Below are 115,343 nucleotides of genomic sequence, written 5' to 3'. Positions count from 1 at the left end.
TTCCGTACCCCGATAATGCCTTCCCAGCTTTTAGCTGGTTTCAGGAACTGTTGTTCTTTCCGCAAAAGTTTCTTTTTTTCCAAGTAAGCGATCTAGGCAAAGGGCAGGGACGCTTACGGGGTAGCAAATTTCGTCTGGACTTCATTTTTAACAAGACGCAGGTCAAGCTGCCCCAACTGACAGCGCGTGATCTCATCCTGAATGTGACCCCAGTAGTTAATTTGTTCAGACAAGAGGCCGAGCCTATTAACCTGAATCACGAGCTTCCCGAACACCTTATTGTGCCGAATAGTGCCCACAAACGGCACTACCAAATCTATACCATCGATAAGGTCACCGGTTACGTACAAGGCGATGGACGGGCCAAGACCTATGTTCCGTTTTCACTGCTGACACAGTCTGGCCACAGCGAGAAAAACAGTTATCGCACCACGCTGAGGCCAGCGCTGGTGGGCGAGGGCATTGATACTTACCTGACAGTCGTTTACGGCCCCAAGCAGGTTCCCGAAAACGAAACCTTATCGGTGCACCTCACCTGCACCAACGGTGCCTTACCTGCCAGCCTGAAACTAGGCGATTTATCAAAAGCTACCAGTAGCTCACCCGAACAGTTTACATTCCAGAACATCACCCCCGTTACGGTAGCCATTGACCCGCCTAGCGGCGAAAAGCTTCTTTGGGACGTCATCAGCCACACCACACTAAACCTGTTGTCATTATCCAGTGCCGACAACTTGCGCGGCATATTAAGGCTGTATAACTCAACCTGTACCCACGACAAAGCCGTGCGCAATGCGAACGAGCGGCAAATCAATGGTATTCTCGATTTGGTGGTTACCCGTGAAATGCGCCTATTTCGGGGCACCATGATTCAAGGCCAGCACTTAGTGATGACCTGCGACGAAAACAACTGGGCCAGTACAGGTGCCCTCTACCTGTGGGGCTGTGTACTAGAGCAGTTTTTGTCGTGCTACGCCAGCGTTAACTCGTACATTCGCTTCGAGATGCGAGATAAAAACACCGGCACTGAAATGACATGGCCTATTCGAATGGGACAGCAGGTTCTTTTATGAAAAAACGTTTACTTGGCCAAGGCGAGCGATTTTCATTTTTCCAGGCAATGCGCCTGTTGCGACGCCTTGCTCAAAACGAAGGCGTGGAGCAGCCCGCCTTAAAAACGCGGCCAAATGTCAGTTTGCATTTCCCAGGCACCGACCTCAGTGCCATTGAAGAAGTAGCACCCGGAAAATTTAAATTAACTGCCAACTTCTTAGGGCTGTATGGGGTGACTTCGCCGTTACCCAATTTTTATTCCGAGCGCATACTCGACGAACATCACGATGGCTATCACAGCAACCGCGATTTTCTCGATATCGTCAGTCAGACGATCTACCCCCTGTTTTTCCGGGCATGGCTAAAACCACGTGCTCATCTACGTATCCAAGAGTTCGGCGATGACCGCCTGCTGGAAATACTGCATACCTTTGTTGGTATCAATGAGCCGCTCAAACTGCTTCAGAAGCCAGGCTTTAATCACCTGTTGCGATTTGCGGGGCTGTTTAGCCAATTTCCTCGATCAGCCATGGGGCTGCGCACGATCATTGCGGCGCTATACCCCGACGCGGAGGTAGAAGTGGTGCAACAAGATGAGCTGTGGCAGACAATTCCGGTTCAACAGCGCATGTTATTAGGTGAACAAGCTTGTACCCTAGGGGAAGACAGTCACACGGGATCGTTGGTGCGTAGCCGTCGCAGCAACTTAACCCTCAAAATACATCAGCTTGAACAATCGCTTTTCTTGTCCTTATTGCCTGGTGCAGAAGAATTCAACAAACTTTCATTGATTGTCCGGTATTATTTATTCGACCCTTTACACGTACGGCTTGAATTACAACTGCGACCAGGTGCGGCGCAACCTGTACAGTTGGGAGCCCCCAATAAAAACTGGCTTGCTTTAGGGCGTGACACATGGCTAACCGATGAAAACGCACGTTTTCCGGCCCAAGTTCGGGTTACGCTATAACTAATCGTATCGATATATTTCAAAAAGGCTCCTCATGGCTGGCTTTGCAAAAAAAGAAATGCTCTTTACATTCGATCTTGAGCAGCCTGATCTACCAACATTTCAGGTAGTGCACTTCGAAGGTGAAGAAGCCGTATCGACGCTTTTTCGTTTTGAAATCACCTTGGTAAGCGATACTGCCAACGTCGATCTGGACAGCGTACTGAATAGCCCGGCCACGCTGCGTATCTGGACGCGTGACCAAACTCGCTCTGCGCCGTATAAAGGTATGCTGGCTGAGTTCGAGCAATTGGGCCATGTGGATAACTACTACTTTTATCGTGCCGTTTTGGTACCACGCCTATGGCGGCTAAACCTGACTCACCTTACTGATGTTTACACACAAGAGCAACGTAGCACGGAAGCTATTCTCGCTATTCTCAGCCGTAATAATCTGAAAGGCTCTGACGTTCAGCTCACGCTTAAAAACAGCGATCACTACCGCTTACGCAGCTTCATTTGCCAGTACCAAGAAACAGACCTCGCCTTTATTTCACGCTGGATGGAGTTTGAAGGCTTATATTATTTCTTCGATCACGATCAGCCGCAGGCTAATGGTGAAGTCCTAAATATTATTGATTTCAAAGAAGCCCAACCCGAGGCAAGCTTAACGCTGCGCTATACCCCACCCGAGAATGTGCAAACGGGCCTGCAAGACAGCAGCGTCACCGCCTTTACCTGCCGTAAAACGCATGTGCCCGGCAACGTGGTGGTGCAAGACTTTAACTTTCGCAAAGCCAGCTTAGGCGACGATTTAAAATCCTCCCAATCTGTTACACAAGGCCGTAGCGGAACCTATCTGTACTACGGGGGCAATCTGCGCAGCGAGCTCGAAGCCGCACGGCTAGCGCAAGTGCGTGCCGAGGAACTGGCAACACAAGGTTCGGTGTTTAAAGGCGACGCGTATGCAGTTGGCGTTCGCTCAGGTCAATTTATTGATATCACCCATCACTTTCGGGCTGACTACAACGCCAAGTATTGGGTGACACGGGTACGCCATAAAGGTACGCAAACCGGCGTTATCCTAGCAGGGCAAACCACACAGCATAACGACGGCGAATCGGGATCACTCTATCAATGCTCATTTGAAGCCCTACCTGCGCAGCAGCAATTCAGAGCTCAATGCCTAACACCTAAGCCGGTGATCAGTGGTGTGCTGAACGCCATCGTCGACGCCAAAGGTGAAAGCCCCCATGCAGAGATGAACGCCTTTGGGCAATACAAAGTTCAGTTTATGTTTGACTACTCCGAGCGCTCGGCCGCTGAGGGTTCAACGTGGTTGCGCATGCTTACCCCTTACGCAGGCAAAAGCATTGGCATGCAGTTTCCATTATTGAAAGGCACCGAAGTGCTGGTGGGCTTTGTGGGGGGCGACCCTGATCAACCCATTATTGTTGGGGCTGCCTCGAACTCCGAAACACCCAATATTATCGGTAGCGTCAATCCTAGTTGTAACGGCATTCGAACACAGAGCGGTAATGTGATGAATTTGGTGGATAAGCCCGGTAAGGAATGTATTGCGATGTATTCGCCGAAGCAGGAGTCTGGTATTTACATAGGTGCTTTTCCTGTGTTTGATAGCGATGTCACCGTTCCTCGTATTGACTCTGTAAAAATTCTAGATCAAGCGGGTTAATAAGTTATCTTTTAACGCATGGTTAACGTATTTGTAGATAAGGAAAAGGTCTATGGCTACCGGTATTGCGACAGTCAGTAAAGGGGATGCCTTTAGCTGGTTCGGTGGAAGAAAATCAGAGTTCTCGAGCAAGTCAGAGCTAAGTGTCTCTCTGGGTGTTAAGACGGAAATTAGTATTGGAGCGAAAAGTGATTTGTCGTTTGCTTTGGCGACCTCCATTTCTATGTCTAGCAAGCTTGAGGCGGCTTACGGAAAAAAACTTAGCTATGGCAAAACAGATTCGTTCGAGACTAAGTTGACTGGTAGTTTTACCGTTATGGATTCTTACAACGGAGCCGTGGGTCATAATGCCCTTCAATTGGTTACGATCAAAGCCTTGAGGGAAGCTTTAGGGGTTTTATTATCCTTACAAGCAGCGAGTATGCTAGCTGCTGCAACAGCGGTCGTTGTCATGAAATTTAAAGAGCCCGATGATAAGTCGCTAGATATACCTAATCTTGGTATTAACTTAAGTGATTTGATGTCTATGGTTACTGCTGTCAGTACTTTATCTGCGGCGATTCAATTGTTCTTTCATAAAATTATATTTGCTGAGCAAAAAACCAAACCAACGAGTCTGCTTAGTATGGACAAAGTCGGCTCCTGTTTTTTAGGGATTAAGACGAATGCTTTGGCTAGCGTAGCCAGTGGTCTTACTATCAATGATTCCAAGATTGCTTTAACGGGTCCTACGGAAGGAGCAGAGTACGTGAGGCCGCCCGGCGGCAATACAACACTAGGTATTAGTGGTGGGACGTCGCCTATGAATGAACTGGCAATCGATAAAACAGGCACTAAGGTACAGGGAAAAAACTTCAGTGTTAACGTTAGTGAAAAGGCGAGCATCAGGTCAGACACAAGCGTTGTCATTCAGGTAGCAAGTAGCCCTTCTAAGGAAGCAACCACCGCCATTGCTCCTGTAGTTGGCTTGCCTGAGGCATTAGTGCAGTGCACTACTGAGGGTATTATGTTGCAAAGCGGTAAAGGAGCAACTAAATCAAGTATTGCCCTTGACGAGGCATCTCTGTTTGCTTCAGCCGGTGGTCCAAGTGCTGCATCGTTAGTGTTGTGTAGCAGCATGGCGTCGTTGGGTATGGCAGGTAATAATCTGTCATTAACTACCAGCGGAGCTGTGTTTACGTTTGGAAGTACAGCCCTTAAGCTTGATGCAATGGGTCTTTCCATGGGATCCGCTTTTACCATTCTGAATCCTGGCCCTCCAGGGCTTATGTACTCAGGTTTACAAAAAACCTTGCAAAAAGTCACCAAGCTCAACGCAGAGATGGCACTTCAGAGAAAAGCGTTTGAACTTCTTCAAATGAAGCAGGAAGCTTTGGAGGCGGCTAATAAAAAGTTGAACGAAGCGCTGGTGGCCGCTAGGAATCAAGTAAATGCCGCTACCCAGACAAGCGTTAGTCAGTGAGAGCCCCTATGCACGATAAACTTCCAGGTTTAAAAGTTTTTAAACCTACCCAGACTGAAGTGCTGCATCGGGTCTTTAGCCCATCGCCGTCACAGTTCGTGATGTCTTTTGGCATCATTGTGCCTTTCGCATTGAGTCCCGAAGGTCAGACGCAACACGTTGACACCCCTTCACTTTGGGATGTCATTACGCCTGCTCTTGGGGCCGAAAATATCTTTGACGAATGTTGGCCTAAGCCAAATGGTGAGTGTTTAGCGGTGGGGCATGCTTATCCGCCAGCAGATCATCACGATCAACCTATTGCAGTGACGCTCAACGTCGGCCCAGTCAGTAAACGTTTAGCGGTGTTCGGTGATCGCCATTTTACGGTCGGTGGTGGTATTTCTGCTCCCCAGCCTTTTGCGCGTATGCCTATCAGTTCATCTTATGCCTTTGGTGGGCCAGAGTTTGCGGCCAATCCAAATGGTAAAGGTATAGAACGACAGGATGGCTTACAAGAACTCCCAAACATCGAACACCCCAATCAACTGATTTTCTCGCCTAGCGACAAGCCAGAGCCAGCAGGGTTTGGCCCTTTATCGGCCGATTTGCCGCAGCGTAGTACTTACTTAGGACCGTTGTCAGAGCAATGGCTGAAAGAGCGGTGGCCGCACTTGCCTGTACAAGTAGATACGCGTTATTTTCTAGCCGCGCCGAAAGATCAGCAACGCAAAGGATACTGGCAGGGGGGCGAAGCCGTCAGTGTTAGCAATATGCATCCGCAGCACCCTTATTTAGAAGGGCAAGTGCCAAAGCTTAGGCCGCGCTTTTTTGTCCACCAGTCCGAGGGGACGACTGATGCCAAATTTCGGGAACTTGTTGTCGAAGCAGATACGGTTTGGTTATTACCGGAAGCGCAATTAGGACTGCTGATCTTTAGAGGGTGCGTGCCGGTGGCTGATGGCACAGGGTTTGATATTAATGCTTTTTATGCAGAGTTTGAGTCGCCGGATAGTCCTGAGTATGAAGTGGGCGTATATTTGAACAACTGCTTGCGGCTGATGCAGCCCGAGTTGTTTCAAGACCTGCCTGATCCATTTGCAGAAGAGACTCAGATTGCGTTGGGTAATTTAGACGGTGAGCAATTACTACAAAAAATACAAGAGCAACGCAGCTATTTTGAGGACTCGCTGCAAAAATCGGGTATGCGCGAAGATGAGTTTATACGCCAATTGGAAGCGAATCCGCATACACGTCAACTCGCACAAAGTCTGGTTGAGCGTAATGGATCATTAAGCGGATTTTTTAACGAAATTCAAAGCTTGCTAGAAATTTTGCAGAATCCGGAACAGGTGGAGCAAGCATCGCATGAGCGCCACCTTAACGACGTGATTACCCCTTACCCTCAGCCTGCTGCGCATGCTGTTGCGCAGCCTACGGTAGCGGCACCCGAAGCGTTACATGATGCCGGGGCGGCCATACGACATAGGCAAATTGTGATCAATGCGCTGCAAAATGGGCAGTCATGTGCCCAGCTTGATCTTAGCTACGCCAACCTAGCCGGTTTGGATTTAGCTGGCCTAGATTTTTCTGGGGCAATACTAGCAGGGGCTAACTTTTCGGGCGCTAAGCTTCAAGGCGCTTGTTTGGATAATGTTTTTGCCAGCAATACCCGTTTTGACGCCGCCGACATGGCCGGTTGTAGTTTGCGTCAAGCCACCTTACATCAAGCAAGCTTTACTGGTGCCATTTTGCGAGGCGCTGACCTTCAACACAGCAATTGCACAGAAGCCAACTTTACCAGCGCCGACTTAAGCGGCTGTAATCTGCAGTCAGCGATCCTGACTCAGGCGTGGATGCAAAACATACGGGCCGAGCGCCTCATGGCGGACCACGCTCAATTTACGCATGCCAACCTAGACGGAGCATGGTTTAACGGGGCGCGCTTGGCTCATGCTGATTTCAGCGGGGCAAGTGCCCAACGGCTTAATCTGCAAGATTGTCTGGCACCGGGCGCCAACTTTTCCCAAGCAGATTTAACCGGTGTGAATATGCAAAATGCCTTACTAGATGGTAGCCAAGCGGGGCCGGGTACGTCTATGGTAAGCGCGCGCCTAAGTGCCGCACAATTGGAAAATGCCAGTTGGGGCGGGGCGGACTTGACGGGGGCAGATATGGTTGGCATCAATGGTAGTAAAAGTGATTTTTCTGCGACACAACTGCTGAATGCCAAAGTCACTGGTGCCGACTTACGTGGTAGCAATTTTGATCGGGCTAGCCTGCGTAACGCCGACTTCAGCGCGTCAAATTTAATGCAAGCTTCATTCATGAACGCCAACCTCACTGCAAGTAACTTCAGCCAAACCAACCTGTACAGTGCAACGTTTGTCGACACCGAGATCGCCGGGGCACGCTTTATCGACGCCAACCTAGATCGCACTGCTTTGGCTTATTAAATTCTTGGAATCCACCGCTTATGTCCACGCCCCATGTTTTGACGCTGATCGTAGATAACGTACTAGAAAATGCTGACTTAACCGGCGCAGCGTTAGCGCACACCTCTTTTTCGGGTATTCATTTTAAAAATGTAAACTTCGACAAAGCCGATCTGAGCCACGTTGATTTCACATTGTGTCAAATTAGCCATTGCACATTTAATGGCGCGCAACTCAGTCATGCCGACTTGCAAGGCGCCACCTTAGAGCACTGTCAGTTAATAGGCGCACAGCTTGAGCAGGCTAAGCTATCGACGGCCTCCATCACACACACCGACTTTTCCGATGCGATGTTGGCGGGCGCCGATTGCTCGGCGATGCTGTTTGACCAGTGCCGTATTGATCAGGCCCAGTTTCATAATGCCGATTTGAACTGTGCCCGCTTCAATGCGTGCAGCTTGCTTGGTACACAGTTGCAAGGCGCCAACTTACAGCGCATGATGGCGCTTAATTGCGAACTCAATAGCGCCTATTTTGGCAACAATGACATGACTCAGGCCATGTTCATGGAGGCCAACTTACAGGGCCAGCAGTTTCCGGATTGCAGTCTGGCCTTAACCTTGTTTATCGAGGCCAATTTGCAAGGCGCCAATTTTCAGGGGGCAAGCCTTACGCAAACCCAGTTTGTGAAAGCCAACTTGCAAGGCGCTAATCTTAGCCATATGACCGCAGAAGACAGCAACTTCGCCATGGCTAATCTTAGCCAAGCCAATTTAGATGGTAGCTCGTTTCATATTTGTGATTTTTCATTAACGAAACTGGCTGGAGCGAGAGCGATAGCCAGCCGTTGGCGTGTGACCCCCTTAATAAGTATGGACGCCAGCCGTGCTGTTTTTGATGAAGCTAGCTTTAATTTATGCGATCTTTCGCATGCAGTGTTCGATGAGGCCAGCCTTCGCAATGCGAGCTTCGATGTGTGTAACTTGCATGGTCTATCCGAGCAAAACACCATTTTGGAGGGCGCTTTGTTTAACGATACGACCCGCCTTGACCCTATTCGCCAGAAAGGTGAAAACTGGCAATCGCCAACGTGATCTTTCACCCTTTGACTCTGGAGCATCCCATGTCTGCCAATATTCACCACCTTTTGCCCCGTACAGCAGTACATTCACATACCTTAATAACGGCTTACGTGGAAAGTGACTCTGCCCAAGGTTTTCTGCTTAACGATCTAGGGGGGCGCAGCGGCATCGACGCACAATTGGCGGTTAGTTGTTTACTACGGCCGCAAGTGGGCGATACGGTTCTGGTTTCGCACCCAGCAGGCAATGAGCGTTATTATATTTTGGCGGTACTAGAGCGGCCAGATACCACGCAAGGTACCTTAAGCTTGCCCGGTGATAACCACATTGCCTTAGGTGCAGGGGAAATGTGTTTGCAAAGCGCAGCGCTAAGCTTACAAGCCAGTGACAAAATAGAGCTCACCAGCGCGGCGATAGACCTAAACGCCGTCACCTCCACGGTCAAAGTGACTACCTTCCAAGGCTGGTTCGGCACGGTTGAAGCCGGCGCGGTCAGTATTACGTTAGCGGCTAAAACCTTATCGTCCAAACTAGGACGCTTGATTCAGCGTGCTGCCGAAAGCGTACGTCGTGTCGACGGCCTAGATGAGCTGCGTGCCGGACGATCTCATATCCGTATCGAAGGGCATCAGCAAACTCAAGCAGGCCATATCACCAGCACCGCTAAAGGGTTTGTGAAAATCGATGGTCAAAAAATTGACCTGGGTTAACCGGGGCTGCTGCCCACTAACAAAAGAGCTTCTATGTTTGTAGCCACGATTCAAGCCGGACAAGCTAACTGTATGCCCGACGTGTGTAAAACACCGGCTCCGCCTGCACCGCCCATACCTGTCCCTTATCCTAATATGGCTATGACAACTTTGGCTAACCCTACCACCCTGAAAGTGCTAGTAGGCGGTTGTCCTGCCTTGACCAAGTCATCCAAAATAACCATGAGCATGGGGGACAACCTGGGTGTAGCGGGTGGGGTAGTGTCGGGCTCCATCATGGGGGAATGTGAATTTGTCAGCGCCAGTTTTAAAGTGAAATTTGAAGGCAAACCCGTGGTAAGGCAGATGGACTCGGTTAAATCAAATAAAGGCAATACCTTTGGCGCTTTGTTGGCCCCCAGCCAAACTAAAGTCAATGTTGGCTGATTCGTATGGCGCCGGGCCTTTCTGCTTCGGGTATCCATACCTGAAGCGGCACCCCATTGCCATCTAGTTCAATTCTGTCGCCCGGGTAATACTTCATCAATACGCTGCGTTTTTCACCTAGGTACTGATACGTCACCCGATAAGGTTGGCTGCTATACAAGACCCGTTCACGCGGCATGCAGGTGGTTTCAATAAAAAACTGTTGATCAGGCAAATACTGCCCTGGTTGTGGCTCGGCCAATAAATCTTGTGGAGGGCTATCTGGAAACAGCCATTGCATCAGTTCGTCGCCAAGCAGTCCACCCACAATAGATAAGACGATGGTAACAGGCAGTTTTCCAGGCCACAGGTGTTGTGCGAGGGTACCGAAACCATAGGCACCGCCAACCATTCCGGGCCCTGCCACTGCGCCCACAGCCATACCTGATGCCACCGTCGGGTACACCCAACGTTGGCTTTTTACCCCGTAGTTACCGGTGAACTGGTAGCCCACACCAGCCCCTAAAATGCCACCTAAAATAGGTTGCCAATGCTTGACCAGCCAAGATTGGTTTTGATACTGCTGGCGGGCACGCTCTCGGTCACTAATAATGCGTTGCCAACAAAACGACTCCTTAACCGTAGTCTCAATCAGTTCCTGAGTGACGGTGAGTACCGCCACGGTATTGTCAGCAGTTTGTGGGGTGCGAAATAGCCGCGCATTCTGCGCGACCGATGCCTCACACCAGACAAATCCACCTAATAAAAAAGCAAATAGAGGCCGTATGTGCCAGCGGGCTGATTTTTTTGAGTAACTAAGAGCATGACGACAGCGGTAAGCAAGATCCATACGTTATAATCCGGCAAGTGTAAACTTAGTAACTTATTGTCAGGTTCGTTTTCAATAGCCCCTCATCACACGCCAGCTAGCCTATGTCACCACACTTTTGCTTGACCATAGCGATTGCCTGTATGCTTGGTTTACTTCAAGGTTGTAGCAGTGTGAACTCGGCATTGGGGGGTAATACTCAGAACGAAGCGAAGGCCTCAGTCAGTTGGGACTTCAAAGCGAACGGTATTCAAATCGAGCTGATGTCCAGTGCTGACATGAACGCCTACTTCAACCAGCCTCATACCTTGGTTTTAGGGGTTTTTCAACTTGAAGACGCTAAAGCCTTTAGCCAACTGCTAAGCGACCAAAAACAACTTATTACTGTATTAGCCAGTGGGAACACGGGCACTGATATATTGCACCTTGATCGCTACGTTATCAGCCCTGACAAGAGTACTATACTGGATATTGATCGCATTCAGGGGGCCAAATTTGTTGGGGTAGTGGCGGGGTACTACGATTTCGATGCGCCGTCGGCGGCGCGCTTATTTCGTATTCCACTCAACATCCAAACCAGCGGCATGATCACCACAAGCTATGCCGCTGAACCCTCTAATTTAGCGTTACGGCTTTTTCTAGGGCGCCAGCGCATCCTTAATGCCCAAAGCCTCACCTTCGACCCCGACCAAAAACCCACCGTCGAAAGCATCCCCTTAGACAACGTAGAGACTGAAATAAAAATCAACCAAACTACGTTGCAAGAGGATCAAGACGCAAACCGTGCAGCGCGAAAATTACGCTAATAAGGAATATCTAAACATGGACTTTAGAACAGGGACGTATTGGCATCAGGGTCTGTTTCTGCAGCCTCAACATTTTCAACGCCAAGAGCTGCATCAGCTGTTTTTGAAACGTCCCTTGTTCGAAATGGGAACGCCGCATTTCTGGGGAGTAGGTGAACTTGATTTTGCGCCCGAATCCCTAGCGGCCCGCACCATCGACATACGTCAGGCACGTTTATTATTTCGCGATAATACCTATGTTGAGTTTCCAGGTAATGCGGTCATCAGCCCCCGTTCATTTGACAAAGTATGGACTGATACCAACGAGCCCTTAGACGTCTACCTAGGGTTGCGTAAGTTATCGCAGTCCGTTCCTAATGTGAGCGTAGTAGATACTCTTAACAGTGCTGCTACCGCCACCACACGTTACGTATCGCAGTCCGACGGTCAGTCTATGCCCGACCTATATGGCGAAGGCCCCATGGCCTCAGTGCCAACGGTTTTGCATGTGGTGCGCTTATTTTTTGGCCCCGAACTGGCCTCGCTGGATCACTACGACCTCATCCCTATTGGGCAGCTCTCGCGGGACAACGACGTCGTCAAATTTCGCACTGACTCGGTGCCACCGTGCTACACCCTGTCAGGTTCAAGCACCTTGCAAGACCTGTTACGCGATATTCGAGATGACATGGCTGGGCGGTTGCGACAATTAACCGAATATAAAGCGCCCCGCGAGATTCAACGCCAAGAGCTTGATCCCGACTACCTCATCCTGATGCAATCGCTCCAAGCCCTTAATCGGGCCGTTCCGCAACTGATGCACATCTGCGAAACACCCCAAATTCATCCATGGCAAGCCTATGGCATATTGCGCACCTGCATTGGCGAGCTCAGTACGTTCTGCGAGGCGTTTGACGTTATCGGGCGCAGCCGTGACACGCAGGCAGACGGCCTGCCTGCCTACGATCACCAAAATCTCTACGCTGGTTTTTATGCCGCCCGTAGAATTATTAACCAAATGCTCAGCGAGATTTCGGTAGGCCCCGAGTTCCGGGTTACCTTAGAGCCCGTTGACGATTACCTGGCCGCTGTCATCCCGCGCGATTACTTCGCTAATCGCAATCGGTTTTACTTGGTTACCCAAACTGCTAACCGGCATGACGCTACCAGCGAAGATTTCTTACGCACAGCACGCCTTGCGGCACCGGCAGCCTTGCCCACCATGATCGACCACGCCTTACCCGGTATTGACCTGATTGAGGTCACCACACCCCCACAAGGTTTGCCCCAGCGTGCCAATGCTCACTATTACCGCATTGAACAAATGAGCGCAGAGTGGGAGCAGGTTGAACACACGGCCGAGGTTGCCTTGTTCTGGCCCGATGCACCCGATGACTTACGTGTACAGCTTGTCGTTTTACGAGGTTAACCCGTGCAGCTCTCCGACTACTTTATCCCTCTGTGCGCGGTAGTCAAAGGCTTCAACCGCGCCCCAGAGCAGTCTGCAGAAGCATTGGCAGCGCAAATTGATACGCTCATCCAACAGGCACAAACCTTAGCCCTGACTCAAGGGGTAGCTCTGGATCAATTCCAGCAAGGTCTTTTCCCTGTATTAGCGTGGGCCGACGAGTTTATTTCCCGCCATAGCCATTGGGCGACCGATCACGCCTGGCAAAAGCACTTATTGCAGCGCCGATACTTTAAAACAGCCATGGCTGGACGCGAATTTTTTGAACGGTTCGATGCCCTGCCTGACGACGAAAGCAGCGTGCGCGAAGTCTTTGTGCTATGTCTGTGCTTAGGGTTTATGGGTAAGTACAGCATTACGCCTAACTCGGGTGAACTGGCCAGTATCAGAATCAACCAATACAAACAACTACAGCGCCTACGGCCCGGATTTGCCAGTACCGACAACGACACGCTATTTCCTAAAGCTTACGACACTCAAAAAGCATCGGCGGTAAAAGGACGTTTTCGCCGCACCCGACATATCACCTGGCAACGAGTCTTATGTTTTGCCTTACCTCCCATCATCGTGCTGTTGGTCGCGTGGCTACTTCACACCCAATTGACCCATGCTGTTCAAACTTTCCGTGATGCGGTAAACCTATGAAGGTATTCCTAGTATTCCTGTTGTGGGTCGTGGCCCTGTTGCTGCTTGGCATCTTAAGCTGGGCGCTGACCCTTTATCTATCTTGGCCGCTATGGGGCAGCCTGTTCATTTTCTTTGGCACCATAGGCGCTTGGTTTGGCGTCAAATTGTTGCGTCGGTTTTGGTATTTGTCGCGCTCCCGGGTCAAGCTGGCAGCCTCCGAGGCCGCGCACCCTAGCGCGGTGGCCAAGCCCAATGCGCTCAATGACCTGGGCAGCAAATGGAAAGAAGGAATACAGACCCTTAAACACTCCTCGCTTCGACGCTTTGGCAACCCCATTTATGCCTTGCCCTGGTTTATGGTGGTGGGCGAATCGGGTGTCGGTAAAACATCGGCTATTACCCATTCACGCCTGATGTCCCTGAATAAAAGTGTTAGCAAGTTTGAGCCTATCGTTCAGACCCTAAACTGCGACTGGTGGTTTTTTAACCGTGCCGTCATCATCGACACAGCGGGCCGCTATGTATCGCCCGACGCCACCGAGGACGATCAGGCCGAATGGGAGCGGATGCTTGAATTGCTAACCAAACATAGGCTGAAAGAAGGCCTTAATGGTTTGGTGTTGGCATTGGATGCCGAACATCTGCTGCAAAACTCGGAGTCTCTGGAACGCGACGGACATGCCTTCCGACAGCGCATTGATCAGCTTATTCGCCTGTTTGATAAACGCATACCCATATTTATCATGGTCACTAAGTGCGATAAAGTTTACGGCTTTTCGCGCTGGGCGCAAGTACTGCCCCCCGAAGCCCTGAATCAAGCAATGGGGTATACCGGCTTACTTGAACAGGGCGACAAGGCAGAAACTCGCTTTCTGGATGCAGCGTTCGCGCATACCCTTGAACGGCTGAAGTTGCTGCGCCTTGATATGGCGGTAAAAGGCGTAGAACTTAGTCCCGAGCTCCTCGTTTTTCCCCATGAGTTCGAACAATTACGTCCTGGCCTTGAGCGCTTCTTAGCGGCCTGTGCGGGCAATAATCCCTATCTTGAGCAGCCGCTGCTACGCGGTTTGTTTTTCAGCAGTGCCCAGCAAAATGGCAGCGCTTATCCCAGCGCCCTGGCGCAGTTGCTCAATAGCTCAGAGCCTGCTTCGCCTACCGCACAAAAAGGAATATTCCTACACGACTTTTTCGAACGCGTCTTGCCCGCCGATAGGTGGACATTTTTGCCTACGGTGATTGTTAATCGGTGGCATCAAATCACGCGTAACTTGGCACTGGTTTTTTGGATTAGCGCGTTCGCCGCGGCCTTAGCCTTTATTTTGCTGTCGTACTCACAGACCCGGGCTAGCTTGCTTGAAATCAAGCATATCTACCCCTCGCAAAAACTAACCCAAGCCACCACCGAAGCCGAGCAACTGATTGCCATGGAGCGAGCCGTTGCTGTCATTGAGCTTATTGAAGCGCATGAAAATCAGTGGCAAACGCGTTGGCTGGCCTTTAGTCCCGACATTACGCGTCTTGAAGACGACATCAAAGCGGCCTATGTCGAGAACTACCGGCACTTTCTCGAAACGACCGCACCCGTATTACCGTGGAGTACATCGGGGCCTGCACCTAGCCTTGATAACCCCAATTATGCCAATGCCGCCTTAGCGTTGATACGTAGCATTAACCTGACCCAAGCCAAACTAGATGGGGCGAACTATCAGCAACTGTCGGCGATGCCGCAAATACCCGCTAGCGCCACCACACAGTTGTTTCCCCAGTTGCCAGCCGCTATCGCGGCGCAAGCCAGTCAATTGCAAGTGGCCTATAAAGCGTGGGCTCCCGACAATGATCCATTCCTTAAGAAGCAGCTAGATCAAGAGCGTGCTGTGCTACGCAGCTTAATTGCTGAGTTTCCCCGCATGGAATGGTTATTGCCTTGGGCTAATACTCTCTTGACCCTGCAGCCCGTATCCATTCGTCAATTCTGGCTACCCGGCTCACAGGGTGAAAGTCGCGGAATGATTGAACCAGCTTTGACTCGGGAAGGTGGCTTGAAGCTGCAAGAATTTTTGAATGAAATAGCCCAAGCCTATCACGACCCTGCCGAGTTCAAATTCCATCGAGCTGCCTTTGAGCAATGGTATTTAGGCGAGCGCATCAACACCTGGCAAAGCTTTGCTTGGTCGCTTTCGACTGGCGAGCAGCTATTGGTTAACGAGCCAGCTTGGCGCGATATGCTGGGTAAAGTCGATACCGAAACCAGCCCGTACTACTTGTTTATTAATCGGCTCAACGCTGAGTTTGCGCATATCCCATCTAAGCAATTGCCAGGGTGGCTTCTGTTTGCGCGCGAATTCGAGGCCATTCAAAAAGCTGCGTCAGCCACCAGCCCCTTAGGCAGAGCAACGGGTTTTTTTAGCGCGTTCAACGTTGTGGGCGAGCGAGCACTACAGGAATCAGCCGAGGCGCTTTCTTTTAGCCCAATGACTCAGTTTCCTAGATCGCTCACGGATATACAAAATCTTGCCGCGTACGATCTGGCCTTCGACGTTGCAGCCGCCGAGGCACTCAGTGGTGATGGTAAGGCCTATCAGCTAGCGGCCGATTATTTCAGCTATAGCAGTAACGCCGCCACCAAAACCTCTGCCTTGCAGACCATGTACGACAACTTCGAGGCGTTTCGTAAAAGTGCAGGCTATACCGACCCCGACGACCAGGTCATCTGGAACCTTCTGGGCGGCCCTATGCACTTGTTGACGCGTTACGTGTTGGAGCAGGCCTCATGCTACGCTCAAAAAGAGTGGGAAAGCACCGTGCTGTGGAAAACCCAAATGGCCGTTAGCCCGCGCGAAACCACTGAACAGTTATTTGGTGAAAAAGGCTCCGTTTGGTCATTTGCCGATGGCCCAGTGAAGCCCTTTATCACCCAATACGCGAGCGGTTTCCGGCCTCATACCTACCATGACTATAGCTTTCCATTCAGCCCAGGTTTCATCCCTTTTCTGAATCAGTCGGTCTCCACACACATTGAATCCTCCGTGAAGTCTCAGCTGGCCGTAGCGTCGATTGGAAAATCGGCCAACCTACTTATTACCTCATTGCCAACAGGTGTGAATCCTGGGGCTCAAGCTAAACCCTATGCGGTAAATTTATCCATACAGTGTGCGCAAGAACAGATCACGCTAGACAACTTTAATATGGGTGTGACCAACAGCTTTGATTGGTCACCTGACGTGTGTGGCGATGTAAACCTGCAAATTCGAATCGACAACCTAACCCTGAACCGACGCTATCCCGGTGCGATGGGCATGGCCCGCTTTGTTGAAGAATTTGCCGATGGCGAGCGCATTTTTACCCCTCAAGACTTTCCTCAAGCACAGGAGCAATTAGATGCGCTGGGCGTACAAACAATTCATGTGCGTTATAACCTGATGGGCCAAGAGGCCCTGCTGCAACTTGCTAGCCATTTGGAATACCTAGCCGAAACCGAAGCTCCTTCTTTATCGGCAACGCCAGCCAAACAGCGCATTCAAGTACCCGAACGCATCGGTCAGTGCTGGATGGGGCTAACACCCAAGCCACCTGCTACACCGTTACCACGTTATATACGTGAACGCGCCATTGAAATCATCAAGCAGCCGCCACCACCCCCCGAGCCTGAGCATATCCAAGCGTTGGCATTGGCCCAGCCTGATCCTGCTCCGGTAGCCCCGGAGCCCGTCAGAGTGCACCGTATTCAACCGGGTGAAACCTTGTTTTCATTGGCTAAGCGCTTTAACACAACTGTCGAAAAACTAACGTTACTGAATAGTATTAATGACACAAATTTTATCTACACTGGGCAGCTGTTAAAGTTGCCTCCGGCCATTAACGACCCAGCCCAGCAACAGGTAAACCCCTAGTAGTCAGCGCATATTTAGTGCGTTTTTGTGTTGACACACACCCTTACATAGCAACACAATTGTTTGTATGCGGAATGTAGTTATTTTTTGTTTTTGCCCCCGTCCTTTTGTACAGGAGACAACATCATGGCAAGCGAAGGTTCAGTCGCTCCCAAAGAGCGTGTAAATATTACCTACAAACCAGCGACTGGAGACGCTCAAGCCGAAGTTGAGCTCCCCCTTAAGTTACTCATCTTGGGTGATTTCACTCAGCGCGAAGACGATCGCAGTGTAGAAGATCGTGCCCCTATCAACGTCGACAAAGATAACTACGACGACGTGCTACGCGCACAAAACCTGTCACTTGACTTGGCCGTAGCCAATCGTCTCGAACCAGGTTCTGAAGACAATATGGCGGTTAGCTTGAAGTTTGAATCATTGGCTGATTTCCAACCCGATAACATTGTGGAAAAAATCCCTGAATTGCGTCAGATTGTTGAGTTGCGTGGCGCGCTTAAAGCCCTGAAAGGGCCTTTAGGCAATATTCCCGATTTCCGCAAAAAGCTTCAAGAGCTTGTACAAGACGCTGGCACCCGTGAGCGTCTGCTGCAAGAGCTTGGCATTGACGATAAATAATATTCACAGAAGGGACTCGTAACATGAGTGAAGAACAAAGCCGTCAAGAAGGAGCAGCTCCCTCTGCCGAGGGCGCCTCGCTAATCGATCAGCTATTAGAAACAACTAAGGTTCGTCCCGGCGACGAATCCTACGCTATTACCCGTCAAGGACTACAAACCTTCATTTCATCGTTGCTCGACCCTTCTCGTAGCACCGATAGAATTACGGCTTCCCTGGCCGACGACATGATCGCCGAGCTTGATAAAAAATTGTGCGCGCAAGTCGATGAAGTGCTTCATCACCCTGAATTCCAGCGTCTGGAATCATCGTGGCGCTCACTTAAGTTCTTGGTCGATCGCACCAACTTCCGTGAAAACATCAAAATCCAGATCATGAACGTCAGCAAAGACGATCTGCTCAGCGACTTTGAAGATTCGCCCGAAGTCACCAAATCTGGCCTGTACAAAAACTGCTACACCGCCGAGTTCGGTCAGTTTGGTGGGCAACCATTCGGTGCCATCATTGCCAACTACGAGTTCGGTCCAGGTTCGTCGGATATCAAACTGCTGCAATATTGCGCCAGTGTCGCCGCCATGAGCCACGCGCCTTTCATTGCTGCCGCGGGTTCGCAGTTTTTTGGTTTGGAAGACTTCACTAAGTTGCCCGACCTTAAAGACTTGTCCTCCATTTTTGAAATGCCGCAGTACACAAAATGGAATAGCTTCCGCGAAAGCGAAGACGCACGCAACGTAGGGTTAGTTCTGCCCCACTTTTTGCTGCGTACACCTTACGGTAACGACACCACGCCTTCTAAGAAATTCAATTACGAAGAAGATGTCTCGTCGGGCAATAGCGCTTTCTTGTGGGGTAATGCCGCCTTCGCTTTTGCATCGCGTTTAACCGCTAGCTTTGCTGACTATCGCTGGTGCGCCAACATCATCGGCCCACAAGGTGGTGGTACGGTGGGCGACCTACCCATTTTCAACTACCAGGCGATGGGTGAAATTCAAACGAAAATCCCCACCGAAATCCTTATTTCCGAGCGTCGGGAGTTCGAACTGGCAGAACAGGGCTTCATTGGTTTGGCCATGCGCAAAAACAGCGATAACGCCGCCTTTTTTTCAGCCAACTCCTGCCAAAAACCTAAGTTTTTTGGTAATACCAAAGAAGGTAAAGCCGCCGAAACCAATTACAAACTGGGCACGCAGCTTCCCTATATTTTTGTTGTGGGCCGCTTAGCTCACTACATCAAAGTATTACAGCGCGAGAACATCGGTACTTGGAAAGAACGTGCCGACCTTGAAGCCGAGCTGAACAATTGGATTCGCCAATACGTGGCCGACATGGATGCTCCGGGCCTAGAAGTACGCAGCCGTCGTCCGCTACGCACAGCACAAATCAATGTCGAAGATGTCGAAGGCGATCCAGGCTGGTATCGAGTCTCTATGCTGGTACGCCCTCATTTCAAATACATGGGTGCTTCGTTCACATTGTCGCTCGTCGGTAAACTCGACAAGAATTAATTGTTGACCTTATTTTTAATTTCATCGCACCTTACACCCACCGCATAATCTCATCAGGAGAAACAATATGCCAATGCCCGGATACTTGACCCTTAATGGTCAAACCCAAGGAAAAATTGATGGTAGCTGCACAATTCAGGGTCACGAAGACACTATTCTTGTTCAGGCTGTCGATCACACCATTGAAATTCCAAAATCAATCCAAACAGGTTTGCCAACCGGGAAGCGCATTCACGGTCCACTGACCATCACCAAAGAAATCGACAAATCGTCGCCTAAGCTATTTCAAGCTTTAACCTCTGGTGAGCAACTGACTGACGCCAAACTTGAGTACTACCGTATCTCGCCTCAGGGCAAAGAAGAGTTGTACTACACAGTTGAAATCAAAAACGCCATCATCACTTCCATGCACAAATTTGTTCCAATCTGCCTTGATCCGGCGAACAAATCGATGGGTCACATGGAAGCTGTTTCATTTACCTATGAAACCATTATCGAAACCTTCACTCCTGACGGTATCGAAGCCCAAGACTCCTGGAATGCGCCTAAGTCGTAATTACAGGCTGTAGTCGTTACCCCATGCGCCCGACTCTTTGTCGGGCGTATTTCTCGGGCCGGTTCGTGCCCAAACCAACCTGCCCCGGGGCTTCCTATGCAAATAGTAGAATTTAAATCACTGGTCGAGCGCCTCAATCCAAGCTGCCGCGCTGCGCTTGAAACAGCGGCTGGAACCTGCCTTAACCGTACACACTACGAAATTTGCATCGAGCATCTGCTGGTTAGGCTGCTTGATGATGCCCGCTCTGATATTCAACTTATATTGCGACAAGCCGAGATTGACCCCGGTCGATTACAGCGTGCGCTAGAACAATCACTTGAAAGCTTCAAAAGCGGCAATGGTGGCCGTCCACAATTCTCGCCGCTGTTACCCGAACTATTTGCCGATGCGTGGCTGATTGCCTCGGTAGAGCTTTACGAGGGCTCGATACGCTCTGGAGCTCTACTAGCAGCTTTTGTCGCGCGCACTTCATTTTATGCCAGTGGCACATACGCTACGCTGCTGCAGAACCTCGATAAAAATAAGGTCATCGCCCTGCTGGGGCAAGTGGCTGCAGCCTCTACCGAGAACGCTGATGCTTCGCGTGCGGCCTCGCCGAATGGCGTCGGTCAACCAGTAGGCTCCGCCAGTGCCTCATTTACCGAACGGTTTTGCGAAGACTTCACAGCCAAAGCACGCCTTGGAAAAATCGACCCTGTTTTTGGCCGCGATGCAGAAATCCGCCAAATGGTCGACATCCTTGCCCGCCGCCGCAAAAATAATCCTATCTGCGTGGGCGACCCCGGCGTAGGAAAAACAGCCGTCATTGAAGGGCTAGCATTGCGAATTGTCGAGGGTGATGTGCCTCAAATTCTCGAAAATGTGACCTTGCTAGGCCTAGACTTAGGTGCACTTGAAGCCGGAGCCGGCGTGAAAGGCGAGTTTGAAAACCGCTTGCGTGGCGTAATCAACGAAATCAAAGCTTCCTCCACGCCCATTATCTTATTCATCGACGAAGCTCATACTCTTATTGGGGCTGGTGGTAATAGCGGCACGAACGACGCCGCTAACTTGCTCAAGCCAGCGCTAGCGCGTGGCGAGCTGCGCACCATTGCTGCCACCACCTGGGGCGAGTACAAAAAATACTTCGAAAAAGATGCCGCCTTGGCGCGTCGCTTTGAGCTGGTGAAACTTGACGAACCCTCCGTTGACATGGCCGCACAAATTTTGCGTGGCCTAAAGCCTAAATATGAAGAAGTCCATCAGGTCATTATCCGCGACGACGCTTTGGCCATGGCCGCTGAGCTGTCCAGTCGCTATATCTCGGGGCGCCAGCTTCCCGACAAAGCAATCGATCTGCTAGACACGGCATGCGCCCGTATTAAGGTTAACCTGTCCTCCAAGCCCGACTTCATCGAAGACCGCGAACGCACCATTCAAATGCTGGAACGCGAAAAATCAGGCCTACTGCGCGATCTTGAAAACCGTGTTGCCATCAATCCCAACCGTGTCATTGAAATCGACGCACTCATTCAACAAACGCAAACAGAATTAGCAGACCTTAATGCTAAGTTTACGGCCCAGCTCCAGGCGGCTCAGCATATTCTTGCCCTACGCAGCGAACGTCACGCCCACACGGGGGACGCCAGCTCACTGGAAGCCTTAAATGCCAAGCTGATACAGGCCGAGCAAACCTTTAACCAGCTTCAAGCCCACGAAAAACTGATTTTTATCGATGTTTCACCCGATACCATTGCTAAAGTCGTTTCCGATCGCACCGGTATTCCCTTAGGGAAAATGATGCGTGACCAAGCCTCGCAGGCCTTAAACCTGGAAGCCTTACTGGGCGAGCGCATAAAAGGTCAGAATCACGCCTTGGGCGCCATTGCTGAAAGCATGAAAGCCGCCTCGTCAGGCTTGCACGACCCCAATCAGCCCATGGGTATCTTTCTTTTGGTCGGGCCTTCCGGTACGGGCAAAACGGAAACGGCCCTTTCGCTGGCAGAACTGATGTTTGGTGGCGAGCAAGCCATCGTTAGCATCAATATGTCCGAGTTCCAGGAAAAGCATACTATTAGTCGCTTGGTAGGCTCGCCCCCCGGGTATGTGGGCTATGGCGAGGGCGGCTTGCTAACCGAAGCCGTGCGGCAAAAACCGTATTCCGTCGTGTTGCTCGACGAAGTCGAAAAAGCCCACCTAGATGTAGTCAACTTGTTTTACCAAGTTTTTGATAAAGGCGTGCTCTCTGATGGTGAAGGGCGGGAAATTAACTTTAGGAATACCGTTGTCTTCCTAACGTCCAACTTGGCCTTAGATGTCATTACCGAACTGTGCGCAGGCGACGAACCCTTGCCACTGGAAGTGATTCAGTCGGCTATTCGCCCCATATTATCCAATCACTTCAAACCAGCTCTGCTCGCACGCATGACCGTGGTGCCATTCATGACCCTTAAAGGTGAAGCCTTAAAAGGGATTGTGCAGCTTAAAGTACAAAAGCTCGTCAAACGCATGCAACAGAACAGTAAAATCGCGCTGACCGTCAGCGATGCCGTCATTGATGCAATTACCGACCGCTGTACCGAAGTAGACACCGGCGCCCGCAATATTGACTTCATACTGCGCGGTAATGTGATGCCACTGCTTTCAAATACCCTGTTGTCCAAAATGGCCGAAGGCGCATCATTAAGCCAAGCGACCCTCGACATCGATGCCGCGGGCCAGTTCACCGCCACGTTTTCTTGAGCCCACACATGAAAAATAAAAGTGCATGGATCATTACATTGGGGGCTGACGAACAGCCGGCACGCGCTATCGCCTCTCAACTAACACCTTACGGTTTACACCCAAAAGGGCAACGTTGGTCGGTAGAAGATAAAGCCTGGATAGGCAGCGCTCAAGAGGCAGCTAAAGCCAATGCTGCAGTCATCATCCTTACCGGCGAAGTAGACACGCTGGCCAACCCTGTCATTCGCCGCCAACTGGCTTTGTTTCGTTTGGCTTTGCAAACCCTTCGCCAGTCAGTGGTCAACGGCTTCATTTTTGGTGCGGTGCCCAGCAGTGACAATGAGGTCACATCGGTGCTGGGCGACTGGCTAGCTATTACCGATACGCAGTGGCCGGCCAAAATTGTCGCTCGTGCTTATGCCCCCATTGCACCGGCTTGGCCCGTACGGCTTGGGCTGCATGCCCACGAACGCCTGGGCATCTGGCTAGAAACTCACCCTGCACCGGGCCAAACCGTTTCCGGTGCCATGCTTGGGGTCTGTGGTAACAATGCGGTTCCTGATTTTCATGCCGTGGGTAGCGCAGGGGCTTTACCTGAAAAATCCGTCAACGAGTTTGAGCTAAAAGGCCTGAAGTTTCAGGTGCGTGAGCACTCCTTCGACGCATGGGCACTTCAAAATACGCTGGCCCCTGATCAAAGCTATTATGTGCGACTTGAGGGTGAGCCCGACGTTCTGGCCATAGGCGCGTTGCCTAATGGTAACGTCAGCGACGTTAATCTGATTCACCTGGGCTAATGACTCATGCCCCCGCTTTACCCCTGCTGCCATGATGACCACTGTTACAACACTGTTTACACCCATCTCTGACGCCTCCCCCGCTGGTAGCGAAGCGCGCTCTAGCGACGCGTACGAAGTCGTGGCGAGCGAGATGGAAAAGCTCACCAGCCTGTCTGCCACCGCGCCTATCGACTGGGCTCTGGTAGAAAAGCAAGGTAGCGAGCTGCTTGCCACCCAAAGTAAAGACTTTATGCTAGCAGCATGGGTCAGTGCAGCGTGGGTGGAGCGCCATGGTATTGACGGCTTGCTGGCCGGAATCGAACTGCACGCACACTATATCGAGCACTATTGGGAAACCGGTTTCCCCCCGCTGAAACGCATACGCGGACGGCGCAATGCCTTAACTTGGTGGGTAGAGCGCAGTACGGCATGGCTAAGTAATCAAACCCTGCCGCCCCTTGAGCCACAGACTTGGACAGCCTTGGTCGAGGCGGCTGAAAAAATCGACCGGACGCTTTCCGACAAAGACCCTGAAGGGCCCGTGTTGAGCAGCTTTGTGCGCCAACTCAAATCGCTCGATGTGATCGAGCAGGCGGCCGTGCCGGAAGCCGCTGACGAGCCGGCTCAAGCACCCGCGCCCCAGCCGGAACAAGCGGCTCAGCCCAATGCTACCCCGGTTGCTCGTGAGCCATCCACAACATCAGTAGCTCCACCAGCGCCATCACAAACAGCCAGTATCAGCATACCGACATTGCCGATGACGCCGCAGAACTTGGCATCGATAGATGACATCATTCACGCCCTGGGCCCTGTGAACCAAGCGCTAGGGCAACTGGGCGCCGCCCTAATGGCGGTGGATCGTTTTAATCCTTTAGCCATCGAAATGAATCGTTTCGCGGCCCGCAGCACCCTGATACAAAGCCCGCCTGCCCAGCAAGGCGCCACCGCCCTGATGCCTCCACCCGTGGCGATTATGGACGCCTACCAAGTCGTGTGTGGTACCGGCAATGCAGACGGCATTATCGAGTTTTGTGAATCCCGCCTGCCCACCTTTCCATTCTGGCTAGACCTCGACTACCAATCAGCACGTGGGTTTGCCATGCAAGAGGCGCGTGGAGCCCCCATGCGCCAAGCGATTATTAAAAACGTCCTAGCTTTTCTTGAGCGACTGCCCGGCATTGAACACCTAACCTTTTCTGATGGCACGCCGTTTGCCAGCAACGAAACGCAGCAGTGGTTAGACGAATGCCGTGCGCAACAGGCTGGCAGCGCAGGCGGTGATGGCGCAGATAACGCGTTTGACCGCGCAAAAGAAATAGCGCAAACAGGCAAAGCCAGCGAGGCTATGGGCATCTATCACGACTTGTCGCGTCAAACCTCTGCCCGCCGCGACCAGTTCCGTGCCCGCATTGCCATGGCTGAACTATTTATCAGCACACGCGGTGATGCCGACCCCATCCCCTACGTGCAGGCCTTGGCAGACGACTGCCAGCATTACCATCTTGCCGACTGGGAGCCCGAACTAGCGGCCCAAGCTTGGAAAACCATTTTAGACGCCTGTCGCCAAGTCATCGCATCACCCACCTTGCGTGACGACCCCACCAAGCACGCGCGCTATCACCAGTTGCACGAACAGGCCTTACAACAACTGGCCACCATCGACTTTCCTGCGGCCATGCGATACGGCGTTTGAGCACCGTCAATACTTACAAAAACCGCTATTTAAGGCATTGTTTCACAGTGTCTATTAGCCAGGAGTGTGTTTTAGATCATTCATCCATGAAGCAGATATGGGCCTATTATGCCGTAGTCCTGCAAGGGCCCTTAAGGGCTGCCTCGAAAGAAGAAACCCAACTTATAATGCTGGGTTCTCTTGTAATACCTAAGCCTTAATGGGCGTGGTGGTTATGTGTGTTCGAAGTGGAGACGTTTAGTCCAGAGCAACGTCTGCGATCTCCACCACTTCACCCCACCGTTTATACTCACTAGCAATGTAGTCCTTGTATTCGGTCGCGCTACCTCCCAGTACGATAGTGCCTTGTTGAGCGAGCTTCGTTTGAACTTGGGTAGTTTGTAGGGCTTTATTGATGGCGTTATTAAGTATGGTGACAAGCTCTGTTGGCGTACCAAGAGGTGCCACAATGCCCTGCCAAGCAAGGCTTTCAAAACCAGGAATTAAGCTTTCAGATAAAGTCGGTACATCTGGCATAGCGGGGGTGCGCTCCTTGCTGGTCACTGCTAGCGCCTTTAGCTGACCTGCCTTTACGGGTGAGATAGCTGTATTTAATGTTGTGGTGGTAAATTGCGTAGCTCCAGCGATTAAATCTACTTGGGCAGGTGCTGTGCCTTTATATGGAACATGCACAGCTTTGGCATTGACTGCGCTCAGCATATGCGCCGCTGTAAGGTGCTCAATCGCCCCTGTTCCCGAAGAGGCGTAGTTATAGTGGTCAGGCGTAGCCAACAGTAAATTGATCAATTCCTGGGGTGAGCCAGCATTAACATTTGGATTAATCGCCAAGACCAACGGTACCGCGGCGGTTAATGCAATGGGGGTGAAATCGGTCAGGGGATCAAACCCGACTTGTTGATACACCCAAGGAGCGATCACAATAGATGAGGTGTTATACAGCAAGGTATAACCATCTGCCGGTGCCTGCTTTAACATTGCTGCGGCGATGTTACCTGCTGCGCCTGCCTTATTTTCTACAATTATGGGTTGCTTAAGTTCCTTACCCATTTCTTCGGCAATAATTCTTGCCACGACATCTGTGGGACCCCCAGGGGCAAAGCCAACCAACAGGCGTATCGGTTTTGTAGGCCACGTGTTTGCATGAGCTGGGCTGAAGCTGCCTAGGCAAGCAGATAGCGCTGAACAAGAAATGGCGATGGAACGAATTAGTTTTATCATGTCTCCCCTACCTTTATGTAAATGTAATAGGTGGTTGTTAAACCGTTGCGATCGGGTTTAGCGGCGACCCTACTGCACCGGGTAAATACAACGGTGGTGCTGTTAGCATGAATGCGTGACGATTATTTTTTTGCAACCACTGTGCTAAGTCGCTTAGATACCAAAGCTCACCTAAATGTATGCCTAATTTAAACAGGCATAGTTCATGTAAAGGTAAAAGGGCGTGGCATCCATCACCTTGGAAATCGTAAGGGCGATGTTCTACCGCATAGTTGTCGGCAATAAGAGCGGACAGTCCACTCTGAGTGACCCATTGACGTAGTGCGGGGTCAAAACCGTCCAGTACGGAGCAAGAGGCAGCAAGTCTATCGGCATCGGGCTTGCCGCCCATAGACATCACGACATCGGTAAAGCCAGTATGTAAACAAACCATATCTCCTGGCCGTATATCGATACCGTCTATCTCTATAATTTTTTGTATTTCCTTGCCACCCACTAGCTTTCTCACATCACCGAAATGACGTCGTAAGTCAATCATGACAGCCCTACCTTGAACACCATGCTGGGCCATATGCTCAATGCCTAGGCGATGAGCATGTGACGAACCGTCTGGGGTGTGTGCGGGATGAGAGAAATGTTCTTGTGGCTTGTAGCCGTTATAAAATATTTTCTCGGCTGTTCCGTCCCCATCAGCGTCAAAGTGCGAGCCTATATGCGACAGTGCATCCCACTGAGTAGAATACTGTAAGCTCATCGTAACCATGTCATCGCAGGCAACATCGGTGGTGTTGTGATCATCTTTAAATGAGTGCAGGTAAACTTGCTTCCCATCGGTTCGGGTCGTAGCAGTAAGTTTCGGGGGGTGGCGAGCGGGGTTTAATACGCTCCCTCCGGGCATGTCCAAGGGTAAACTTAGGCTAAATACCTTACCTACTTTTACCTCTTTGATCGCTTCTAGAACTTTATTGGGTGTTATTAAGTTCAACCGTCCTAGTTGATCATCGTCACCAAACTCGCCCCAGTTAGAGCCCTCTGGTCTATTTTTCCAGCGTTTCATCATTGTCTCCTGTGTGTAGCCTATTTCAATTAACGCGGATCCACGGTATCTATTACTTCTGTCTGTAAAGCAGATAGCTCATATCTTTTGACTTTTTGTGTTTCTGTTTTAGGAATAGCGTCAATAAACGAAAAATAGCGAGGAAGCATAAATGCGGCAATACGTTCGGCTAAGAAAGAACGTAGTTCTTGAGGTGGCACGGGAGTGTTGACCACTACCACTGCTTTCACCTCTTCGCCCATTATTTCGTCATCAACGCCAATTACGGCACAGTCCAATACGGCTGGATGTTTGAGTAGCTGTTGTTCAATTTCTGTGGGGGCGATCATTTCTCCCCCTCTACGAATCAGCTCTTTGATACGGCCATCAAAGTAGAGATAGCCATCCTCGTCAAGGTAGCCTCGATCGCCGGTATACAACCATCCATCCTTCAGCGTTGTCGCTGTGCTTTCAGGATTGTTCCAGTATTCGCTAAAAAATACGCCTTTCTTTTTTGAATACGCAGTAATTTCCCCTTTTTGACCCATAGCAACAGGCGTGCCGTGTTCATCTCTAATGCAAATGCGGATGTTCGGACGCTCCCTGCCCACTGAGCCTACTCGGGTGTGTTCTTGGGTGTTCATCGTGACCCAACCACCAGTTTCAGTCATACCATATAGCTCATTCACATTGATGCCATAGCGCTCACTGACTTCATTCCAGACCCTCGCCGGAGCTCCGCCTCCCACGCACCAACGCAGACCATGATTGTGCTCTGCTGTAGGGTGGTGTTTTTCTAGTATGGATAGCACTGTACCCACATAGGTAAAGCCGGTGGCTTCATAGTGTCGTGCTTCATTAAAAAACTGGCTGGCTGAAAAACGAGGTAATAGAATCATGGTGGCTCCACTCACTAATGTGGAGCTGACCGCGTACATTTGCGGATTCGCATGGAATAGGGGCAGGAATACCAAGATGCGATCTTGCCGTGTGAGTTGTAATGATTTCACCATGTCGTGGCCAGCAGATACATAGGCTTGATGGGGCAATACCGCCCCTTTGGGCAGACCTGTGGTACCAGATGTGTAAAGTATGCTGTTGGCTGCTAATAGGTCGGTGCTATGGCCTCCTACCCGGCCAGAAGGTGTTGTTGTACCGCAGGAGGTTTCCATAGAGTCGTTGATGAGGACCGTAACTATGTCTGTGCTCAACTGCTGAAGGTCATTAAGCCGCAATTGTTGTAAAGACGGTTCAATGAGTAAAGTTTTAGCCTCACTTTGACCTAAGATATAGCGCAAGCTATCACCTACTAACGACACATTCAGCGGTACACAAACCGCCCCTAGCTCGTTAATAGCAAACCAACTAATTAGAAATGCCGGGCGATTACTGCATAACAAAGCAACCCGACTACCAGCTGTAACACCTTTTGCTTGCAACTGTAGGGCCAAGGTTGATACCAACTGAGCCATCTGAGCATAGCTGAACTCTGTGTCCCCATACACTAGGAATACTTTGTCGCCTTGTTTAGTCGCATGCTCATATAAATAATTAGTGATCACGTTATAGTCCTTTTCGGATCGTTAATGCTCAACGTTTAATAGGTGGCGAGGTTTTTCTTTGAAAATTGAATCAAGTGTTTGCCGAGTGTGTTTTTTAAAATTTCAGATGAACCCCCTGCGATTTCATAGGCTTTCGCATCTCGCAGATAGCGCCCTAATGGCGCATTTTCGGTAACGCCGTAAGCACCACAAATTTGTATGGCTTTTTCTGCGCAGCGCGTAGCAACTTGGCTGGCTAGCAACTTAGCTTGGCTGGACCACCTATCTATGTCTTTATGCTGGTCCAGAGCGTTTGCCGCCTCGTAAACAAGTAGGCGGGCTGCGTCTATGTGGCTCATCATGTCGGCGAAATACCATTGGATACCTTGAAAATCGAGTACATGTTGATCAAATGCTTTTCGTGCTGCCGCAAAGCGTAGCGCGTGGTCAAAAGCTGCGCGAGCGATGCCGATGCTAATAGCACCGGCTACCGTCCTAGAGAAATCAAGGGTGGTCAGAGCTTGCCGTATCCCTTTACCCTCGGTGCCAATCAAATGATCTTCTGGAACAATGACTTCATCTAAAATTAAATCAACATGTGGGCCGTTACGCAGCCCAAAAGTGCTCGCGTTTTTTCCCTCTTCAGTGGAAATTCCAGGTAGCTGAGCAGGTACAAAAAACGTCGAAACGCCAACGGGAGTTTGCGCCAAAATAATATAGGCCTCCGCTGCAGAGCCAGAAGTGATAAATGACTTTCTTCCTTGCAGTCGCCATCCGTTGGCAACCCGATAAGCTTTGGTATCTAGTTGTCGAATGTCGCTACCGTGATTGGCCTCTGTTAAAGCATACGAAGTGATCAAGCCCTGTTTGAATTGGGGTAAAACCAGTTCTTGTAATGATGGAGCGCCAAATAGCTTAATGATCGTTTGAGCCTGCAAGATGGTAATTAGACTGATTCCCACCGCAGCGCTAGCATAAGAGGCCTCCTCAAACAATGCAGTGCACTCTTGGAAACTAGCTTTTTGGCCACCCCATTGCTCATCCAGAAGTAGGGAGGTGTAGCCTTTTCGGGCCAACCGCTTGACCGACTCTAAGGGATACAGGTCGTCGCGATCAATAAGCTCCGCAAAAGGTATGACGTCTTGGCTGACCGCCTCTCTTAAGTCGTTAAGGAATTTTGGGCTAACCCTATCGCCCCACAATTGATGGCTCCAGCTATATGTTTCGTTGCTTGCGTGGTTCATTTTGCGTCCCGGCCTTGCCTAAGTTAAGCTGCTTTAGACTCTACTAGGACAGTAGGATAAACTTATCAATTACACGAAAAAGTTCCGCAAGACGGAAATATAGTCCCGCAAGGCAGAACGGGGGAGAGGAGGCAGTATGGGAAAGCAGCTCGTTAAGCGCAGTGAATTAAGCAGTTCGGATACCGTGCAAAGCGTTAGTAGAGCGCTTGAGATACTGCATATTTTGTCGTTCAACGTATCATCGACAGGGATGCGGTTTTCCGACTTACAGGCTCAGAGCGGTCTGAGTAAAGGCACCTTGCATCGCCTGCTTAAATCTTTAGTGGTAAGTGGATTTGTCGAGCAAGCGGCAGGCAGTCGCATGTATTATTTGGGGTTAGAGTTCTTATCAATGGGCGAGCGAGCAGCTAATCGACTAGATATAAGAGCCATTACACAGACTAGCTTGCAAAGACTCGCCGTTGCTACGGGCGATACGGTGATGTTGACTATACGTAGCGGCTTAGACGCGGTATGTATTGACAGACGCGAAGGTGCTTTTCCGGTCAAAGCCTTAACCCAAAGTATTGGTACCCGGCGTCCTTTAGGCGTTGGCTCAGGGGCGTTGGCCTTATTAGCAGCGTTGTCAGATGAAGAGGTTCAGAATGTATTACGACGAAATAGTTATCGGCTATCCTCTTACCCCGGCGTTACATTGGAGCTCTTGCTTCAGGCCATCACCGAAACGCGCGAGTGCGGCTATGCCTTCAACCCTGGGCACTTATTAAAGGGTATGTGTGGCATAGGGGTGACGATTTATTTGGCTAAACAGCCTGTGGCCGCCCTGAGCATCGCAGCAAGCGTAGGGAGAATGCAGTTGAGTCGACGCCGAGAAGTCGCGGCCATGCTCAAGAATGAGGCTACCCGTATTTCTGAAGAGCTCAGTGAACATTAAAAAGCGTTAATTATTCGCTTCATTAGCAGTCTATCGGTTTTTAACCCGCACTAAACGTATCCCACTTTTCCGGAAATGTTGCTTTGAAGTCCGTGACTAAGTCGATGCAGTCTTGGTCGTTCAAAATGGTAACGTACACCCCTTTCTGGCGTAGCCAGTCGACTTAGTTAAAGAGCAGCAAAGAATGGAACAGAACTTCATGGATCCGACTCGCTTGGCGTACCGCGAGCGGCCATCGCGACTCATTAAGAGAAAGATATATATAGAACTATATATAGTTATAAAGAATTTAAAAGAAGTCGTTTGTTTGTGTTGAGGATAACCAGTAGTCTTTTTACAGTAGAGTTATGAGACGGCATCACATAGCCAAAGAACAGCATAGAACCACATAGAACTTCACAGAACTCCATAGAAATTTACAGAACTGTTTAGCTTTCTAGGAGAGTGGCGACAATTTAGTCCTAGCAAAGAGGACAGTAGATAGCACCTAATAGATAGAGCGGAGTGATAATTTATAACTTACGGCTAAGTAAGAAGGTACGCTGACACTAGGTAGTGTTCTCGCTAGAGCGAAAGCACTAATTTTTTGGTATCAACAAATTTGCGCTATGGAGTAGTTAAATGAATCCCGTATCTAACCCTTTTACGCCAGGTGCCGGAACGAAGCCTCCAGAGCTAGCAGGCCGGGATGAAGTAGTTAACAACGCTACTATCGCTATACAAAGGGCTAACGCAGGAAACCAGCCGCGATCTCAGATGCTTTTAGGGCTAAGGGGCGTTGGAAAGACTGTGCTTTTAAATAAGATAGAAGAAATCGCAAAAACACATGGGCATTACACAAGCTACATAGAAGCAGATGAGAAAATAGATTTAATAGAATCTCTCAACCTCCAGGTGCAGCAACTACTAAAAAAGCTATCTGGTTTAGAAGCTGCGAAACATTACATTTCTAAAGCTTGGGGGGTTTTTAAGTCATTTTTATCTAATTTTAATTTTACTTATGGTGATTTAAGCATAAATGTTGAAGCAGAGATTGGTGCTGCTGATAGCGGTAGGCTTGAGTCCGATTTGGCTGAGCTTTTCCTAACCATTGGGGAGCTATTAAAAAATACTGGAGTTGCTTGGACTATTTTGATAGATGAAGTTCAATATTTATCAGAGAAAGACTTGTCTGCGCTTATTGTTGCATTGCATCGTTGCAACCAGAAAATTTATCCCATAGTATTTTTTGGGGCTGGACTGCCTCAACTTGCCGCTATGTCAGGTGATGCAAAATCATATGCAGAACGACTATTTTCGTATCCTAAGGTCGGAGCATTAACAGAAAAAGAGGCGTATTCTGCGATTTCAACTCCCATTTTTAATTTAAAAGAGTCAATATCTTTAGACGCCCTTTCATTTATATATAAAAAAACAAAAGGATACCCATACTTTATTCAAGAGTGGGGGTCTGAGGTATGGAATCAAGCAGAACACGCTAAGGAAATATCAAAAAGTGATGCTGAAAGTGCCTCTGAGGCTGTATTTAATAGTCTGGATAATGGTTTTTTTAACGTTCGCTTAGACAGGTTAACAGCCAGAGAAAAAGAGTATGTAAGAGCTATGGCTTCATTAGGTGAAGCCCCTTATAAGTCAGTGGATGTGGCCAAGGCTATGCAATCAAATATAAAATCGTTAAGCTTAATTAGGTCGTCAATAATAAAAAAAGGCATGATATATAGCCCTTCGTATGGGGAAGTTGCTTTTACTGTTCCTCTCTTTGATGACTTTCTCTTGCGTAATATCAGTGATTAGTGGGGAAGCGCTGGGATCGGACTCCTAGTCGTCATCTACTACACCCTAACCCGCACTAAACGTCTCCCACTTTTCCGGAAATGTTGCTTTGAAGTCAGAGACTAAGTCGATGCAGTCTTGGTCATTCAAAATGGTGACGTCCACCCCTTCTTGACGTAGCCAGTCGACAGCGCCTGCGTAGTGCTGGTTTTCGCCGACGACAATTTTTCGTATGCCGCTAATAAGGGCTGCACCGGCGCACATGGGGCAGGGGGCTTCAGTGGCATAGAGAACAGCCTGATTGCCTGCTGGCAAGGGGCGTTTCAAATAGGGGGCCAAACAATTGGTTTCTGCATGCGAGAAATACTCGCCATCTTGTAGCTGACGATTACGCCCTTTTGCTACCACCACCCCACCGTCTACCAAAGCAGACCCAAAAGGCATGCCGCCTTCGGCGACGCCTAAGCGGGCTTGCTCTAGGGCTACAAGTAAAAAGTCGCGATCAGTTTTCATGGTGTAGGTCCTTATACCAAGATAGCGGCGGCTGCCTTCCTTGGGCTGAGTAATAAGTGTAGAAGTAATTAGCTTACTAGCAAAGTATGTCATGCGCTCAGGGTAATTACGTATGATGTTTTCCTTTGGTGCTACATTAATAATTATGTATGATGTAATTAAATACATGGTTTGTTTTAGGTGCTAACAAAGAAGCGCTGAGGTAATCGGTGCGATGGAGACATTCAATGAGTAGTTTGAAAAAGTTAGTCAACGCTGCCGCAGCATTGACATTGTTTTTTACTGGAGTGGGTCAGGCTGCGGCTGATCAGGCTTACCCTGAGCGTCCTATACGATGGATCGTTCCCTACTCACCAGGTGGTGGTACTGACTTTACGGCGCGTTATTTGTCTACGCAGATGAAGGACTTTCTTCAGGGGCAGTCTTTCGTCGTTGAAAACAGGGCAGGTGGAGCCACGGTGATTGGTATGCAAACCACTGCTCGGGCTCCTGCTGATGGTTACACCATTGCTATCGCAACAGACACCTTAATTGCCAACCCTTACCTTTTAAAATCAGTGCCTTACGAGGTTAGTGATTTTGAGCCCGTGGGCACGTTGTTGGTTTCCCCCTTAGTGTTACTCGCCAAGCCGGATGCGCCGGTTAATACCTTAGAAGAGGCATTCGCGTGGATTAAAGACAGCAAGCAGCCATTGACATACGGCAGTTGGGGAATTGGGTCTACCGCTCATTTGGCGGGTGAAGATCTTAGCGATCGCTTGGGCGCAGAAATGATTCATGTTCCGTATCAAGGGGCGGCAGCTTCCGTCGTAGCCATGCTGGGCGGTGAATTAGATTTGTTATTAACCAGTGCAAACGTTGCCCTGCCGCACATTATCGATGGCAAACTTAAGGCATTGGGGGTCACTACCAAAGAACCCATTGCTCAATTGCCAGGCGTACCAGCACTAGCCTCGGTTTTGCCTGACTACGAAATGGTGGCTTGGATTGGTGTGGTGGGCCCTAAGGGGATGCCTAAAAGCGCGGTAGATAAGCTGTCAGCTGCTTTTGCTGAGCAGTTGAGTAACCCCGAGGTGATTAAGACCTTTTTGGATCGGGGTGAAGTGATTTCGTTCCGTACGCCCGAAGAGTTTTCGACCTTATTGGAACAAGATTCGGTGCGCTTAAAGGACATTATAGAGAAGCGAAAAATTTTGCTCGACAATTAGACGGCAAATTGACTATTTAAAAGGTTACCAATGGTGGATTTAAGCGGCGCATTTCTGAATACAAATGAGTCGGTAACGGCACGTGCAACGACAGACTTTGTCGAGGGCTTACGTGCCCAGATTATCGCAGGCAGTCGCGCTCCCAACTCTAGGGTGCAACTAGACGAATTGAAAAAAAGCTTCAATTTAAGTCTTAGTCCTATCCGAGAAGGGCTCTCCCATTTGGTAGCCGAAGGATTCTTAGTAGCCAATGGGCAGAGGGGCTACCGAGTAGCACCCTTATGCCTAGAAGAGTTCATGGATCTGCAAAAAATCCGCATTGATTTAGAAATTAAGGCGTTACAAGAGTCGATACGCTTAGGGGATGAAGCCTGGGAGCTGAGTTTAATGGCGGCCTTTAAACGCTTACAAAACTTCGAGAGCAGGCGTTGGGCTTCTGAGGAGGTAGGAAGCTGGGAAGAGCGGCATCACGTATTTCACGAGACGCTTATCAGCGCCTGTCATTCGCCTTTATTGATCCGCTTTTGCCACATCTTGCACCAAATGTCGGACCGCTACCGGCGTGTGTGCCTACGCAATCGCGAGCCCGATCATCGCGTGACGCAAGAGCATGAGCAACTGTACGAGGCCGCCTACGCACGCAATGCGGAGCGGGCCAGCGAGATCCTCAGAACACATATCGAACGTACTGGAAAAAACGTTCTGGCGGTGATGCAAAGCCAGCTAGACAAGGAGAAGACAGGATGATTGATGGGTTAGCCTATGTCGTAGTCAGAACCAACGACCTAGAGGCATGGACAGAAATGGCTGTCTCGCAGGTGGGTATGCAGGCCACGGTGCTTGAGGCCGGTAAAAGTGTGCATTTACGACTGGATGAGAAAGCCCAACGCTTAGTGGTGTTGGCGGAACATACAAAACCTAGTCTTACTATGGGATTCAGCGTGGCGGGCGAGGCCGAGCTGACGCAGTTAGAGCAAGCTCTCAGTGATGCCGGTGTGGCGTGGCAGCCATCGACTCAAACCGAACGCCAGCTAAGACAGGTGCAAGGCTTAATTTACTTTCAGGACCCCGATGGAAACCCACTAGAAGCCGCCTATGGCTTACAAAATGCAGATTCACCTTTTCAGGGAGGTCGACCCACAGGGGGCTTTCGAACAGGTGATCTTGGCATGGGGCATGTGGCGCTAAAAGCAGGCAAGTACGAGGAAATGCTGGCGTTCTACCGGGGTGTTCTGCAGTTTCGCTTAAGTGATAGAGCCACCAAGCCATTTAAAGTTGAATTTTTACATGTTAATCCACGCCATCACACCATTGGTATTGCCGATGCGGGGACAGGCCCTGGCATTTACCACTTGATGGTCGAATACCGCGATTTTGATGACATTGGTCGATCTTACGATTTGGCCTTAGCACAGCCCGAGCAAATAGGGGTCAGCCTGGGACGCCATATCAACGATCACGTCACCTCGTTTTATTTAAAAACCCCTGATGGTTGGATGCTAGAGCTGGGGTGGGCTGGGCGCGTGATTGGTCCCGATTGGCAAGTTGAGGAGCTACCGGGTTTAAGCCTGTGGGGACATGATAGAACATGGTTACCGGACAATTTACGTGAGGACGCACGACAAATACTGAAAGAGCTGTCCGCACGTGGTGTACGCGCACCGTTAGCGCTACCGCCAGAATTGCCCCAAAAGGACAGTAATAAGGAGTCGTTATGAAGGTGGATGTAGTAGGACGTTGGGATATCGTGACTTTTGAGCAGGCTTACGATGACGGACGGCGAGTATTGCCTTTTGGTGAGCACATAGAAGGCTTTGTGCGGTATGTCGAAGATGGCGACATGATTGTGTTTATTGCACGTAAAGAGCGGGCCCACTTTGTGCAAGGAGGGCAGTGGAATGCGCCAGACGTAGAAAAAGCAGCCGCTTATAACAGCGTATTAAGTTACGCAGGCCGTTGGACGCTGGACGGTGATGTTGTTACTCATCACGTGGACTTTAGCGTATTCCCCAACTGGGTTGGAGGTGTGCAAAAACGCAAAGTGCGTGTGCTCGAGAACGGTGATATAGCGTTAGAAGCGCGCCTTGAGGCGGACACATCTGAAGCACGTACGGCACGGCTAGTGTGGCGACGTCGACCCACTAAGTGATGTATACAGCGATCCCTCTCACCTATTTTTAAGCAACGCTATGAATACTTTTAATCCTGAGATCGGTCAGAAAATTCAAACTGGCGATATCGTGACTAACTACCAAGACGCGGGCGATGGCCCCCCTATTTTACTATTGCACGGTTCCGGGCCCGGAGTCAGTGGTTGGGCTAACTGGCGTGGTGTATTAACCGAGCTGGCGGATCAGTACCGTTTGATTGCACCAGATTTGGCTGGTTTTGGATACACCGAAGTGCCCAGTGATATTCAGTACACCCGAGAGCGCTGGTTACAGCAAATTTTGGATTTTCTAGATGCCTTAGGTTTAGAAAAAGTGCATGTCATCGGTAACTCGTTTGGCGGCTCTATGGCCTTAGCGCTGGCGATCCACCACCCCGAACGAGTACATAAAGTCGTGCTGATGGGCAGTGTGGGCGTGCCCTTTGAGCTGACGCCCGGTTTAGATGCGGTCTGGGGCTACGAGCCCTCGATAGAGAACATGCGTGCCCTAATGGCCGAGACCTTTGCCTACGATGCCAGTCTTATTAATGATCAGTTAGTGCAATCACGTCATATCGCTAGCTTGCGTACACAGGAAGCTTTTGCGTCTATGTTTCCTGCGCCGCGGCAGCGTTGGGTGCAGGCAATGGCACATTCAGAGCAAGATATTCGTAGTATTCGGCATCCTGTTTTGATGGTGCATGGTCGTGACGACAAAGTCATTCCAGTGTCTACATCGTTAACTCTGCACGAATGGATAGATGATAGCCAAGTGCATTTGTTTAGTCGTTGTGGCCATTGGACCCAAATTGAAAAAGGGGCCCAGTTTTGCCGTTTAGTACGTGATTTTTTTGCGGAGTAAAGCAATGAACGCAAACTTACTACATCAGGAAGCGGCGCAATCGCTACGTCAGGCAGCAGCCACAGAAAACTATATCTCGCCCCTTAGAAACACCTATCCTGAGCTTACAGCAGCCGATGCCTACGCCATTCAAAAAATTAATACGGACTTACGGCTGCAGGCCGGAGCTCGCATTGTAGGCAGCAAAATAGGCTTAACATCGCTCGCGGTACAGCAACAACTGGGTGTAGATCAGCCTGACTACGGCGTCTTACTGGACGATATGTGGTTTGGTGAAGGACAGCCTATTTCCATGTCCTGCTTACATCAAGCGAAAGTAGAGGCCGAAGTGGCCTTTGTGCTGGGGCGTGACCTAGATATGGAGCGTCCCAGCCTTATCGACGTATTAAGAGCTGTTGAGTTTGCCGTCCCAGCCTTAGAAATAGTAGGCAGCCGCATCGCCAATTGGGATATCCGCTTCGTGGACACTGTGGCAGATAATGCATCTGCCTCGGCGTTTGTGCTGGGTGGCAGCCCAAAAAAGCTGGATCAATTGGATTTGCGCGCCAGCAGCATGACGCTTAGTTGTGATGAGCAGCCAGCAGTATCCGTGGGAAAAGGGGCAGACTGCCTAGGGCATCCCTTAAACGCTGTCGTGTGGCTAGCGCGCACAATGGTGCAAGTAGGGGCTCCCCTACAGGCAGGGCATGTCGTGTTATCGGGAGCCTTAGGCCCCATGGTGAACGTTCAGTCAGGTAAGCGTTACACGGCTCATATTGAAGGGCTAGGTAATGTGACGGCTCTTTTTGACCACGCGTAATGGGTGCGCCAAGGTATTACAGGTGAAGCAATGAGTAAAAAACTAAAGGCCGCCATCATAGGCAGCGGCAATATTGGCACGGATTTGATGATTAAAATTCTGCGCCATGCAGAAAATATCGAGATGGCTGCCATGGTTGGCATTGACCCTGCATCGGATGGCCTAGCACGCGCCAGTCGTATGGGTGTGGCAACCACCCACGAAGGGGTACAAGGCTTGATGGCTTTGCCCATATTTGAAGAGATAGATATCGTCTTTGATGCGACGAGTGCGGCAGCGCACGTGCAAAATGATGCCTTGCTACGCAGTAAAAAGCCCGCCTTACGCATGATAGACCTGACCCCAGCCGCGATTGGCCCAGCGTGTATACCTGTGGTGAATGGCGAGCAGCACGTGAATGCCTTGAACGTTAATATGGTCACCTGCGGAGGCCAGGCCACCATACCTATTGTGGCGGCAGTGGCGCAGGTGGCTACTGTGCATTACGCGGAAATTATTGCCTCTATTGCCAGCAAAAGTGCAGGGCCAGGTACCCGCGCCAATATTGATGAATTCACTGAAACCACGTCCAGAGCTATCGAGCAAGTGGGCGGAGCGAGTAAGGGTAAAGCGATTATTGTCTTAAACCCGGCGGAGCCTCCTTTGATCATGCGCGATACGGTGTACACCTTAAGCCAAATGGCAGACGAGACGAAGGTTGCCAAAGCTATCGAGGACATGGTGGCGCGCGTGCAAGCGTATGTGCCAGGGTATAGGCTGAAACAAGCCGTGCAATTTGAGCGTATTGAGCAAGCCATACGTATTCCAGGTGTGGGCGCTGCCATGACAGGGTTAAAAACCTCGGTGTTTCTAGAAGTTGAAGGCGCGGCTCATTACCTCCCTGCCTATGCAGGTAATCTAGATATTATGACTAGTGCTGCCTTACGCATAGCAGAATCTATGGCAGCGAGTAGATGCACAGAGGTGATGCAAAATGGACAAGGAGCGGCATGATGGCGAACGATAAAAAAATTTATATCTCAGATGTCACCTTACGTGATGGTAGCCACGCTATTCGTCATCAATACTCGGTCGAGCAAGTTAAACAAATTGCTCAGGCTCTAGACCAGGCTGGTGTTGACTCCATCGAAGTGGCCCATGGCGACGGTTTGCAGGGTTCCAGTTTCAACTATGGTTTTGGGGCACATACCGATCTTGAATGGATTGCAGCGGTAGCCAGTGTGGTACAGCGAGCCCAGATAACCACGCTACTCATTCCGGGTATTGGAACCGTGCATGACTTAAAAGCTGCCTACGAGGCAGGAGTAAGAGTCGTCAGGGTCGCTACCCACTGTACCGAGGCGGATGTCTCTCGCCAACATATTGAGTATGCACGCCACTTAGGTATGGAAGCGGTCGGTTTCTTAATGATGAGTCACATGAACACCCCGCAAGGCCTAGCACAACAAGCCAAACTCATGGAAAGTTACGGCGCTACATGTTGTTACGTGGTTGATTCCGGTGGGGCATTAGGCATGCAAGATGTGCGTGACCGTTTCCGGGCCTTTAAAGACATTCTCAAGCCCGAGACTCAAACGGGCATGCACGCCCATCACAACCTTAGTTTAGGGGTGGCTAACTCCATCGTTGCCGTTGAGGAAGGATGTGACCGAGTAGATGCCAGCCTAGCCGGTATGGGGGCGGGGGCGGGTAATGCACCACTAGAAGTGTTTATCGCTGCCGCTGAGCGCATGGGTTGGAACCACGGCACAGACTTATACAAGCTAATGGATGCCGCCGACGATATCGTGCGCCCCTTACAGGATCGTCCAGTCAGGGTAGACCGTGAAACCTTGGCCTTAGGCTATGCAGGTGTTTATAGCTCATTCTTGCGCCATTCCGAGCAAGCCGCCGCACGATATCAGCTGAAAACCGTTGATATTTTGGTTGAACTCGGTCGTCGTCGCATGGTAGGCGGGCAGGAAGACATGATTGTGGATGTGGCTTTAGATTTACTGAAACGTCAGACTGAGGCAAGTGCTCAGTTGTGAGCACACCGTTATTCGATTAAAAAATATGGGGCTTAACCGCCCCTTTACAACGAGAAGAAAACCATGAGTGGACAAGAAGTGTATACCTCACAGGCGCTGGCTAACCGTGTGGCCATCGTAACGGGAGCAGCGGGGGGATTGGGCACAGCGATAGTTGCGCGCTTAAGCGCGATGGGAGCGATCGTCGTGGCAGTGGACAAGCATTCGGTGCAAGTAGCCGGCGCTCAGTTGTCACAAGCTTGTGATATCAGCGTAGAGTCAGACATCGAAGCGTTAGCGCAGACCGTTATGGCTCAATTTGGCCGTTGTGACATTTTGGTGAATAATGCCGGCATCATGCCTGCGGGCTTACCAACCCTAGATCAGTTGCCGGTAGAGCAGTGGGATAACATCATGAATGTGAACCTGCGCGGCACCTTCCTGTGTAGCAAGCATTTGGTACGCCCCATGTTGGCACAAGGCGGTGGAGCCATTGTTAACCTATCGTCGATTACCGCACGATTGCCGAATGACGTGGGGCCTTATGGGGCAAGTAAAGCAGGTATTTTAGGGTTGACCAGACAAATGGCCACAGAATGGGGGCCGCAAGGCGTGCGTGCTAACTCCGTTAGCCCGGGCATGATACGTACCCCTATGGCCGAGGAATACTATCAAAACCAAGCCTTGTACCAAAAACGCGTACAAAACATTCCAAGCCGTAGGGTAGGGCACCCTGATGAGGTGGCCGATGTCGTTGCCTTTTTGGTCAGCGATGCAGGACGTTACATTAATGGGCAGGATATTGTGATTGATGGCGGCTTTATGCGTTCTGCCTTACTAGGGATGTTACCAGCTTCTTTAAGCTAAGCGACGTCGGGGACAAGGCGTATTGAAATACACGCGTGTGGGACAAAAACGCCCACCCCAACGTAACAAAACATTGCTTTTAATCAATAAATGTTTCTGATTTGTATGTTTTTATAACATTTCGTCTCTTTGATGGAGTGTGTTATGAAAACTTGTCTAGGTTTAGTGGTAACCCTTTTTGCGGTCAAGGCAGCCTATGCCGTGCCTACACCTGTGCACACCATAGAACGTGAACAGGATTTTGGTAGCGGTAGTGTGTATGAAGTCCATTCCCTACCGTTACAGGTTAAAGGTCTTGTTGATACCGACAAGGCCTTTTTTATATGGTGGGATGCCCACATACAGGTGGATCAGGGCGCACGGCTGGGGTTAAGCGGTGAGATGCGTAATCCTAAAGCCAGAACCAGCACCATTTATAAAACCGGTGCAGGGGCCTTAGAGATGGCAGGCGAATCCTATTTAACCGGTAATGTGGTGGTTAAAGAAGGCAGCCTGGCCGTGAAAAGTAGCAGCGCGTTTAGAGACATGCAGCAAGGAATACGGCTCATGCCAGGTACCCGCTTGGAATACAGCCCGGGTGTAAGCGTAGGGGGGCAGATTTACCTGACTAAGCAGGCGGACCAAGCCCTAACTTGGCACGTTAACGAAGGCTGGGCCGAGCAGTTAGGCGATATACATGGCGATGGCGTGCTACATAAAACCGGCGCGGGCCAATTGCGCTGGCCCGAACAGCTACGCAATAACTTTAACGGGCTGGTGGTGGTGCAAGAGGGTAGCTTGCTGTTTGCCAACTTGATGCCGGGCTCTATCCATGTCCAGGCAGAGCTTCACGCACAAAGTGGTGCCGTGCAGAACCTGCGCCTATTACCAGGGGCCCGTATGTATTTTACCGGCCCTAGCCCTGCCTTGATGACCGTGCGGCGGGGCTTCACGCTAGCCCCTGATAGCGAACTGGTGTTACGTGTATGGCCAGATGGCAGCCACGATGCCTTAGACACCTATAGCTCTCAACTAGCCGGTACCTTACAAGTACGAGCTCAACCCGGCGAGTGGCAGCACGAGCAGGCCTATATCATCGTCCGTGCCCAAGACATCGTAGAAGGGGAACTCAGCCAGCTAGTACTGAATCGTGACGAGCTAGAGGCAAGCCTAGATTACGAGCCCCAAGCAGTACGATTACGCATTAGCCCACGCGTAGGCCTGGAGGCAGCCCCCACACCCGTTCAGCGTGGCTTACGTCATCCTTATAACGCCATCTACAGTAGTGTGGCCCAAGACGTCACCGAGCTCGCCCGTATACAGCGTAGCCAAGTGGCCAACAATACAGAACAAAAGTGGTGGGCATGGGCCCAGCATCGGGGCCAGCATCATTTGCGCGTGGGCAACGGTGATCAGCTATCACGGCATGCAGAATGGTTAGCCTTAGGGTACACACAGCCTATGCGTAGCGGAGCTAAGCTGTCAGTAGCCATGGCGTCTATTCAGCAACGTTGGCAAGGGGCGGGTAAGGGGGCAAGCCAGCGCAGTAACGCCCACTCAGCGCAACTGGGGCTGTTGTATAGCCAGCCTTTTCAAAAAGTATGGCAAGCACAAGCCGGCCTAGCGCTAGGGTGGCACCATCTGCGCGACCAAGGCACCTTAGGGGCAGCCAGCCAAACCCTAAGCAGCCGCCATGCCCATGCTCAACTGGCCTATACCCTGTGGCAAACCAGCGAGCAACAATGGGACGTATGGGGGCGTTGGGACAGCGTTCACATCAAACCCCCTACCTTGTCCTTAGCCAACGCCGACCGCCTACAGGTACAGCAACGCTGGCAGCATCAGCCCGGGCTAGGGCTAAGTTGGAATTGGCATAAAAAAAGCTGGGCAATGCCAGCTTCCATTATGTTCAATCTAGGGTGGCACGCCAGCCCTGCCAGCGTTCGTAGCACCATTGTAGATGCCGCCCACCGCCCAGTAGTAGATCAAAGCCCTTACAAACTAGGGGCAAGCTGGGCCTGGTCAGCCAATGTACAAAGCCCGCTAGGTAAACGGGGAACCTTAGCCTTGCACTATATGGGCAGCCACAGCCGCAACGGCGGGCCCGACCACGGCATAGGCCTGCAATACCAAGCCTCATTCTAAAAGGGGGGCACACCCATAAGGCTAAGCTAGCACTGGGGGTGTGCTAGCTGAATGAAGGCTTATCTATAGCGAAGGTAAAACCCTATTATTCTAAAAATATAATTAGAAATTACATCTACCCTAAACGGGGTAATTAATAGAATAAAGCGACAGAAAATTAAAAATAAATCGATCAGTAAAAATAATAATAAATACTCGCTATAGTTTTCCCTACGACTAATTGCTAGGGGGCTTGAGTGATGCGTTCATTTTATTTACTTGCCTTATGCACCGCACTGGCAGCTTGTCAAAAAACCATACCGGTGAAACCCTATGCACAGGCCATAGAGGGTATTGCGGAGCAGTCGGCAAAAAGCATCGATTATTTTCGTGTGGTAGATCAAGAACGAGCCTTACAGAACTTGTTGTCCTATCCTGGCGAGCAAGAAGCAACAAAGCAAGAGCTTACCCTCGAACAAATATCGGCTATAAAAGAAAAAATCATTAACGAAAAAAATGCACAATTTAACGCAGCAGCAACACTGCAAGACTACGCAAAATTGCTAGAAAAAATAGACGATGCGGACACGAAAGATGAAATAAAGAGCTCGATAGATAAACTAAGGGAAGAAGGCGAAAAAGCGATAGAAGCCATCAACAAACTAGGGATTATTGACACCAAGCTTGATATGGATAAAGTAAAAAACATTCAAAAGTTTTTACTGGCCATTGCTGACCTAAGACTTAATGAGCTAAAAAATGTACTGCTTACCCAGTTAGTGACCGATGCCGACCCAGCCGTAGCAGCGTTGGTGGACATCTTGTTGGATACCGAAGAAAGCGCCGAGTTTTTACTTTGCGTGCAGGCAAGAACCCTAGCCCACGCTATTCGGGATTACAACCTTAACCTAGCCGCCACGCCCAGTTGGATGAAACAGCGCGAGGCCTTACAGAACGTATTAGCTTTAGACCAACAAGTGGTCGAGACCCATGCCTACTATGAACGTAATGTACAAGCGCTGACAGCGGTCAAACAAACCCATCATGATCTGGCCGCCAGCTTATCAACACACAAGTGGGATAACGCCATGCTACAGCGCTGGACCAAGCAACTTAACGCTTTAGGGGCACAGTATCAGCAAGCGGTGTTACGCACTCCAGACGCATTGAACGTTGCTCAATACTACGAGCAACACTGCCGCCGTACATTTTAATAACGACTTAGGAGCTAACTATGCCACTGGTTATTGTGAAAGATCTACCGCCTAACGAGCAGGCGATCTTCTTGTCGTTAGTTAAGCCGGATGAAGCGAATGGCCATCAGTATGTACTGAATGCTGCTAACGCCAAACACTATTTAAAAGTGTATATGGCACAGATAAACAGTGTGATCGCTAACTTGCCCACCGACGACGACGCGGTCAATACCCCTGAGCTGCGAGCCTTACTAAGGCGTGTGCACCATCAACTGGAAGACAGTTACCAACTGCTGCTAGCCCATAATGCCGAGCAATACCCGCAGTTGTTACAGCTGAGCCAACAGATTGCCCAGCAAACCCAATATGCTAACCAGCAACTCAGCGAAATAGCCCAAGTACGAAGCTATATCGAAATGGTTGCGACCGTACTTGCTAATGTGAGCTCGTTCGCGCGGGTAGCTGGGGCTGTGTTGGCGCTAGTGTGATTTAGCGGACATAAAAAAAGCTGGCCTATGCCAGCTTTTGTCGTTGCTACATGGCGGTGTCATGCCAGCCAAGCTGCTTGGTGAAGAATAGAGTAAAGGTTCGTGTCAGGCCTTAACAGACGGGCCAATAACCCGACTTAACGCCTTTTTTAACGCATACGCCACCAGCAACCCAACCGTTATACCTACCGCATCAGCCACCACATCCCACACACTGGCATAACGCCCAGCCACAAACAATTGCACCACTTCAATACCAATTCCATACATCAACAAACCCAGCGCCACTCGCCACCACGCAAAACCCCAAAACAAACTCAAGCCTCCCGCCAAGGTGGCAAACGCCAGCATATGCTTAAATTTGTCATTCGCCTGATCCACTATAGGAATCATGCTGGGTTTGATGGCTAAGTAGCTGATGACGATGAAGGTTAGGAGGGTGCAGGCTGTGGTGAAAGTGATAAAATAGACGTTTCTATTAGCTATCATCGTAAACCTAAGAGTAAAAGCTAACGTACGAAATTTATTAATTATGAGATCATGAAATTGTAGTGTTTTTATTAAGATAATATAATAATAAAAAACTGTATAGTAGTTTTATTTAAGAGTCAAATCAATGAAGTTATTCACAACTCTGTCAATGTGAGTGTGTCTTGAGAGATCAATTATTTCTTGTGAGTTAAAAATTAATTCTTTATGATTTTTTAATATAAAACTTGACATTTCTGATAATGGAATTACATAACCAACGCCAAATTTGCTATTGATGTATTTTATGCTACCTAAGGCAGGGGATATAAAATTTGTCCCAAATGTAGCGGCATCTAATATGACCGTTGGAAGTCCTTCTGTACGACTAGTAATAAATAAAAGCTTGCTTTTTTTGTAATAATCAATTATTTCGTCCTGGTTTAAAAAACCGGTTAATTCTATATAATCATTCAATTCAAATTCAGATATTAATTTTTTCGCTTCATTCCACAAACACCCTGTACCAATCATGGCAGATTTAAAATATAAACCGTTATTTTTAAGGTTATTTAATATTTTTATAAATTCTAATGGTTGTTTTTCTATATCAAATCTACCTACATATAAAAAATCTAAAGTTTTTAAATTTTCTATAAGATCTGGGGTGTAGCTAGTAAAATTGCCAATGTAATTGCTTTTTCTTAAAAAATATTTATCGTTTTCTTTGTTAACTGATAGAATACTGCTTGAGCCTATATTGATTAATAGAGCTCGTATTAAAGGGTAGGAGTATTTTATAAAGATAGATGTGCTCGAAGTATTAGCTAATGACATATGGATAATGGGATGCACTTTCCAGCCTGAGATGCGAATAATAATTGAAAGCATAGAAAGTGTTATATCATTGGTTATTATTTTTGCGTTTTTTTGAGGATCTATTTTTCTTAATAATTTTATTATTTTACAGATGTTTTTAAATTTTAGCGACCACGTATCTATACGTGGTATTTTTATCGAATTAGAAAATATCGTGTCCGAGGCAATAATGCAACTCTCATAACCTAACGAGTTAAGTTTTTTGTTCAAATCTCGAATATATACTTGGCCCCCTCCAAATATATTATGAGAACCAGAAATGAAAATATAATCAAGCATTTATCTTATCCTTGGAATTTATCATGACGTTTAATGCCAACGGTATTGTTATGGGCGTAAAAAGCATACCCAGAGACAAAAAAGCAATGGCCAAGCCTAAAAAATGCCAAAATGTTTTTTTGGATATAATAAATGAATAAAAAAACATCAAAGTTATAAGTAAAAATCCTAACATACCAGTTTCGAGAAGAAGTGTACTATATAAACTATGAGCCGCAATGTCTAAAATGTCTCTAGTGTTATCTATACCCCATCCAAATATTAAATACATAAGATTGAAATTATATAGATTTTCAAATAACAAATCAAAAATATAAAACTTTGAACTTAGGCTTTCATCTGCGTCTCTCTGGATGTATAAAGAAATAATGAAGAGGAGAAACAGGAAAAAAGATAAAAAAACAAATTTTAATTTTTTATCGATTTTAATTGAATAAAGAAATCTAAAGGTCTCTATTAAAATACAAGTAAAAATTACAGCCCTAGAGAAAGTTAAAAATATAATTAGTAAGGATATAAATATAATTAATTTTTTATGTTTAAATAAATATAAGTTGTCTCTAAGTAGGAAATAAACAGAATATGCAAAAAGAGCAGTGAAGTTACTATCTAGAAATAGAAAACTATGCTTATAGCCATAAAATAGAAATTCAGATTTTCCATGAGATAGTATGTTTTCAATATAATCAGTTTTAGGAAATAAGAATCTGTATACAGTATCGAGAGACAATATTGACAGAGAGAAAATTACGGTTTTTCTTATTACGGACTGTGTGCTTGGTATATCAATGGATTTTCTCAAAGCTATTATTAATAAAAACGAGACAGATGATATTAAATAATAGCTCCATACATTAATTTTGGATTGTAATAATATTATAAAATAAAAAAAAGTTATTATAAATAGTATAGAAATAGCCGACTTATCAATTTTTTTTATTTTTGAGAATAGTAAAAAACAAAATGAAAATAAAAAAGATATATAATAAGGGGCTGGAAAGAAACCGTAAATGTATAGGCCGCAGGGAACACACAATAACAAATAAAATCTATATATATTTACATTCATTTTTATATTCGTTTATATATTTCTTGCTAATTTCTACTTCATCAAAATTAACCGTTATGTATGACGTATCTTTTTTGTCATTGTTTAAGGTTAAAGAGTTCAAAGAGTTAAATAAGCTTTTATCAATGTTAAAATCAAAATATAAGCTATTTTCATTAAACAAATCTTTAAATACTGGAAGATTACTACAAATTAAATTACAACCTTCTAGTAATGCTTCTAAAGCAGCTAGGCCAAAAGCTTCATCAATTGATGGCATCACATACACATCAAATTTTTTCATATATGCTCTTGGGCTATTTGTGCGTTCAAAGAAAAAAATATTTTTTGTTTTTTTGGATAAAGCCATTTCTTTCAATCTAGATTTATAAACGCCATCACCTACTATAATGAAAATATAGTTTGGAAGAAGTGGAGCCACATCGATTATGTATTGGATTCCTTTTCTTTCTGTTATATTTGCGCATGTTCCTGCAATTTTATAGCCTAGCTTTTTAAAGTTATCTATCGTTGTCAGAGCTGTCCGATCAGCCTCTGTTAATTGATAAGAGGTACTCATAGGCACTGAGTTATAGATATAAGACCAGTTAGTCTTTCTATCTTTATTCTTTTTTATATATTCAGCTAAGAGTGTTTTGCTGACACAAACCTTTTTGTCGATAAATATCCAGCTTAAGTGCCATAAAAAATAAATAGCCCTAGCTTTCATCCAAGAATATTCTAGAAATATTGATTTATATATGTTGTTGTGTACTGTTGTAATGTTAGGTTTTTTTATAATTAATTTTTGTAACATATTGACTAGGTCAGGAGCCAGGGAGTGGGAATGTATACAATCAAAATTTTTTAATTTTAAAAAATTCTTATAATTTAATTTTACTACTTTTAAATTTGAGGTTTCTATTATATTTTTTTTTTCTTTTAGATAGAAAACAGTTACATTGACTTTTTGTTTTTTTAAATTATTTGCTATGTTCAGCGCGACTATAACCGGGCCTGCTCTCTCTAGACTATTAACTATAATGGCGATATTCATTAGTATCTTTTTTTGTATAAATAGTTTAGGAAATTAATTGGTAATATCCTAATAAAAACTCTAAAAATTAATATGCTTAAGTTAGATATTAAATTTATTTCTAAATGTTTTCTTTTTAAACTAAATAGCTGTACTTCACTTAATATGTATTTATACCCCTTTCGTTTTTTAACCATGCCTTTTCCGGTTCTTACGTTCAACAACGGAATGTTAATATTATAAAGCTTAAATCCTTTTGATAAGCACCTTATCCATAAATTGTAGTCTTCCATAAATAAATGGTGTTTATAACCGCCGGCTCTAATTATCGCCTGTTTTTTAAACATAACAGACATATGGTTAATTGGATTTCTATATCGTATGTATTTTTCTATTTCATTATTGTGGCTAGGCATTTTTCGCCTTCCTCTTATAACTTCAATATTTTCATCGTACTCTATAATATCTGTGCCGCAAATATCTAGATTTTTATCTGTTATAAACGACTTCAATTGTAACTCAAAGCGTTCCTCAAGAGCTATATCATCGGTATCCATCCGTGCTATCAATTCATATCTACAATTTTTTAATCCGATATTTAGTGCACTTCCAAGCCCTATATTTTTTTCTAATTTAATTAAATTAATTGGCAGTTTAGTTTCCCACTCTTGGAGTACGGCTTCTAGGCTTTCATTTATTTTTCCATCTAATACAATTAGTATTTCTGAGGGTGGAACTGTTTGATTCTTTAGGCTATTCAAGCACTGAATCAAGTTGTGTGCGAGCTCTTTGTCATACAATGACATTAAGACAGAGAATGGTGGGGTTTTCATAGTTTAATAGATTTATATTTTACCAATTCCAAGATGAATAATAAATTTAATTGCTGATCGTATGTTTCCGGTCAATTTTAATTGATTTATGTGATTTATTATTCTGTTTTTCAAAAGTGGCTCTATTTTATTTTTTAATATAAATCTATCTGATATTAACTTTTTTGCGACTCGGCTATGAATATAAGTTTTTTCTTTTTTCTGTAATAAAATATTTGATATGAAACTTAATTGCTGAATGTTGTAGATAATTTTTTCTTTATCAGTTGTTTCTGTAATAGAGTCAGGCGACTTGAAATATGTATATAAATTCTCACTGCAATAATCTATGGATTTCGCTATTGATAAAACTTCTGAAAATAATAGACTATCTTCTCCGTAGACTAACCTTTCAGTTTTTTCTATGTGTAAGTTTGTAAATGCATTATGTACACATTCCTTTCTATAACATTTTCCAGATGTGCCGTAATTAAAGCCAGGGTAGTACAATATTTTCTTTATTTTTGATTCGTTTAAATATCCATGTACCTTCGGTACTTTTGGTTTTCTTTGGTATATTTTCAGTTTCTGATGCTGGTCAGTTCCGAAAAGTATTATGTCAGGCTTTTTTGTAGTTATTGTATTTATTTTTTCTAGTGTTTCCGGGCTCAATGTATCATCCGGGTCTAAAAAAATAATATATTCGCCGATAGATATTTTCACGCCAGATTCACGAGCGTGAAATGTGCCAAGATTATTTTTATGAGATATTATTTTTATATTTTCATTATCCCTTTTCCAGAGGTCTGCAATGTATTTTGAATTATCAGTGCTTTTATCATCAATAATGATAATTTCATAATTTTTATATGTTTGATTTTTGCAGGAAATTAAACATCGATCAATAAACCTCTCTACATTATACAGAGGTATTATTATTGAAAATTTCATGTTTTTATTTTTTAGATGTGCTTTAATGCTCTATTTAAAAAGGACTTCGACTGCTTGTATATGTCTTTTTCATTTATTTCTATATTGAATTTATTTTGAGGGTGGTTTAGTAAGGAGTCAATCATTTGTTCATCGTAATTACTTATTAATCTATCCTCTAAATCCGTACTGCTTAATAAAGAGTAGAATCTTGAAGCTCCGCGGCTATTGTTTATTAAGCTGATAAAAGGTTTGTTGAACATAATAGCAAATACAGTTCCATGAAATGAGTCGGTGATTACAAGGCTTGATTGCGCAAAGCCTGTAATCCAATCTTCAACTTTAGGAAAAACGAAATTTTCTAAATTGTATTTCGTTAGCTTTGAGTAGTCTGTTTCTGATTGATTTTTGTATCTGCTTAATTTCAATTTTTCTTCAACTGTTCGTACTACTTTATCTTTCCAATCGGAATTGTCTAGTATATAAGTGTATATTCCTTTTTTTTCGTTGATGCTTGTGTTGCATAGTTTTTCATAATCCTCTCGTTTGATTAGCATAGTCGGATCGAGTACTTGTGTCGCTTCTACATCCAGATAGGTCTTGCATAAATCAACACCAGAGTTTTCTCTAACACTAATGCAATCAAATTTTTTAGCTAATTCAGCACAGATTTTTGTTTGTTCGTTTGTGAATTCCCAAGAATCTACTCCGAAAGATGATGCATAGGCTAAGCGCTTAATTTTTCTATTTTCTAAAAAATCTAAAAAATAATTATTTATATTCGGAGAGTATATCGGGCGCCAAGTTTGATCGCTGCCAACTATTACGGCATCATAGTTTTCAGCATCAAAGTGTGATTTAAGCTTTTTAGTGCTGTCAATACGCTCAGACATTTTTATATTTTCAGCAATGAATTTTTGTGTATGCTGAAAAATGTAAGGTAAGAGTTTTTCGTAATTAATAGGTAATTTACGTTTTCCTAATAGTTTTTGAGCCGTGCGGTATCCAAACCTAGCTGCATAATAAGCTGCACTTTTAGCATCTGACTGCCTATCAATAGTCACTGGATCATGGCCAGCATTTTTTAATACTTGTTGTAATGCCCAAGCTTGCATAATGCCACCGTAGTTTTGTCCTAGTGGCTGTGTCATTATGGCTATTTTCATGATTTAATACCTATTGATGATTTTGCCCTTCGTATGACGTGAGACAGTTTGGTTATTACTTTTAGTTTTAATTTTTCTAATTTCATATTTTTGTCGAACACTATAGAGTTTTTGTGTAACGCCCATATCTGAAGACTTTTGGCTCGTGTGCATCTACGAGCTTTTTGAACAAGTTGTAGATAGAACGGCAGCGGGGTAGGCATGACTCGGGTGGGCGGAGTAGCCATTCCAATACGCTTTACCATTTCAATTCGAGTATTTATGCCATCATGCCTGTGATTAAAGCTTCCTTGTTGTGACGCTAGGAAGCTTTCTTGTGATAATTCCTCAAGCTCAAGTTCACCACTAATGAGGCCTTGTTGTAAGATTTGATCAGCGATGTTGCTGCGACTTACCGCCACATTGTGTCCGCGCCCATCTTGATCATATGGACTTAACCAGGCGTCTCCAAGGGAAATGTCTGCCAGCTCGGTAGTCACGTCATCGCAAAAATCACAGGCGTTAGCCTTAAAGAGTCCACTGCCCCACATATCACCCACTTGGCGCATTTTTATTATTTTTCTTATCTTAGTAGGATTATCAATACAGCTAAACCCATAATCACTAGCCGTGCTTTCTGGGTCTTTGACCCGATACTCAGGGTTGGAAAATTGGTTAGAGGTCGCTCCGGCTTTATCGGCTAAATATTCGGTAAAGAAAGTGCTTTTGACGCCACCACAAATAATACCTACTAGGAACTTTATCTTTTCTTTTAAAGAGGGGTCATTGTTTTGTGCTAAGCGTATTGCTTTTATGAAGCAACCCACCCCACTAATGGCTACGTCTCCATCTAGTTCTTTTATCTCTGTTAAAACAGTGGCTAAGGTTACAGGGTGGTACCTAGTCTTAGAGATAGTCAATAGCTCTTCTTTGCTGCTAACAACTTTATATTGATAATGTGCATCGGGTTTGTTGGAGTCTCCAACTGTGACCACATGTTTAATAATGCCAAGATCAAATAATTTTTCGTAAATATAAGTACCTATACCTCCTGAAGATGAACTTTCTCTGTGCTTATGCGAGTAGCCTGCATATAAGGAGTTATAGTGTCCTATTTTTGGATGATAGAGAGGAACCCCAGATAAATATTGAATGGCTAAACCGTCTTCATTTTGATAGCTTTCATTGGGTTCGGTGTTGAACGGGCATACATTCAAACAAGCACCATCGTTGTCACACCTGTTTTCATTAGCCTGAGCAACTAAGAAACCGTAATTGTTCCAAGTTATATCTAAGGCTTTGCTTGGGCAAACACTTATACAGGCGCCACAGCCAATACAAAGGTCATGTTCGACCACTTTAGTCAGCACGAGTGGCTTCAGTAGACTCATTTCAGAATATCCGTGTTTTAACTAACTTTAGAATATGATAAATGTTTTTCTTTTCTTTTTCAGCTAAGCCTAAATACCAAATTACGATAATGCATACTAGTGTTACGCTTAAAGTATTAATAGCTAAAGTTGAAATAGTGGTATTGGTGTTTATGGTTACTAAATTTGCGATAATACTTGTTGTTAATGTGACCGCAACTACAGGCCGTAGCACGCTATTAAGAAATGAGGATATTGGTAAATGTATAAGGGCTGTAATGATCTTTAAACGTGCAGCAAGCGCAAGTGTTGCTAGCGCTATGGCTGTCATCAATACGGTTTCTGGAGGTAACCCGTTTAATAGTAGAAAGTAATTCATCGGTACATTGAGCAATAAAATTCCGCCTACCACTGTGTGATAAATACGTATCTGCCCTGTTGCTTGTGCTGCAGTCATTAAAGGGCCTGATAATGAATGTATCAACGAACTAATAATGGCTAATTGCAAAAAAATAACGGCATAAGGTGGAGGATGCTGCAGCCAAATATTTAGTATTGTCTCAGTGTTCATTAGCACGGGCATTGCTAATATCAACAGTATGAAGAAGTTGTATTTGGCCGATTTCAAAACAAATTGGTGCATATCTGCTTTGTTATCACTGGCGTACGACTTAATAATTTGCGGGTTTACTGCCGCTTGTACATTAGTCACAAACTGATTTAAGGCGCCGTTGGCTTGTGTGGCAATGCTACGGCCTGCATTGACGGCAGGGCCAAAAAAAACATTCAATAATACGTTATTCCCTTGCTCGGCCAACGTTGCTGCAAGGTTGCCACAAGTATTCCAGGCGGTAAAGCCAAGCATGTTATGGAAATCGGTTTTATGCCAACGCCATTGCAAGCGCACTGCCGGGAATACTACTTTTGTAATGATGTAATGAGCTAGGAGATTGCTTAAGGAAATTATTAATAGCAATGCTGCATAGGTAATGAGCTTGTCGTAGGATAGAAAGGGTAGGACTAAAACAGCGATCAGTTTTAGTAAAATATCAGCCATACTTAGCATGGAAAAAAGATCCATGCGTTCGTGGGCCATAAGTATGGCGCTTAAGGGTACCGTCATCACGGATACCATAAAGGCAATAACTGATAGATGGTAGGCGATGAGGGCAGCTTGTAATCTATCTGCAGGAATGGTTAATTGGGTACTAACAAACCAATAACCTAGCGTTTCGGCTAGCAAGAGAATCGCGATAGCCAATAGAGCGTGTATCTGTAGGCTTGTGTTAAATAGATTACATAAGTTACTGCCCTGATGCTCGCCTAGGTCGAAGGCAAAATAGCGCTGTGTGGCGGAGACCATGGCGCCCTGCATAAAACCTAGTAATGCTACAAATCCGACGACGACATAATAAATACCAAAGTCATCAACACCTAATACTTGTAGTAAAACACGCGAGGTATATAAGCCAACCCCCATGGCCAACAACATGCGGAGGTACAAGATGCCCGTATTACGTAAAATTCGTTTGTGATTAGTGTTTAACATGAGCTATGTATATGAGCCTGTGTGTATGGCATGCTTTACCGGCTGCTACACAAAGTCCACTCAGTAATTACATCCCAGCGGGGGTTTAGCGTTAAGGTGCCTTCTTCTAGCACTTCTGGGCTAGTGACTTCCACCAGGAGCCTATCCCCTAAGGCGTCGCGCACAATACCGGTAGCAATGTTTTTAGGCGACGCACCATTGGTGGTAACGGAGCATACGTGTGCCCCTTTTTCGGATAAGGCAGTGGCGCTGGATTCATAGGCCCATTTACGGCGGGTTAAAGTAGTAGTGCCTACTGTGTCCGTACCACCTTGATTCCAATTGGCTTCGAACCTATCCCCCGAAGGGTAAAAAATATAGGTGCCCGTGCCATGCATTAGGTCTTTTTTCCAATAACCCTCGTACACATCGCCACGCCAGGGCGAGCCTTCACCGTATTCGTAACGCCCATAGCCTTCACGCTGGTCTAAACGCCAACTGCCTTTATAAATGTCACCAGTCGCGAAACGCATAGTTCCTTGGCCGCTACGGTAGCCCCCTAGAAACTGACCTTCGTAACGGCTACCATCGGCACCGGTAGCAACACCTGTACCGAACGCGACACCGTATACACAATCGCCTTCGTACGAGGCTTGTAAGGCCTCGCTATGCACCTTGCAGTTGTCAGCCGCGGCAAGGCCACTGACGCTGAGTAAAAAGCTTAAAAGAATCCGTGTTACTGTCATGGCGTGTCCTCGGTAGGTGCATCGCCAAACGAACGTAAACCATCTTCGTCGGTGGCGCTGTCTAACCAGCGGTGGCGCATAAGCTTGTATAAATCGTCAGGCGAAGTCACCATTTGCCCTACGTCGCGGTTCCAAGGGGATAAGCTGAAATTAAAGGCCGAATGGGTGTCACGCGTTGTCATGCTAGACAAAGGAATGCGCATAAATATACCTTTGTCCATATAAGGGTTGCTAACAGTACCTGGGCTGGTGGTGTCGTTCCCGTTGGTGCGCGTGTACCAAGCTCCAAACTCTACGCCCGATTTAAAGGTACGGCTAAGCTCAAAACGCACGCCGTTATCACGGGCCAAAAAGCGTCCAGCTCGCACAGTCGCCGTTACGCCTTCCAGCATAGGCAGTTTATAGTGCATGGACGCAATCGCCGTAACCGTTTTATATTGCTGAAAGCCGGTACCTTTATAGTCGCGCTGGCGCACGCCGTCTACCGCTACGTCCCACGCTAAGCGTCCGCCCGAATGTAAATACAGGGCTTGCATCCCAACGCCACCAAACATCTCTTCGTATAGCCCAGCGGAAGCACGTATATAGGTGCGTTTAGCTGGGTGCCAGTATTTATTAATTAATAGGCTATCTAACTTTACTTTCGCTGCATTGCGGTATTCTGCCGTGTCGGAACGCACATGTTGTAGCTTAGAGTTCGACGGTTGGGTGACATCACTAATATTTTCAACTAGGCTACCTATCACGCTGCCTTTTAACCACCAGGCATTACCCAAATTCGCCTGCGCACCTAAGCTTAAGCCTATATCGTATTTAAACGCGCCACTGGGGTCATTTAGATAAGTGCTTAAATAGGGAGTTAAGGATAAGTGTGATTGCCCAAAGCGGCTGGCGGTTAAGGACAATATATTGCGGCTGACGGCAGTTTCTTGATTCACTAATGCAGTGATGGAATCGTCTAGATCGTTAGCACGAGCAGCTTCGCTGATACCACGTGGGTCGGCATAGCTAATGTTCACGGCACGGGCTAAGTCAGCCCGGGTAGCCGTGCCAGCAAAATAACGTTGTAAAACGGTAGCATCGTCAAACGACCAGGTCATTCCGTCTACGCCCATGGTTTGCCAGGTAATTTCTACGCGTTCTGTTTCTAAAGGGGCATAGGCCATCACAATGCGGGCAGTACGGCCTACGCCGCGCGATGCATAGCGGTAGCGGTCACTGGCGACGGTAATGGCTAACGTGCCATTACGCCACGCAGCGGTCACATTACGCAAGCCTTCCGCTTGCAAGTTATACAGTAAGCTAGTGCGCCATAAGGTATCGTTTTGCCACTGCTGTAAGGTCGGCCTTGGGCCCGAGTGGGCCCATGCGCCGTCTTTAAAGGGCCCTACCTCGTCGCTTTTCGGAATGAATTCCCGCTGCTGTAAAGGCAAGCTTAGCGACACATTATAAATATTTTGATTATGCTGGCGGCCAGCTTGTAAGGTTAGCGGCCCCCAGCTGTATTCTAGGGCGGCGTGCCAGTTACCGGTACTACGGGTATTCAGGCCTGTCTGCTTGGCTTTAGGGTCTAGTTGGTATTTATTTTTATCGTATTCCGCTACCACACGCCACGACGGTAAATCGTGTAAACCTAGACGTATACCGCCATAGGCACCACTAATACGTTTCCTACCATAGCCTACAGTAACGTCTGCCGTTCCATAGCCAAAGTCCAGCCTTTTAGTGGCGGCAATAAACTCGCTATTAAATAATTTAGTGCCTTGTACGTCGTCTATACCCACAGAAACTTCAGGTAACCAATAACCCCAAGCATTTTCCGGTAGTAAGCGTAACTTAAACCCAGCTGATTTGTCTTTAAAGTCACCGTATTTTTCGCCTAGACCTTTGTCGGGTACACCGTGTATACGTGTATAGCGGCCACTAAGCTGCAAAAAAGGCAAGGCCTGTAGGGTGATATAAGGTGCGCTGTAAGGACGGGCATAGCTAAAGCCGGCTGTTAATAAGCCATCTTCTTCCATACGCGCATCAGGCATATGAATTAAGCCGCTTAAGCCTAGGCTGGAAGGCTGTGCCCAGGCAATTGCCCAGGCACAGCTAAAGAACAAAGCCCCCAGTACACGTTGTATAAACTGTTTACGTGGCGCGGAGGCACCACGCAATATACTAAAACCTAACATCGTGTATGGGCTTGTCTTTTAGTGGTGGTGGCTAGGTGTAGAGCTACCACTGTCGCTAGACTGCGATACGGCAGCGGCAACGGCAGCAACGGCTAGTGCACCCACTGATGCTGCTACCACTACGGGTGTAGTAATAGCAGCGGCACCTACTCCGGCAGAGGCTCCACCGGCCGCAGCAGCGCTGGTTGTGGTGGTAGTACCGCCACCAGTAGTGGAGGTGGCTGCTTGCTGTGCCATGCTGGTCGTAGCAAATAACGCTATGGCCGTCGCCGCTAGGGCTTGACTTAGAACTTTACTCATAATGACATCCTTAAAAATGACATTGCGTAAGAGGCAATATTCCCGGATGGCAAGAAGCCATTGCCTAATAGCCGGGAACTATTAAGCTGGCTTGAAAATTATAACGTTTACGAACTGTAGTCGTAATGCTGATAACGATAGTTACCGTATTTGTAGCTGTAGCGACGATTTTTTAACGGTATGTCATTCAAAATAATACCGTTCACTTCCGCCCCGGCATGGCGTATACGTTTTACGGTTTCTTCCAGTTCTGCCAAGCGGGTAACCTCGGCCCTAGCTACTAGGAAGCAGGTGCCGGCTGTGTTAAGCAGGGCCAAAGTATCGGACACGGCTAAGACAGGGGCGCTGTCTACCACAATGTAATCGTACTGCTGGCTAAGGTCTTGCAGCAGGTTTTTCGTGACGGGATTCAGTAATAGTTCTGCCGGGTTCGGTGGCAACGCACCCGTAGCGATAAAGTCTAGATTAGGCAAAATGTTGCGGTGTATAGCTTGGCTTAGGTCTAAGCTGCCACTAATCACTTCACTGAGGCCCTGCTTACGGTCTAGGCCAAAGTATTGGTTCATATAGCCTTTTCGCAAGTCCGCGTCTATCAATAATACCCGCTTATCACCACTGGCAATCACTTGGGCAAAGTTCACGCTAACAAAAGATTTCCCAATTTGTGGGGTAGCACCCGAAATTAAAATAATATTATTCTTTGCCGCCAACATAGCAAACTGCATGGCCGTGCGTAGGCTACGTAAGCTTTCTATGGCTGGGTCTTTAGGGAAGAGTTCTGCCAATACATGCTTTCCGGGCTTTTTGTCATGTATATCTTTAAACAAGGCCAGTTGCTCGCCTGATCTAGGTACTGACGCGAACACGCTTAAGCCTAGATGGTCTTCAATTTCATGGGCTTCTGCTATACCAGCGTGTAACATTTTACGCGTCAGGGTTATACCTATGCCAACTATTAGACCTAAAATCATTGCCACTAGAGCAATAAATGCTTTTTTAGGCTTAATGGCTTGTTCAGGTATCACGGCATTATCAATAATACGTACACTGCCTACCTTGCCTTCTTTCACTAAACGCAGTTGTTGAGCACTGTTCAACAGGTTAACGTACAGTTCGCTATTCACTTGCACGTTACGACTTAAGTTAAGCAGTTCTTGCTGTAATTCTGGCATACGGCGCATATCGCGTTCCATACGCTTAATTTCTGCCTGCAAAGCATTAATCTGCTGGTCAATTGTTTTAATAGCCGGGTGGGCAGCCGTATATTGAGGTGTTAGGGTGCGGCGTTGCTGTTGTAGTTCTAATAATTTTACTTGCAAAGCTACTGAGGCTTCCAGTTGTGCCTTACCCTCTGCTCCTAAGTCAAAGGTGCCGTGTTGGTCGCGGAACTTAGTGTAATCGGTTTCCGATACCTGCATTTGCTTTTGTATTTCAGGCAAAAAGCCATCTAAAAAACCTAAGGTTTTTTCAGCTTCGGCGGCTTTACGTTCGGTATTTTGTTGTACGTAAATAGTGCCTATAGTTTGTAAGGTGTCGGCTAGACGTTTGGTATCGTCGCCTTCTAAGCTAACATTAATAATGCCAGACTGACGTCCACGCTCACTAACCTGTAGGTTGCTTTGTAGATCCTCTGTTTTTCTTAAGGCAGAGTCGCGTTTTAATAAAAACTCAGCGTTAGCTAAACCGTGTAAAGCCTCTACCACTATGTTGCCGGGGTAACCCAAAGCTTCAAACTCACAGGCTTTACCCACTACGCCTTGGCAAAGCAGTTTACCGTCGGGGTCGAACAGGTCGTAACCCGTATCGGTGACACGTAAGGTTAAGGTTTTACCTTCCAGTAAAGCGGGCACATTCAGTTGGGCTACCGTAATAGACTCATTACCACTAACATAACCGCCCATGCCGAAAAAGCCGGGGGTAGAAACACTGTCGGCACGCCTTGCCAACCAACGGCCAATAAGGGGTAGGTATTTAGGTTCAGCCTGTATATACAGCTTTAAGTCTTCTACAGCGTTGCCTACCACTAAGCGCGATCGCAAAATTTCCATTTCTGCCGCGGCCGAAGACCCATCACCCACTAAGGCTCCTAACTCCGCACCCAGCATACTACTGGCCACATTATTATTTTGTTCAACCTGTATCAGCACGTTCGATTGATAAATAGGGGTGCTTAATACGGCATACAGTATGGCCAGTACTACAAATACGGCTGTGACTGCAGCAATTAACCATTTGGCGGCCAGTATGGTGTCTAAAATTTCGAGTAGATTAATTTCGTCGCCGCTGTCATCAACAGCTTGGTTTTTTGTAGTCATGTAAGAAGGGTGTCAAACAGAGTCATGAGGCCTAGGGTTAACTGGGCACAAAAGGTAAAGACAATTATTTTAAGACGTTGCCAGTGGATACGACACCGCTTAAAGAAGGTAGTAAGTTGCCGATAACGCGCTGCCAACGAACCACGGCAGCAGGGTCTACAAACACCACATCGCGGGCTTGCATTTGGAAGTCGTTAGCTAATAGATAGGCGGCAGGGCTGTTAGCATTTAAATGGTAAATTTGCGGCTCTTGCCCTTCGGTACGGCGCAATATATATACTTGACTGGGGTTGGACGTCGTCATGCTAACTCCACCGGCTTCGCCCAAGGCTTGGGTTAAGTTTAAGCGGCCATCGTACATGGGGGTGGCTTTGGGTTCGGTAACTTCGCCCAATACAAACACTTGGGTTTCACGTTGGTTTAGCACCCGCAACATATCGCCATTAGCTAGCATAATGCGGCTAGGGTTAATACCTAAGCGTGTAAGTTCGGGTAAATCTAAACGCATGGTCACACCGTTGCGGCTAAGCATTACCGATGACCTATCTGCTTCTTTGGTGTACCCCCCCGCACGGTTTAGGGCTTCGGGCAAGGTCATGGGTATATCGTCCATTACTGCCAAACCTGGGTTATTGACTTCGCCATCTATGTATACGCGGCTGTTTCGGTACGACTGGACACGCACCGTTAATTGCGGGTCGTTAATATACACCGCCAGCTTTTTCATTAACAGGTCGCGTAATTCCAGTTCAGTTAAGCCTGCGGCATCTACCACGCCAGCATAGGGGAACTGTATGGTTCCATCGGCGCTGATCGGGTAGCCGTTACCAATGTCGGCTTGAGTGACTGATCCCATATTTCGCGACGATGCCGCGGGTATCAGAGCTAGCTCGGGGTGATCCCAAACCATAATATTGATAATGTCACCAGGCCCTAAACGGTACACAGGGTTAGGCGCCGCAAGGGTTTCTATTTCTGCTAATAGGTCTGCTTTCGAGCCTGCCGTTTGTTGTGCCAGTAATTCAGGGGTGATGCTAATTAGTTGTACCCCAGGAATCTGGTCGCGGGTATTGGCTTCTACGTCAGCAGCTTTGCCCATGTATTGACCGGGGCTCCATGCACAAGCCGTTAAACTGGATAATAGGCAAAGAATGAGTAGGCGTGGCGCCCTATTGAACTTAATGGCAGAGAGAAAAGTCATTACGGATATGTGTTAGTGGTAGAGGCACAGCAGCTAAAGTCGCCGTGAAATAGTAGCATAGCTAATGTGTAAGATTGTTATTGTTTAGCGTGCCCCAAAGCCCGTTAACATGGTCCTGATCGTTAAGAAAATGATATAAATATCCAAGCTTATGGAGCAATGCTTAATATAGTAAAAGTCGTGCTCTACCTTAATGGCGGTGCTGTCCTCGTCGTCGGCATAGCCGTGTCGTACTTGTGCCCAACCAGTAATGCCTGGTTTGACGATGTGGCGGTAGCTATAGTAGGGCAGCTTACCGCTAAAGTCTTCGACAAAACCCGGCTGTTCGGGCCGTGGGCCTATTAGGCTCATATCGCCTTTTAGTATGTTGTAAAACTGCGGTATTTCATCAATACGCCATTTTCGTATAAACCTACCTACCTTGGTGATACGCGCGTCATTAGCCCCTGCAAACTGCTCACCCTGATTGGGCTTGCTGCTCATGCTGCGTAGCTTGTAAATTTGAAAGGGTTGGTTACCCTTGCCGATACGGGTTTGGGTGTAAAACACGGGCCCTTTGCTTTCCAGCTTAATCAGAATAGCGGTAATGATAACAATGGGCAGGTGTAAGGGGGCCGTCAATATAATAAGCAGGCTGTCACTTAAGCGTTTAAACAGTTCTAAACCAGGTGACGGTAGCATGGCGCCTATATTGTTTTCGGATATATGGTCTATTTTTACCCGTCCTGTTAATGACTCATACACGGGCTTAGCATTGTAGACCGGCGTGCCATTAAGGGCGCAAGAGGTCAAGAACTTTTCTTCCGCATCGTTCAGACAGCTAAAATCAGCCGTTACTGCATCGTAACGTGCTGTGCTTTGCCCTAGGTCGTCAATAGGAATAAGCTGTGCGGCCGCCTTGGTGTTGACTAGCTCTTCCGCAAAACCCTTCTGGATAATGCCTAAACGTAACGGGTAGTAGCGGTTTTTTAGCATTAAGTATGCTAGGAAAAATACCAAAGAAAAGGCCCCTGAAAGTAAGAATACGGCCCTAGAAGTACCTATATATAAAAACAATAGGGTAAAAAATGCAACTAAGTAGATACTAATAATTTGAGTAATTGCAATTACATAAGACCTGCCGCCAGGGTAGCGAAAAATCTTGTGTTTGATGAACATCACTGTGAACAGATAAGCAAGGCTACACCCGATAAGGCTGGTTGTTTGTCCGCTATCTAAGCTACTTAAGGGTCTAAGGCCGTATTGCAGTGCAGCAGGTAATGCAACACAAAATAAAAAACCAATCAACGTAAAAACCGTTTTGGAAAATAGAAGTTGCTGATAGGGGTTTTTATAGCGTTTAATTAATAGAGTTGGCATGCTGTATACGGATTCAAAGCAAAAAGAAAGGAGGTACGGCTGAGCTTTTTGGTTTTGTGTGCCTAGACACTAAAGCAGGAAGCATTGAGTAGTTCTGGGCGTGTTTTTGTTGATTGATATTAAGTAACCACCCACGCTACCGCCATATTTTCAGGTTTTACCTGAAAATATGGACAGGGTAAAAGTAAACAAAGGCCTATTGCGCCAGTTTGGCAATAGGCCTTTGTTTACTTACTCTAGGGGCTCGACTTCGCTAGCGTTAAGTCTAACTTTGGTGTGTTGGCCTAGTATATCTAGCAGTAACATTAAGCGTTTGTTGGTGCTACTCTCTACTAGGCCTTCTAAGCCTTGAAAGCTACCGCTGCTAATACGTACTTTGGTACCGGCGCGTAGGCGTGGACTAAGGCTAAGGTCTAACTGGTGGCGCAGGGCTTCAGCTTGGCGTATGTCGTCAATAATGGCATTGTTAACGGTGGCAACCTGCGTGGTGGTTTGCACCAAGTTGCTAATGCCTTTTGTGGACCGTATAACGGCTAGCGATTGTTCCGCCCGGGTGGGTTTGAAAAACAGGTAGCGTGGGAACATGGGTGGGTGCGCCTCTGTATAGCCACCCTCTGTTTTACGTTGGCGTGTTTTATATAAGGGAAGGTAAACCTGAAACTGTTGTTGCTGCAAGTTGTACGCAGCCACCTGCTCTTGGCGAGGTTTGGTGTAGGCAAGATACCAATGGGCAAAGCAATGTTCCATGGCGCGCTAGCAAAATGTCTCGGTTAAAAAAAAGGGGATTTTAGCTACAGCCCTTGTGTGTACAAAACATACAAGCTGTAAGCAAAAATGCCGGCCTAGTAGTATAACAAAAAATTACTAGGGCTTAACCCTCACATTTTAGTAAGGGGCTAGTGTTTAGTACACCCCATAATTGTGTCGACTGGTGTGCAGTTTTATCGTTTGTGGCTATTCTACTTTGCTATGTTTAAACTTTAGTGACTGTTTGGGGTATGGTGCTGATTGCAATTGTATGATAAGAGATAATTGATTTTTCTTTGTTTTTTATGTAAACTATTGATTTTATAGTTGTTTTTGTATTTGTTAACTGGGCGGTTTGGTTTGTGGACGTATTTTTTTACGGCGTGGTCTTATTGTTTCTTTTTATATAAAACACTCCCAACCCACAGGCGGGTTTTATTATCATTGGTATCAAAACTCGTTTATTTGTATATTATTATAACAAGTCGATCTTTTTTGCTGGGCCGCGCTGCTCGGTGCTTATAAAGCGATACAGGCAGAATTGGGCGCATTGTAGTAAATGCTAGCAAGGAAAATTGGTTGTAGTACGGGCGTAGCCTCGCACAGCTGCCTTCTACCCCAAGCGCCCAATCATTCATGCAGTCTAGCCCTAAGCTTTCTAAGCGCTTCATGCTTAAGCTGGGGGCTGCTGGTTTACGCGTAGGCGTGGGGTATGCTGGGGATTGGAGTTAGAGTTGGGGTGACATGCCAGCGTATTAAAGCTGGCGTTAAGTCGACTATATAAGGGTGGTGCTAGTCTAGTACTTGTTCACCTTGTGTTACTCCCCTTTTTCCACCAGACCCGTATAAGCACCATACATATGCCTAACATTCCACCTGCTAGCAGCCCTAACAGAATAATGAATCGCTTTTTAGGCTTAATAGGTGTTTCCGGAGCTACAGCAAAGCTGTCGATGGTCGCCAACTTCAACGGTGCGTCACTTAATTGTAATGTTTTTAATAAAGCCAGCTGCTCGTTCATTAACGATAGGTCTTCTATGAAAGGGTCATTATCTGTACGGGCTTCAAGTAATGCCAGCTCTGCCTCTAAGGCTAGGCTGCCGCGCAAATAAGCGGTGTCCTTATTGTAAGAAATGATCAAGTTATGTTGACTGGCTGGGCTTTTTAAATCTATAGCCTTGGCTAAGACCAGGTCTTCTTTCAGGCGAGCAATGCGGTTTAGACGGTCTTGTTCTGCGGCAGCCCTTAAGCTTGCAATGTCTATTGTTAGACGTTGTATGCGTCCTTTGATGGCGCTTTCTAGTGTATTAACGGCTTGTTGACTAGCTCTTTGCATAGCCGTTGTAACGTATTCATTAACCCAGTCGCTAGCTTGTTTGGCATCGGGATCGTAAAGCTTTACGCTGGCGAAGTCGGCTGAGCCAATGTTGGGCGTGCTAACACTTAAGGCTGCGTTGAAGCTTAGCCATAACTGCTCTCGTTCACTAATGCCAGGTTCTAATGATGAGGCTTTTATGGGGATGTAATATTTCTCAAAAAACTCCAACTTTAAGGCGCCAGAGTTCAAATGGCGTAAAAATATTCGATAAGCTTCCTCTACATCGAGGGTGGGCAGTTTGTCATCACTTAACGCGACTACGTTATAGGCACTGAAGTTGGCCGGGGTGGGGGGCAGAATATTACTGGTGGCCTGGTAGGTGGGAGCACTCAAAAAAGCATAGGCAGCACTGAGTAGAGTAAACGCCAACGTACAGATAAGCACAAGAATCTTGTTGCGCCATAGCGTTAAAATTAGTTCACGTAAATCAATTTCATCAACATTGTTCTGTTGCATAGTTTTTAATGACGCGCCATGAGTGTTGAAGTGGAGTATTTAAATAGCAGAAAGCTAGAATTAATGTAACGCTCGAGTCATGCTCGTGCGCTAGAAGCACGCGCTGAGCTAGCACTACCCAGTATGTGTACTAAAAAGAAAGCAAAACCATAAATGATAAGCTAGGTGACGTTATTTTTGCTTATTATTGCTGATATCGTGTTTTTCCGCTAACTATGACCAAGTTATGCTGAGCCGCCCTGGTGAAGAGCTTGCGCCGGTCGCACCGATAAAGAGTTTGCAGGGGATAGGTATCTTCATGTGAAAGAAAAACAACGGCACCATGTCAATATTTGCGCGGTAGGCCATTCCATATTGAAGGTAATGTAACAATACAATAGTTTACAGTAGTGTAGTTGGGCTAGTAAGCATGGTACAGTTGTTCAACTATTGAACAGCTTCTGTGGTTATGACTAGTCTCTTACTGAATGAAAGCCATTTACAGGTGCTTAGGCAGCTAGATAAAAGTCCTACTCTTAGCCAGCGTGAGTTGGCTGAGCATCTTGGCATGAGTGTTGGCAAAGCCAACTATTGTATCAATGCCCTAGTTGATAGAGGGCTTATTAAAGTGGTCAATTTTTGTAAAAACACAAACAAAAAAGGCTACTTTTATTACCTAACTTCGCAAGGGCTTAAAGAAAAATCTGTACTTACTCTACGTTTTATCCAAATAAAAACACAAGAGTACGAAGCCCTGAAAGAAGAGCTTAAAGAACTGAAAAACGAATTGCATGGCTCATGAGCTTTTGCTTTGTGATAGTACGTATTTTTTTGAACAAATCATAATATAGCTAATTTTTCAAATAGGTCATGTAGGGCGGCTGTGTCATTTTTAGTTTAGCTATTTTTATGAGACGTCGTTTTGTAGTATGTGACTAGGCGAAAATCTGAAATCATAAGCTATAAACCGTTAAAATAGTCTTTTTATACGCAAAATTTTGTACTGGTGTTTTATGAAAAAATTCGCAATGATAGGGGCGGCCGGCTATATCGCACCGCGTCACATGAAAGCTATAAACGATACAGGGAATCAGCTTGTTGCTGCGTTAGACCCGAATGACTCCGTCGGTATTATCGATAGCCATTTTCCGGAAGCTGCTTTTTTTACAGAGTTTGAACGTTTCGATCGCCATATTGATAAGCTTCGACGCGACGGTAGCGATAAGAAAGTCGATTTGGTAACGATTTGTTCTCCAAATTATTTACATGATTCGCATATGCGTTTTGCTTTGCGATCTGATGCTGATGCGATTTGCGAGAAGCCGTTAGTTTTAAACCCTTGGAATATCGATGGCCTACAGGAAATAGAACAAGATACTGGTCGGAAAGTAAATACGATTCTTCAGCTGCGTGTTCACCCTTCGATTATTGCTCTTAAAGAAAAAGTGCAGGCAGAAGCTAAAAATGAAAAGTACGAAGTCGACTTGTCGTACATAACATCCCGCGGCAATTGGTACTTGCAGTCTTGGAAAGGGGACGAGAAAAAGTCCGGTGGAATCGCAACGAATATCGGCGTGCATTTTTTTGACATGTTGCATTTTCTATTTGGAAAACTTCAAAACAATATTGTGCATGTTTTTGAAGACACGAAAGCAGCTGGTTATCTAGAATATGAAAAAGCGCGTGTGCGTTGGTTTTTATCGGTAGATGTGAATGACGTGCCACAGGCTCTGCGTGATGCTGGGCAGCGTACCTATCGTTCAATTACTGTAGATGGTCAGGAAATAGAGTTTTCCGGAGGTTTTACAGATTTACATACACGTAGCTACGAGGAAATTTTGGCGGGGCGCGGTTTTGGTTTAGAAGAAAACCGTGTAGCCATTGAAACAGTATCCCATATTCGTGACGCTAAACTTTCCCCATTAGGTGGTGATTATCACCCCTTTCTGAAAAAATGACCTATTACAAACATCCCAGCGCCATTGTTGATGAGGGCGCACAAATAGGGACAGATTCACGTGTATGGCATTTCGTGCATGTGTGCGCTCAGGCTGTTATAGGCAAGGGTGTCTCCTTAGGCCAGAATGTGTTCGTAGGGAATAAAGTCACTATTGGTGATTACTGCAAAATACAGAATAACGTATCGGTGTACGACAATGTACACCTAGAAGAAGGCGTATTTTGTGGCCCTAGCATGGTCTTTACCAATGTTTATAACCCTAGGTCTTTAATCGAACGTAAAGATCAATACCGCAACACCTTGGTGAAAAAAGGTGCCACGCTCGGCGCTAATTGCACCATTATTTGTGGGGTTACTATCGGCGAATATGCCTTCATAGGTGCTGGCGCAGTGGTGAATAAAGATGTGCCTGCCTACGCCTTAATGGTAGGTGTGCCCGCAAAGCAAATAGGCTGGATGAGTGAGTTTGGAGAACAGTTAGCGTTACCTGTAGTAGGCTCAGGCAAAGCGGCTTGTGAAGCTACCGGCGATAGCTATGTGTTGGAAGACGGAATTTTACGTAAAATATAGGACAGACCATGCAATTCATCGACCTTGCTGCGCAATATCAGCATCTAAAAAGCAAAATTGATCGACGCATACAAACTGTACTGGATCATGGTCAGTACATTATGGGCCCTGAGGTCCTAGAGTTAGAAAATCAACTAGCGGATTACGTAGGCGTGAAGCACGTCATCAGTTGTGCTAACGGTACTGATGCTTTAACGCTGGTGCTGATGGCGTTAGGGATTGGCCAGGGTGATGGCGTGTTAGTCCCTACTTTTACCTTTTTCGCTTCAGCCGAAACAGTGGCTTTCGCGGGTGCTACACCAGTGTTTGTCGACTCTGATCCTAGTACTTTTAATATTTGTCCCGTTGACTTAGAAAAACGGATACAGGCAATACAGTCCGAGGGTAAGCTGGAATTAAAAGCTATTATGACGGTGGATCTATTTGGTTTGCCAGCTAATTATCCGGCTATTCAAAAAATAGCTGATAAATATGGTTTGAAAATTATTTCAGATTCAGCTCAAGGTTTCGGTGGTGAGATAAATGGTCAACGTGCTGGTAGCTTTGGCGACATTGCCACTACTAGCTTTTTCCCTGCAAAACCTTTGGGTTGTTACGGTGATGGAGGGGCGATTTTCACTAATAATGATGATTACGCTGAATTAATTCGATGCTACAGAGTGCACGGTAAAGGGCGTGATAAATATGACAATGTACGTATTGGCGTTAACAGCCGCCTGGATACATTGCAAGCAGCGATTTTATTAGAGAAACTAGCTGTTTTTCCAGATGAACTGGAGAAGCGAAAAGCGTTGGCTGACTCTTATCAAACGCAGCTCAGTAATACCTTTAATACACCACAGGTGCCCACGGGATATTTAAGCTCTTGGGCGCAATACACCTTAGTGTCTGATAACCGTGATGACTATATCGCCAAGCTTAAAGAAAAAGGTATACCTAGCATGGTGTATTACAGTACCTGTATGCACCAACAAACTGCATTTGACCGTTTAGGCTACCAGCGGGACGATTTCCCGGTAGCAGAAAAACTAGCTAAAACAGTGTTCAGCCTGCCGATGCATCCTTATATGAGTGAGGCAGAGCAGGAGCAAGTTGTTAAGGTATTACTTGCTTGAGCCAAGACTCTATTTTAAGAGTTAAAAAGTGACATGTCATCCTGAGCTTAAGCCCCTAGGCAAGGATGCCGTACTCGCAGTGATAGTTTAGCACTTCAGCCCTACTTGGTTAACTGCTGGGGCTGAGGGTAGAGGCATTTTTTAGCGCTACCACGTTATTTGCTCAGCGGCGTTTTACCGCATGAAGTAATCATGTCAAACTGGATCTCCTTGGTGCAACACAAGGAGGTCCAGTTTGGGTGACTCTCTTGCCACTGTGATGAATAGTTTATTTGATTACTATGAAAACCATTTGAATGAAGTCTGTATAGATAGCGATAAGCGCGTCAGGCTTAATAAGTTGTTAACGCCTGTGTGGTTTGAAAATGAAAATTTTACAGAATAAATTTATAAAAAATATTAGCCTGTTAGTAGGTGGAACTGCAATTGGTCAGATTATTGCTGTTATCACTTTGCCATTGCTAACACGTCTGTACAGCCCCGATAGCTTTTCAATACTAGCTGTATATGTCGCAGCGTTAACGTTGATTTCCGTTATATCTTGTTTATGTTTTGAGTATGCGATTCCGCTGCCTAAGAATAAAGTGACAGCGGCCGCCTTAGTTGTACTATCACTTATTAGTGTCATTGTAATAACATTATTAGTATGCGTGATAATAATGTTTTTTCCGTCATGGATCAACAGCCTTACTGAAAATAAAATCAATGAGTTTTTATGGTTGCTGCCCCTAGGGGTATTTGCTATTGGTCTCTACAATGCCTTGCAGTATTGGAATACACGCGAAAAGAATTTTACGTTAATTTCTAAAACAAGAATAACTCAATCTCTTAGTGGCACATTAGTAAAGTTGGGAGTGGGTGCGGTATCAAGCGGCTGGCCAGGTGGCCTAGTGATCGGTCAGCTAATTGCTCAGAGCGCTGGTTTTTTTAGTTTTATTTCTGTTTTATTAAAAAACGATTTACATATTTTCAGAAAAGTAAAGAGTAAGCATTTACGGTTGGCAGTAAAGCGTTATGAAAAGTTTCCTAAATTTACTACTTTAGAAGTGTTTGCCAATGCTGCCGGAATACAACTACCTATGCTGCTTATTGCTTACTATGCAGTAGGGGCCGAGGCCGGATTTTTGATGATTGCTATGCAGTTGTTATCTGCCCCCATGGGTATGATCAGCGGTGCGGTAGCACAAGTTTACTTGGCTGATGCAGCGGACAAACATCATCAAGGGCAACTATCTGGTTTTACAAAAAAAATTATTTTAAATTTGTTGAAAGTAAGTATTGCACCTTTATCCTTGGTTTTGTTGTGTGCTCCTATACTCACTCCTTATGTATTAGGAGACAACTGGGCCAGAACTGGTGTTCTTATCTGCTGGATGGTGCCATGGTTTTTAATGCAATTTATTACCTCTCCTGTTTCGACCTCTTTGTATATTACTAATAACCAGCAGCTGGCTTTTTTTCTTCAGTTATTTGGGCTAGTACTCCGAGTCGGATGCGTTTGGTTGGCGGGAGTTTTTGCGAATCAATATATAGCAGAATTTTATGCCGTATCTGGCTTGATATTTTACTTAATATATTTATTAGTGGTTTTAAAAGTTTTGAAGAATATTGACTATAAAGAGGTATCAAATAATGACAACTAAGTATCAGCAGTGCACCTGGTGCATTATGGATAACTCATCAGACGAGACCATTACATTTAATCTGAACGGTCAATGTAATTATTGTGAAAACGCATTGTTAGAAAAAGAAACGGTGTATTTTCCTAACGAAGAGGGTGAAAAGAAATTAAATGCGTTAGTCCAAAGACTTAAAAAGGAGAATAAAGATCATCAATATGACTGTGTGATGGGAATTTCTGGTGGTTTGGATTCCTCTTACTTGGCTTATCTTGGTACAGTTAAGTGGGGGTTGAGGGTACTTGCTGTGCATGTAGATGATGGATTTGATACGGAAATATCTAAAAATAATATTGCGCGACTTGCTGAACTCCCTAATTTTGATTTGAGAATAATCAAGCCTGATCCACAACAGTTCCATGAACTGACTAAAGCTTATATGCGGGCAGGCGTGCCGAACCTAGCTGTGCCCCAAGATAATGTACTGTTTGCTTGCGTGTATCAGTTTATGAAAGAAAATAAACTAAATACGTTTTTGTCAGGGGGGAATTTTGCGCTTGAGTGTATTCTGCAGCGAGGTAATACGCACGATGCGTATGACTTAAAAAATTTGAAATTTATTCATAACAAATTTGGTAAGGGACCAATAGATAAGCTAACTATGCTGTCGGCACTTAAAAAAGATATTGATGCTTATATTTTAAATATACAGTCGTTAAGGCCGTTAAATTATATCGATTATAATCGTGATCGGGCTATGAAAGAATTGGCTGATTCTTGTGGGTTTGAGTATTATGGTAGCAAGCATTTGGAAAATGATTTAACTAAATTTATACAACAATATTGGTTTTATCATAAGTTTGGCGTTGATAAACGCACATCACATCTATCAAGCATGATTGTTTCAGGGCAGATGAGCCGGGAAGAGGCTCAAAGGCAATACGCTTTACCGCTTTACGATGAGGATGATATGCAAAGCACTATAAGTCACGTGATTAGTAAGCTGGGTATGAGTAAAGAAGAGTTTGATAATATTATGGCTGATAAACCACATCAGCACAGTGATTATCCAACTTCATTCTATCTGAAAGTTAAACCTATGCTAGCCAAGGCAGTAAGGCTAATTAAGCGTTGAGAGATATATAATGGAAGTTTTTAACGCGTTTTTGTAGTTAAATTTAAGGTTATCAGACAAGGCTGTCGAAAATGGATTTTGCTTTTTTATTGATATTTTTATCGACTCCAATAGCAATCTTTTTTCTTTTAAGGTTGGCCGGAGAGCAGGCTAATAAAATAAGCCTTGTTAATATAACGACAATTTCTTTATATTTTTTTTCAATTCTAGGTACTTTCCCTCTTTATTATCAACTTGATGAATATCGCTTTGCGACGGGGGTTACAGATAAGAGTTTGGTTTTTTTGGTGTTGATTTGTTCTTGTGTAAATGTATTTTTTTTCCTCTTTGGGGTGATATTTACAAGAGAGATAGCTGGTATAAAGCCACTTCCTTTTACGTCTTCAGAAATAACTAAATTAACTATAACAAGAGCTCTCTCTTTGTTTTTGTCATTGTTATTCGTAGTGCTTGTGCTTTACATTTATTTGGGGAAAATTGAGCAAGTAGCTATTGTTGCCGCTTTTAAGGATGGTGCTTCCGCGGCCACACTAGCAAGAAGCAAAATGGGGAATGACTTCGCGGGTAGTTATCACTGGTATTCTTTAGTCTTGAATAATATTGGTATCATAGTAACGTTAACATTTTATGTCTCATGGTTACAAAGCAAAAGAATAATAATATTAATGTTGTTTTTGGTGTCCTTTTTAATATCGTCTTTCATTGCTGTGATGGCTACAGAAAAGGCTCCTTTTATTAATTTGTTAATGGCCATTTTTATGGCTCATGTTTTGGTCCGGCACGACGGAAAAGTTCCTAGAAAAACTTTAATTCAATTGTTTGTGTTGATGTTTTTTGTATTAATAGTATTTTATATCTACTTTATGGGCTCAGCTTCTATTTGGCAAGCCATCGGGTCTATCTTTTCAAGAGCTTTTTCTGGCAGTATACAACCAGCATATCATTATTTAGAGTACTTCCCCGCTCACCAAGAGTTCATGCTTGGAAAAAGCTTTCCTAACCCAGGGGGCATAATGCCGTTTGTTCCTATACCGTTTACGATAGATATAATGAATTGGCGATTTCCTGAGCATATTGAGTTGGGAATAGTTGGTACTATGCCTACGGTTTTTTGGGGAGAGGCATATGGTAATTTTGGATTTTTAGGTATTCCTGCTATTGCATTTATTATGGGTATTCTAGTTTCTTTTCTGAGTTATTTTGTATCGAAAATAGAACTAAATCCGGTTACCATATCGTTGAGCGTTTGGCTGATATTTCATATAAAACAAATTTCTGTAACTGGGTTTAGTGGTTATCTTTACGATTTTTACTTAATAGGTGTGTTTTTATTTATTGCTACTGTTTTGTTTTTTGATTCTAAAATTAAAATTAGAACAGCTAAGTTGCTTTGAATATAGTGATTCTTTAAAGGTAGTTTTTATTTTGAATAACCTCCATCTTACGCTTACTGAGTTCAGAAATGAAAGTCGGCTATTGAAGCAGGCTAATTCTTTAGTGAATTCTGGAATCGTGCGGCAGGTATACATAGCTTCGTTGTATTCTAATGGCTTGGAGAAAGAGCAGCCTTACTCTTCTAAAATCGTCTGTAATAGGTTTGATTTAGTTAGTCGAAATTGGAGTAGAAGTCTGCTCGTGCAAGTAGTTAAGTATTTCGAATACTGCCTCCGCGTCTTTTTGTTTTATCGTAATAAACAGATTGAGTTGGTGAATATACACTCTCTTGGATTGTTGCCTCTAGGCGTATTTCTGAAGGTCTTCTATAGAGCTAAGCTGGTGTATGACACCCATGAGTTAGAAACCGAAACAGACGGTCTCATTGGAATACGACAAAAATTGAGTAAATTTTTGGAAAGAAGACTGATTAGACATACCGATATGACCTTAGTCGTCAGTGAAAATATAGCCACCTGGTACGCCAATGAGTACAGTATGCCCCGTCCATCTGTCGTGTTAAACGCACCCCATCGTCGTGAGTTAAAAACAAATAACCATTTCCGCGAGCAGTTGGGCATCCGAGATGATCAGATTATTTTGCTTTATCAAGGGGGCTTAGCGGAGGGGCGCGGTGTATCCCTGATTATTGACGCGATGAAGGCCAGAGTCGATGACACGTTGGTGGCGGTGTTTATGGGGTACGGTGATTTAGAGGCCGAGATTAAGGCATCGGCTGTACAGCATAGTAATATTTATTTTTATCCTGCTGTCGCTCCGCAGGTGGTATTAGAATATACCTCCTCGGCCGATGTGGGGATTCATCTCATACAAAACACTTGTCTGAACCATGATTATTGTATGCCTAATAAGCTGTTTGAGTACGCTATGGCTGGCTTACCGGTGTTAGTTTCAAATATGAAAGAGATGTCGGAGCTGGTAATTAATAATGGTATGGGGGCAGTTATCAGCGACTTTAGCCCTGCAGGCATTAATTTAGCTTTAGATGAATTTTTGCAGAAAGATTTAGTGCATATGAAAGCTAATGCTTACCATGTTGCAGTGTCCAATGCTTGGGAAGTCCAGGAGCAGAAGATGTTAAAAGCTTACCAAGGATTATGGCAGTAAAGGGAAATAATGACAAGAATTGCTCACCTGACTTCAGCACACCCTCGATATGACACACGAATATTTTTAAAGGAATGTACGTCGCTCGCTCAATGTGGTTATAAGGTTTCATTAGTCGTAGCAGACGGCGAGGGCGATGAAGAAAAAGGTTTGATCGCCATTTATGATGTGGGAGCTTCTTCAGGCCGCCTGGACCGAATGCGTAATGCGCCCACACGGGTGTTGAATAAAGCCATTGAGCTCAATGCTGATGTATACCATTTGCACGACCCTGAGTTATTGCCCATTGCTTTAAAGTTGAAAAAGTTGGGCAAGAAGGTAATTTTTGACGCACACGAAGATGTTCCCAAACAAATTTTGGGTAAGCCATATCTGAATAAGCTGACTAAGTGGTTGGTGTCTAACACTTTTGCGGCTTATGAGCGCTTTATCTGTACCAGGTTGGATGCGGTGTTGGCCGCTACGCCTTTTATTCGCGACAAATTTAATGCGATGGGGGTGCGCTCTGTGGACATTAATAATTTTCCTTTGCTTGGTGAGCTAGCGAGTGGTGAGATTGACTGGTCACAAAAAAAGCCACAAGTCGCGTATGTAGGGGGCATTACTCAAATCCGTGGGATTTTGCAAGTAGTGCAGGCGATGGAATTAGTAAAGACAGACGCTCGTTTACAACTTGCAGGTCAGTTTGATGAAAAGGCGATTGAGTTAGCTGCTCAAGCAGAACCAGGCTGGCATCAACTAGATGCACTGGGGTTCGTTGGCCGCGTACAGGTTCGTAATTTGCTTCAGCATTGTGTAGCGGGTCTTGTTACCTTCTTGTCTTCTCCTAATCATATTGATGCTCAGCCTAATAAAATGTTTGAGTATATGAGCGCAGGGGTACCCGTGATTGCTTCTAATTTCCCTCTATGGAAGGAGATTATTGAAGGTAATCAATGCGGATTGTGCGTTGACCCCTTAGACCCCCACGCGATTGCAGACGCTATCGATTATTTAGTGACCCATCCATCCGAGGCTGAAAAAATGGGCCGTAATGGTCAGAAAGCTGTACATGAGCGCTATAACTGGAGCGTTGAAGAAAGGAAGCTCCTTGACTTTTATGCAATCTTATTAGCACACAATTAAGCTAGATTATGAAGAAAATTCTCACTATTATCGGTGCAAGGCCTCAGTTTATTAAAGCCAGTGTAGTTTCTAAAGCGATTTTGGATACCGAGGGTCTAACTGAAGTTATTGTTCATACAGGGCAGCATTTTGATGCCAATATGAGCGCAGTTTTTTTTGATCAGTTGGGTATTCCTAAACCGGACTACCAGCTATCAATTAGTGGTGGCAGTCACGGTGTGATGACCGGGCGTATGTTAATCGAGATTGAAAAGGTCTTGTTAACTGAACAACCAGACTGCGTTTTAGTGTACGGCGACACTAACTCTACGTTATCGGGTGCTTTAGCGGCGTCTAAGTTGCATATCCCAGTAGTACACGTTGAGGCAGGTTTGCGTAGCTTCAATATGCAAATGCCCGAGGAAGTAAATCGAATTCTTACTGATCGTGTTAGCACTATTTTATTTTGCCCTACTCAAACAGCAATCAAGAACTTGCAGGTTGAGGGTTATCCTTTTGTGGCGTCCAATGGCCAGCCCCAGCGCATTGAGCTGGTGGGAGATGTCATGCAAGACAGTGCTGAGCTGTTTGCTACGCGCGCTGTCAAGCCTCAAGGGGTTACGTTGCAGGATGGTTTTATTGTCAGTACCATCCACCGTGCCGAAAATACAGATGATACCGACCGTTTAATCAGTATTTTGAGTGCGCTAAATGACGTGGCACAGCACACCTCGGTAGTGCTACCCTTGCATCCACGTACCCGTAATATTATTGTTGATTTAAAACTAGACATAGCGAACCTAACGTTAATTGAACCAGTGGGTTATTTAGAAATGCTCTGGTTGTTGCAACATTGTGGCTTAGTAGTGACCGATAGTGGTGGCGTTCAAAAAGAAGCCTATTTTATGGGCAAAGCCTGTGTAACGATGCGCGATCAAACAGAGTGGGTCGAGCTGATAGAAGTAGGTGCTAATGTATTGGTGGGGGCAGATAAGGAAAAGATAAAAGATGCTATTGCGCGTAATTTAGGGCGTACAGTAAAAGATGAACAGTCTTTGTATGGCGGAGGGGTAGCGGCAAACAATATTGCTAAACTCCTGGTGGCTGCATTATGAGCGCATTACTGTTGCGTTTCTATTACAGCGCTAAGAAAGTCGACGATATATGGGCTGAATCTTCTCGACAGTTGGTTTCGCGAGGAAAAAATTCCTCCGCCTTATTGCAAGCGAATAGCTTAAGCTTACTTCATTTGCTCAAACGAAAATCTTCACTAGGCCTGTTATCTTCACAAGTAGATACCAGTAATAGGCTTTTGATTGCTTATGCGGGCCTAAATAATAATCTCGAACAAGAATCCACACCATTGGTAAAAGATGATCTTTTATTATTTGCGGATGGCCTTTTGTTGAATCGTCCGCTGAAACCGGATGAGTTCCGAGTTTCCACTGCTACTAATATAGATCTGTTTTTAGATTGGATCGCTCAAAGCGTAAGAGATGGCCTGCCGCTGAAAGATGCTGCTGAGGCGGCCTTGGCTAATGTTAAAGGCAATATCAACGCGTTGCTGCTAGCACCCAAAGAAGGGAAGGTACTGGCATTAAGTAACCATGGGAGCTTGTTTTATCATCAAGACGACGAGCTACTTCTTGTTGCCTCTGAGCGAAGTTGGCTAAGTGGTTATGCTGCTCAAGCCGTACAGTTGTTTGGTGTGCATGAGTTCAATCTTGCATCAGCTACCGCCACTTATAAGTTGAACATTACGCAGGATTTTACCGCTGATACGCGACCTTTGCCGCTATTTCCCTGGCAAGATGTGCTGCAATATAAGATTCATCACTTAAAGCGATGCAGTCGTTGTATTTTGCCCGAAACCATGCCTTATATACGTTTCGATGTGGCAGGCGTCTGTAACTATTGCCATACCTATAAGAAACGTAATCAGGCAAAAAATCCACAACGCTTGCATGAGTTAGTGGCGCCTTATCGTCGGAATGGTGATTATGACTGTATTGTGCCTTTTTCTGGTGGTCGTGATAGCTGTTTTGGACTACACCTTATCGTCAATGAGCTCAAACTTAAGCCTATTACCTATACGTACGACTGGGGAATGGTCACTGATGTGGGGCGGCGCAATATTGCCTTGATGTGTGGTGCTCTTGGGGTGGAAAATATTGTAGTGGCGGATGATATACAGAAAAAGCGACGCAATATTGCCATGAACTTTGCTGCTTGGTTAAAGCATCCACACCTAGGGATGTTGAACATATTAACAGCCGGCGATAAGCATTTTTTCCGTTATGTTAATAAGGTCAAAGAAGATACTGGTATCAGCTTAAACCTGTGGGGTGTGAATCCACTTGAAGTAACCCATTTCAAAACTGGTTTCTTAGGAATAGAGCCTGATTTTGAGCGGCAACGCGTCTATGCCAGTGGAAAGATGGGACAGTTACGATACCAGAGCAAACGTTTCTACCAAATGCTCAAAAGCCCTGGTTACTTTAATAGTTCGCTTTGGGACACATGGAGCGGCGAATACTACAGAAGTGCTGCAAAAAAAGCGGACTACTTCCATATCTTTGATTACTGGCAATGGAAAGAAGAAGAAATCAATAGTTTGCTAGCAGAATACAATTGGGAGCTAGCAACAGATACCCCTACGACATGGCGAATTGGGGATGGTACAGCAGGTATTTATAATTATATTTATTATACTTTAGCTGGCTTTACTGAGCATGACACTTTTCGTAGTAATCAGGTGCGCGAAGGTGAGTTAACTAGGGAGCAGGCTTTACGCCTAGTAGAGAAAGAAAATGCTCCATGCCACGATAATATACGCTGGTATTTGGCATCAATAGGGTTTGATTTTCAAACAACTATTCAGAAAATTAACACCATACCGCGCCTGCATGAAGGTTTATATTAAGAATGAAGAATAATATCTGGTATATCTCAAAGTATATCGCTCCTGCTTACGCAGCAAAAAATCAGGCACGAGGTTTTTTATTATTGACTGAATTTGTACGTTTGGGGCGGCATTGCACACTAATTACCTCGGACTCAAGCCATCAAATCAAAGCACCTGATTTTTTAGGTTCAGTTTTTGTAGAGCAGGTGCAAGGTGTTGAAGTGCATTGGCTAAAAACACGTAAATATAAAAAATCTGGGTCTATTAATAGGATTTTAAGCTGGCTTAGTTTTGAGTGGCAGTTATTTAAAATGCCAAAAAAAGATTTGAATAGGCCGGACGTGGTTATAGTTTCAAGTCTTTCTTTGTTAACCATACTTAATGGTTTGTATTTAAAAAGAAAATATAAATGTAAATTGATATTTGAAGTTCGTGATATTTGGCCGTTAGTCTTAACTGAATCAGGAAAGGTAAGTAAAAACCATCCCCTGGCTCTTGTTTTAGGGTGGGTAGAGAAGTTAGGCTATAGAAAGTCTGACCAAGTAGTTGGCACCATGCCTAATCTTTCCGAACATATTAAAACTGTCACGAAAACTAATATTAGTGCGGAGTGTATTCCACAGGTCATTGATCCTAATTTTATTAATTTGCCTGCTCAGCCCTTATCTGATGAATATATTAATTCTTATATTCCTAAAGATAAATTTATAGTTTGTCATGCTGGTTCAATAGGAGCGGATAACTCTTTAGACACACTCTTTGAGTGTGCTAGGGCTTTGAAAGATAATGAGAAAATACATTTTCTGATTGTAGGTGAAGGAGACTTAAAAGATTTTTATGCGGCTAAAAATCAGGATCTTACTAATTTGACCTTTGCGCCAAGAGTTGAAAAAAATCAGGTGCAATCTTTGTTGAATTATGCCGATGTTGTGTACTTTTCGGTAGCAAACTCGGTTGTGTGGGAGTATGGACAGTCGTTGAATAAAGTTATCGATTATATGCTGTCAGGAAAACCGATTGTCGCATCCTACTCCGGTTATCCGAGTATGATAAACGAAGCAGAATGTGGTGTTTATGTGCCGGCTGAAAATACAAACGCTTTGCAAGCAACCATTGAACAGTTTGCAGAAATTCCTCGTGATGAATTAGAGAGCATGGGGCGTCGAGGAAAAGAATGGATATTGAAAAAAAGAAGTATTGATGTGGTGGCAAAAGAATATTTGGCCATAATAGATCGACTCTAAAAATGGACAATTATTCTTATTACTTTTTTTGAATTACCGCGCTCCAAACCCTGTTAGCATTACTCTAATAGTTAATAAAACAATTAGTAAATCTAAACCTAGTGAACAGTTTTTTATGTAATAAAAATCGTGCTCAATCTTAATCTGGGTTTCATCTGCCGTAGCAGTATAACCATGGCGTACTTGTGCCCACCCACTAATTCCAGGTTTTACAATATGACGGTAACTATAAAAGGGAATTTTTTGATCGTATTCTTTGACAAATGACGGCTGCTCGGGACGTGGGCCTATTAGGCTCATTTCGCCTTTTAAAATATTTAAAAATTGAGGTAGTTCGTCTATGCGAAGCTTACGAATTATGCGTCCCACTTTGGTGATGCGTGGGTCTTCCTCACAGGCAAATTGCTCAGGCGCCTGGCGGTCGAAGCGCATGCTACGGAACTTGTAAATTGTAAATGGTTTATTGCCTTGGCCTATCCGCGTTTGGGTGTAAATTACGGGGCCAGGACTTTCCAAACGAACTAATAAAGCGGTGAGTAGGGCGATAGGTATGGTAATGGGAAAACTGGCTATAACTAAAGCCACATCAAATATCAGTTTTAAACGCTCGTACATGGGTGATGGTAGGAGTGCCCCCATGTTATTTTCCGACATGCGGTGGATCTGTACTTTTCCGCTTAAGGACTCGTATATTTGTTTATCATGATACGCGGGAATACGTTGCAAGGCGCATTGTGTTAAAAAGCGCTGCTGATGCTCATCTATTTCGTCGAAGTTTGCGACTACAGCATCGTAGCGTACATCACCCAGTGCTAGTTCTGGTAAACGGCGGGCATCAATCAGGTCAAGTTGCATTAAAGCATCTGTATATTGGCCTTCTGTAATGATAGCTAGTTTTATCCGCTGATATTTATAGGTCAAGGCATATTCAATGTATTGCCATAGAACAGCACACATTCCACTTGCTAATAGCAAGTATCGTGAAACGGGTAACTGCGTCATAAAAACCACTAACGCTGTCAAACTATATACGAAGACTGTTTGGGTCATTAATAACCCCGCTGAGCGCCCTCCAGGGTGTAAACCTCGCAGGTACACCGCTGCAACATAACTGATAATGTTTGCAGCACTGGTCGCCCATAAAGCAATTTGTTGCCCAGGGTTTGGGTGTAAGAGATCGTGCCAAGACCAAAAAACTAAGTAAGGAAGGGCCACAGACACAAGCCAGCCTAACGCTAATAAAAACCAAAACGACAGCAAAATGCGTTCATGAAGGCGTTTTAAACGTTTAAAAGGGCTGATTTTCATTTTTTGTAAGTTGATGCGCAGTAGTGAACTACTATTATAGTGAATTGAGGTGTGAAAACTTCGTCTCATTGTAAGCTTAGCGCATTATACTCAGCCCTTTAGTAAGATCTGTTACTGTAGTTTTAACTACGGTAACCTCTTTGTGCGCTAACGATTTTCAGCCTCCATACGCAAAAGTTTTTGGCAGTTACTGCTTGTGTTGGCTGTTGCTGTACTGATTTCACGCTTAAGGCTTCGAACTCTAGTGCGATGGGTACAAGTAGTCCTCTTGTGTAGCCTATATTGTTGATTTGTTCATTCTTTGTTAATTTAATCTATTAAGATTTACGCCTGTGCCATATTTCTCAGTAAATTTTGCTTCAAGCATTTGTGTTTTTTTATACTTATCGTTATTGCTGACGACTGCTCGAGGCTACAGCGTAGGGCTGGGTTTGTTGTTATTGCTTTCTTTGTGGACTTTAACTCAGGCAAAAACTATACAACTTCGGCGATTAGACTATGTTCTTCTATTAGCTTTTTTCACAGCGGGGGGGCTGCAGGTAGGGTTGCTGATATATAACGGTGCTTCTTGGTCAGAGTTCGATTTGCCACTTCGTTATATCGCTGTAATACCTATATTATTACTGTGCTTGCACTATCCGCCTACGTTTGTAGGCTTGTTATCAGGCATTTGGGTGGGGGCAGTGGGCACCGCGATTTTAGCGGTTAGTGAGCTATATATAACTCAAGATAGAGCTACTGGTTTTACCGGTGGTATCCAGTTTGGGAACATGGGTTTATTGTTAGGCGTGTTTGCGCTGGGTATTGCTTTGTTTGGCCTAGAAACTAGAAAAAATGCTGGCTTCATACTTTTGTTCTTGGGGGCCGGGGTTGCTGGGGGAGTTATATCTCTTGCTTCTGGCACTAGGGGGGGATGGCTTGCCGTGCCTGTTGTGTTGCTTGTGTTTTATGCGGCCTATGTGAAGCGGGAAAATGCCTTACGACTGGGGGTACCTGTGGTAGTTGGTACTGTGCTGCTATTGGGAGCTGTGTCTCAGGCTCCGAGTATAAAGGCACGGATTGAGCTTGCGCAGTCAGATTTGATGGAGTTTCAAAAAGGGAATGCGGCAACCTCTATCGGTGCTCGTTTGGCTTTGTGGCGGGCAGAGTCGCAGTTAATTGCTCAGCGACCGTTTATCGGCTGGAGTAAGTCCGAGCATACTTTGGCTTTACAGGATATGGTTGCCCAAGGGAAGTTGGATCAAAGATCTTCTCAACTGGCTAATAGCCACAACACCTTTTTGGAACTATGGATCTATACAGGTCTTTTAGGTTTGATGGGAGTATTGTTTTTATTTTTTGTGGCTGGCTATGGGTTTTTTATAAAGATACGCTCAGCCAATCCCTATACTAAATTCGCAGCGGTAAGTGGGCTCAACTTAGTCTTGTCGTACATGATATTTAGTCAAACCCAAATTATGTTGGGCAGAAATAATACCTTGGTGTTCTTTTTGTTAATGCTGTGTATATTTTGGGGCATGATGCGCCATAGTGTTTATTGTGATGCTAAGCGTTTGCAGTCTGTCGAATAGGGTTTTACTGTTGGCTTACTACGCTGGTGGAAAGCTTAGCGGGCTATGCTAGAAAGCCTAGGCAAGCTTCCGTCTTTGGATGACAGCACAGGATTTTCAATGGGCCACATTATATTCACCTCTGGGCAATTCCAAGCTAGGCCGGCTTCGTCTTTGGGAAAATAGTACTCGGTGCATTGGTAGCTAATGTCAGCTATCTCCGACAGCACACAAAAACCATGTGCATAGCCAGGGGGAACCCAAAGCTGTCGATGGTTTTTATCGCTAAGCTCCACCGCTAGGTACTGGCCGTAAGTGTCTGATGTGGGTTGTATGTCCACTACCACGTCGTAGATATGGCCCATGTTTACCGTAATTAGTTTTCCCTGAGGGCGAGTTTTCTGAAAGTGCATGCCTCGTAGCACTCCTTTAGCGGAGCGTGACTGGTTGACTTGCACAAAGGGTATCTGGATGCCAGCAAGTTCCTGGTAGCGCTGGGCATTAAAAATTTCTTTGAAATGACCCCGCTGGTCGTGATGGAGTGTTGGCTCAATGATCAGCACGCCAGCTAGGTGTGTGTGGCTAATTTTCATGGTGTGTGAAGGCGTTCTGGGGCGGGTTTACCTAGGCGTTCAAGTTGATAACGATGTTCAAGTATAGGTTGCCACCAATGTGGATGGTCTAGGTACCATTGCACGGTACTACGTAGGCCAGCGTCAAATTCCCAGGTGGGTTTCCAGTCCAGCTCGGCTTCTATTTTACGCGTATCGACGGCGTATCGTTGGTCGTGCCCTGCGCGGTCATCCACAAACCGTATCAGTTCAGCGTAGTCGTTCACACCATTCGGCTTGTTCGGAGCAAGCTCGTTAAGCAAGTCGCACAGGGCGTGGACAATATCAATATTTTGCGTTTCTTGATGGGCGCCAATGTTGTAGGTTTCTCCAACTTGGCCGCGTTCAAGTACCCGGACTAACGCTTTGGCATGGTCATTAACATGTAGCCAGTCTCGGATTTGTTTGCCTGATCCATATAGGGGTAGGGCCCGGCCTTGTAAGGCGTTCAGCACTATATGGGGGATGAGTTTTTCTGGAAATTGATAGGGGCCGTAATTATTGGAGCAGGTGCTAAGGGTAACGGGCAAGCCATAGCTGCGGTGCCAGGCACGTACTAAGTGGTCAGCACTGGCTTTACTGGCCGAATAAGGCGAGCTAGGCGCGTAGGGGCTGGTTTCAAGAAATAAAGCCGCACCGTCCTGCAAATCTCCATACACTTCGTCGGTGGAGACATGATGGAAGCGAAAGCTTGCTTGTCGCGGGCTGGGTAATAGCTGCCAGTACGCTCGACTTGCCTCAAGCAGCGTATAGGTGCCTACAATATTGGTGTGAATGAAATTGCCAGGGCCATCTAAAGAACGGTCTACATGGGTTTCAGCCGCAAGATGAATGATGGCATCAGGCTGATACTGTTTAAGTATTCTATTTAGGGTGTCAGCATCCAGAATATCGGCCTGTACGAATTGATAGCGAGGATGGTCTTTAACGCTGGCTACAGACGCTAGACTTGCTGCATAGGTCAACTTGTCTAGGTTAAGTATCTGGTAAGAAGTGTTCTGTATGACATGGCGTATGAGTGCAGAGCCTATAAATCCTGCACCGCCGGTGATAAGTAGTTTTCGTGTCGGGGTCATCGTGATTCTTAAGGCGAAATGTGTAGCGCTGGTGTGGAAAGGGCGCTTAAGCTAGCTTGTATGCCTTCGTGCCAGTTATTGTTATAGCCCATGCCTAGCTGGTGTAAACGCTCCATACTTAGGCCAGACTGTGCTGGCCTATTGGCAGGGGTTAAGTAATCTTGGGTAGAAATAGGCGTTAAATAAGGAAGGCGCTTAAGTAGCAGACGTTCTTGAGCAGCCTTAAAAACAGTTTGTGCAAACTCAAACCAGCTGACATGCGGGCTGCCTGAAAAATGATAAATACCTTGTGCTTGAGGGTGTACGGCTAATTGTAGTAGTGTCTTAGCAATAGCAGGGGCGTAACTTGGGCCACCAATTTGATCGTTCACAATCTGTAAGCTATCGCGTTCGGTCGCCAGTTTCAGCATGGTGGTTAAAAAATTGTTGCCAAACTGACTAAATATCCAACTGGTGCGCAAGATAATACTATTTGCTAATGTTGCTAAGGCCGCTTGCTCCCCGGCTAGCTTACTTTTGCCGTATATATTATTTGGCGCTGTGGGCGCATCTTCTGCGTAAGCCTGGGCGCTATGGCCGTCGAATACGTAATCGGTAGATATGTGTATAAATCGAATCCCTCGGCGGGCACAAGCGCTCGCTAGGAGCTCAACGGCGTGCGCATTGATAGCATAGGCTAAGTCGGGCTCAGACTCGGCCTTATCTACCGCTGTATAGGCGGCTGCATTAATCACCACAGTAGGTTGATGGTAAGCTAACGCTCGCTCTATGCTTTTGCTATCGCATATGTCCAGCTCTTGCCGGTTTGTTAACTGCAACTTAGTGGATAGTGGCGCTTGGGAGTTGAGCCATTGAAATGATTGGCCCAGTTGACCTTTACCACCAGTAATTAGGATCTTTCGGGTCATTGAGACGATAGGCTGACGTTAATGATGAGGTTTACCCGTGCTCTTGAGCGATTTGTAGCAGGTATTGGCCATAATCGGTTTGGGCAAGCCTTTGGCCCTGAGCGTTGAGTTGATCGGCACTTAACCAACCATGACAGTATCCAATTTCTTCCAAGCAGGCCACTTTTAAGCCTTGGCGGTGTTCTATCGTGCGTATAAAACTACCAGCTTCTTGTAAGCTATCGTGCGTGCCCGTGTCTAGCCAGGCAAAACCGCGGCCTAAGCGCTTAACATGCAGCTCACCTAATTGTAGATAGGCGTTGTTCACATCGGTAATCTCTAACTCGCCTCGTTCAGACGGTTGTATATTTTTGGCGATCTCAACGACTCGGTTGTCGTAGAAATATAAACCGGTCACGACAAAGTTAGACTTAGGGTGAGTGGGTTTTTCCTGAATAGATAGGGCTTCCCCGGTTGCATCAAACTCAATGACGCCAAAGCGCTCGGGGTCTTTGACTTGATAACCGAAGACTGTGGCTCCGCTTGTACGGGCAGATGCTTCGTTAAGCATTTGGCTAAAGCCGTATCCATAAAAGATATTGTCACCCAAAATTAAGCAAACATGCTCTTTACCAATAAATGATTCACCAATCAGAAAAGCCTGGGCTAAGCCATCCGGAGAGGGCTGCGCGGCGTATTCAAGCTGTATCCCGTAACGGCTACCATCACCTAATAGCTTTTTAAAATTGGGTAAATCGTCAGGTGTGGAAATCAGAAGTATTTCATGTATCCCTGCCAGCATTAGCACCGACAAGGGGTAGTAAATCATGGGCTTGTCGTGAATAGGCAGCAGCTGTTTGGAGACAGCCAGGGTGATGGGGTATAACCGTGTACCTGCGCCGCCGGCTAAAATAATTCCCTTCATAGAGTTCAGTGCGTCATGTTAATTGCTTTGTCGCCCCTCCCACCTCCACGCATCATCGCACATTTCTTGTATGTCTTTGTCGGCGCGCCAGTTGAGTTTGGTTTCGGCTAAGCGGGTGTCAGCCCAGCACGAGGCGATATCGCCGGGGCGTCGGGGGGCAATTTGATAGGCCACTGGCTTACCACTACTGCGTGAGAATGCTTCTATCATTTCCAGCACGGAATACCCGCGTCCTGTACCTAGATTAACGGTGAGCAGTTCTGGCTCATTCGCTAAACAATAGCGCAGGGCGGCGACGTGGCCTTGGGCCAAGTCCATCACGTGGATGTAATCGCGTACGCCTGTGCCGTCGGGGGTGTCGTAGTCGTTGCCAAATACGCTGACTTGCTGACGTTGCCCGCTGGCCACTTGCGCCACGTAGGGCATCAGGTTATTGGGTGTGCCTTGCGGGGCCTCTCCGATTAAGCCACTGGGATGGGCGCCCACTGGGTTGAAGTAGCGTAAGCGGGCAATGCGCCAATTCGTTTCGCTGGCATACAGGTTGGCCAGTATTTCTTCGACGACTAATTTAGTATGGCCGTAGGGGTTGGTGGCCGAACAAGGGTGGTCTTCGGGAATGGGTAAAGTTTGTGGGTCACCATACACGGTGGCGGACGACGAAAAGATAAACGTGCGTACATCAGCGACCTGCATGGCTTGCAACAAGGTAACCGTGCCGGCCACGTTATTGTCGTAGTAGTTCAAGGGCTGAGCGACGGATTCACCCACCGCTTTAAGCCCGGCAAAATGCATGACCGCCTGAAACTGATACTGCTTGAATACCTGCTGTAGCAGGGCAGCATCGCGTATATCACCTTGGATGAATTCTGACCTTTGCCCGCTAATGCTGGCAATTGCATCCAGCACAGACTTTTGGCTGTTATATAAGCTGTCCAAAATGACGACCTGATAGCCGGCAGCCTGCAGTTCGACGCAGGTATGGGAACCAATGAATCCGGTACCGCCGGTGACCAGTATTTTTTGTGACATGCTACGACTCCGCAGGGCAAAGGTAAGGTGGCTTAAGTTTAATCGATCTTTATTAAGGCTGTTTTGTAATACGCGCCACGTTCGGCGTAGTTGTCGGTATTGGCGTGCATGCGGGCAATGTCTTCGTCGCTTAGCGTGCGCACGGCTTTAGCGGGCGAGCCAATAATTAGGCTGCGGTCGGGGAAGGTTTTGTTTTCGGTGACTAATGCACCGGCACCTACCAGGCTGTCTTTACCGATGACGGCACCATTTAAAATTACGGCTTGTATACCGATTAAGCTGCCTTCGCCGATGGTACACCCATGCAGCATGGCTTGGTGGCCGACGGTTACGCGGTCGCCCACGTCTAATACGTAGCCGGGGTCGGTGTGTAGTACGGCACCTTCTTGAATGTTAGAACCCACGCCTAGGGTGATGGTCTCGTTATCCCCGCGCAGGACAGCGCCGGGCCAGATGCTAGCTTTTTCTTTGACCACCACCTTACCGATTAAACAGGCTTCGTCCGCAACATAGGCACTGTCGTGAATCTGTGGGGTGTCGTTACCAAGTTGGTAGATGCTCATGGTTGGGTCTCCGTAGGTGTTGTGAAGCGGCCATGTATTAGTGAATGGCCTAAACGTGCTGGGTATTATAAGGGGCTAGATCGTACGGTTTGCAAGGCGATATGCCGCCGTTCAAAGCAGCTCCGTTTAGGGGGCTGCCTTCTCGTGTAGGCGTTTGTCTGTGTAGGCGATAGGGAGCGGTGTTAGACGGTCTCGGCAAATAAGTCGTATTCGCTGGAGTCGGTGATGCGTACACGGATAATTTGGCCTGGTTGAACGGTTTGCTGGGTGGTCAAGAAGACGTTGCCATCGATTTCAGGGGCGTCGGCGGCCGAACGGGCGATGAGGTCGCCGTCTTCATCGATTTCATCCACCAATACGTCCATTTCTCGCCCAACTTTGGCGGCGAGGCGGGCGGTAGAGATGGCCTGTTGATGCGCCATAAAGCGCTCCCAGCGCTCTTGTTTGACCTCGTCGGGTACGATGCCGTCTAGTTTGTTAGCGGGTGCACCTTCTACGGGGGAGTACTGAAAGCAACCGACGCGATCGAGTTGGGCTTCACTCATCCAGTCAAGCAGGTATTGGAAGTCGTCTTCGGTCTCGCCGGGAAAGCCCACAATGAAGGTAGACCGTATAGTCAGGTCAGGGCAGTCTTGGCGCCATTGTTTGATACGGGCTAAGGTGCGGTCTTCAAAGGCAGGGCGCTTCATGGCACGTAGTACCGATGGGCTGGCGTGCTGGAAGGGGATATCTAGGTAAGGCAGCACTTTCCCTTGGGCCATCAGCGGAATAATGCTGTCTACGTGAGGGTAGGGGTACACGTAGTGCAAGCGTACCCAGGCACCTAGCTCACCTAGAGCTTCAGCCAGGCTATGCATCGAGGTTTTAACAGGGCGGCCATTCCAAAAGCCGGTGCGCTGTTTTACGTCTATGCCGTAGGCACTGGTGTCTTGCGAGATCACCAGTAGTTCCTTTACGCCTGCTCGTACCAAACGCTCTGCTTCACTAAGCACATCGCCCACCGGGCGGCTGACCAGCTTGCCGCGCATCGAGGGAATAATGCAGAAGCTGCAACTGTGGTTACAGCCTTCAGAAATTTTTAGGTAGGCGTAATGGCGCGGGGTAAGCTTGATACCTTGAGGCGGAACGAGGTCAATATACGGGTTGTGATCAACGTTAGGCGGAGCCGCTTCGTGTACGGCGCGCACGACCTGTTCGTATTGTTGTGGCCCCGTTACGGCTAGTACGGACGGGTGTACGTCGCGAATGACTTGTTCGTCAACACCCATGCAGCCGGTGACAATCACGCGGCCGTTTTCCGCTAGGGCTTCGCCGATAGCTTCTAGGGATTCGGCTTTGGCGCTGTCAATAAAACCACAGGTATTGACTACGACTACATCTGCGTTATCGTAGCTTGGTGTAATCTGATAACCATCGGTGCGCAGTTGGGTAAGAATTCTTTCAGAGTCAACCAGTGCTTTGGGGCAACCCAAACTGACGAATCCGACTTTAGGAGCGCTCATAAAATTCCTTATGGAGCTGTGGAGCTTAAAATAGATATGGGGGTGATTTTACCGCTGGGGCAGTCTTTGCACAGCATCACCTGTATTTAGTGCTACAGTCGCACACCTTACTTTTTTCTTTGCTAAGCGCGAATCTATGTCCGGCGGATCTATTGCTACTCAAACTATACCTTTATCAGAACTCATACTATATAGCGCCCAGCATGTAGAAGGGGTGCTGGCAGGCCGATCGTTATCTGATGCCTTGGCGGAAACGCCAACTGGCATACGTGCCGGCGTGCAGTCGCTTAGCTTTCATACTTTGCGCCGCTTGGGCCATGCGCGCCAGATTCGGATTGTTCTGGTACCCCGTCAGCCTACTAATACCTGGCTAGATGCCTTGTTGCTGGTGTCGTTAGCCTTACTGGATACGGCAGTACGAGTGCAGGAGTGTGCCGACATTTATGCAGATAGGCCGGATATCCCTGTGTATGCTCCGCATACGGTGGTGAATCAAGCCGTTAATGCTGCGCATAGTCAAGATGCCTTACGGCCTTTTAAGCCTTTAGTAAATGGCGTACTAAGACGTTTTCTGCGTGAACGCGAAGCTATTTTAACCCAAGTTGAGTCGCGCCCCGAAGCTCGTTGGAATCATCCCGGTTGGTGGGTGAAAGCGTTGCGTAAAGCCTACCCACGCGACTGGGAGCAATTGCTGCTGGCCGCGAACCGTCCTGGGCCTCTTACGTTGCGGGTGAACGAGCGTGTCTGCAATGTGCAGCGTCTGTTGGCTGTGCTGGATGAGGCGGGTATCGAAGCGTTCTCGCCCGGCCAAGGGGCTGTTACGTTAAACAAGGCTTTGCCTGTGCACGCCATTCCTGGTTTCGACTTAGGTTGGTGGTCAGTACAAGATTGGTCGGCTCAGCAAGCGGCGTTGTTGTTACCTTTAAGCGATGGTATGCGGGTTTTGGATGCGTGCGCTGCGCCGGGTGGAAAAACGGCTCACGTGCTAGAGCGTGCCGATGTACGCATGACAGCGCTGGATATCGACAACGAGCGTTTGTTTAGGGTGCGGCAAAATTTACAACGTTTAAGTTTATTGAACGATAAGGTGGAGCTGGTGTGTGCCGATGCGGCGCGCACTCGTCAGTGGTGGGATGGCGAGCCTTACGATGCCATTTTGGCTGATGTGCCTTGCACGGCCTCTGGTATTGTGCGCCGTCACCCTGATGTACGTTGGCTTAGACGTGAATCCGACATACGCGATACGGCCCAGTTGCAGTCGGGTATCCTTGATGCTTTATGGGGTACCTTAAAGCCTGGTGGTTATTTGCTGTACAGTACTTGTTCTATCTTCCCCGAAGAAGGCGAACTGCAGGCGCAGGCATTTGCTGAGCGTCACGCTGACGCGCAGCGTTTGCCGGCTCCGGGGCAGTTATTGCCGGGCGTACCCGAGCAGTATCAGGGCGATGGTTTTTATTACGCCCTGTTTACGCGAACGCCCTGAGTTGACACAATATAGTTTCTTCACCTCAATATCACTATTTATCGGATGGTGCGCTTACTTCTTGTTCTGGTACTTAGTTTTTTCTGCGCGCTGTCTGTCGCTAGTGATAAGGCAGTGCACGCTGATCGCGACTATATCGAACGAATAGAACCCCGCCTACGCGAAGACAAACTGTATATTGATGTTGATGCTCACCTGACCTTAAGCAGCGAACTGCGCAATGCGGCAGAAAAGGGCATACCGCTGTATTTTGTGGCTGAAGTCGAGATTTTTCAGCCGCGATGGTGGTGGTTCAATAAAAAGGTTGTAAAAGAGCAACAAACCTGGCGTATCGTTTATAATGCCCTGACGCGTCAGTGGCGTGTGGGTACCAGCGATCTGTATCTCCCCGAGTCGTCGTTAGACGATGCACTTGCCCTGATTCGTCATATACGGGGTTGGGCTTTGGCATACGCCATCGATCTTGACCGCGATGTTGAATACGAGGGGCGTGTACGCATACGTTTGGATACGTCATTATTAGCACGACCATTTCAGGTTGATGCCATAAACAGTTCTTCCTGGTCACTGATTACCCCATGGAAAAGCTTCTCTTTTTCCGTTTCCGTCGACGAGCCCCAGCCTTGATACGCTGGATACTTCGTACGGCACTGGGCATTGCTGCCGTAAGCGCGATTGCGTTGTTTGGCTTGCTTGTTTGGTCTACGGGTAACGCTTCCAGGTATGCACAGCAATACGACTTGCTGTTGGTATTAAATGGTGTGTTGGCCGGCACCCTAGTGGTGTGGGTGCTGATGTTGACTGTGCGCTTATTGCGCCAGATACGTAGGCGCCAGTTTGGCGCTCGCATGACTGCCCGCTTTGCTTTTTATTTCACCTTAATCGGCATTATTCCAGGCGCCTTAATTTATGTGCTGTCTGTGCAGTTTATGTCGCGCTCGATTGAGTCATGGTTTAACGTGCGGGTAGATTCCGCGCTGGAGTCTGGCCTTAGCTTAGGGCGGGCCGCCCTTGATACACAACTGAGCGAGCTTGATAGCCGTGCGCGCAGTATGGTGTTGGTGCTTAATAAGGCGGACGAGGCCGATTACGGTTCGCTGCTTACGTCGTTACGCGAGGCGAATAAGTTAAGCGAGGCCATGGTCTTTAGCGGTAATGGCCGCTTAATTGCGTTTTCGTCGGGGCATTTTGATCGCTTACTGCCCGATTTGCCACCTGCCACGGTGTTAAATCAATTACGGGTATCGCGTTCGTACTCGGCGGCCGAGGTCGAGGAAGGGCGGGCGCCAGGGCCTTTCAACGAAATTGATACGGCTACTGAGGCAGGCTTGCGTTTACGCGTGGTGATGCCTTTAAACGATGGTTTTAGCTCTACCTTAGGCGCGGCATCTGAGGCGAAGTGGTTGCAGGTGTTGCAGCCCGTGCCAGAAAAAATAGCTCGGCATGCCAACCAGGTGCAACAGGGCTTCAGGGATTACCAAGAGCTGGCCTTATCGCGCCAAGGCTTGCGTAAGCTGTACGGTATTACTTTGACCCTAGCATTAATTTTAGTGGTATTTGCCGCCATGGCGGCCGCGTTAGCTCTATCGCGCCGTTTAACCAGCCCCTTGTTGCGCTTGGCGGCGGGCACTCAGGCGGTGGGGGTGGGCGATTACCGCCCCATACCCGAGCCTCCCGAACGCGATGAAGTCGGGCAGTTGACTCGCTCTTTTAATGCGATGACGCGGCAACTAGATGAGGCGCGTCACATGGTTGAGAATAACCGGTTGCAATTAGAGCGCTCTAATTTATATTTAGAATCGATTCTTAGTAATTTGTCTGCAGGGGTTGTGGTTTTTGATGAGCACTTTTGTTTGACCTTATACAATCAAGGGGCTCAGCGCATTTTAGGTTTGGATTTTAGCCTTTATATGGGTAAGGCATTAGATAAAGTAGATGGCGGGGAACGCTTTGCCAGTTTAATTTTGGCCGCATTTGCCCAATATCAAGCTTTGGGGTCCGAGTTACCTTATTGGCAAGAACAGTTTGAACTTAATACTGACGAGGGGAACGAGGCGAAAACGGGTTTGGTTACCTTATTAGCACGGGGTTCGCCATTAGGTATCGATGGTCAGGCTACGGGCTATGTGGTGGTGTTTGATGATATTAGTGATGTGATTTCCGCTAGTCGCTTAATGGCTTGGAGCGAAGTGGCTCGCCGTTTAGCGCATGAAATCAAGAACCCATTAACGCCCATTCAGTTGTCTGCAGAACGTCTGGCGATGAAGCTAGAGCCCTTATTAGACGAAAAACATGCAGCCATGTTGGTGCGTTATACCAATACCATTGTGAATCAAGTAGCGTCTTTAAAGAAAATGGTTGAAGATTTTCGCGAATATGCACGCAAGCCTGCTTTACAATTACAAAGCATTAACCTAAACGAGCTGATTACCGAGGTACTTACCTTATATGGTTGGGATCCCGTTGATGGGATGGTGCGAGATGATAAATACAGTGTGCAGATACAGGTCGATTTGCAGCAGGGCTTACCCCTGATTCAAGGAGACCCCACGCAGTTGCGACAAGTCATTCATAATCTATTGGCGAATGCCTGCGAGGCGGCTGCACAAGATCAATCACTTGACCTAGCCTGTGTATTTGTTAAAACATCAATGGCAAGTGTTAGTAGTACCGCAAATGGGGGTGCAATCCGTTTTGTTGTGGCAGATAATGGCCCTGGGTTTGATCAACAGATGCTGTCTCGGGTGTTTGAGCCCTATGTTACGACTAAACCTACCGGTACAGGTCTAGGGCTTGCTATAGTTAAGAAGATAATCGAGGAACACGGCGGGCGGGTAGAGATTTCCAATCGTCGTGAGGGGGGCGCACGCATTTCCATCCTCTTGACGCGCCTTGCTGACCACGATGTCCTTACGGACTCTGGACAGCAAGTAATTGATAATGCGTAATAATAAGTAGGTGACGCTTTATGGCCAGAATCCTGGTGGTAGATGACGAAGTAGGAATTCGTGAGCTCTTGTCCGAGATTCTTTACGATGAAGGACATACGGTTACGTTGGCAGAAAATGCTGCGCAGGCTCGCGAGGCGAGGCAGCGGGGCCGCCCTGACCTAGTTTTATTGGATATCTGGATGCCTGACACCGATGGTGTTAGTTTGCTTAAAGAATGGGCCTCTCAGGGCTTGCTAGATATGCCAGTGGTAATGATGAGCGGGCACGCTACGGTAGATACTGCCGTCGAGGCCACACGTATTGGTGCGGTGGATTTCCTCGAGAAACCCATTACCATGCAAAAGCTACTGAAAACAGTGGCGTCAGCCCTTGAGCGTACGGTAACGCCTGTAGTGGCTAATGCGGGTACACGCGCCCAGGCTGGCGCCATTGCGGGTCGTACGCTTACTGATGTGGGTGCGTTAGCCGGTGGCTCTATCCCAGTGGCAGCTGCCGCGGCCGAACCGCCGGAGGCAGAAAATAAGCTAGGCAGCATTTCTTTAGATTTGCCCCTACGCGAAGCGCGTGATGAATTCGAGCGTATTTATTTTGATTATCACCTACGCCGTGAAAATCACAGCATGACTCGTGTGTCCGAGCGTACCGGCCTAGAACGTACACACTTGTACCGTAAGCTTAAGCAGTTAGGCATCGACTCATCGCGTCGTCGCAATCAGTCGTAGTCCTAGTAAGCTGCCGCTAGCATACGCGGGCTATTCGCTGCGTCTTTCGACGCCTTACCGCCTCGAAAGACGCCGCTATGGTTGGTCCGCGCAATAAAGCCAGACATTCCGTCTGGCTTTATGTTTTTAGGCAGTGATTAATTTTGCGTGCTGATGAATGGTGTCTAAGCAGGTCTGTGCCGCTTCTTGGCCTTTAATAACAAAGTGCGCATGGAAGTAGTCGTGATGTTCGGGGCCACCGTGAAAGTGATGCGGGGTCAATACAACCGAAAACACAGGTACGCGTGTTTCTAGCTGCACCTGCATCAGGCCTTCAATAACTGCTTGAGCCACGAATTCGTGGCGGTATATTCCACCATCTACCACTAGGCCAGCGGCAATAATACCGGCATAGCGGCCTGTTAAGGCAAGTTGTTTGGTAAATAAGGGTATTTCGTAGGCGCCGCCTAGTTCGAAGTAATCGACTAAGGTGGGGTCTAGGCCTAGTTTTTGGGCTTCTGCGCTAAAACTTTGTTTGGCTTGATCAACAATATCTTTGTGCCAGCAGGCTTGGACGAAGGCAATACGTTTGCCTTGCAAGTCGGCAGTGGTGAAGCGGGTCATGAAAGTGTTCCTGTTTTAAAAGTACTCAAAAAACAGGGCTGGTGATAAACAGGACAGACAAAGCAGCGGCCACCTAGTAAGGTCGCCGCATGGTCGTGACAATCCCGTTCTCTCTTTATCCGGACTATAACCGTCGGCTCTGGAGTTACACCAGATCTGCTAACCTGCCGTGGGCAGGCGCTCGCGGGCTTGGCTTTAGGCCTTTACCGCCGGTGGGGACTTACACCCCGCCCTGAGAACGTCGCCGCATAACGCGGCGCACTAAGTTTACCCTTGAATGATGGGCTTGTGACTTCTAGGGCGGGTTATTTTGTTTATGCTGGGCTCACGGTGTTGCGTTGTCGGAGTGAGGATTCAAAGCGCCTACCTCTTGTAAAGCCTTCTTCACCGCTTCGTAGCCTTCGGCGCTTAGCGGTGCTTGGGGTAATAGAGGTTGGCCTACGTCGTATCCTTGTAGTTGCAGTGCGCCTTTGATGCACGCCGCTAAATTGTATTTACCAAAAATCTCATTAATGCGCCATAGCTTGCGTTGAAGCAGCATGGCTTGATCCCATTTTCCTGCCTTGCATAATTCGTAGAGCTCGACACTTTGGCGCGGAATAATACAAGCTGGTCCGGCCATCCAACCTGCTCCACCAATTAACATGACGGCGGTTGTGATGTGGGAGGAGGCAGCAAAAATGGTGAGTCGATCACCAACTAGAGATTGAATGCTGAGCAGGCGGCCCGTGTTATAGGAGGCGTCTTTCAAGTACAGCACGTTAGGAATCCAACTGAGACGTTCTAGGACAGCTGGTGTTAAATCAGAGCGCTGAAAATTGGGATTCGTATAGATGACGATAGGCAGGTCCACGGCATCAGCGATTGCTTTGAAGTATTCATAGACGCCGTCTTCTGAAATCGGAAAATAAGCTTCCAGCACCGCTAGAATTGCGTCGCAGCCTAAGGCTGCATAGGCTTTAGCCTGTCGTACCGCTTCTGCTGTGCTGGTGGCGGCGACACCCGCTACTACAGGAACTCGACCATTACTGGCTTGGACAACTGTTTGTATGACGGTTTGTTTTTGTTCTAATGATAAATAAGCGAACTCTCCGGTGGAGCCTAAGGGGGCTAGCCCATGCACTCCTTGTTGAATAAGGTCTTCGCATAGCTGATGCAAAACAGCCGTATTCACGCTTTGATCTTCGTTGATTGGGGACACCAGATAAGGAAATACGCCGTGGTAAGGAGTGTGTTTCATGTTGATGCTTCAATTAGTGAGGGGGGTGATAACAGGCTCAAGAGACTGTGCTGCGGCTAAAAGTGCTAGATCTTGGCCGTTGCTCATGGTGAGTGAAATGCCGACGGGAAGTCCATGTCTGTCGAATCCAGCTGGCAGGCTAAGTGATGGCATATCGAGATAGCTACTTGGCATGGTGTGACTGAGTACGGTGGCGTTGCATTCGGCGAACACCGTTTCGTCAGCTTCTAGTGGGGCTTGTGTGGGTACTGAAATAGGTATGGTGGGGTAAAGCAAAATCTCATGCTCGGCTAAGGCGTTATGGCAGGAGGCGATAAGCTCAGGGCGTTGTGCGCGTATCTGCTGAGCTGATGCCGGTGAGATGAGCAGGCCGCGCTTGAGTCGGGATATGATTCGAGGGTCAACTTGTGCTTGCAAGCTAGGGGTGTTTAGCAACTGCTGGTGTACTTGTACAGACTCAATCGCAACGAGTGTGCCGTGTTGCTTGAACAGCGCTAAAGTTTTTGTATAGGGTGAGAAATTGCGTCGTTCTATGGTGTAGCCCGCTGCCGACAAACGATTGATTAGCTGTTCAAAAACGGCTCGTACCGCTTGGTCTACCTGAGCTAAGAAGGGGCCTTCTGGCACCACAAAACTAGGCCTGTACGGGAGGCAAGGTGTATCGTTCACCGAAGGCTGTAGCCCCGTGAGGCAGGCGTCTAGTAGTCGTATGTCGGCCATATTGCGAGCAATTGGGCCTGCGGTATCTAAGCTAGGGGCCAACGGGAACATGCCCGCTTTAGGGTAGCGCGCACTAGAGGGCTTGTATCCCACGAGGCCATAGCAGGCGGCAGGAATGCGGCTTGAGCCAGAGGTATCACTGCCCATTGAACTGGCCACGATCCCTGCGGCTACTGCTGCGGCGCTTCCGGATGAGGATCCCCCAGGAATATGGGCATGATCCTTACTATAAGGGTTGTGGGGGGTGCCAGAGTAAGCGTTAATGCCTAGTCCTGAATAGGCCAGTTCACTCATGGTGGTTTTACCAAGTGAAACCATCCCTAGGTTTTGTAAGCGCTCCACCAGCTCGGCATTTTTCCTTGCTGCGGGCACTTGACTACGGCTTTGTGAGCCACAGGTAGTGACCGTGCCAGCAATGTCAAAAACGTCTTTCCATGCAATGGGGATGCCGTCTAAAGGGCTGAGCGGTTGATTGTTGCGCCACCTTAGTTGGCTGGCCCGCGCTTGCTCTAAGGCGAGCTCTGGCAAAAGAGTGACCCAGATGTTTTCCGATAAGTGGCTTTTGCTGAGCGCTTCCTCTAGCAGGCTGACGGGATCAGTACGACCCTCGCGTAGCGCTTGTGTTAGTTGGTGCAAGGTGGGCAGGGACATATCGAGGCATCCTTGAGCGTGAAGTTAACGTGGGTTAGACGGGTCAGAGGCTGGGAAGCCATTGCCCTATTGCTTGGGCTACCTGTTCTTCGCAGCCTACGTACCAGTGATTGCCCGGTACGATGAGATGGGTGAAAGCAGGGCAAGCAAGGGCATGCTGCTGTAGTAAGGTTTGAGCCCGATGCACATCGCCTTGGCCAACGATTTCGCCTGTTGTGCCGTAAATAGAAAGGATGGGAACATGGACTTTGCTTAAGTCTTGAAAGGCGGTGTGAGAGTGCCGATCAAAAAAATTAAAACAATCAGCAGCTTGGCCATCCTCGAAGCGATCCACCAGAGTTTGGGCAGAAATACGCTGCTGTAAGATACCGACCACACATGTTTCGGGCATCAGTTCACGGCCCTGTCCCGAAGCAACTTTCGACTTGGCTAAAGCTAAATATTCGTCTGCTTTGGTTTGACCATGCATGGCCCAAAAGGCGCCCTTTAGATCAGGTGCCGACGCGAGGATGGCGCCTTGAATGCGCTCATCTGCTGTGTGTGCCAAATAGTGGGTTATTTTGGAGGCGCCCAAAGAATGGCCAAGCAAGATGATAGGGCCACGAGTGTGTTGGCTAGCATAGTCCACCCAAGCAGCAATATCGACGATGCAGTCATGGAAAAATTCAAATGCTGAACCACTTAGGTAATAGCCGGGAGGGTTGTCACGAGTCGATAGGGCGATATTGCCATGGGCGCTACTGGCAATTGATAAAATGTGCGTATTGACCAGGCTGGGTGAGGACAAAAAGTCGAAGACAAAGCTGGTGTCTAAACTGCCGCTTAAGCCGTGCAGGCAAATGATGATAGGCGAGTCAGGACTTGCCGCCGCATGAAAGCCCGTCATGTGTATTCCTGCAGACGAGGTAATGCGTTGTAGCTGACCCGCTCGGACGACGGACTTATTCATGATGGTATCTTCTTGCTTCAAATTCACGAGTGAGCCTCTAGCGCATCAAGTTAGGTAAAAAGAGGATGAGTGAGGGGAAGGCGATCAGGACGCCGATACGCACTACGTCGATCAGAATGAATGGGGTGACGCCTTGGTAAATAGTCCAAATTGACGTCTTTTTCGATAAGCCCTTAATCACAAATACATTCAGGCCGAATGGGGGAGTAATCAGCCCTAGCTCAACGCACATGGTCACGATGACGCCGAACCAGATCGGATCAAAGCCAAGCTCCATGACTATGGGGTAGACGATAGGCACAACGAGCACGATCACAGCTAAAGCGTCAATGAAGCAGCCTAATACCAGCAAGATGGCAATAATGACAAAAAGCGTCCCGTAACGCCCTAAATTAGCGCTCATGAGAAGATCGGTGACGCGCTCAGGAGTGCCAGTGATGGTTAAAAAGTAACCAAAAAGAACGGCTCCGGCCATGATCAGCAAAATAGCAGCGGCTGTTTTGACACTGTCAGCTAAGGAGCGGAATAAGTTGTTCCAAGAAAGGAGTCGCATGCAAGCGGTCAGCACGATACTGCCTGCTGCGCCTAGTGCGCCAGCTTCTGTGGGGGTAAAGAAACCACCATAAATTCCTCCAATGACGAATACGCTTAGAAGGAGTATTGGCCCTAGTCTACGCAGGGTGGAAAAGCGTGCTTTCCAGGGGAATGACTCTCCTTTAGGCGCATCTTGGGGGCGCAACACCAGCCAGCCTTTAACAGTGAGTAAATACATGAAGATAGCGAGGAGCCCAGGAATGATGCCCGCCATAAATAACAGGCCCACGCTTTGTTGTGTTAGCAAGCCGTACACCGCTAAGGCGATGGAGGGAGGGATCAAAATACCTAGTGTGCCGCCGGCAGCGATGATTCCCGTTGCTAAGCGTTCTGAGTAGCCTTGCTTGACCATTTCAGGTAATGCCACCCGGGTCATGGTTGCTGCGGTCGCCGCAGACGAGCCACAAATGGCAGCAAACCCTCCGCAAGAGGCGACAGTCGCTACGGCTAGACCTCCGCGAAAGCCTCCTAGCCAGTATTGCGCTGCCTTAAATAGATCGCCACTGATCCCCGAGACCACGGCGACTGCTCCCATGAGTATAAATAGGGGAATCAGCCCCATGGTGTAATCAGAAAGGGTGGCGATCAGGGAGTGAGACAGGAGTTTAAAAGCGGGGTCTAGACCTGTGACCAAGCCAAAGCCTAGTAACCCTGCTGATCCCATGGCTAAGCCTATAGGTACACGTAATAAACATAGGAGGAGTAGCGTTCCGAAACCGGCCGCCATGGCTAACTCTGGGCTAAGCATAATGAAACACCATTAAAAAGGGCTGGGTGAAGGCGCAGGGAGGTTTAGTTGGAAGTGTCGGTTTCATCGCTAGAAAGCATTTTTTCTGGCATGAGAAATTGCCCAAGCAATATAAAAAAGGCGGCCAAGATGCCAGCCCACGCGGCCGCATAGAAGCCCCAAACAGGCAGATTAAGATCTACCGTGAGTAGCCCTGCTGCATGGGTATCGACTGTCTTCGAGGCTAGTGCTAAGGCAACGCCAGCTACTAGAATCATGCTGATGCCTGAGCCGATACGCGTTAGCACTCGCTTGCCGCGGGCCGATAGGGCGCCCCAATAAATATCTAGTTGAATGTGGTCGTGATGACGAAAGGCAAGCGCCATCCCCCAGCAAATGACCACACTTAATAACAGCCGCGATATTTCATACTCATCAGGGATTGGCCAAGAAAACGCATAGCGTGTAATAGCTGACAGGGTTGTTAAAAAAGCCATGATGAGTAAAAGAATCGATGGGACGATTTCCAGTACAGAGTAAAAGCGCTTCATTGTCGTCTTCCAAGAAAAATCGCGGCGTTTGTTGTTGGAGTAGAGGCTATTTAATAACCAGCGTTGTAAGCGTCTAGGCGTTTTTGTAAATCGGCATAGATGGCTTGTCCGTCAGCCCCGGTTTTATCGACCGTGGCTTGCCACTCTGCACGCACTTGTTCCGCCATGGCTTTCCATTCGGCTTCTTTCTCGCTGGGCACGGTGTACAGGGTGTGATCAGACTTTGTCATGAGTGCTTGACGGCCTTCTTGCTCCCAGTCATACCAAGCTTTAGGTAAGCGTTCGGCCCAGTCTGCGTTGCAATGTGAGTCGATCACTGCTTTTTGCTGATCGGATAAACGTGCGTAAGAGTTTTTATTCATTACGATGGCTGTGCCCAGTGAATAAAAGTTCATGTCTAAGTGATACTTCAAGGCACGATCCGCACCCAAAGCACTCAGCAAATTCCATGGAAAGGAGATTGCGTCAACGACTCCACGCTCTACCGCATCGGCGGCGTCAGAAGCTGAAAGTTGGATGGGTGAAGCACCCGCTAAGCGGTAAAAGTTCGCCGCTTGAACATTCGGAGAGCGTATTTTTAAACCCGCCATATCGGTTGGGCTTTCAATCTTTTTCTTAGAGTGAATAGTGCCGCCACCGTCGTAGAACATAGTGCAGACCTTGACGTCACCCATCTCTTGATCGGCATAGTTCTGATACCACTCGTAGAGGGCTCGTGAACCCTTACCGTTATCGGAGACTGAGAAGGGGATTTCTGCTGCACTAACAATGGGGAAGCGACCAGGCTCTATGCCTACGAGGTAGAAGGCCATGTCGACGATACCGTCACGTGCCATGTTGTAGTGATCTTTAGCTGGACCCAATTGTTGTGCTGGAAACACTTGGACTTTCAAACTTCCTTCTGAGGCTTGCTCAATGGATTTAGCCCAAGGCACCATGACGCCAGAATGTAAGGCGTTGGTGGTGGGAAGGTTGTGAGATAGGCGTAGTCGTACAGGTTTGTCAGCAGCGTTAGCGGTAGCCTGTAAGCCTATCGTGAGGGCGAGGGCGCTAATGCATGTAAACGTGCGTATTTTATAGCTGGAAGCTGTCATGGTATGTCTCCTGAAAGAGGGTTGAGCTATGGATAGGATAAGTGCTTACTTTTACGTATTTGTTCCATTTTTCGGAACAGTGCTATCGTTATTCGGAACATTTTCGATCTGAGGTGATCAATTGTCAAGTAGGGTTTACTCATGCTGAGTAGTTTTTTCTGCTAGAGTTGAGGCCTTCTACAGAACAACAACTTCACCTTTATGCAAGAATCTCCAATACAAAATGAGTCTGTTCTCGAGCGCCAACTGCGGGTGTTGGAGCTGTTAGCTCAATATCCCGCAGGGCTTGCGTTTAGTGAGATTTTGCGTGTGTTGGATTTTCCGAAAGCCACACTTCATCGCATACTGGCCGGGCTTATGCAGTCAGGCTGTGTAGAAACGAGCCCTGTCCTTGATGGGAATGAGGGGGTGATAGCGGGGCGTAGAACGTATGCACTAGGACAACGTATTCAACGCTTATTGGCGGTTGCTATTTCTCCTAATCGTATGGCTTCGGTTTCTCAGCGTGTGCTTTATGAGTTAGTTGAAGAGTTCCACGAAACGGCTTTTTTGTGTATGTTGCGAGGCACGCAAATCGAAAGTATTGCCATGGCCACTCCCCCAAAAGATTGGCATGGCTATGTCAATCCTGGGCATGTCATGCCCCCTCAGGCGGCTGCGTCAGCGAAAGCTATTTTGGCGTTTCGCTCTTTGAGTGAACAGCAGGAAATTTTGCAGGAGCCTTTTGCTGCGTTAACGGATAAAACTTTAGTTTCTCGTGCTGCTATTAATGATGAGCTGGCACAGGTAAGACGGCTCGGCATTGCATGGTGCAGAGAAGAAATTGCTCCGGGTTTGGTTGCTGTGGCTGCCCCTATTCCACTTGCCCAGTTAGGGGTGCTTTTTTCTGTTTCTATTGTTGGTCCGTTTGAACGCATGAAGTCGCATGACGAGATTCAGATAGGCGCAGCATTGCAAGAGGCTGCTAGTAAGCTAGCGGCGATTTTTGCTCAGGAAATGAATGTGGATGTGCGTTAGGGAGCAACTGGGCACGATACCGATAATCATGAATAACCTAACGGTTACTTTTTACGCCGCGCAATAGAAGAAATAGGAATATGGATTTCACCGCTATCGCTGCGCGAGGTGGCTGCGCGCCAAGCGTGGCCGTAAGCGACTTCGAGTGTTAGGTGAATCGTGCCGTCCATGTGTCGTTGCCGCTCTAGCGCTTGCAGCAGACGGTCGCGCCAAGCGGCGGTGCTTAGGCCTGCTTTGCGTCTTGGATTGGGGTTGCCTCCTAAAGCGTGTACTTCTTGCAATAGGGTTTCAGGGCTGCGATAGGTTAAGGTGATGGTTTCTTGGTCCATCACCGGGTCAGTGAAGCCGTTTTCAAGCAATAGATCACCAAAGTCGTGCATGTCGACAAAGTTCAGCGTTGCCGTGTGCAGATCGGCCTCAAGTAAGGCGCTGCGTAGTTCCTGCATGGATGCCGGCCCCAAGCTAGAGAACATGACTAAAGTTTGTGGTTTCAGTAAGCGGCGCCACTCGGCCAGTACGCGATGGGGTTCAGGGTGCCAGTGTAACGCCATGTTGGACCAGATTAAGTCTTGGCTTTCGGGGGCTAGGCCGGTATCCGCCATATCGGCTTCTACCCAATGTGATTGGGGGGTGGGCTGATTACGTAAGCGTTGCCATAAGCTGGGTTTGGCTTGATAGCGCTGGCGCGCCGCGGCGAGCAAGGCAGGGCTATGATCTAAGCCTATGTAATTCATTTCTGAGTAACGTGCTCGCAGCGGCTCTAGGGCATGGCTGGCGCCACAGCCAGCATCAAGGACTTGATGGGCTTGTAGCCGCACCACGCTAAGGCGTGACAGCATGCGTTGGGCGATTTCACCGTAGATAAACTGGGCCGCATCAAGGGGGGCGCGACGGTTAAACTGCTGGATGACGGTGGGGGTATGAATATCTAGAGACGGATGTTGGGACATATTTGCGCTTAGGGCTACTGGGCCAAAGTGGCAAAGCGTGTTTACATGCTTTGCAACGAGTGTTCAGGTGTCAGGGGTAATTATGAACCATATATGGCAGGCAACGGGTGTGCTCACTCGGGGCGGCAGGGGTTTACTCGATTTATTATCCGCTTTACGGCAGGGCTTGCCTAGTGTTTGTCCTTTATGTACGGAAGACAGCCGAGGCGGTTTACTTTGCCAGTATTGCTTAGCGTATTTACGCCGTGATACCGTGCTGGCGTGTACGCGCTGCGGGCTTGATATCAGTGGCCTTATGCAATGCCCCGATTGTTTGGCGGTACCGTTTGTGCTGGAACAGACGGTTTGTGCATTTGATTATGTTTTTCCTGGCGATTTACTGATACACGGGCTTAAAATTTCTCATCGTGTAGAGCTGGTACCCGCGTTGGCGCATTTGCTTTATTCCTGCTGGCAACTGGCAGCGCCGACGATGCTCGGTGAGCCATGTTGGGTAGCAGTGCCCGCTAGACGTGCTTCCTTGCGCCGCCGCGGGTTTAGTCCACCTGCCGAGCTTTGTCGCTACTTAGGGCGTTATACCTCGGTGCCTGATTGGTCGCTGGCGGTGGGCTGGCACGCAGAACCTGTGCCCATGCAAAAGCAATTGTCACGCCACGAGCGTTTCCGTGCGATGCGGCAGGCGTGGCGTTGTGATCGAGATCTGGCTGGGCGTACCGTGGTGCTGGTCGACGATGTAATGACCACCGGCGCTACGTTAAATAGTTTGGCTCAAGTGTGCTTGCAGGCCGGTGCCGTGCAAGTGTTTGGTTTGGTTTTGGCTCGTACCCCTTATCCTAATCGTTTGGGGGCGGGATTGTTTTCAAGGTAATTCATGTTTCATATCGTGCTGGTGGCGCCAGAGATTCCACCGAATACGGGCAATGTTATACGTTTGGCAGCCAATACAGGGGCGACGCTGCATTTGGTGCGACCACTAGGTTTTGCGTTGGAGGACAGTAAGTTAAAGCGGGCAGGCTTGGATTATCACGAATGGGCTAGGGTGCAAATTCACGATAGTTTGGCGCTCGCGTTGGAAGCTATTGCTGTGCCCCCCGAGCGTTGTTTTGCTTTTACCACCCGGGGTAGTCGCCTGTTAGGCGAGTTTGCTTTTCAAGCAGGGGATGTGTTTGTGTTTGGTAATGAAACGTCGGGCTTGGCGGCACACGATGTAGCTTTATTTGAACTTACTCAGCGTGTGCGTTTGCCCATGTTGGCTGGGCAGCGTAGTTTGAATCTGTCTAATGCCGTGGCGATAACGGTTTTTGAGGCCTGGCGTCAGGTGGGCTACGCAGAAGGGGTGTAGGCAACATAAGTATGCCCACCATGTAAGGTGGGCATGTTCTGAAGTATCTGTTGCGTGCTTATTGCAGGGTTAGATTAAGACGCTCGATCACCGCATCCCAACGCGCTTTTTCGTTAACGACTAGTTCGTGCAGCTCTTCGGGTGTCGATGAGACTGGGTCGAAATACAGTGTTTTGAATTTTTCTTTGACCGAATCCGTATTTAAAATAGCGACGATTTCGGCATTCAGCGTATTGATGATCTCTTGGGGGGTGCCAGCCGGAACAAAGATAGCGTCCCACGAGATGGCTTCGAAATCGGCCGGGCCCTCTGAGGCAATGGTAGGCAGACCTGGTAGTAGTGCCGTGGGTTCTAGCGAGGTGATGGCTAATGCTTTGATGTTACCGGCATCAACTTGCGGCATGGCAATACCTGGAACCATGAACGCAGCGTGGAGATCTCCGGCGATGGTCGATGTAATTATTTGTGGAAAACCCGCGTAAGGAATTTGCTCTAGGTGTATGCCTTCGGCGTGTTCTAGCATGGCCATCGCTAAATGGGCTGAGCTGCCTGGGCCAACTGTGCCGTAATTGAGTGCACCAGGGTTCCCTTTAGCCCATTTGATGAAGCCTTGGTAATCGTTAGCTTGGGCATTTTTGGGTACGATCAGCACATTTGGACTGGTGCCTAGCAAGCTTACAGGGGCCAAATCAGTGAGGGGATCATAGCCCAAGTTTTGTTTATACAGCGTGGGCGCAGTGACCATGGGACCATTGATGGTCAGCAGCATCGTGTAGCCGTCGGGCTTGGCGTGGCTGGCGTAACGGGTGCCTATATTACCTCCTGCTCCAGGGCGATTATCCACAATAATGGGCGTGCCTAAAGATTTGGCGAGGGGCTCAGAAATGGTGCGCGCCAGGATATCGGGTGATGAGCCAGCGGGGAAGGGAACGATGAGTTGGATAGGGCGCTCGGGCCAGGCCGCGTGGGCAGGGCCGGCTAGCACTAGGCAAGTGCCAAGGGTAGCGAATGCCGCTTTAGCGAGGGTTTTTAAAGAGAGCAGCGAGTTCAGCATAATAAGTAATAAAGAAAATATTTATTCGGACTTGGCCTCTCGGGACAATAGCATGACAACTGCCTCTTGGGGAGCCAGACCTTCGTAGAGGATCTGGCATATGGTGTCGGTAATAGGCAAGTCCACGTTGTGGATACGGGCCATTGACTGTACCGCCCGTGCACAGCGCACGCCCTCGGCAGTGACACCGGAGTCAAGAATATCCTGCAAGCTTTGGCCTTGGCCTAAGGCGAGACCTACTTGGCGATTACGCGACAAGGGGCCTGTAGCGGTTAAGACTAAGTCGCCTAAGCCCGTTAGGCCTGCGAATGTGTCGGCATGAGCCCCCATGGCAACTCCTAAACGTTGCATTTCCGCTAAGCCTCGGGTGATGAGGGCAGCGCGTGCGTTGGTGCCTAAGCCAAGGGCATCACCAATACCACAGGCAATAGCCATAATGTTTTTCAGCGCTCCGCCAATTTCTACGCCGATGATGTCGGTACTGCTATAAAGCCGTGCCTGAGTGCCGTGCAAGACATCAATGGCTAGCTGCGTAGCGTGGGCCGAGTGGCTGGCTAGAGTTAGAGCAACTGGTAGGCCCTGAGCGACTTCTAAGGCAAACGATGGCCCGGAAAGCACGCCGGTATGTAGCCATGGATAATGCGGCAAATGTTGGGCCACGACTTGATGCGGTAATAATGCAGTGTCGGGTTGCAGGCCTTTGCAGGTCCATAGAACTAGGACAGGATGTTGGCGTTTGGGCGGTAACAAACGTGCTAAGGCAGCACATGTTTGTGCTAGCCCGGCTACGGGCACACCCAAGATAATCAGCGCTGCTTGTCGGTCGTCAGAGAGGGTGCCGTGTATAACGGCAGCCATATCGGGACTGGCCTGTAAGGAGTCAGGCAGAGCGATATCGGGTAGGTAACGTTGATTGCGGTGCTGCTGGTTGATTTGCGTGCACAGTTTGGGCGAGCGGGCCCATAACAAGGTATGTGCCCGCTGACTGGCTAAGGCAGCTAGGGCGGTGCCCCAACTGCCTGCGCCTAATACCGCAACCCGTGTGGGTGTCGATATAGTGGGCATTTATGCCTGTGCTTCTTGGCCAGCGGCTGCCTGTTGCTGAGCCAATTGTGCTTGACGTTGCTCGTACAGGTTTTGGAAGTTCACCTCGGTTAGGTGCAGCGGAGGCAACGAGGTGCGGTTGATCAAGTCAGCGATCGTGGCACGTAGGTAGGGGTACAACATGGTTGGGCAAACGATGCCCAAAATGGCATCCAGTTGCTCGGGAGGCAGGTTGGCGGCTTCAAAGATACCGGCTTGAGTAGCTTCTACCAAGTACAGCACTTTGTCTTCAATACGTGTGGTAACGGTTGCAGTAACAGTGCTTTCGTACACGGTGTCGGCCAGACGCTGTCCACCTACGTTAACGGACACTTCCACTGAAGGGGTGGCTTGTTCTAGGAAGATTTGTGGCGCGTTAGGCATTTCTAGGGAAATGTCCTTAACGTAAGTGCGTTGCAAGCTGAAAGAGGGCTGCACATCTTGAGAATCTTGTGCGGCGGTGTTAGGGGTCTGGTCGGCCATGAATATATCCTGGTGATTAAGTTAAAAAATAGAATTTACTTGGATAGGAGCGGAAGGAGACCCCCTTCGCGGTCCAAAGCAGCTAAATCGTCGTAGCCACCCACATGCGTGTCGCCAATGTAAATTTGCGGTACGGTACGACGCCCTGTGCGTTCCATCATGATGGCGCGCTGTTCGGGCTCACGGTCAATCAAGATTTTATGAATGTCGGTTACGCCACGATCCTGCAATAGCATGTCGGCACGCATGCAGTAAGGGCAAGTGGTAGTGGCATACATCGTTACTTTTGCCATGTTCAATGCATCCTAGAGGTGGGAGGTTACGATTTTTTGACAGGTAGGCCTGCTTGTATCCATGCTTGGAGGCCGCCCTCCAGTGTATAGATTTCTTGCAGACCATGTTTGCGCAGTACGTTTATACTGCGAGGAGCGGTACGGCCTGTTTCGCAAATGAGGATGATGGGCTTATCTTTAGGTAGAGAATTGGCTTTGCTGTCTAGGTCTGCTACCGGAATGTTGCGTGCTTGCGCTATAGCACCCGCTTTAAACTTATCATGGTTGCGTAAGTCCACCAGTAACGCATCTTTATGGTTTACCATTTGCACAGCCTCTGCAGTGGGCAGGGGGCGGCCAGCACGTCCTTTCCGAAAAGTGGGTAACAACAGCATAATGCCCGAAACCGCTGCAATTGCTAAAATAAGTAGATTGTTTTGTCCTAATATGAAGTCCACGATGAGTCCCGTTGAAAGCCTAAAAGATCAAGAAAAAAATGGCTGTACCGTTGATTATAAAGTGGTGCCGATTTTTTAACCTTAAGGCTGTTTTTTACCATGTATAAATTAGTGTTGATGCGACATGGCGAAAGCCAATGGAACCTTGAGAACAGGTTTACTGGCTGGACCGATGTCGACCTTACAGAAACAGGGCGCTTGCAGGCAAAGCAGGCAGGCGAATTACTCAAAGAAAATGGGTATGAATTCGATCTTGCTTTTGCCTCCGTGTTAAAGCGTGCGATACGCACACTGTGGATCGCCCTTGATTCCATGGACGCCATGCACACCCCTATTGGTTTGAGCTGGCGACTCAATGAACGCCATTATGGTGCGTTACAGGGCTTAAATAAAGCGGAAACAGCAGAAAAGTTTGGTGATGAGCAGGTTTTAGTGTGGCGCCGTGCTTATGCTATTGCCCCGGATCCCGTCGCTATCGATGATCCGCGCAACCCTAGCTTCGATCCTCGCTATGCTCGCGTGCCAGCCGAAGAGCTCCCTCGCACTGAGTGCCTGAAAGACACCGTGGCCCGAGTGGTGCCGTTTTGGGAAGACTCCATTGCACCAGCCATTCGTGCTGGACGTCGTGTGTTGGTAACGGCCCACGGCAATAGTTTGCGCGCTTTAATCAAACACCTTGATAGTATTTCTGAAACAGATATTGTGCATTTGAATATCCCTACGGGTCAGCCGCTGGTGTACGAGCTGGACGAGAATCTGCGTCCTATTCGTCACTACTACTTGGGTGACCAAGAAGAAATTCAGGCAGCGATGCAGGCGGTGGCGAATCAAGGTAAGGCTCAGTAATAATGAGGTGGCGCAGTAGCGTAGCGGTATGGTTGGTGGTGGGGCTCAGTGCAAATTGTTTTGCACAGTCAGAGCTGGCCACGCGCCAAGATCAAGCACGTCAGCAGCAGGCGGAACTGCGCCGCCAAATTGAAGCCTTGCAAAAAAATATAGAAAATAGTACCCGCTCGCAACAAGATGCCACGCAAGCGCTACGGCAGTCAGAGCGGGCGATTTCTACGGTAGACCGTGAGCTAGAAACATTGCAGCAGCGCCAAGCGGCAGTGCAGGCAAATATGCGTGAGCTGGCTACCGAGCGTAAGCAACAAGAGGCAGAGCGTGAGCGTCATCAGCAAGCTTTAGCTAGCCAGTTGGGGGCGCAGTACAAGGCAGGTAGCTCACCTTGGGCCGCCTTGCTGTCGGGGGACGACCCCAATATTATTAATCGTGACCTGTACTATTTATCGTATGTGGCACGTCATCAAACCGAGCAGGTCATTGCTTTGCGTCGTACTCTTGATCGCTTAACTGCGTTACGACAGCAAGCAGAAAAAAATGAGCGTGAGCTAAAAACGCTGGAACACGAGACACAAGCCAAGCGTGCGGAGCTAGCTGAACAGAAGCAGCAGCACGCCCAAGTTTTAGCTAAGGTAGAAGCTGAGCTTAAAGCACAACAGCAACAGTCGGGGCGTTTACAGCAAAATGATAAACGCTTGGGCGATTTAATCGGTGGTTTAGAGGTTGAAATTGCTCGCCAGGCCGAGTTGGCGCGTCAGGCGGCCGAGCGGCGTAAATTAGAAGCGGCAAAAAAAGCCGAGCAAGAGCGTTTAGCCAAAATAGAGCGTCAGCGTGAACAGGCGCAGTTGGCGGCGGCTCAAGCGCTGGCTCGGGCAGAACGCGAAAAACAACTTCTTGAGCGTGCGCGGGCAAGTCAAGCGCCGGTGCCAGTAGCCCCGCCTCGTCGGGCTCCAGAGCCGGACGACACGGCCACGCCCGCTGAGCATGCCGCATCGCCAGGGCAAGTGGCAGGTATGCGTCCACCCAGTACCTATCGGCCTCCTAGTCGTCACGAACAACTTGGGCAGCATGATTTACGTGGTTCGGGCTCGTTGACGGTAGAAGAAACAAATTTGGCGGCTCCGGCGCAGGCACAGGTGGCTCAAGCTCGCGTGGTGGAAACAGTGCCAGAGCCCACTAAGCGCACCACCAAGCTCGAGCCTGACGGCGGTTTTACGGGCTTGAAGCGTGGCTTAATACGTCCCGCAGCGGGGCAAATACAGGGGCGCTTTGGTAAAGAGCGCCCAGATGGCGGGGTTTGGCGTGGAGTGGTACTGCGAGCGCCAGCCGGAGACCCTGTTAAGGCGGTCGGTGCGGGTAGGGTTGTGTTTGCCGATTGGCTGAGTGGTTTTGGCAACCTGCTAATTATTGATCACGGCAAGGGGTTTCTGACGGTTTATGCCTACAATCAGAGCTTATTGAAGCAGGTTGGGGATGTTGTTGACCCTGGTGAATTGGTAGCACGCGTAGGGTCTACGGGTGGACAGGTAGAGCCTGGTTTGTATTTTGAGATTCGTCAGCAGGGTAATGTGGTGAATCCGGAGCTATGGTTAGCACGCTAAGTCATTAAAGAATCATTTACAAATTTTATACTTGGCACCACAGTTCCAGACCTTTTGTGCTGGTATTGCTTAACTAGCACTGCTAGTATGGCCTTTTGTAGCGGATAATGACCGGGTTATTATAGTTGTCCGACAGGTATATATTTGAATATATGGGAACGTGCATGAGCACAAGAAGGTTTCGCGGTATAGGATTATTGACAGCGGGCGCTTTAGGTGGGGTGTTAATCAGCCTCGGGCTAACGGCGTTGGCGCAGCGTGGCGAGCCCTTGCCCTTGCGTGAGCTGCAACAGTTTGCCAATGTGTTTTCGGCGATTAAAAACACGTATGTTGAACCGCAAAGTGATGAAGAGCTGATTAATAACGCGATCAAAGGTCTATTTACTGACCTCGATCCGCACTCGGCTTACCTGGACGAAGATGCCTTCAAAGAAATGGAGGCTATGACCCAAGGTGGCTTTGGCGGTTTAGGCATAGAGATCGGTAGCGAAGACGGCATGCCTAAGGTGATCTCGCCCATTGAAGACACTCCCGCTGCACGAGCGGGTATTTTGGCTGGCGATATCATTACCCATATCGATGGTAAACCCACTAAAGATATGAGCCTGAACGACGCCATCAAATTGATGCGTGGTGAGCCCAACACGCCGGTAGATTTACGTATATCCCGTAGTGGACGCGATAAACCCATAGAATTTAATGTGGTTCGCGATCTTATCAAAGTGCGTAGTGTGCGCAGTAAAATGCTCGACGGAGACATCGCTTACGCCCGTATTGCGCAGTTCCAAGAAGGGACTGCCGCTGATTTGCTTGAGCAGCTATCCAAGGTGAAACCTGATGGGCAACCGCGTGCTTTAGTGCTGGATTTACGCAACGATCCCGGCGGTTTATTGGAAAGCGCAATTGGTGTGTCGTCAGCCTTCCTAGAGCCTGGTCAATTGGTTGTCTCTACCAAAGGTCGTATCCCCTCGTCTAATCGTGAATACTACGTGCGTCAGCTCCAAACCGTGCTTAACGGACGTAAAGGCGAGAACAACACGATTCAGCGTGTCGAGTGGCTAAAGAAAGTGCCTATGGTTGTGTTGGTGAACGTAGGGTCGGCCTCGGCCTCTGAAATTGTGGCGGGTGCCCTGCAAGATCACAAACGAGCAACCATTATAGGTAACCGTACCTTTGGTAAAGGGTCGGTGCAAAGTGTGGTGCCTTTAAGCGAAAGCGCGGGCCTGAAGCTGACCACAGCCTTGTACTACACCCCCAATGGCACCTCTATCCAGGTCACTGGCGTTGAACCCAATATCGTAGTGGATGATACCGCGGCGGGTAATTTGTTCCGCTTACCACGCGAGGGTGATTTAAAACGTCATTTGCTCAATAGCACTATTGAAGAAACCAGCACAGAAGACACCGAGCAGGCCGAAATACCGGATGAAATAAAAATGTTTGAGCTGGGTGGCGCTGACGATTACCAGTTGAAGCAAGCTGTCAATTTCCTTGACGGTAAGCCTGTACAGCGCACTGATCCAGTTTTGGCAGCTCAATTGCGTGAGCAAGCGCAGGCTGCCCAAGCTAAAGCCGAAGCCGATGGCACAGCTACACCTAAACCAGCGGTAAAAGGCGAACATTTTCGAGTGACGCCTCAAGGGCTGGAGACAGTTCCTGGCAAGTAAGGCAGTGCCCATGAATGACGAGCAGTTATTGCGTTATGCGCGGCATATCTTACTGAATGAGTTCGGTATCGAGGCACAGGAAAGTATCCTGGCCTCGCATGTGCTTATTATTGGTGCGGGCGGCTTGGGCTCGCCTGCCTTGGCCTATCTTGCTGCATCGGGGGTAGGCCGAATCACCATTATTGATGACGATCAGGTCGAGTTAAGCAATTTGCAGCGGCAAATTGCGCACACCACCGACCGCATAGGTTGGGATAAGGTGGCGTCGGCGCAAGTCATGGCGAATCAATTAAATCCTGGCGTACGTGTTGATCCCGTCGTGGCAAGGCTGGATGACACCAGTTTGGCACATTGGGTACAGCAGGTAGATCTGGTGCTAGATTGTTGCGATAACTTTGCTACGCGGCATGCGATTAACCGTGCTTGCGTGGCGGCCCGTAAGCCCTTGATCTCTGGCGCAGCGATTCGTTTCTCTGGGCAAATTTCTACTTACGACTTACGCCAAGAGCAAGCTCCTTGCTATCACTGCCTATTTCCTGAGGCAGACGACGTAGAAGAGCTACGTTGCGCGACGACGGGTGTTCTGTCGCCTTTGTTGGGTATGGTGGGTAGTGCACAGGCCAGCGAGGCCTTAAAGGTGTTAGGCGGCTTTGGTGAGCCCTTGGTGGGACGCTTGTTAAGTGTTGATGCCTTGACGATGAATTGGCACACCGTACGGTTTGGACGTGATCCCGATTGCCCTGTTTGCGCAAATAGGTGTGAATAGGCAACCATAGCGACGTAGTTACGCACTGCCTTGAACATACTGCATCGGTATCCTGAGTGTTTATCGTGGGGCGAACCGCATGGTGCGTAGCTGATTAATACGGCTGTCTACATATAAAGACCGGCCCCGGTGGGTACCGCTAAAAGGGGTGCCTGGGTTGAAAATATGCACGGTGTTCAGGCCACATTGGCGTGCGCTTTTCAGGTTGCGCAAGGTGTCTTCAACCAGGGTAATACGCTGTGGGGGTACACCCAGCTTAGCCACGATCTGTTGCATAAGCCCCAACGATGGCTTGGGGCGGTAGCGACCCTGTAAGCACATATGCTCAATAGACCAAATGCCGTCAATGGCAGGTAAGGCGTGTATCGCACGCATGACCCGTTGGGCGTAGTCTAGCGGTGCATTAGTGAGCAGCAGTTTATAGCCCGGCAAACGGTTTAATAGGCCTACCAGCCCTTTTTCTGAGTGCACTAAGGGCTGTACATCAAAGTTATGGGTGAGATGCAGGAAAAGGTCTGGGTCGGTTTGATGATGCCTATGCAGCCCTATCATGGTGGCGCCATAGCGTTGCCAGTATTCCTTACGCAGTACGTCTGCTTGCTGGTGATCGAGCTGTAAAAGCTCTGCAACGGTACTGGTCATGCGGCTATCAATGGCCTGGAAAATACCTTGCGAAGCATTGTGCAGGGTATTGTCCAAATCAAACAGCCAAACATGCGGGGCATGTTTGGCGGCGCTTAAGGGCCGCGCCCAAGGATGGGCACGGATAGGGTAGCGCATGGGCTTAGTGCGAGCGAATCATGGTGCCTACGCCTAGGTCGGTAAGTACCTCTAGGAGCAAGCAATGGGGGACGCGACCGTCGATAACATGCACGGAGTTCACTCCGTTTCGGGCGGCTTCTAGTGCTGAAGATATTTTTGGTAGCATGCCGCCAGAAATCGTGCCGTCAGCAAAAAGGTCATCGATGGTTTGCGCTGATAGCGTGCGCATGAGCTTGCCGTTTTTGTCCAGTACCCCAGGGGTGTTGGTCAGCATAACCAGCTTTTCGGCACCCAGTATTTCTGCCATTTTGCCTGCTACGACGTCGGCGTTGATATTAAATGCTTGCCCGTCCTCGCTGCAGCCAATGGAGGAAATAACGGGGATAAACTGATCGTCTTGCAAGGCACGCACGAGTTCAGGTTCAATCTGGGTGATGTCGCCGACATAGCCGATGTCTAACCATTGGCCGGGGTTCTCTGCGTCAGGCAACAGTTTCTTTTTCACCTGTATCATGCGACCGTCTTTGCCAGTAAGCCCTACGGCACGGCCACCTGCTTCGTTGATCATCATGACGATGTCTTGTTGTACCTGGCCACCCAGTACCCACTCTACGACTTCCATGGTTTCGGCATCGGTGACACGCATGCCTTGAATGAAAGTGCCTTCTTTACCAATACGCTTGAGAGCATCGTTAATTTGTGGCCCACCGCCGTGTACTACTACGGGCTTAAGCCCGATGAGTTTCAGTAACACCACATCGTGCGCAAAACTGCGCTGCAAGGCTTCTTCGGTCATGGCGTTGCCGCCGTATTTTACGACGATAGTTTTACCGTGAAAACGTCGTATATAGGGCAGCGCCTCGGACAGGACTTCGGCTTTGACCTGGGGAGAATGGACATGGTTATCGGAGGTGCTCATAGTGACGCTCACTTGTAGAAAACCCGGGCCCATGCAAGATGGGAAGCCCGGGATTTGTGCAGAGTAAAATAAATAATGTGCTAACTAGCCAAGGCTTTTTCAACGGTTTGGGTAAATTCCTGTTTGTCGTAATTGCCTAGGTAACGTTTAATAATACGGCCCTGTTTGTCGAGCAGAAACGCGGTTGGCGTAAGGCGAATGTCGCCAAACGCCTTGGATATCTGGCCATCGCTATCGCTGACGACGGTAAATGGCAGGTCGCGTGAGGAGGTGAAGTTTTTGACGTAATCGAGCGGGTCGTGTTTCATTGCTACTGCAATGATATCAAACCCTTGGTCAGCGTATTGCTGATGGTTTTTGATATTGTCGGGCATTTGTGCTACGCAGGTCGTGCAATCTGTTGCCCAGAACTTAACCAGTACCACCTTGCCGCGTAGGTCTGAGGTAGTAAATTTTTTACCTTGTAGATCGGTAAAACTTACTTCCGGGGCCTCGGCGCGCGAGTCGCCCATGCCCCAGATAGCAAGACCTATTGCCGCGGCGATGACAACAACAATAAAGGCTATTTTTTTCATTGGACGGGCATTATTTCAACTTGTGATTGAGTGGGTGCCATGCTTTCAGCAGGTTGGGGCTCGTTTTCAATGACGGCCGGCTGTGAGTCGCGTGCATCCCTGAGGGTTTCGGGGCTGACGTACTCGAATAGTTTGACCACGCGGCTTACCCCAGGCACGCTGGCGGCGGCAATGGCGGCGCGCTCACCTTCGGCTTCGGTCACCATACCCAAAAGATAAACGACCCCGCGCTCGGTGGTGACCGAGATAGTGCGGCTAGGAACGTCTTTGGTGTTGATAAG

General features: G+C 47.7%; 102 protein-coding genes, 1 pseudogene and 1 riboswitch (2 of these 104 cut by a window edge). Of the genes and pseudogenes, 56 read left to right on the top strand and 47 right to left on the bottom strand.

All coding sequences use genetic code 11. From position 1 onward, the window contains the following. The 8 genes in view from tssF to OSH01_RS03075 are tightly spaced (at most 52 nt apart) and all read left to right on the top strand, a layout consistent with a single transcriptional unit that may run on beyond the window. Positions 1 to 1,073: the 3' portion of a type VI secretion system baseplate subunit TssF gene (gene tssF / locus OSH01_RS03110; RefSeq protein ID WP_266122578.1), read on the top strand. The gene continues 658 nt to the left of window position 1, outside the view; 1,073 of the gene's 1,731 nt are visible here — the last part of the coding sequence; its start codon lies beyond the left edge, outside the window; it ends in the stop codon at positions 1,071 to 1,073. Next, positions 1,070 to 2,023, top strand: coding sequence for a type VI secretion system baseplate subunit TssG (gene tssG, locus OSH01_RS03105; RefSeq protein ID WP_266122577.1), 954 nt, complete (start codon positions 1,070 to 1,072; stop codon positions 2,021 to 2,023). Before tssF ends, tssG begins: the two co-directional genes overlap by 4 nt. A 34-nt stretch (positions 2,024 to 2,057) precedes the next feature. Further along, entirely contained in the window at positions 2,058 to 3,698 is a 1,641-nt protein-coding gene (locus tag OSH01_RS03100; RefSeq protein ID WP_266122576.1) for a type VI secretion system Vgr family protein, read from the top strand. Between the two features lie 52 nt (positions 3,699 to 3,750). After that, positions 3,751 to 5,160 (top strand): hypothetical protein, encoded by a 1,410-nt coding sequence (locus OSH01_RS03095; protein WP_266122575.1) that lies wholly within the window; start codon positions 3,751 to 3,753, stop codon positions 5,158 to 5,160. Positions 5,161 to 5,168: 8 nt separating this feature from the next. Next, on the top strand, positions 5,169 to 7,595 hold the full coding sequence (locus OSH01_RS03090; RefSeq protein ID WP_266122574.1) for a DUF2169 family type VI secretion system accessory protein: 2,427 nt from the start codon (positions 5,169 to 5,171) through the stop codon (positions 7,593 to 7,595). 20 nt (positions 7,596 to 7,615) lie between these two features. Beyond that, complete coding sequence (locus OSH01_RS03085; protein WP_266122573.1) at positions 7,616 to 8,668, top strand: pentapeptide repeat-containing protein; 1,053 nt, start codon at positions 7,616 to 7,618, stop codon at positions 8,666 to 8,668. A gap of 29 nt (positions 8,669 to 8,697) precedes the next feature. Then, positions 8,698 to 9,366 (top strand): DUF3540 domain-containing protein, encoded by a 669-nt coding sequence (locus tag OSH01_RS03080; protein ID WP_266122572.1) that lies wholly within the window; start codon positions 8,698 to 8,700, stop codon positions 9,364 to 9,366. A gap of 33 nt (positions 9,367 to 9,399) precedes the next feature. After that, the gene (locus OSH01_RS03075) at positions 9,400 to 9,792 is read left to right on the top strand and encodes a DUF4150 domain-containing protein (RefSeq protein ID WP_266122571.1); all 393 of its coding nucleotides are present in this window, start codon (positions 9,400 to 9,402) and stop codon (positions 9,790 to 9,792) included. Here OSH01_RS03075 and OSH01_RS03070 read toward each other — a convergent pair. Further along, positions 9,779 to 10,621: a hypothetical protein gene (locus tag OSH01_RS03070; RefSeq protein WP_266122570.1), complete on the bottom strand. Its 843-nt coding sequence runs from the start codon at positions 10,619 to 10,621 to the stop codon at positions 9,779 to 9,781. The genes OSH01_RS03075 and OSH01_RS03070 overlap by 14 nt on opposite strands. An 83-nt stretch (positions 10,622 to 10,704) precedes the next feature. On the opposite strand from OSH01_RS03070, the gene tssJ reads away from it, so the two are divergent. The 10 genes from tssJ (at position 10,705) to tssA (ending at position 25,224) form a co-directional block, all read left to right on the top strand. After that, positions 10,705 to 11,406, top strand: a complete 702-nt coding sequence (gene tssJ, locus OSH01_RS03065; RefSeq protein ID WP_266122569.1) for a type VI secretion system lipoprotein TssJ — start codon at positions 10,705 to 10,707, stop codon at positions 11,404 to 11,406. Positions 11,407 to 11,422: 16 nt separating this feature from the next. Further along, the gene (gene tssK / locus OSH01_RS03060) at positions 11,423 to 12,814 is read left to right on the top strand and encodes a type VI secretion system baseplate subunit TssK (RefSeq protein ID WP_266122568.1); all 1,392 of its coding nucleotides are present in this window, start codon (positions 11,423 to 11,425) and stop codon (positions 12,812 to 12,814) included. Between the two features lie 3 nt (positions 12,815 to 12,817). Beyond that, on the top strand, positions 12,818 to 13,498 hold the full coding sequence (locus tag OSH01_RS03055) for a DotU family type IV/VI secretion system protein (protein ID WP_266122567.1): 681 nt from the start codon (positions 12,818 to 12,820) through the stop codon (positions 13,496 to 13,498). After that, a complete protein-coding gene (locus OSH01_RS03050; protein ID WP_266122566.1) occupies positions 13,495 to 17,370 on the top strand; it encodes a type VI secretion protein IcmF/TssM N-terminal domain-containing protein in 3,876 nt (1,291 codons plus the stop codon). Before OSH01_RS03055 ends, OSH01_RS03050 begins: the two co-directional genes overlap by 4 nt. A gap of 126 nt (positions 17,371 to 17,496) precedes the next feature. Further along, positions 17,497 to 17,985, top strand: a complete 489-nt coding sequence (gene tssB, locus OSH01_RS03045) for a type VI secretion system contractile sheath small subunit (RefSeq protein ID WP_266122565.1) — start codon at positions 17,497 to 17,499, stop codon at positions 17,983 to 17,985. Between the two features lie 23 nt (positions 17,986 to 18,008). Next, positions 18,009 to 19,490: a type VI secretion system contractile sheath large subunit gene (gene tssC, locus OSH01_RS03040; protein ID WP_266122564.1), complete on the top strand. Its 1,482-nt coding sequence runs from the start codon at positions 18,009 to 18,011 to the stop codon at positions 19,488 to 19,490. Between the two features lie 67 nt (positions 19,491 to 19,557). Beyond that, the gene (locus OSH01_RS03035) at positions 19,558 to 20,046 is read left to right on the top strand and encodes an Hcp family type VI secretion system effector (RefSeq protein WP_266122563.1); all 489 of its coding nucleotides are present in this window, start codon (positions 19,558 to 19,560) and stop codon (positions 20,044 to 20,046) included. A 96-nt stretch (positions 20,047 to 20,142) separates the two neighbouring features. Further along, positions 20,143 to 22,770: a type VI secretion system ATPase TssH gene (tssH, locus tag OSH01_RS03030; RefSeq protein WP_266122562.1), complete on the top strand. Its 2,628-nt coding sequence runs from the start codon at positions 20,143 to 20,145 to the stop codon at positions 22,768 to 22,770. Between the two features lie 8 nt (positions 22,771 to 22,778). After that, on the top strand, positions 22,779 to 23,549 hold the full coding sequence (locus tag OSH01_RS03025; protein WP_266122561.1) for a hypothetical protein: 771 nt from the start codon (positions 22,779 to 22,781) through the stop codon (positions 23,547 to 23,549). A 31-nt stretch (positions 23,550 to 23,580) separates the two neighbouring features. Beyond that, the gene (gene tssA / locus OSH01_RS03020; protein WP_266122560.1) at positions 23,581 to 25,224 is read left to right on the top strand and encodes a type VI secretion system protein TssA; all 1,644 of its coding nucleotides are present in this window, start codon (positions 23,581 to 23,583) and stop codon (positions 25,222 to 25,224) included. Positions 25,225 to 25,461: 237 nt separating this feature from the next. Here the strand turns inward: tssA and OSH01_RS03015 are convergent, their stop codons facing one another. Genes OSH01_RS03015 through OSH01_RS03000 form a run of 4 tightly spaced genes read right to left on the bottom strand, consistent with a single transcriptional unit; the run spans position 25,462 to position 30,263 of the window. After that, a complete protein-coding gene (locus OSH01_RS03015) occupies positions 25,462 to 26,442 on the bottom strand; it encodes a Bug family tripartite tricarboxylate transporter substrate binding protein (RefSeq protein WP_266122559.1) in 981 nt (326 codons plus the stop codon). Positions 26,443 to 26,479: 37 nt separating this feature from the next. Next, positions 26,480 to 27,502, bottom strand: coding sequence for a cyclase family protein (locus OSH01_RS03010; protein ID WP_266122558.1), 1,023 nt, complete (start codon positions 27,500 to 27,502; stop codon positions 26,480 to 26,482). A 26-nt stretch (positions 27,503 to 27,528) separates the two neighbouring features. Continuing rightward, positions 27,529 to 29,040 carry a class I adenylate-forming enzyme family protein gene (locus OSH01_RS03005; RefSeq protein WP_266122557.1) on the bottom strand — a complete coding sequence of 504 codons (1,512 nt, stop codon included), beginning with the start codon at positions 29,038 to 29,040 and terminating at the stop codon, positions 27,529 to 27,531. A 35-nt stretch (positions 29,041 to 29,075) separates the two neighbouring features. Beyond that, positions 29,076 to 30,263 (bottom strand): acyl-CoA dehydrogenase family protein, encoded by a 1,188-nt coding sequence (locus OSH01_RS03000; RefSeq protein WP_266122556.1) that lies wholly within the window; start codon positions 30,261 to 30,263, stop codon positions 29,076 to 29,078. Between the two features lie 136 nt (positions 30,264 to 30,399). On the opposite strand from OSH01_RS03000, the gene OSH01_RS02995 reads away from it, so the two are divergent. Together OSH01_RS02995 and OSH01_RS02990 are read left to right on the top strand one after the other, a co-directional pair. Then, complete coding sequence (locus OSH01_RS02995) at positions 30,400 to 31,197, top strand: IclR family transcriptional regulator (RefSeq protein ID WP_266122555.1); 798 nt, start codon at positions 30,400 to 30,402, stop codon at positions 31,195 to 31,197. A 621-nt stretch (positions 31,198 to 31,818) separates the two neighbouring features. Beyond that, entirely contained in the window at positions 31,819 to 32,991 is a 1,173-nt protein-coding gene (locus OSH01_RS02990; RefSeq protein WP_266122554.1) for an ATP-binding protein, read from the top strand. Between the two features lie 45 nt (positions 32,992 to 33,036). Here OSH01_RS02990 and OSH01_RS02985 read toward each other — a convergent pair whose 3' ends face one another. Beyond that, positions 33,037 to 33,483, bottom strand: a complete 447-nt coding sequence (locus OSH01_RS02985; protein WP_266122553.1) for a nucleoside deaminase — start codon at positions 33,481 to 33,483, stop codon at positions 33,037 to 33,039. 227 nt (positions 33,484 to 33,710) lie between these two features. Here OSH01_RS02985 and OSH01_RS02980 point away from each other — a divergent pair, with 227 nt between their 5' ends. From OSH01_RS02980 to OSH01_RS02925, 12 genes are all read left to right on the top strand, one after another. Then, on the top strand, positions 33,711 to 34,691 hold the full coding sequence (locus tag OSH01_RS02980; protein WP_266122552.1) for a Bug family tripartite tricarboxylate transporter substrate binding protein: 981 nt from the start codon (positions 33,711 to 33,713) through the stop codon (positions 34,689 to 34,691). 30 nt (positions 34,692 to 34,721) lie between these two features. Continuing rightward, the gene (locus OSH01_RS02975) at positions 34,722 to 35,438 is read left to right on the top strand and encodes a GntR family transcriptional regulator (RefSeq protein ID WP_266122551.1); all 717 of its coding nucleotides are present in this window, start codon (positions 34,722 to 34,724) and stop codon (positions 35,436 to 35,438) included. Further along, positions 35,435 to 36,409: a VOC family protein gene (locus OSH01_RS02970; RefSeq protein WP_266122550.1), complete on the top strand. Its 975-nt coding sequence runs from the start codon at positions 35,435 to 35,437 to the stop codon at positions 36,407 to 36,409. The genes OSH01_RS02975 and OSH01_RS02970 overlap by 4 nt, the downstream gene beginning before the upstream one ends. Then, complete coding sequence (locus OSH01_RS02965) at positions 36,406 to 36,840, top strand: lipocalin-like domain-containing protein (protein WP_266122549.1); 435 nt, start codon at positions 36,406 to 36,408, stop codon at positions 36,838 to 36,840. Before OSH01_RS02970 ends, OSH01_RS02965 begins: the two co-directional genes overlap by 4 nt. A 40-nt stretch (positions 36,841 to 36,880) precedes the next feature. Next, positions 36,881 to 37,702: an alpha/beta fold hydrolase gene (locus OSH01_RS02960; protein ID WP_266122548.1), complete on the top strand. Its 822-nt coding sequence runs from the start codon at positions 36,881 to 36,883 to the stop codon at positions 37,700 to 37,702. Between the two features lie 4 nt (positions 37,703 to 37,706). Further along, a complete protein-coding gene (locus tag OSH01_RS02955) occupies positions 37,707 to 38,501 on the top strand; it encodes a 2-keto-4-pentenoate hydratase (protein WP_266122547.1) in 795 nt (264 codons plus the stop codon). A gap of 30 nt (positions 38,502 to 38,531) precedes the next feature. Further along, positions 38,532 to 39,494, top strand: coding sequence for an acetaldehyde dehydrogenase (acetylating) (locus OSH01_RS02950; RefSeq protein WP_266122546.1), 963 nt, complete (start codon positions 38,532 to 38,534; stop codon positions 39,492 to 39,494). Further along, positions 39,494 to 40,531, top strand: a complete 1,038-nt coding sequence (gene dmpG / locus OSH01_RS02945; protein WP_266122860.1) for a 4-hydroxy-2-oxovalerate aldolase — start codon at positions 39,494 to 39,496, stop codon at positions 40,529 to 40,531. The genes OSH01_RS02950 and dmpG overlap by 1 nt, the downstream gene beginning before the upstream one ends. 63 nt (positions 40,532 to 40,594) lie before the next feature. Continuing rightward, complete coding sequence (locus tag OSH01_RS02940; protein WP_266122545.1) at positions 40,595 to 41,377, top strand: SDR family NAD(P)-dependent oxidoreductase; 783 nt, start codon at positions 40,595 to 40,597, stop codon at positions 41,375 to 41,377. Positions 41,378 to 41,521: 144 nt separating this feature from the next. Further along, complete coding sequence (locus OSH01_RS02935; RefSeq protein WP_266122544.1) at positions 41,522 to 43,501, top strand: hypothetical protein; 1,980 nt, start codon at positions 41,522 to 41,524, stop codon at positions 43,499 to 43,501. A 239-nt stretch (positions 43,502 to 43,740) separates the two neighbouring features. Then, entirely contained in the window at positions 43,741 to 44,694 is a 954-nt protein-coding gene (locus OSH01_RS02930) for a hypothetical protein (RefSeq protein WP_266122543.1), read from the top strand. 20 nt (positions 44,695 to 44,714) lie between these two features. Beyond that, positions 44,715 to 45,164: a hypothetical protein gene (locus OSH01_RS02925; RefSeq protein WP_266122542.1), complete on the top strand. Its 450-nt coding sequence runs from the start codon at positions 44,715 to 44,717 to the stop codon at positions 45,162 to 45,164. A gap of 105 nt (positions 45,165 to 45,269) precedes the next feature. Here the strand turns inward: OSH01_RS02925 and OSH01_RS02920 are convergent. The 16 genes and pseudogenes from OSH01_RS02920 to OSH01_RS02845 all read right to left on the bottom strand — a co-directional run. Continuing rightward, positions 45,270 to 45,743, bottom strand: a pseudogene (locus OSH01_RS02920) (VanZ family protein); the annotation flags it as partial. Between the two features lie 18 nt (positions 45,744 to 45,761). Further along, positions 45,762 to 46,790, bottom strand: coding sequence for a glycosyltransferase (locus OSH01_RS02915; protein ID WP_266122541.1), 1,029 nt, complete (start codon positions 46,788 to 46,790; stop codon positions 45,762 to 45,764). Between the two features lie 1,049 nt (positions 46,791 to 47,839). Beyond that, positions 47,840 to 48,895, bottom strand: coding sequence for a glycosyltransferase family 4 protein (locus tag OSH01_RS02910; RefSeq protein ID WP_266122540.1), 1,056 nt, complete (start codon positions 48,893 to 48,895; stop codon positions 47,840 to 47,842). Next, on the bottom strand, positions 48,895 to 49,707 hold the full coding sequence (locus OSH01_RS02905) for a glycosyltransferase (protein ID WP_266122539.1): 813 nt from the start codon (positions 49,705 to 49,707) through the stop codon (positions 48,895 to 48,897). Before OSH01_RS02905 ends, OSH01_RS02910 begins: the two co-directional genes overlap by 1 nt. Positions 49,708 to 49,719: 12 nt before the next feature. After that, positions 49,720 to 50,637 (bottom strand): glycosyltransferase family 2 protein, encoded by a 918-nt coding sequence (locus OSH01_RS02900; protein ID WP_266122538.1) that lies wholly within the window; start codon positions 50,635 to 50,637, stop codon positions 49,720 to 49,722. Between the two features lie 11 nt (positions 50,638 to 50,648). Then, complete coding sequence (locus OSH01_RS02895; RefSeq protein ID WP_266122537.1) at positions 50,649 to 51,782, bottom strand: polysaccharide pyruvyl transferase family protein; 1,134 nt, start codon at positions 51,780 to 51,782, stop codon at positions 50,649 to 50,651. Beyond that, a complete protein-coding gene (locus OSH01_RS02890; protein ID WP_266122536.1) occupies positions 51,779 to 53,152 on the bottom strand; it encodes a Coenzyme F420 hydrogenase/dehydrogenase, beta subunit C-terminal domain in 1,374 nt (457 codons plus the stop codon). The genes OSH01_RS02895 and OSH01_RS02890 overlap by 4 nt, the downstream gene beginning before the upstream one ends. Position 53,153: 1 nt before the next feature. Continuing rightward, the gene (locus OSH01_RS02885; protein WP_266122535.1) at positions 53,154 to 54,680 is read right to left on the bottom strand and encodes a lipopolysaccharide biosynthesis protein; all 1,527 of its coding nucleotides are present in this window, start codon (positions 54,678 to 54,680) and stop codon (positions 53,154 to 53,156) included. Positions 54,681 to 54,715: 35 nt separating this feature from the next. Beyond that, a complete protein-coding gene (locus OSH01_RS02880; RefSeq protein ID WP_266122534.1) occupies positions 54,716 to 55,405 on the bottom strand; it encodes an MORN repeat-containing protein in 690 nt (229 codons plus the stop codon). Next, entirely contained in the window at positions 55,402 to 57,585 is a 2,184-nt protein-coding gene (locus tag OSH01_RS02875) for a YjbH domain-containing protein (protein ID WP_266122533.1), read from the bottom strand. Before OSH01_RS02875 ends, OSH01_RS02880 begins: the two co-directional genes overlap by 4 nt. 18 nt (positions 57,586 to 57,603) lie before the next feature. Next, a complete protein-coding gene (locus OSH01_RS02870) occupies positions 57,604 to 57,885 on the bottom strand; it encodes a hypothetical protein (protein WP_266122532.1) in 282 nt (93 codons plus the stop codon). A 107-nt stretch (positions 57,886 to 57,992) separates the two neighbouring features. Next, the gene (locus OSH01_RS02865) at positions 57,993 to 60,200 is read right to left on the bottom strand and encodes a polysaccharide biosynthesis tyrosine autokinase (protein WP_266122531.1); all 2,208 of its coding nucleotides are present in this window, start codon (positions 60,198 to 60,200) and stop codon (positions 57,993 to 57,995) included. 64 nt (positions 60,201 to 60,264) lie between these two features. After that, positions 60,265 to 61,299 carry a polysaccharide biosynthesis/export family protein gene (locus OSH01_RS02860; protein ID WP_266122530.1) on the bottom strand — a complete coding sequence of 345 codons (1,035 nt, stop codon included), beginning with the start codon at positions 61,297 to 61,299 and terminating at the stop codon, positions 60,265 to 60,267. 186 nt (positions 61,300 to 61,485) lie between these two features. Continuing rightward, entirely contained in the window at positions 61,486 to 62,760 is a 1,275-nt protein-coding gene (locus tag OSH01_RS02855) for a sugar transferase (protein ID WP_266122529.1), read from the bottom strand. A gap of 231 nt (positions 62,761 to 62,991) precedes the next feature. Beyond that, on the bottom strand, positions 62,992 to 63,507 hold the full coding sequence (gene nusG / locus OSH01_RS02850; protein WP_266122528.1) for a transcription termination/antitermination protein NusG: 516 nt from the start codon (positions 63,505 to 63,507) through the stop codon (positions 62,992 to 62,994). 808 nt (positions 63,508 to 64,315) lie between these two features. Beyond that, positions 64,316 to 65,341, bottom strand: coding sequence for a Wzz/FepE/Etk N-terminal domain-containing protein (locus tag OSH01_RS02845; RefSeq protein WP_266122527.1), 1,026 nt, complete (start codon positions 65,339 to 65,341; stop codon positions 64,316 to 64,318). Positions 65,342 to 65,789: 448 nt separating this feature from the next. Here OSH01_RS02845 and OSH01_RS02840 point away from each other — a divergent pair, with 448 nt between their 5' ends. The 12 genes from OSH01_RS02840 to OSH01_RS02785 all read left to right on the top strand — a co-directional run bounded on the left by OSH01_RS02840 (position 65,790) and on the right by OSH01_RS02785 (position 79,534). Further along, positions 65,790 to 66,122 (top strand): MarR family EPS-associated transcriptional regulator, encoded by a 333-nt coding sequence (locus OSH01_RS02840; RefSeq protein ID WP_266122526.1) that lies wholly within the window; start codon positions 65,790 to 65,792, stop codon positions 66,120 to 66,122. Between the two features lie 211 nt (positions 66,123 to 66,333). Further along, a complete protein-coding gene (locus OSH01_RS02835; RefSeq protein ID WP_266122525.1) occupies positions 66,334 to 67,278 on the top strand; it encodes a Gfo/Idh/MocA family oxidoreductase in 945 nt (314 codons plus the stop codon). Next, entirely contained in the window at positions 67,275 to 67,850 is a 576-nt protein-coding gene (gene wbpD, locus OSH01_RS02830) for a UDP-2-acetamido-3-amino-2,3-dideoxy-D-glucuronate N-acetyltransferase (RefSeq protein WP_266122524.1), read from the top strand. The genes OSH01_RS02835 and wbpD overlap by 4 nt, the downstream gene beginning before the upstream one ends. Before the next feature lie 8 nt (positions 67,851 to 67,858). Beyond that, positions 67,859 to 68,965 carry a DegT/DnrJ/EryC1/StrS family aminotransferase gene (locus OSH01_RS02825; RefSeq protein ID WP_266122523.1) on the top strand — a complete coding sequence of 369 codons (1,107 nt, stop codon included), beginning with the start codon at positions 67,859 to 67,861 and terminating at the stop codon, positions 68,963 to 68,965. 365 nt (positions 68,966 to 69,330) lie between these two features. Then, entirely contained in the window at positions 69,331 to 70,608 is a 1,278-nt protein-coding gene (locus OSH01_RS02820) for a lipopolysaccharide biosynthesis protein (protein ID WP_266122522.1), read from the top strand. Continuing rightward, positions 70,598 to 71,719 (top strand): N-acetyl sugar amidotransferase, encoded by a 1,122-nt coding sequence (locus OSH01_RS02815; protein ID WP_266122521.1) that lies wholly within the window; start codon positions 70,598 to 70,600, stop codon positions 71,717 to 71,719. The genes OSH01_RS02820 and OSH01_RS02815 overlap by 11 nt, the downstream gene beginning before the upstream one ends. Before the next feature lie 71 nt (positions 71,720 to 71,790). Next, on the top strand, positions 71,791 to 73,113 hold the full coding sequence (locus OSH01_RS02810) for an O-antigen polymerase (RefSeq protein WP_266122520.1): 1,323 nt from the start codon (positions 71,791 to 71,793) through the stop codon (positions 73,111 to 73,113). 241 nt (positions 73,114 to 73,354) lie between these two features. After that, entirely contained in the window at positions 73,355 to 74,281 is a 927-nt protein-coding gene (locus OSH01_RS02805; RefSeq protein WP_266122519.1) for a glycosyltransferase, read from the top strand. Positions 74,282 to 74,290: 9 nt separating this feature from the next. Further along, a complete protein-coding gene (locus OSH01_RS02800) occupies positions 74,291 to 75,406 on the top strand; it encodes a glycosyltransferase family 4 protein (RefSeq protein WP_266122518.1) in 1,116 nt (371 codons plus the stop codon). An 8-nt stretch (positions 75,407 to 75,414) separates the two neighbouring features. Next, on the top strand, positions 75,415 to 76,500 hold the full coding sequence (wecB, locus tag OSH01_RS02795) for a non-hydrolyzing UDP-N-acetylglucosamine 2-epimerase (protein WP_290459107.1): 1,086 nt from the start codon (positions 75,415 to 75,417) through the stop codon (positions 76,498 to 76,500). Next, positions 76,497 to 78,308, top strand: coding sequence for an adenine nucleotide alpha hydrolase family protein (locus OSH01_RS02790; RefSeq protein ID WP_266122517.1), 1,812 nt, complete (start codon positions 76,497 to 76,499; stop codon positions 78,306 to 78,308). Before wecB ends, OSH01_RS02790 begins: the two co-directional genes overlap by 4 nt. 2 nt (positions 78,309 to 78,310) lie before the next feature. After that, the gene (locus OSH01_RS02785) at positions 78,311 to 79,534 is read left to right on the top strand and encodes a glycosyltransferase family 4 protein (protein ID WP_266122516.1); all 1,224 of its coding nucleotides are present in this window, start codon (positions 78,311 to 78,313) and stop codon (positions 79,532 to 79,534) included. A 33-nt stretch (positions 79,535 to 79,567) separates the two neighbouring features. Here OSH01_RS02785 and OSH01_RS02780 read toward each other — a convergent pair whose 3' ends face one another. Then, positions 79,568 to 80,842, bottom strand: coding sequence for an exopolysaccharide biosynthesis polyprenyl glycosylphosphotransferase (locus OSH01_RS02780; RefSeq protein ID WP_266122515.1), 1,275 nt, complete (start codon positions 80,840 to 80,842; stop codon positions 79,568 to 79,570). A 545-nt stretch (positions 80,843 to 81,387) separates the two neighbouring features. Between OSH01_RS02780 and OSH01_RS02775 the strand changes: the two genes are divergently transcribed. Further along, positions 81,388 to 82,413: an O-antigen ligase family protein gene (locus OSH01_RS02775; RefSeq protein WP_266122514.1), complete on the top strand. Its 1,026-nt coding sequence runs from the start codon at positions 81,388 to 81,390 to the stop codon at positions 82,411 to 82,413. Positions 82,414 to 82,448: 35 nt separating this feature from the next. Here the strand turns inward: OSH01_RS02775 and rfbC are convergent, their stop codons facing one another. The 7 genes from rfbC to rimO form a co-directional block, all read right to left on the bottom strand. Then, a complete protein-coding gene (gene rfbC / locus OSH01_RS02770) occupies positions 82,449 to 82,985 on the bottom strand; it encodes a dTDP-4-dehydrorhamnose 3,5-epimerase (protein ID WP_266122513.1) in 537 nt (178 codons plus the stop codon). Next, entirely contained in the window at positions 82,982 to 84,079 is a 1,098-nt protein-coding gene (gene rfbB, locus OSH01_RS02765; protein ID WP_266122512.1) for a dTDP-glucose 4,6-dehydratase, read from the bottom strand. Before rfbB ends, rfbC begins: the two co-directional genes overlap by 4 nt. Positions 84,080 to 84,087: 8 nt before the next feature. Further along, positions 84,088 to 84,987, bottom strand: coding sequence for a dTDP-4-dehydrorhamnose reductase (gene rfbD, locus OSH01_RS02760; RefSeq protein ID WP_266122511.1), 900 nt, complete (start codon positions 84,985 to 84,987; stop codon positions 84,088 to 84,090). Between the two features lie 31 nt (positions 84,988 to 85,018). Continuing rightward, positions 85,019 to 85,891, bottom strand: a complete 873-nt coding sequence (rfbA, locus tag OSH01_RS02755; protein WP_266122510.1) for a glucose-1-phosphate thymidylyltransferase RfbA — start codon at positions 85,889 to 85,891, stop codon at positions 85,019 to 85,021. Positions 85,892 to 85,909: 18 nt separating this feature from the next. Next, positions 85,910 to 86,920, bottom strand: a complete 1,011-nt coding sequence (gene galE, locus OSH01_RS02750; protein ID WP_266122509.1) for a UDP-glucose 4-epimerase GalE — start codon at positions 86,918 to 86,920, stop codon at positions 85,910 to 85,912. 38 nt (positions 86,921 to 86,958) lie between these two features. Continuing rightward, positions 86,959 to 87,483: a gamma carbonic anhydrase family protein gene (locus OSH01_RS02745; RefSeq protein WP_266122508.1), complete on the bottom strand. Its 525-nt coding sequence runs from the start codon at positions 87,481 to 87,483 to the stop codon at positions 86,959 to 86,961. Positions 87,484 to 87,665: 182 nt separating this feature from the next. Further along, entirely contained in the window at positions 87,666 to 88,985 is a 1,320-nt protein-coding gene (gene rimO, locus OSH01_RS02740; protein ID WP_266122507.1) for a 30S ribosomal protein S12 methylthiotransferase RimO, read from the bottom strand. Between the two features lie 136 nt (positions 88,986 to 89,121). Between rimO and rsmB the strand changes: the two genes are divergently transcribed. The 4 genes from rsmB to OSH01_RS02720 are packed head-to-tail and all read left to right on the top strand — an operon-like array spanning position 89,122 to position 94,141. Beyond that, positions 89,122 to 90,468, top strand: coding sequence for a 16S rRNA (cytosine(967)-C(5))-methyltransferase RsmB (gene rsmB, locus OSH01_RS02735; protein WP_266122506.1), 1,347 nt, complete (start codon positions 89,122 to 89,124; stop codon positions 90,466 to 90,468). A 45-nt stretch (positions 90,469 to 90,513) separates the two neighbouring features. Continuing rightward, the gene (locus tag OSH01_RS02730; protein ID WP_266122505.1) at positions 90,514 to 91,095 is read left to right on the top strand and encodes a DUF4390 domain-containing protein; all 582 of its coding nucleotides are present in this window, start codon (positions 90,514 to 90,516) and stop codon (positions 91,093 to 91,095) included. Next, positions 91,095 to 93,416, top strand: coding sequence for a sensor histidine kinase (locus OSH01_RS02725; protein WP_266122858.1), 2,322 nt, complete (start codon positions 91,095 to 91,097; stop codon positions 93,414 to 93,416). Before OSH01_RS02730 ends, OSH01_RS02725 begins: the two co-directional genes overlap by 1 nt. 20 nt (positions 93,417 to 93,436) lie before the next feature. Next, entirely contained in the window at positions 93,437 to 94,141 is a 705-nt protein-coding gene (locus tag OSH01_RS02720) for a response regulator (RefSeq protein ID WP_266122504.1), read from the top strand. A 126-nt stretch (positions 94,142 to 94,267) separates the two neighbouring features. Here the strand turns inward: OSH01_RS02720 and OSH01_RS02715 are convergent, their stop codons facing one another. The 7 genes from OSH01_RS02715 to OSH01_RS02685 all read right to left on the bottom strand — a co-directional run bounded on the left by OSH01_RS02715 (position 94,268) and on the right by OSH01_RS02685 (position 101,270). After that, positions 94,268 to 94,744 carry a 6,7-dimethyl-8-ribityllumazine synthase gene (locus tag OSH01_RS02715; RefSeq protein ID WP_266122503.1) on the bottom strand — a complete coding sequence of 159 codons (477 nt, stop codon included), beginning with the start codon at positions 94,742 to 94,744 and terminating at the stop codon, positions 94,268 to 94,270. A gap of 102 nt (positions 94,745 to 94,846) precedes the next feature. Continuing rightward, a riboswitch (FMN riboswitch) is annotated at positions 94,847 to 94,988 on the bottom strand. 81 nt (positions 94,989 to 95,069) lie between these two features. Then, entirely contained in the window at positions 95,070 to 95,984 is a 915-nt protein-coding gene (locus OSH01_RS02710; RefSeq protein ID WP_266122502.1) for a dihydrodipicolinate synthase family protein, read from the bottom strand. A 9-nt stretch (positions 95,985 to 95,993) separates the two neighbouring features. Next, complete coding sequence (locus tag OSH01_RS02705; RefSeq protein ID WP_266122501.1) at positions 95,994 to 97,355, bottom strand: amidase family protein; 1,362 nt, start codon at positions 97,353 to 97,355, stop codon at positions 95,994 to 95,996. Between the two features lie 43 nt (positions 97,356 to 97,398). Further along, positions 97,399 to 98,304, bottom strand: a complete 906-nt coding sequence (locus OSH01_RS02700) for an alpha/beta fold hydrolase (RefSeq protein WP_266122500.1) — start codon at positions 98,302 to 98,304, stop codon at positions 97,399 to 97,401. Positions 98,305 to 98,341: 37 nt separating this feature from the next. Then, a complete protein-coding gene (locus OSH01_RS02695) occupies positions 98,342 to 99,646 on the bottom strand; it encodes a TRAP transporter large permease (RefSeq protein WP_266122499.1) in 1,305 nt (434 codons plus the stop codon). Between the two features lie 44 nt (positions 99,647 to 99,690). Then, positions 99,691 to 100,176, bottom strand: coding sequence for a TRAP transporter small permease (locus OSH01_RS02690; protein ID WP_266122498.1), 486 nt, complete (start codon positions 100,174 to 100,176; stop codon positions 99,691 to 99,693). 50 nt (positions 100,177 to 100,226) lie between these two features. Then, entirely contained in the window at positions 100,227 to 101,270 is a 1,044-nt protein-coding gene (locus OSH01_RS02685; protein ID WP_266122497.1) for a TRAP transporter substrate-binding protein, read from the bottom strand. Between the two features lie 201 nt (positions 101,271 to 101,471). On the opposite strand from OSH01_RS02685, the gene OSH01_RS02680 reads away from it, so the two are divergent. Then, the gene (locus tag OSH01_RS02680; RefSeq protein WP_266122496.1) at positions 101,472 to 102,287 is read left to right on the top strand and encodes an IclR family transcriptional regulator; all 816 of its coding nucleotides are present in this window, start codon (positions 101,472 to 101,474) and stop codon (positions 102,285 to 102,287) included. A 44-nt stretch (positions 102,288 to 102,331) separates the two neighbouring features. On the opposite strand, the gene OSH01_RS02675 is transcribed toward OSH01_RS02680, so the two are convergent. Next, the gene (locus OSH01_RS02675; RefSeq protein ID WP_266122495.1) at positions 102,332 to 103,237 is read right to left on the bottom strand and encodes a methyltransferase domain-containing protein; all 906 of its coding nucleotides are present in this window, start codon (positions 103,235 to 103,237) and stop codon (positions 102,332 to 102,334) included. Positions 103,238 to 103,319: 82 nt separating this feature from the next. Between OSH01_RS02675 and OSH01_RS02670 the strand changes: the two genes are divergently transcribed. Both OSH01_RS02670 and OSH01_RS02665 read left to right on the top strand, forming a co-directional pair. Then, positions 103,320 to 104,105, top strand: coding sequence for a ComF family protein (locus OSH01_RS02670; protein WP_266122494.1), 786 nt, complete (start codon positions 103,320 to 103,322; stop codon positions 104,103 to 104,105). Positions 104,106 to 104,108: 3 nt separating this feature from the next. Next, positions 104,109 to 104,579, top strand: coding sequence for a tRNA (cytidine(34)-2'-O)-methyltransferase (locus OSH01_RS02665; protein ID WP_266122493.1), 471 nt, complete (start codon positions 104,109 to 104,111; stop codon positions 104,577 to 104,579). Positions 104,580 to 104,637: 58 nt separating this feature from the next. Here the strand turns inward: OSH01_RS02665 and OSH01_RS02660 are convergent, their stop codons facing one another. From OSH01_RS02660 to OSH01_RS02640, 5 genes are read right to left on the bottom strand one after another with little or no spacing between them, the layout of a single operon-like run. Further along, a complete protein-coding gene (locus tag OSH01_RS02660; protein WP_266122492.1) occupies positions 104,638 to 105,633 on the bottom strand; it encodes a Bug family tripartite tricarboxylate transporter substrate binding protein in 996 nt (331 codons plus the stop codon). A 21-nt stretch (positions 105,634 to 105,654) separates the two neighbouring features. Then, the gene (locus OSH01_RS02655; RefSeq protein ID WP_266122491.1) at positions 105,655 to 106,698 is read right to left on the bottom strand and encodes an NAD(P)H-dependent glycerol-3-phosphate dehydrogenase; all 1,044 of its coding nucleotides are present in this window, start codon (positions 106,696 to 106,698) and stop codon (positions 105,655 to 105,657) included. Beyond that, positions 106,699 to 107,199 carry a protein-export chaperone SecB gene (secB, locus tag OSH01_RS02650; RefSeq protein ID WP_266122490.1) on the bottom strand — a complete coding sequence of 167 codons (501 nt, stop codon included), beginning with the start codon at positions 107,197 to 107,199 and terminating at the stop codon, positions 106,699 to 106,701. A gap of 35 nt (positions 107,200 to 107,234) precedes the next feature. Continuing rightward, positions 107,235 to 107,492, bottom strand: a complete 258-nt coding sequence (gene grxC, locus OSH01_RS02645) for a glutaredoxin 3 (RefSeq protein WP_266122489.1) — start codon at positions 107,490 to 107,492, stop codon at positions 107,235 to 107,237. A gap of 26 nt (positions 107,493 to 107,518) precedes the next feature. Continuing rightward, entirely contained in the window at positions 107,519 to 107,929 is a 411-nt protein-coding gene (locus OSH01_RS02640; protein ID WP_266122488.1) for a rhodanese-like domain-containing protein, read from the bottom strand. Between the two features lie 99 nt (positions 107,930 to 108,028). Here OSH01_RS02640 and gpmA point away from each other — a divergent pair, with 99 nt between their 5' ends. The 4 genes from gpmA to OSH01_RS02620 all read left to right on the top strand — a co-directional run bounded on the left by gpmA (position 108,029) and on the right by OSH01_RS02620 (position 112,806). Then, entirely contained in the window at positions 108,029 to 108,775 is a 747-nt protein-coding gene (gene gpmA, locus OSH01_RS02635; RefSeq protein WP_266122487.1) for a 2,3-diphosphoglycerate-dependent phosphoglycerate mutase, read from the top strand. Positions 108,776 to 108,777: 2 nt separating this feature from the next. Beyond that, complete coding sequence (locus tag OSH01_RS02630) at positions 108,778 to 110,373, top strand: murein hydrolase activator EnvC family protein (protein WP_266122486.1); 1,596 nt, start codon at positions 108,778 to 108,780, stop codon at positions 110,371 to 110,373. 164 nt (positions 110,374 to 110,537) lie between these two features. Further along, positions 110,538 to 112,040 (top strand): S41 family peptidase, encoded by a 1,503-nt coding sequence (locus tag OSH01_RS02625; RefSeq protein WP_266122485.1) that lies wholly within the window; start codon positions 110,538 to 110,540, stop codon positions 112,038 to 112,040. 10 nt (positions 112,041 to 112,050) lie between these two features. Continuing rightward, positions 112,051 to 112,806, top strand: coding sequence for a HesA/MoeB/ThiF family protein (locus OSH01_RS02620; protein ID WP_266122484.1), 756 nt, complete (start codon positions 112,051 to 112,053; stop codon positions 112,804 to 112,806). Between the two features lie 60 nt (positions 112,807 to 112,866). On the opposite strand, the gene OSH01_RS02615 is transcribed toward OSH01_RS02620, so the two are convergent. The 4 genes from OSH01_RS02615 to OSH01_RS02600 all read right to left on the bottom strand — a co-directional run. Then, the gene (locus OSH01_RS02615) at positions 112,867 to 113,586 is read right to left on the bottom strand and encodes an HAD-IA family hydrolase (protein WP_266122483.1); all 720 of its coding nucleotides are present in this window, start codon (positions 113,584 to 113,586) and stop codon (positions 112,867 to 112,869) included. A gap of 4 nt (positions 113,587 to 113,590) precedes the next feature. Then, on the bottom strand, positions 113,591 to 114,487 hold the full coding sequence (argB, locus tag OSH01_RS02610) for an acetylglutamate kinase (protein WP_266122482.1): 897 nt from the start codon (positions 114,485 to 114,487) through the stop codon (positions 113,591 to 113,593). Between the two features lie 80 nt (positions 114,488 to 114,567). Then, entirely contained in the window at positions 114,568 to 115,062 is a 495-nt protein-coding gene (locus tag OSH01_RS02605) for a peroxiredoxin family protein (protein ID WP_266122481.1), read from the bottom strand. Then, positions 115,059 to 115,343 carry the end of a BON domain-containing protein gene (locus tag OSH01_RS02600; protein ID WP_266122480.1) on the bottom strand. It continues 420 nt past the right edge of the window, so only the last 285 of its 705 coding nucleotides appear in the window; its start codon lies beyond the right edge, outside the window — the gene reads right to left on this strand; its stop codon occupies positions 115,059 to 115,061. Before OSH01_RS02600 ends, OSH01_RS02605 begins: the two co-directional genes overlap by 4 nt.

It is taken from the genome of Alcaligenes endophyticus (assembly GCF_026344035.1).
Classification (GTDB): Bacteria; Pseudomonadota; Gammaproteobacteria; order Burkholderiales; family Burkholderiaceae_B; genus Alcaligenes; species Alcaligenes endophyticus.
Note: the sequence above shows the minus strand (reverse complement) of the source record. Positions and strands in the feature narration are given on the sequence as shown.

Coding starts and splice junctions, on each gene's coding strand:
- tssG (WP_266122577.1), top strand. CDS start 1,070: ATGAAAAAACGTTTACTTGGCCAAGGCGAGCGATTTTCATTTTTCCAG.
- OSH01_RS03100 (WP_266122576.1), top strand. CDS start 2,058: ATGGCTGGCTTTGCAAAAAAAGAAATGCTCTTTACATTCGATCTTGAG.
- OSH01_RS03095 (WP_266122575.1), top strand. CDS start 3,751: ATGGCTACCGGTATTGCGACAGTCAGTAAAGGGGATGCCTTTAGCTGG.
- OSH01_RS03090 (WP_266122574.1), top strand. CDS start 5,169: ATGCACGATAAACTTCCAGGTTTAAAAGTTTTTAAACCTACCCAGACT.
- OSH01_RS03085 (WP_266122573.1), top strand. CDS start 7,616: ATGTCCACGCCCCATGTTTTGACGCTGATCGTAGATAACGTACTAGAA.
- OSH01_RS03080 (WP_266122572.1), top strand. CDS start 8,698: ATGTCTGCCAATATTCACCACCTTTTGCCCCGTACAGCAGTACATTCA.
- OSH01_RS03075 (WP_266122571.1), top strand. CDS start 9,400: ATGTTTGTAGCCACGATTCAAGCCGGACAAGCTAACTGTATGCCCGAC.
- OSH01_RS03070 (WP_266122570.1), bottom strand. CDS start 10,621: ATGGATCTTGCTTACCGCTGTCGTCATGCTCTTAGTTACTCAAAAAAA.
- tssJ (WP_266122569.1), top strand. CDS start 10,705: ATGTCACCACACTTTTGCTTGACCATAGCGATTGCCTGTATGCTTGGT.
- tssK (WP_266122568.1), top strand. CDS start 11,423: ATGGACTTTAGAACAGGGACGTATTGGCATCAGGGTCTGTTTCTGCAG.
- OSH01_RS03050 (WP_266122566.1), top strand. CDS start 13,495: ATGAAGGTATTCCTAGTATTCCTGTTGTGGGTCGTGGCCCTGTTGCTG.
- tssB (WP_266122565.1), top strand. CDS start 17,497: ATGGCAAGCGAAGGTTCAGTCGCTCCCAAAGAGCGTGTAAATATTACC.
- tssC (WP_266122564.1), top strand. CDS start 18,009: ATGAGTGAAGAACAAAGCCGTCAAGAAGGAGCAGCTCCCTCTGCCGAG.
- OSH01_RS03035 (WP_266122563.1), top strand. CDS start 19,558: ATGCCAATGCCCGGATACTTGACCCTTAATGGTCAAACCCAAGGAAAA.
- tssH (WP_266122562.1), top strand. CDS start 20,143: ATGCAAATAGTAGAATTTAAATCACTGGTCGAGCGCCTCAATCCAAGC.
- OSH01_RS03025 (WP_266122561.1), top strand. CDS start 22,779: ATGAAAAATAAAAGTGCATGGATCATTACATTGGGGGCTGACGAACAG.
- tssA (WP_266122560.1), top strand. CDS start 23,581: ATGATGACCACTGTTACAACACTGTTTACACCCATCTCTGACGCCTCC.
- OSH01_RS03015 (WP_266122559.1), bottom strand. CDS start 26,442: ATGATAAAACTAATTCGTTCCATCGCCATTTCTTGTTCAGCGCTATCT.
- OSH01_RS03010 (WP_266122558.1), bottom strand. CDS start 27,502: ATGATGAAACGCTGGAAAAATAGACCAGAGGGCTCTAACTGGGGCGAG.
- OSH01_RS03000 (WP_266122556.1), bottom strand. CDS start 30,263: ATGAACCACGCAAGCAACGAAACATATAGCTGGAGCCATCAATTGTGG.
- OSH01_RS02995 (WP_266122555.1), top strand. CDS start 30,400: ATGGGAAAGCAGCTCGTTAAGCGCAGTGAATTAAGCAGTTCGGATACC.
- OSH01_RS02990 (WP_266122554.1), top strand. CDS start 31,819: ATGAATCCCGTATCTAACCCTTTTACGCCAGGTGCCGGAACGAAGCCT.
- OSH01_RS02985 (WP_266122553.1), bottom strand. CDS start 33,483: ATGAAAACTGATCGCGACTTTTTACTTGTAGCCCTAGAGCAAGCCCGC.
- OSH01_RS02980 (WP_266122552.1), top strand. CDS start 33,711: ATGAGTAGTTTGAAAAAGTTAGTCAACGCTGCCGCAGCATTGACATTG.
- OSH01_RS02975 (WP_266122551.1), top strand. CDS start 34,722: ATGGTGGATTTAAGCGGCGCATTTCTGAATACAAATGAGTCGGTAACG.
- OSH01_RS02970 (WP_266122550.1), top strand. CDS start 35,435: ATGATTGATGGGTTAGCCTATGTCGTAGTCAGAACCAACGACCTAGAG.
- OSH01_RS02965 (WP_266122549.1), top strand. CDS start 36,406: ATGAAGGTGGATGTAGTAGGACGTTGGGATATCGTGACTTTTGAGCAG.
- OSH01_RS02960 (WP_266122548.1), top strand. CDS start 36,881: ATGAATACTTTTAATCCTGAGATCGGTCAGAAAATTCAAACTGGCGAT.
- OSH01_RS02955 (WP_266122547.1), top strand. CDS start 37,707: ATGAACGCAAACTTACTACATCAGGAAGCGGCGCAATCGCTACGTCAG.
- OSH01_RS02950 (WP_266122546.1), top strand. CDS start 38,532: ATGAGTAAAAAACTAAAGGCCGCCATCATAGGCAGCGGCAATATTGGC.
- dmpG (WP_266122860.1), top strand. CDS start 39,494: ATGGCGAACGATAAAAAAATTTATATCTCAGATGTCACCTTACGTGAT.
- OSH01_RS02940 (WP_266122545.1), top strand. CDS start 40,595: ATGAGTGGACAAGAAGTGTATACCTCACAGGCGCTGGCTAACCGTGTG.
- OSH01_RS02935 (WP_266122544.1), top strand. CDS start 41,522: ATGAAAACTTGTCTAGGTTTAGTGGTAACCCTTTTTGCGGTCAAGGCA.
- OSH01_RS02930 (WP_266122543.1), top strand. CDS start 43,741: ATGCGTTCATTTTATTTACTTGCCTTATGCACCGCACTGGCAGCTTGT.
- OSH01_RS02925 (WP_266122542.1), top strand. CDS start 44,715: ATGCCACTGGTTATTGTGAAAGATCTACCGCCTAACGAGCAGGCGATC.
- OSH01_RS02915 (WP_266122541.1), bottom strand. CDS start 46,790: ATGCTTGATTATATTTTCATTTCTGGTTCTCATAATATATTTGGAGGG.
- OSH01_RS02910 (WP_266122540.1), bottom strand. CDS start 48,895: ATGAATATCGCCATTATAGTTAATAGTCTAGAGAGAGCAGGCCCGGTT.
- OSH01_RS02905 (WP_266122539.1), bottom strand. CDS start 49,707: ATGAAAACCCCACCATTCTCTGTCTTAATGTCATTGTATGACAAAGAG.
- OSH01_RS02900 (WP_266122538.1), bottom strand. CDS start 50,637: ATGAAATTTTCAATAATAATACCTCTGTATAATGTAGAGAGGTTTATT.
- OSH01_RS02895 (WP_266122537.1), bottom strand. CDS start 51,782: ATGAAAATAGCCATAATGACACAGCCACTAGGACAAAACTACGGTGGC.
- OSH01_RS02890 (WP_266122536.1), bottom strand. CDS start 53,152: ATGAGTCTACTGAAGCCACTCGTGCTGACTAAAGTGGTCGAACATGAC.
- OSH01_RS02885 (WP_266122535.1), bottom strand. CDS start 54,680: ATGTTAAACACTAATCACAAACGAATTTTACGTAATACGGGCATCTTG.
- OSH01_RS02880 (WP_266122534.1), bottom strand. CDS start 55,405: ATGACAGTAACACGGATTCTTTTAAGCTTTTTACTCAGCGTCAGTGGC.
- OSH01_RS02875 (WP_266122533.1), bottom strand. CDS start 57,585: ATGTTAGGTTTTAGTATATTGCGTGGTGCCTCCGCGCCACGTAAACAG.
- OSH01_RS02870 (WP_266122532.1), bottom strand. CDS start 57,885: ATGAGTAAAGTTCTAAGTCAAGCCCTAGCGGCGACGGCCATAGCGTTA.
- OSH01_RS02865 (WP_266122531.1), bottom strand. CDS start 60,200: ATGACTACAAAAAACCAAGCTGTTGATGACAGCGGCGACGAAATTAAT.
- OSH01_RS02860 (WP_266122530.1), bottom strand. CDS start 61,299: ATGGGCAAAGCTGCTGACGTAGAAGCCAATACCCGCGACCAGATTCCT.
- OSH01_RS02855 (WP_266122529.1), bottom strand. CDS start 62,760: ATGCCAACTCTATTAATTAAACGCTATAAAAACCCCTATCAGCAACTT.
- nusG (WP_266122528.1), bottom strand. CDS start 63,507: ATGGAACATTGCTTTGCCCATTGGTATCTTGCCTACACCAAACCTCGC.
- OSH01_RS02845 (WP_266122527.1), bottom strand. CDS start 65,341: ATGCAACAGAACAATGTTGATGAAATTGATTTACGTGAACTAATTTTA.
- OSH01_RS02840 (WP_266122526.1), top strand. CDS start 65,790: ATGACTAGTCTCTTACTGAATGAAAGCCATTTACAGGTGCTTAGGCAG.
- OSH01_RS02835 (WP_266122525.1), top strand. CDS start 66,334: ATGAAAAAATTCGCAATGATAGGGGCGGCCGGCTATATCGCACCGCGT.
- wbpD (WP_266122524.1), top strand. CDS start 67,275: ATGACCTATTACAAACATCCCAGCGCCATTGTTGATGAGGGCGCACAA.
- OSH01_RS02825 (WP_266122523.1), top strand. CDS start 67,859: ATGCAATTCATCGACCTTGCTGCGCAATATCAGCATCTAAAAAGCAAA.
- OSH01_RS02820 (WP_266122522.1), top strand. CDS start 69,331: ATGAAAATTTTACAGAATAAATTTATAAAAAATATTAGCCTGTTAGTA.
- OSH01_RS02815 (WP_266122521.1), top strand. CDS start 70,598: ATGACAACTAAGTATCAGCAGTGCACCTGGTGCATTATGGATAACTCA.
- OSH01_RS02810 (WP_266122520.1), top strand. CDS start 71,791: ATGGATTTTGCTTTTTTATTGATATTTTTATCGACTCCAATAGCAATC.
- OSH01_RS02800 (WP_266122518.1), top strand. CDS start 74,291: ATGACAAGAATTGCTCACCTGACTTCAGCACACCCTCGATATGACACA.
- wecB (WP_290459107.1), top strand. CDS start 75,415: ATGAAGAAAATTCTCACTATTATCGGTGCAAGGCCTCAGTTTATTAAA.
- OSH01_RS02790 (WP_266122517.1), top strand. CDS start 76,497: ATGAGCGCATTACTGTTGCGTTTCTATTACAGCGCTAAGAAAGTCGAC.
- OSH01_RS02785 (WP_266122516.1), top strand. CDS start 78,311: ATGAAGAATAATATCTGGTATATCTCAAAGTATATCGCTCCTGCTTAC.
- OSH01_RS02780 (WP_266122515.1), bottom strand. CDS start 80,842: ATGAAAATCAGCCCTTTTAAACGTTTAAAACGCCTTCATGAACGCATT.
- rfbC (WP_266122513.1), bottom strand. CDS start 82,985: ATGAAAATTAGCCACACACACCTAGCTGGCGTGCTGATCATTGAGCCA.
- rfbB (WP_266122512.1), bottom strand. CDS start 84,079: ATGACCCCGACACGAAAACTACTTATCACCGGCGGTGCAGGATTTATA.
- rfbD (WP_266122511.1), bottom strand. CDS start 84,987: ATGACCCGAAAGATCCTAATTACTGGTGGTAAAGGTCAACTGGGCCAA.
- rfbA (WP_266122510.1), bottom strand. CDS start 85,891: ATGAAGGGAATTATTTTAGCCGGCGGCGCAGGTACACGGTTATACCCC.
- galE (WP_266122509.1), bottom strand. CDS start 86,920: ATGTCACAAAAAATACTGGTCACCGGCGGTACCGGATTCATTGGTTCC.
- OSH01_RS02745 (WP_266122508.1), bottom strand. CDS start 87,483: ATGAGCATCTACCAACTTGGTAACGACACCCCACAGATTCACGACAGT.
- rimO (WP_266122507.1), bottom strand. CDS start 88,985: ATGAGCGCTCCTAAAGTCGGATTCGTCAGTTTGGGTTGCCCCAAAGCA.
- rsmB (WP_266122506.1), top strand. CDS start 89,122: ATGTCCGGCGGATCTATTGCTACTCAAACTATACCTTTATCAGAACTC.
- OSH01_RS02730 (WP_266122505.1), top strand. CDS start 90,514: ATGGTGCGCTTACTTCTTGTTCTGGTACTTAGTTTTTTCTGCGCGCTG.
- OSH01_RS02720 (WP_266122504.1), top strand. CDS start 93,437: ATGGCCAGAATCCTGGTGGTAGATGACGAAGTAGGAATTCGTGAGCTC.
- OSH01_RS02715 (WP_266122503.1), bottom strand. CDS start 94,744: ATGACCCGCTTCACCACTGCCGACTTGCAAGGCAAACGTATTGCCTTC.
- OSH01_RS02710 (WP_266122502.1), bottom strand. CDS start 95,984: ATGAAACACACTCCTTACCACGGCGTATTTCCTTATCTGGTGTCCCCA.
- OSH01_RS02705 (WP_266122501.1), bottom strand. CDS start 97,355: ATGTCCCTGCCCACCTTGCACCAACTAACACAAGCGCTACGCGAGGGT.
- OSH01_RS02700 (WP_266122500.1), bottom strand. CDS start 98,304: ATGAATAAGTCCGTCGTCCGAGCGGGTCAGCTACAACGCATTACCTCG.
- OSH01_RS02695 (WP_266122499.1), bottom strand. CDS start 99,646: ATGCTTAGCCCAGAGTTAGCCATGGCGGCCGGTTTCGGAACGCTACTC.
- OSH01_RS02690 (WP_266122498.1), bottom strand. CDS start 100,176: ATGAAGCGCTTTTACTCTGTACTGGAAATCGTCCCATCGATTCTTTTA.
- OSH01_RS02685 (WP_266122497.1), bottom strand. CDS start 101,270: ATGACAGCTTCCAGCTATAAAATACGCACGTTTACATGCATTAGCGCC.
- OSH01_RS02680 (WP_266122496.1), top strand. CDS start 101,472: ATGCAAGAATCTCCAATACAAAATGAGTCTGTTCTCGAGCGCCAACTG.
- OSH01_RS02675 (WP_266122495.1), bottom strand. CDS start 103,237: ATGTCCCAACATCCGTCTCTAGATATTCATACCCCCACCGTCATCCAG.
- OSH01_RS02670 (WP_266122494.1), top strand. CDS start 103,320: ATGAACCATATATGGCAGGCAACGGGTGTGCTCACTCGGGGCGGCAGG.
- OSH01_RS02665 (WP_266122493.1), top strand. CDS start 104,109: ATGTTTCATATCGTGCTGGTGGCGCCAGAGATTCCACCGAATACGGGC.
- OSH01_RS02660 (WP_266122492.1), bottom strand. CDS start 105,633: ATGCTGAACTCGCTGCTCTCTTTAAAAACCCTCGCTAAAGCGGCATTC.
- OSH01_RS02655 (WP_266122491.1), bottom strand. CDS start 106,698: ATGCCCACTATATCGACACCCACACGGGTTGCGGTATTAGGCGCAGGC.
- secB (WP_266122490.1), bottom strand. CDS start 107,199: ATGGCCGACCAGACCCCTAACACCGCCGCACAAGATTCTCAAGATGTG.
- grxC (WP_266122489.1), bottom strand. CDS start 107,492: ATGGCAAAAGTAACGATGTATGCCACTACCACTTGCCCTTACTGCATG.
- gpmA (WP_266122487.1), top strand. CDS start 108,029: ATGTATAAATTAGTGTTGATGCGACATGGCGAAAGCCAATGGAACCTT.
- OSH01_RS02630 (WP_266122486.1), top strand. CDS start 108,778: ATGAGGTGGCGCAGTAGCGTAGCGGTATGGTTGGTGGTGGGGCTCAGT.
- OSH01_RS02625 (WP_266122485.1), top strand. CDS start 110,538: ATGAGCACAAGAAGGTTTCGCGGTATAGGATTATTGACAGCGGGCGCT.
- OSH01_RS02620 (WP_266122484.1), top strand. CDS start 112,051: ATGAATGACGAGCAGTTATTGCGTTATGCGCGGCATATCTTACTGAAT.
- OSH01_RS02615 (WP_266122483.1), bottom strand. CDS start 113,586: ATGCGCTACCCTATCCGTGCCCATCCTTGGGCGCGGCCCTTAAGCGCC.
- argB (WP_266122482.1), bottom strand. CDS start 114,487: ATGAGCACCTCCGATAACCATGTCCATTCTCCCCAGGTCAAAGCCGAA.
- OSH01_RS02605 (WP_266122481.1), bottom strand. CDS start 115,062: ATGAAAAAAATAGCCTTTATTGTTGTTGTCATCGCCGCGGCAATAGGT.